This is a genomic window from Polaribacter batillariae (genome assembly GCF_017498485.1).
Classification (GTDB): Bacteria; Bacteroidota; Bacteroidia; order Flavobacteriales; family Flavobacteriaceae; genus Polaribacter; species Polaribacter batillariae.
In genome coordinates this window covers 57,672-173,014 of the sequence record NZ_CP071795.1, presented here as the reverse complement: position 1 = coordinate 173,014, position 115,343 = coordinate 57,672, and the positions used below count along the sequence as shown (strand labels likewise).

General features: G+C 31.0%; 98 protein-coding genes, 1 tRNA gene, 1 other RNA gene, 1 pseudogene and 1 riboswitch (2 of these 102 cut by a window edge). Of the genes and pseudogenes, 59 read left to right on the top strand and 42 right to left on the bottom strand.

Annotation, left to right across the window (positions count from 1 at the left end; translation table 11 throughout):
* The 10 genes and pseudogenes from JL193_RS00745 to JL193_RS00700 all read left to right on the top strand — a co-directional run.
* On the top strand, positions 1 to 557 hold the 3' portion of the coding sequence (locus JL193_RS00745) for a DUF3810 domain-containing protein (protein WP_207972027.1). Its footprint begins 520 nt before the window's first position; the window shows 557 of its 1,077 coding nt (coding positions 521-1,077); its start codon lies off the left edge, out of view; its stop codon occupies positions 555 to 557.
* A gap of 99 nt (positions 558 to 656) precedes the next feature.
* Positions 657 to 3,631: pseudogene (locus tag JL193_RS00740) on the top strand (amidohydrolase family protein).
* 8 nt (positions 3,632 to 3,639) lie between these two features.
* Complete coding sequence (locus JL193_RS00735; protein WP_207973348.1) at positions 3,640 to 4,935, top strand: amidohydrolase family protein; 1,296 nt, start codon at positions 3,640 to 3,642, stop codon at positions 4,933 to 4,935.
* Between the two features lie 176 nt (positions 4,936 to 5,111).
* The gene (locus tag JL193_RS00730; protein ID WP_207972026.1) at positions 5,112 to 5,909 is read left to right on the top strand and encodes a TrmH family RNA methyltransferase; all 798 of its coding nucleotides are present in this window, start codon (positions 5,112 to 5,114) and stop codon (positions 5,907 to 5,909) included.
* A 140-nt stretch (positions 5,910 to 6,049) separates the two neighbouring features.
* Positions 6,050 to 7,351 (top strand): T9SS type A sorting domain-containing protein, encoded by a 1,302-nt coding sequence (locus tag JL193_RS00725; protein ID WP_207972025.1) that lies wholly within the window; start codon positions 6,050 to 6,052, stop codon positions 7,349 to 7,351.
* A gap of 99 nt (positions 7,352 to 7,450) precedes the next feature.
* Positions 7,451 to 8,194: a polyphosphate--glucose phosphotransferase gene (ppgK, locus tag JL193_RS00720; protein WP_207972024.1), complete on the top strand. Its 744-nt coding sequence runs from the start codon at positions 7,451 to 7,453 to the stop codon at positions 8,192 to 8,194.
* A gap of 37 nt (positions 8,195 to 8,231) precedes the next feature.
* On the top strand, positions 8,232 to 9,464 hold the full coding sequence (locus JL193_RS00715; protein WP_207972023.1) for a M48 family metallopeptidase: 1,233 nt from the start codon (positions 8,232 to 8,234) through the stop codon (positions 9,462 to 9,464).
* 229 nt (positions 9,465 to 9,693) lie between these two features.
* Positions 9,694 to 11,913 (top strand): RelA/SpoT family protein, encoded by a 2,220-nt coding sequence (locus tag JL193_RS00710; RefSeq protein ID WP_207972022.1) that lies wholly within the window; start codon positions 9,694 to 9,696, stop codon positions 11,911 to 11,913.
* A 72-nt stretch (positions 11,914 to 11,985) separates the two neighbouring features.
* A complete protein-coding gene (locus tag JL193_RS00705) occupies positions 11,986 to 12,435 on the top strand; it encodes a Fur family transcriptional regulator (RefSeq protein ID WP_207972021.1) in 450 nt (149 codons plus the stop codon).
* A 74-nt stretch (positions 12,436 to 12,509) separates the two neighbouring features.
* A complete protein-coding gene (locus JL193_RS00700) occupies positions 12,510 to 13,781 on the top strand; it encodes an adenylosuccinate synthase (RefSeq protein ID WP_207972020.1) in 1,272 nt (423 codons plus the stop codon).
* 202 nt (positions 13,782 to 13,983) lie between these two features.
* On the opposite strand, the gene JL193_RS00695 is transcribed toward JL193_RS00700, so the two are convergent.
* On the bottom strand, positions 13,984 to 15,420 hold the full coding sequence (locus tag JL193_RS00695; RefSeq protein ID WP_207972019.1) for a pyridoxal phosphate-dependent decarboxylase family protein: 1,437 nt from the start codon (positions 15,418 to 15,420) through the stop codon (positions 13,984 to 13,986).
* 137 nt (positions 15,421 to 15,557) lie between these two features.
* On the opposite strand from JL193_RS00695, the gene JL193_RS00690 reads away from it, so the two are divergent.
* The 3 genes from JL193_RS00690 to JL193_RS00680 all read left to right on the top strand — a co-directional run bounded on the left by JL193_RS00690 (position 15,558) and on the right by JL193_RS00680 (position 18,883).
* On the top strand, positions 15,558 to 17,159 hold the full coding sequence (locus JL193_RS00690; RefSeq protein WP_243456800.1) for an OstA-like protein: 1,602 nt from the start codon (positions 15,558 to 15,560) through the stop codon (positions 17,157 to 17,159).
* A gap of 1 nt (position 17,160) precedes the next feature.
* Positions 17,161 to 18,345 (top strand): aspartate aminotransferase family protein, encoded by a 1,185-nt coding sequence (locus JL193_RS00685; RefSeq protein WP_207972018.1) that lies wholly within the window; start codon positions 17,161 to 17,163, stop codon positions 18,343 to 18,345.
* 190 nt (positions 18,346 to 18,535) lie between these two features.
* Positions 18,536 to 18,883 (top strand): hypothetical protein, encoded by a 348-nt coding sequence (locus JL193_RS00680; RefSeq protein WP_207972017.1) that lies wholly within the window; start codon positions 18,536 to 18,538, stop codon positions 18,881 to 18,883.
* A 327-nt stretch (positions 18,884 to 19,210) separates the two neighbouring features.
* On the opposite strand, the gene JL193_RS00675 is transcribed toward JL193_RS00680, so the two are convergent.
* From JL193_RS00675 to JL193_RS00635, 9 genes are all read right to left on the bottom strand, one after another.
* Positions 19,211 to 20,092, bottom strand: a complete 882-nt coding sequence (locus JL193_RS00675; RefSeq protein WP_207972016.1) for an anti-sigma factor — start codon at positions 20,090 to 20,092, stop codon at positions 19,211 to 19,213.
* Positions 20,093 to 20,648: 556 nt separating this feature from the next.
* On the bottom strand, positions 20,649 to 22,916 hold the full coding sequence (locus tag JL193_RS00670; RefSeq protein ID WP_207972015.1) for an aconitate hydratase: 2,268 nt from the start codon (positions 22,914 to 22,916) through the stop codon (positions 20,649 to 20,651).
* Positions 22,917 to 23,096: 180 nt separating this feature from the next.
* Positions 23,097 to 23,399: RNase P RNA component class A (rnpB, locus tag JL193_RS00665), an RNA gene on the bottom strand.
* Positions 23,400 to 23,591: 192 nt separating this feature from the next.
* Positions 23,592 to 24,728: a molecular chaperone DnaJ gene (gene dnaJ, locus JL193_RS00660; protein WP_207972014.1), complete on the bottom strand. Its 1,137-nt coding sequence runs from the start codon at positions 24,726 to 24,728 to the stop codon at positions 23,592 to 23,594.
* A gap of 98 nt (positions 24,729 to 24,826) precedes the next feature.
* The gene (locus JL193_RS00655; RefSeq protein WP_207972013.1) at positions 24,827 to 25,375 is read right to left on the bottom strand and encodes a nucleotide exchange factor GrpE; all 549 of its coding nucleotides are present in this window, start codon (positions 25,373 to 25,375) and stop codon (positions 24,827 to 24,829) included.
* A gap of 91 nt (positions 25,376 to 25,466) precedes the next feature.
* Entirely contained in the window at positions 25,467 to 26,366 is a 900-nt protein-coding gene (locus JL193_RS00650) for an alkaline phosphatase family protein (RefSeq protein WP_207972012.1), read from the bottom strand.
* A 30-nt stretch (positions 26,367 to 26,396) separates the two neighbouring features.
* On the bottom strand, positions 26,397 to 27,707 hold the full coding sequence (gene murA / locus JL193_RS00645) for a UDP-N-acetylglucosamine 1-carboxyvinyltransferase (protein WP_207972011.1): 1,311 nt from the start codon (positions 27,705 to 27,707) through the stop codon (positions 26,397 to 26,399).
* Positions 27,708 to 27,710: 3 nt separating this feature from the next.
* Positions 27,711 to 28,361, bottom strand: a complete 651-nt coding sequence (locus tag JL193_RS00640) for a DUF4290 domain-containing protein (protein ID WP_207972010.1) — start codon at positions 28,359 to 28,361, stop codon at positions 27,711 to 27,713.
* Between the two features lie 174 nt (positions 28,362 to 28,535).
* Positions 28,536 to 30,857, bottom strand: coding sequence for an ATP-dependent helicase (locus tag JL193_RS00635; protein WP_207972009.1), 2,322 nt, complete (start codon positions 30,855 to 30,857; stop codon positions 28,536 to 28,538).
* A 251-nt stretch (positions 30,858 to 31,108) separates the two neighbouring features.
* Here JL193_RS00635 and JL193_RS00630 point away from each other — a divergent pair, with 251 nt between their 5' ends.
* The 3 genes from JL193_RS00630 to JL193_RS00620 are packed head-to-tail and all read left to right on the top strand — an operon-like array spanning position 31,109 to position 32,958.
* Complete coding sequence (locus JL193_RS00630; RefSeq protein WP_207972008.1) at positions 31,109 to 31,726, top strand: SatD family protein; 618 nt, start codon at positions 31,109 to 31,111, stop codon at positions 31,724 to 31,726.
* On the top strand, positions 31,723 to 32,442 hold the full coding sequence (locus tag JL193_RS00625) for a DUF3307 domain-containing protein (RefSeq protein ID WP_207972007.1): 720 nt from the start codon (positions 31,723 to 31,725) through the stop codon (positions 32,440 to 32,442). Before JL193_RS00630 ends, JL193_RS00625 begins: the two co-directional genes overlap by 4 nt.
* Positions 32,443 to 32,445: 3 nt before the next feature.
* The gene (locus tag JL193_RS00620; protein ID WP_207972006.1) at positions 32,446 to 32,958 is read left to right on the top strand and encodes a DUF7935 family protein; all 513 of its coding nucleotides are present in this window, start codon (positions 32,446 to 32,448) and stop codon (positions 32,956 to 32,958) included.
* Between the two features lie 152 nt (positions 32,959 to 33,110).
* On the opposite strand, the gene JL193_RS00615 is transcribed toward JL193_RS00620, so the two are convergent.
* From JL193_RS00615 to JL193_RS00605, 3 genes are all read right to left on the bottom strand, one after another.
* On the bottom strand, positions 33,111 to 34,196 hold the full coding sequence (locus JL193_RS00615) for a YncE family protein (RefSeq protein ID WP_207972005.1): 1,086 nt from the start codon (positions 34,194 to 34,196) through the stop codon (positions 33,111 to 33,113).
* Between the two features lie 5 nt (positions 34,197 to 34,201).
* Positions 34,202 to 36,073: a TonB-dependent receptor domain-containing protein gene (locus tag JL193_RS00610; protein WP_207972004.1), complete on the bottom strand. Its 1,872-nt coding sequence runs from the start codon at positions 36,071 to 36,073 to the stop codon at positions 34,202 to 34,204.
* A gap of 29 nt (positions 36,074 to 36,102) precedes the next feature.
* Positions 36,103 to 36,330: riboswitch (cobalamin riboswitch) on the bottom strand.
* A 13-nt stretch (positions 36,331 to 36,343) separates the two neighbouring features.
* Positions 36,344 to 37,279 (bottom strand): ABC transporter substrate-binding protein, encoded by a 936-nt coding sequence (locus JL193_RS00605; RefSeq protein WP_207972003.1) that lies wholly within the window; start codon positions 37,277 to 37,279, stop codon positions 36,344 to 36,346.
* A 98-nt stretch (positions 37,280 to 37,377) separates the two neighbouring features.
* Here JL193_RS00605 and JL193_RS00600 point away from each other — a divergent pair, with 98 nt between their 5' ends.
* From JL193_RS00600 to JL193_RS00570, 7 genes are all read left to right on the top strand, one after another.
* Positions 37,378 to 37,881 (top strand): bifunctional adenosylcobinamide kinase/adenosylcobinamide-phosphate guanylyltransferase, encoded by a 504-nt coding sequence (locus JL193_RS00600; protein WP_207972002.1) that lies wholly within the window; start codon positions 37,378 to 37,380, stop codon positions 37,879 to 37,881.
* Positions 37,882 to 37,883: 2 nt separating this feature from the next.
* Positions 37,884 to 38,921, top strand: coding sequence for a nicotinate-nucleotide--dimethylbenzimidazole phosphoribosyltransferase (gene cobT / locus JL193_RS00595; protein WP_207972001.1), 1,038 nt, complete (start codon positions 37,884 to 37,886; stop codon positions 38,919 to 38,921).
* Positions 38,922 to 38,924: 3 nt separating this feature from the next.
* Entirely contained in the window at positions 38,925 to 39,695 is a 771-nt protein-coding gene (locus JL193_RS00590) for an adenosylcobinamide-GDP ribazoletransferase (RefSeq protein ID WP_207972000.1), read from the top strand.
* Positions 39,677 to 40,207, top strand: coding sequence for an alpha-ribazole phosphatase (cobC, locus tag JL193_RS00585; RefSeq protein ID WP_207971999.1), 531 nt, complete (start codon positions 39,677 to 39,679; stop codon positions 40,205 to 40,207). Before JL193_RS00590 ends, cobC begins: the two co-directional genes overlap by 19 nt.
* A complete protein-coding gene (locus JL193_RS00580) occupies positions 40,204 to 41,316 on the top strand; it encodes an ABC transporter substrate-binding protein (protein WP_207971998.1) in 1,113 nt (370 codons plus the stop codon). The genes cobC and JL193_RS00580 overlap by 4 nt, the downstream gene beginning before the upstream one ends.
* 543 nt (positions 41,317 to 41,859) lie before the next feature.
* A complete protein-coding gene (locus JL193_RS00575) occupies positions 41,860 to 46,206 on the top strand; it encodes a DUF8693 domain-containing protein (protein WP_207971997.1) in 4,347 nt (1,448 codons plus the stop codon).
* A gap of 763 nt (positions 46,207 to 46,969) precedes the next feature.
* Positions 46,970 to 51,322 (top strand): DUF8693 domain-containing protein, encoded by a 4,353-nt coding sequence (locus JL193_RS00570; RefSeq protein ID WP_207971996.1) that lies wholly within the window; start codon positions 46,970 to 46,972, stop codon positions 51,320 to 51,322.
* A 50-nt stretch (positions 51,323 to 51,372) separates the two neighbouring features.
* On the opposite strand, the gene JL193_RS00565 is transcribed toward JL193_RS00570, so the two are convergent.
* Positions 51,373 to 52,194, bottom strand: coding sequence for a class I SAM-dependent methyltransferase (locus JL193_RS00565; RefSeq protein WP_207971995.1), 822 nt, complete (start codon positions 52,192 to 52,194; stop codon positions 51,373 to 51,375).
* 156 nt (positions 52,195 to 52,350) lie between these two features.
* Positions 52,351 to 53,091 (bottom strand): DUF6503 family protein, encoded by a 741-nt coding sequence (locus JL193_RS00560; RefSeq protein ID WP_207971994.1) that lies wholly within the window; start codon positions 53,089 to 53,091, stop codon positions 52,351 to 52,353.
* Between the two features lie 147 nt (positions 53,092 to 53,238).
* Between JL193_RS00560 and smpB the strand changes: the two genes are divergently transcribed.
* The 5 genes from smpB to JL193_RS00535 all read left to right on the top strand — a co-directional run bounded on the left by smpB (position 53,239) and on the right by JL193_RS00535 (position 57,004).
* The gene (gene smpB / locus JL193_RS00555; RefSeq protein WP_207971993.1) at positions 53,239 to 53,706 is read left to right on the top strand and encodes an SsrA-binding protein SmpB; all 468 of its coding nucleotides are present in this window, start codon (positions 53,239 to 53,241) and stop codon (positions 53,704 to 53,706) included.
* Positions 53,707 to 53,759: 53 nt separating this feature from the next.
* Positions 53,760 to 54,620, top strand: a complete 861-nt coding sequence (locus JL193_RS00550) for a geranylgeranylglycerol-phosphate geranylgeranyltransferase (RefSeq protein ID WP_207971992.1) — start codon at positions 53,760 to 53,762, stop codon at positions 54,618 to 54,620.
* 82 nt (positions 54,621 to 54,702) lie between these two features.
* The gene (locus JL193_RS00545) at positions 54,703 to 55,281 is read left to right on the top strand and encodes a Maf family nucleotide pyrophosphatase (RefSeq protein WP_207971991.1); all 579 of its coding nucleotides are present in this window, start codon (positions 54,703 to 54,705) and stop codon (positions 55,279 to 55,281) included.
* A gap of 119 nt (positions 55,282 to 55,400) precedes the next feature.
* Complete coding sequence (locus JL193_RS00540; protein WP_207971990.1) at positions 55,401 to 56,354, top strand: transketolase family protein; 954 nt, start codon at positions 55,401 to 55,403, stop codon at positions 56,352 to 56,354.
* A gap of 50 nt (positions 56,355 to 56,404) precedes the next feature.
* Entirely contained in the window at positions 56,405 to 57,004 is a 600-nt protein-coding gene (locus JL193_RS00535) for a porin family protein (protein ID WP_207971989.1), read from the top strand.
* Positions 57,005 to 57,535: 531 nt separating this feature from the next.
* Here the strand turns inward: JL193_RS00535 and JL193_RS00530 are convergent.
* Entirely contained in the window at positions 57,536 to 58,324 is a 789-nt protein-coding gene (locus tag JL193_RS00530; RefSeq protein WP_207971988.1) for an FKBP-type peptidyl-prolyl cis-trans isomerase, read from the bottom strand.
* A gap of 82 nt (positions 58,325 to 58,406) precedes the next feature.
* Between JL193_RS00530 and JL193_RS00525 the strand changes: the two genes are divergently transcribed.
* Both JL193_RS00525 and JL193_RS00520 read left to right on the top strand, forming a co-directional pair.
* Positions 58,407 to 58,787: an RNA-binding S4 domain-containing protein gene (locus JL193_RS00525; RefSeq protein WP_207971987.1), complete on the top strand. Its 381-nt coding sequence runs from the start codon at positions 58,407 to 58,409 to the stop codon at positions 58,785 to 58,787.
* The gene (locus tag JL193_RS00520; RefSeq protein WP_207971986.1) at positions 58,784 to 59,287 is read left to right on the top strand and encodes a phosphoribosyltransferase family protein; all 504 of its coding nucleotides are present in this window, start codon (positions 58,784 to 58,786) and stop codon (positions 59,285 to 59,287) included. The genes JL193_RS00525 and JL193_RS00520 overlap by 4 nt, the downstream gene beginning before the upstream one ends.
* On the opposite strand, the gene JL193_RS00515 is transcribed toward JL193_RS00520, so the two are convergent.
* Positions 59,279 to 59,794 (bottom strand): shikimate kinase, encoded by a 516-nt coding sequence (locus tag JL193_RS00515; protein ID WP_207971985.1) that lies wholly within the window; start codon positions 59,792 to 59,794, stop codon positions 59,279 to 59,281. The two genes, JL193_RS00520 and JL193_RS00515, sit on opposite strands and share 9 nt — an antisense overlap.
* Before the next feature lie 96 nt (positions 59,795 to 59,890).
* On the opposite strand from JL193_RS00515, the gene JL193_RS00510 reads away from it, so the two are divergent.
* From JL193_RS00510 to JL193_RS00485, 6 genes are all read left to right on the top strand, one after another.
* A tRNA-Lys gene (locus tag JL193_RS00510) sits at positions 59,891 to 59,963 on the top strand.
* 229 nt (positions 59,964 to 60,192) lie between these two features.
* The gene (locus JL193_RS00505; RefSeq protein WP_207971984.1) at positions 60,193 to 60,732 is read left to right on the top strand and encodes a DinB family protein; all 540 of its coding nucleotides are present in this window, start codon (positions 60,193 to 60,195) and stop codon (positions 60,730 to 60,732) included.
* Between the two features lies 1 nt (position 60,733).
* On the top strand, positions 60,734 to 61,177 hold the full coding sequence (locus JL193_RS00500; protein WP_207971983.1) for a hypothetical protein: 444 nt from the start codon (positions 60,734 to 60,736) through the stop codon (positions 61,175 to 61,177).
* Positions 61,178 to 61,253: 76 nt separating this feature from the next.
* Positions 61,254 to 62,582, top strand: coding sequence for a signal recognition particle protein (gene ffh / locus JL193_RS00495; RefSeq protein ID WP_207971982.1), 1,329 nt, complete (start codon positions 61,254 to 61,256; stop codon positions 62,580 to 62,582).
* A gap of 146 nt (positions 62,583 to 62,728) precedes the next feature.
* Entirely contained in the window at positions 62,729 to 63,604 is an 876-nt protein-coding gene (gene folD, locus JL193_RS00490) for a bifunctional methylenetetrahydrofolate dehydrogenase/methenyltetrahydrofolate cyclohydrolase FolD (RefSeq protein ID WP_207971981.1), read from the top strand.
* 9 nt (positions 63,605 to 63,613) lie between these two features.
* On the top strand, positions 63,614 to 64,546 hold the full coding sequence (locus tag JL193_RS00485) for a YitT family protein (protein WP_207971980.1): 933 nt from the start codon (positions 63,614 to 63,616) through the stop codon (positions 64,544 to 64,546).
* Here JL193_RS00485 and JL193_RS00480 read toward each other — a convergent pair.
* From JL193_RS00480 to JL193_RS00460, 5 genes are all read right to left on the bottom strand, one after another.
* Positions 64,541 to 65,575: an AI-2E family transporter gene (locus tag JL193_RS00480; RefSeq protein WP_207971979.1), complete on the bottom strand. Its 1,035-nt coding sequence runs from the start codon at positions 65,573 to 65,575 to the stop codon at positions 64,541 to 64,543. The genes JL193_RS00485 and JL193_RS00480 overlap by 6 nt on opposite strands.
* A 183-nt stretch (positions 65,576 to 65,758) precedes the next feature.
* Positions 65,759 to 66,124, bottom strand: coding sequence for a cupin domain-containing protein (locus JL193_RS00475; protein WP_207971978.1), 366 nt, complete (start codon positions 66,122 to 66,124; stop codon positions 65,759 to 65,761).
* Positions 66,125 to 66,409: 285 nt separating this feature from the next.
* Positions 66,410 to 66,976, bottom strand: coding sequence for a hypothetical protein (locus JL193_RS00470; RefSeq protein WP_207971977.1), 567 nt, complete (start codon positions 66,974 to 66,976; stop codon positions 66,410 to 66,412).
* Positions 66,977 to 67,021: 45 nt separating this feature from the next.
* A complete protein-coding gene (locus tag JL193_RS00465; RefSeq protein WP_207971976.1) occupies positions 67,022 to 68,581 on the bottom strand; it encodes a helicase HerA-like domain-containing protein in 1,560 nt (519 codons plus the stop codon).
* 129 nt (positions 68,582 to 68,710) lie between these two features.
* Positions 68,711 to 69,073: a TraR/DksA family transcriptional regulator gene (locus JL193_RS00460; RefSeq protein WP_207971975.1), complete on the bottom strand. Its 363-nt coding sequence runs from the start codon at positions 69,071 to 69,073 to the stop codon at positions 68,711 to 68,713.
* A gap of 141 nt (positions 69,074 to 69,214) precedes the next feature.
* On the opposite strand from JL193_RS00460, the gene JL193_RS00455 reads away from it, so the two are divergent.
* Entirely contained in the window at positions 69,215 to 69,394 is a 180-nt protein-coding gene (locus tag JL193_RS00455; protein ID WP_207971974.1) for a hypothetical protein, read from the top strand.
* Between the two features lie 98 nt (positions 69,395 to 69,492).
* Here the strand turns inward: JL193_RS00455 and JL193_RS00450 are convergent, their stop codons facing one another.
* From JL193_RS00450 to JL193_RS00425, 6 genes are all read right to left on the bottom strand, one after another.
* Positions 69,493 to 70,248, bottom strand: coding sequence for a LytR/AlgR family response regulator transcription factor (locus JL193_RS00450; protein WP_207971973.1), 756 nt, complete (start codon positions 70,246 to 70,248; stop codon positions 69,493 to 69,495).
* A gap of 132 nt (positions 70,249 to 70,380) precedes the next feature.
* The gene (locus tag JL193_RS00445; protein ID WP_207971972.1) at positions 70,381 to 70,725 is read right to left on the bottom strand and encodes a 2TM domain-containing protein; all 345 of its coding nucleotides are present in this window, start codon (positions 70,723 to 70,725) and stop codon (positions 70,381 to 70,383) included.
* Complete coding sequence (locus JL193_RS00440) at positions 70,709 to 71,005, bottom strand: 2TM domain-containing protein (protein ID WP_207971971.1); 297 nt, start codon at positions 71,003 to 71,005, stop codon at positions 70,709 to 70,711. Before JL193_RS00440 ends, JL193_RS00445 begins: the two co-directional genes overlap by 17 nt.
* Position 71,006: 1 nt before the next feature.
* Positions 71,007 to 71,297, bottom strand: a complete 291-nt coding sequence (locus tag JL193_RS00435) for a 2TM domain-containing protein (RefSeq protein ID WP_207971970.1) — start codon at positions 71,295 to 71,297, stop codon at positions 71,007 to 71,009.
* 1 nt (position 71,298) lies between these two features.
* Positions 71,299 to 72,657, bottom strand: coding sequence for a 2TM domain-containing protein (locus JL193_RS00430; protein WP_207971969.1), 1,359 nt, complete (start codon positions 72,655 to 72,657; stop codon positions 71,299 to 71,301).
* 43 nt (positions 72,658 to 72,700) lie between these two features.
* Positions 72,701 to 73,120: a DUF2141 domain-containing protein gene (locus JL193_RS00425; RefSeq protein ID WP_243456799.1), complete on the bottom strand. Its 420-nt coding sequence runs from the start codon at positions 73,118 to 73,120 to the stop codon at positions 72,701 to 72,703.
* A gap of 652 nt (positions 73,121 to 73,772) precedes the next feature.
* On the opposite strand from JL193_RS00425, the gene JL193_RS00420 reads away from it, so the two are divergent.
* The 11 genes from JL193_RS00420 to JL193_RS00370 all read left to right on the top strand — a co-directional run bounded on the left by JL193_RS00420 (position 73,773) and on the right by JL193_RS00370 (position 86,270).
* Positions 73,773 to 74,396 carry a GNAT family N-acetyltransferase gene (locus JL193_RS00420; protein ID WP_207971968.1) on the top strand — a complete coding sequence of 208 codons (624 nt, stop codon included), beginning with the start codon at positions 73,773 to 73,775 and terminating at the stop codon, positions 74,394 to 74,396.
* A complete protein-coding gene (locus JL193_RS00415; protein ID WP_207971967.1) occupies positions 74,386 to 75,579 on the top strand; it encodes an argininosuccinate synthase in 1,194 nt (397 codons plus the stop codon). Before JL193_RS00420 ends, JL193_RS00415 begins: the two co-directional genes overlap by 11 nt.
* Positions 75,580 to 75,666: 87 nt before the next feature.
* The gene (gene argC, locus JL193_RS00410; RefSeq protein WP_207971966.1) at positions 75,667 to 76,650 is read left to right on the top strand and encodes an N-acetyl-gamma-glutamyl-phosphate reductase; all 984 of its coding nucleotides are present in this window, start codon (positions 75,667 to 75,669) and stop codon (positions 76,648 to 76,650) included.
* Between the two features lie 84 nt (positions 76,651 to 76,734).
* Positions 76,735 to 77,535 (top strand): pyrroline-5-carboxylate reductase, encoded by an 801-nt coding sequence (gene proC / locus JL193_RS00405; protein WP_207971965.1) that lies wholly within the window; start codon positions 76,735 to 76,737, stop codon positions 77,533 to 77,535.
* A 35-nt stretch (positions 77,536 to 77,570) separates the two neighbouring features.
* Positions 77,571 to 78,701 (top strand): aspartate aminotransferase family protein, encoded by a 1,131-nt coding sequence (locus tag JL193_RS00400; RefSeq protein WP_207971964.1) that lies wholly within the window; start codon positions 77,571 to 77,573, stop codon positions 78,699 to 78,701.
* Between the two features lie 78 nt (positions 78,702 to 78,779).
* Entirely contained in the window at positions 78,780 to 79,721 is a 942-nt protein-coding gene (locus JL193_RS00395; RefSeq protein WP_207971963.1) for a Rossmann-fold NAD(P)-binding domain-containing protein, read from the top strand.
* 113 nt (positions 79,722 to 79,834) lie between these two features.
* The gene (gene argB, locus JL193_RS00390; RefSeq protein ID WP_207971962.1) at positions 79,835 to 80,611 is read left to right on the top strand and encodes an acetylglutamate kinase; all 777 of its coding nucleotides are present in this window, start codon (positions 79,835 to 79,837) and stop codon (positions 80,609 to 80,611) included.
* A gap of 2 nt (positions 80,612 to 80,613) precedes the next feature.
* A complete protein-coding gene (locus tag JL193_RS00385; RefSeq protein ID WP_207971961.1) occupies positions 80,614 to 81,681 on the top strand; it encodes a M20 family metallo-hydrolase in 1,068 nt (355 codons plus the stop codon).
* A 1,897-nt stretch (positions 81,682 to 83,578) separates the two neighbouring features.
* Positions 83,579 to 84,853, top strand: coding sequence for an argininosuccinate lyase (gene argH / locus JL193_RS00380; RefSeq protein ID WP_207971960.1), 1,275 nt, complete (start codon positions 83,579 to 83,581; stop codon positions 84,851 to 84,853).
* Positions 84,854 to 85,062: 209 nt separating this feature from the next.
* Positions 85,063 to 85,374, top strand: a complete 312-nt coding sequence (locus JL193_RS00375) for a transposase (protein ID WP_207970461.1) — start codon at positions 85,063 to 85,065, stop codon at positions 85,372 to 85,374.
* Between the two features lie 8 nt (positions 85,375 to 85,382).
* Positions 85,383 to 86,270 carry an IS3 family transposase gene (locus JL193_RS00370; protein ID WP_207973345.1) on the top strand — a complete coding sequence of 296 codons (888 nt, stop codon included), beginning with the start codon at positions 85,383 to 85,385 and terminating at the stop codon, positions 86,268 to 86,270.
* 160 nt (positions 86,271 to 86,430) lie between these two features.
* Here the strand turns inward: JL193_RS00370 and JL193_RS00365 are convergent, their stop codons facing one another.
* From JL193_RS00365 to JL193_RS00350, 4 genes are all read right to left on the bottom strand, one after another.
* Positions 86,431 to 86,883 carry a sterol desaturase family protein gene (locus JL193_RS00365; protein WP_207971959.1) on the bottom strand — a complete coding sequence of 151 codons (453 nt, stop codon included), beginning with the start codon at positions 86,881 to 86,883 and terminating at the stop codon, positions 86,431 to 86,433.
* A gap of 1 nt (position 86,884) precedes the next feature.
* On the bottom strand, positions 86,885 to 87,727 hold the full coding sequence (locus JL193_RS00360) for a phytoene/squalene synthase family protein (protein WP_207971958.1): 843 nt from the start codon (positions 87,725 to 87,727) through the stop codon (positions 86,885 to 86,887).
* Between the two features lie 2 nt (positions 87,728 to 87,729).
* A complete protein-coding gene (gene crtID, locus JL193_RS00355) occupies positions 87,730 to 89,196 on the bottom strand; it encodes a bifunctional phytoene desaturase/3,4-desaturase (RefSeq protein WP_207971957.1) in 1,467 nt (488 codons plus the stop codon).
* Between the two features lie 63 nt (positions 89,197 to 89,259).
* On the bottom strand, positions 89,260 to 90,153 hold the full coding sequence (locus JL193_RS00350; RefSeq protein ID WP_207971956.1) for a MerR family transcriptional regulator: 894 nt from the start codon (positions 90,151 to 90,153) through the stop codon (positions 89,260 to 89,262).
* Between the two features lie 118 nt (positions 90,154 to 90,271).
* Here JL193_RS00350 and JL193_RS00345 point away from each other — a divergent pair, with 118 nt between their 5' ends.
* The 3 genes from JL193_RS00345 to JL193_RS00335 are packed head-to-tail and all read left to right on the top strand — an operon-like array spanning position 90,272 to position 91,916.
* The gene (locus JL193_RS00345) at positions 90,272 to 90,766 is read left to right on the top strand and encodes an RNA polymerase sigma factor (protein ID WP_207971955.1); all 495 of its coding nucleotides are present in this window, start codon (positions 90,272 to 90,274) and stop codon (positions 90,764 to 90,766) included.
* Positions 90,767 to 90,768: 2 nt separating this feature from the next.
* Positions 90,769 to 91,413 (top strand): DUF8845 family protein, encoded by a 645-nt coding sequence (locus JL193_RS00340; RefSeq protein WP_207971954.1) that lies wholly within the window; start codon positions 90,769 to 90,771, stop codon positions 91,411 to 91,413.
* 14 nt (positions 91,414 to 91,427) lie between these two features.
* Positions 91,428 to 91,916: a hypothetical protein gene (locus JL193_RS00335; RefSeq protein WP_207971953.1), complete on the top strand. Its 489-nt coding sequence runs from the start codon at positions 91,428 to 91,430 to the stop codon at positions 91,914 to 91,916.
* Here JL193_RS00335 and JL193_RS00330 read toward each other — a convergent pair.
* Positions 91,913 to 92,932: a threonine aldolase family protein gene (locus tag JL193_RS00330; RefSeq protein WP_207971952.1), complete on the bottom strand. Its 1,020-nt coding sequence runs from the start codon at positions 92,930 to 92,932 to the stop codon at positions 91,913 to 91,915. The genes JL193_RS00335 and JL193_RS00330 overlap by 4 nt on opposite strands.
* A 180-nt stretch (positions 92,933 to 93,112) precedes the next feature.
* Positions 93,113 to 95,533 carry a zinc-dependent metalloprotease gene (locus tag JL193_RS00325; RefSeq protein ID WP_207971951.1) on the bottom strand — a complete coding sequence of 807 codons (2,421 nt, stop codon included), beginning with the start codon at positions 95,531 to 95,533 and terminating at the stop codon, positions 93,113 to 93,115.
* Between the two features lie 230 nt (positions 95,534 to 95,763).
* Between JL193_RS00325 and prfB the strand changes: the two genes are divergently transcribed.
* The 4 genes from prfB (at position 95,764) to JL193_RS00305 (ending at position 101,470) form a co-directional block, all read left to right on the top strand.
* Positions 95,764 to 96,858: a peptide chain release factor 2 gene (gene prfB / locus JL193_RS00320; protein WP_207971950.1), complete on the top strand. Its 1,095-nt coding sequence runs from the start codon at positions 95,764 to 95,766 to the stop codon at positions 96,856 to 96,858.
* Positions 96,839 to 98,527 (top strand): phosphoethanolamine transferase, encoded by a 1,689-nt coding sequence (locus JL193_RS00315; RefSeq protein ID WP_207971949.1) that lies wholly within the window; start codon positions 96,839 to 96,841, stop codon positions 98,525 to 98,527. Before prfB ends, JL193_RS00315 begins: the two co-directional genes overlap by 20 nt.
* A 2-nt stretch (positions 98,528 to 98,529) precedes the next feature.
* A complete protein-coding gene (gene arsC, locus JL193_RS00310; RefSeq protein ID WP_207971948.1) occupies positions 98,530 to 98,871 on the top strand; it encodes an arsenate reductase (glutaredoxin) in 342 nt (113 codons plus the stop codon).
* A gap of 139 nt (positions 98,872 to 99,010) precedes the next feature.
* Entirely contained in the window at positions 99,011 to 101,470 is a 2,460-nt protein-coding gene (locus JL193_RS00305) for a TonB-dependent receptor (protein ID WP_207971947.1), read from the top strand.
* Positions 101,471 to 101,660: 190 nt separating this feature from the next.
* Here the strand turns inward: JL193_RS00305 and JL193_RS00300 are convergent, their stop codons facing one another.
* Positions 101,661 to 101,834 carry a hypothetical protein gene (locus JL193_RS00300; protein ID WP_176397543.1) on the bottom strand — a complete coding sequence of 58 codons (174 nt, stop codon included), beginning with the start codon at positions 101,832 to 101,834 and terminating at the stop codon, positions 101,661 to 101,663.
* 153 nt (positions 101,835 to 101,987) lie between these two features.
* Between JL193_RS00300 and fumC the strand changes: the two genes are divergently transcribed.
* Entirely contained in the window at positions 101,988 to 103,388 is a 1,401-nt protein-coding gene (gene fumC, locus JL193_RS00295; protein ID WP_207971946.1) for a class II fumarate hydratase, read from the top strand.
* Between the two features lie 573 nt (positions 103,389 to 103,961).
* Here fumC and secA read toward each other — a convergent pair.
* From secA to JL193_RS00275, 4 genes are all read right to left on the bottom strand, one after another.
* Positions 103,962 to 107,303 carry a preprotein translocase subunit SecA gene (gene secA, locus JL193_RS00290; protein ID WP_207971945.1) on the bottom strand — a complete coding sequence of 1,114 codons (3,342 nt, stop codon included), beginning with the start codon at positions 107,301 to 107,303 and terminating at the stop codon, positions 103,962 to 103,964.
* A 150-nt stretch (positions 107,304 to 107,453) separates the two neighbouring features.
* Complete coding sequence (locus JL193_RS00285; protein ID WP_028889331.1) at positions 107,454 to 107,675, bottom strand: DUF2795 domain-containing protein; 222 nt, start codon at positions 107,673 to 107,675, stop codon at positions 107,454 to 107,456.
* A gap of 169 nt (positions 107,676 to 107,844) precedes the next feature.
* On the bottom strand, positions 107,845 to 108,417 hold the full coding sequence (locus tag JL193_RS00280) for a cob(I)yrinic acid a,c-diamide adenosyltransferase (protein WP_207971944.1): 573 nt from the start codon (positions 108,415 to 108,417) through the stop codon (positions 107,845 to 107,847).
* Positions 108,418 to 108,514: 97 nt separating this feature from the next.
* Positions 108,515 to 109,288, bottom strand: coding sequence for an O-methyltransferase (locus JL193_RS00275; RefSeq protein ID WP_207971943.1), 774 nt, complete (start codon positions 109,286 to 109,288; stop codon positions 108,515 to 108,517).
* Positions 109,289 to 109,371: 83 nt separating this feature from the next.
* Here JL193_RS00275 and JL193_RS00270 point away from each other — a divergent pair, with 83 nt between their 5' ends.
* Genes JL193_RS00270 through JL193_RS00260 form a run of 3 tightly spaced genes read left to right on the top strand, consistent with a single transcriptional unit; the run spans position 109,372 to position 113,178 of the window.
* A complete protein-coding gene (locus JL193_RS00270) occupies positions 109,372 to 110,169 on the top strand; it encodes a polysaccharide biosynthesis/export family protein (RefSeq protein ID WP_243456798.1) in 798 nt (265 codons plus the stop codon).
* Between the two features lie 4 nt (positions 110,170 to 110,173).
* A complete protein-coding gene (locus JL193_RS00265) occupies positions 110,174 to 112,645 on the top strand; it encodes a polysaccharide biosynthesis tyrosine autokinase (RefSeq protein ID WP_207971942.1) in 2,472 nt (823 codons plus the stop codon).
* Positions 112,646 to 112,668: 23 nt separating this feature from the next.
* On the top strand, positions 112,669 to 113,178 hold the full coding sequence (locus JL193_RS00260) for a DinB family protein (RefSeq protein ID WP_207971941.1): 510 nt from the start codon (positions 112,669 to 112,671) through the stop codon (positions 113,176 to 113,178).
* 110 nt (positions 113,179 to 113,288) lie between these two features.
* Here the strand turns inward: JL193_RS00260 and JL193_RS00255 are convergent, their stop codons facing one another.
* The 3 genes from JL193_RS00255 to JL193_RS00245 all read right to left on the bottom strand — a co-directional run.
* A complete protein-coding gene (locus JL193_RS00255) occupies positions 113,289 to 113,573 on the bottom strand; it encodes a hypothetical protein (protein ID WP_207971940.1) in 285 nt (94 codons plus the stop codon).
* A 135-nt stretch (positions 113,574 to 113,708) separates the two neighbouring features.
* Positions 113,709 to 114,677: a deoxyhypusine synthase family protein gene (locus JL193_RS00250; protein ID WP_207971939.1), complete on the bottom strand. Its 969-nt coding sequence runs from the start codon at positions 114,675 to 114,677 to the stop codon at positions 113,709 to 113,711.
* A gap of 127 nt (positions 114,678 to 114,804) precedes the next feature.
* On the bottom strand, positions 114,805 to 115,343 hold the end of the coding sequence (locus JL193_RS00245) for a bifunctional GNAT family N-acetyltransferase/carbon-nitrogen hydrolase family protein (RefSeq protein WP_207973343.1). Its footprint extends 1,000 nt past the window's final position; only the last 539 of its 1,539 coding nucleotides appear in the window; the start codon falls outside the window, past its right edge; its stop codon occupies positions 114,805 to 114,807.

Genomic DNA, 115,343 nt, shown 5'->3' with positions numbered 1-115,343 from the left:
GTTATAAGAATTTGGAAGCCGATTTTCCTCAGCTAAAATATCGACACAAGTCTGTAAAAAGCTCGTTAATGAGTTTGGCACAAACCTATAATGGAACATCTGGTTATTTAAATCCATTAACAGGAGAAGCTCAATTGAATCGCAAAATTCCAAAAACGAGTTACCCAACAACGGTTTGCCATGAAATGGCGCATCAAATTGGGTATGCAGCAGAAAATGAAGCGAATTTTGTTGGTTTTTTAGCAGCCAATTATAATGATGATGTCTATTTTAAATACGCAAGTTATAGAATGGCATTTGGGTATTGTATATCAGAAATTAGAAAACGAGATCGAAACTTATCAAAAGAACTTTGGCAAACTTTACACAAAGGAATTTTAAAAGATTTTAATGCGAGTTATTTGTTTTGGCAAGCGTATAAAAACCCATTTGAGCCTGTAATTAAAAAAGGCTATAATGCTTATTTAAAAGCCAATAAGCAAGATAAAGGAATGGAATCTTACAACTATGTTGTGGATTTGTTAATTTCTTATTTCGAAGCTTCAAAAGAATTGTAAGGTTCTTAAATTTATGTTAAAATAACGTCATTTAACAGTTTACAAATTGCTTCTAATTAAATTTAGCAACTAAATTAATTCTTAACTAATTTAAACTATATGAGAAAACTACTCTTATTCTTCTCGTTAATGTTGGTATTTTCTGTGCATTCGCAAGATTATTTTCCAACAGATGCAGGAGTAAAAACGACAGCAAACACAATGGTTGCTTTTAAAAATGCAACTATTTACATTACGCCAAAAAAAGTGATTAAAAAAGGAACGTTACTGGTAAAAGATGGTAAAGTTATAGAGGTTGGTAGGTCTATAAAAATACCTGATGGAACAAAAACGGTAGATCTTTCGGGTAAAACCATATATCCTTCTTTTATTGATATTTATTCTGATTTTGGAATTAAAAAACCCAAAAAAAGTAGTGGAAGATTTGGCGGAAACCAATATGCAGCAGAAAGGCAAGGTTATTATTGGAACGATCATATTAGACCCGAAACAAACCCAATTAACGAATTTAAGTTCGATAACAAAAAAGCGAACGAAATGCTTAAAGCGGGTTTTGGAGTTGTAAACACGCATTTATATGATGGAATTATTCGAGGAAATGGGTTGTTAATTGCTTTGAACCCTAATTCTTCGGATGCTTATAGAATTTTAGACACCAAATCTGCACAATATTTATCTTTTTCTAAAAGTAGTAAGTCTAAACAATTGTACCCAGGTTCTAGAATGGGAGCTATGGCTTTACTGCGTCAAGTTTATAACGATGCTTCTTGGTATGCCAAAGGCAATATGAAAAACAAAGATTTGGCTTTAGAAGCCTTTAATAAAAATAAAAATCTAGTTCAAATTTTTGAAACCGAAAATTATTTAGATGCTTTAAGAGCAGATAAAGTTGGAGACGAATTTGGCATACAATATACCATTGTTGGTAGTGGAGATGAGTTTGAAAGAATTAACGATATTAAAGCCACGAATGCCAATTTTATTATTCCTATTAAGTTTAGAAATGCCTACGATGTTTCGAATCCGCTTTTGGCAAATCAAGTTTCTTTAAGAGATATGAGAAGATGGAACCAAGAACCTTCTAACTTAAAAGTTTTGTCTGAAAATGGTGTGAATTTTGCCTTAACAACACACCGTTTAAAGTCAGTTGCATCTTTTCATAAAAACCTACAAAAAGCGATTAAATATGGCTTCGATAAAGAAAAAGCATTGGCATCTTTAACCACAATTCCTGCCAATATTATTGGAAACAATAAAATAGGCAATTTAAACCAAGGAAGTTATGCCAACTTTATTATTACTTCTGGAGATGTTTTCGATGCCCAAACTACCATTTACGAAAATTGGGTTCAAGGAGAAAAAAACGTTGTAAACGATATGAATATTCGAGATATAACAGGTGAGTATAAGCTGTATGCAAATCGTAAAAATTACAGGTTAAAAATTACTGGTAAAGGAGCAAAACAAAAAGGTGAAGTTACTTTAGGGGATAAAAAAATAAAAACAAAATTTTCTTTTAATAACGATTGGGTTACCATCAACTTAAACGAAGACGGAAACTATACAAGATTGGTAGGTAAAATTATAAATGCTTCTAATGTTATCCAAGGAACTGCTTACGATAATAATGGAAACGAATCTTATTTTTCAGCTTCAAAATTAATGAAGAAATCAAATAATAAAGAAGAAAAGAAAGACAAACAATCGAAAGATAAAAAAGTGGTAGATAATACCATAGTGCCAATTACTTACCCCAATTTGGGTTTTGGTAATTATATACAACCAAAAACAGAAACCATTTTAATTAAAAATGTAACTGTTTGGACAAGTGAAAACGAGGGAATTTTAAAAAATACAGATGTCCTTTTAAAAGAAGGTAAAATTTCTAAAATAGGAAAAAATTTAAGAGCGAGAGGTGCCACAGAAATCGATGGAACTGGAAAACATTTAACAGCTGGTATTGTAGATGAACACTCGCACATTGCAGCTTCTGCAATAAATGAGTGGGCACAAAACTCATCTGCAGAAGTAACCATCGAAGATGTTATAGACCCTACAGACATTAATATTTATAGAAATCTTTCTGGAGGTACCACATCTGCACAAATTTTACACGGTTCTGCCAATCCAATTGGTGGTCGTTCTGCAATTATCAAACTAAAATGGGGCGAAAATGCAGCAGAAATGATTTATAAAAATTCTCCTAAATTTATAAAGTTTGCATTGGGCGAAAACGTAAAACAATCTCGTAGTTCTAATGGAACCCGTTTTCCACAATCTAGAATGGGTGTAGAACAAATGTTTATAGATTACTTTACAAGAGCAAAAGAATACGATGCTTTAAAGAAAAGTGGAAAACCCTATCGAAAAGACGAAGAAATGGAAGCCATTGCAGAAATCTTAAACAAAGAACGTTTTATTTCTTGTCACTCTTACGTACAATCAGAAATTAATATGTTAATGAAGGTGGCAGAAAAATTCAATTTTAAAATCAACACCTTTACACACATTTTAGAAGGCTACAAAGTGGCCGATAAAATGGCAGCACATGGTGTTGGAGGTTCTACTTTTTCTGATTGGTGGGCTTATAAATACGAAGTTAATGACGCTATACCTTACAATGCCGCGATTATGCACAATGCAGGTGTTTTAGTAGCCATAAATTCCGACGATAGAGAAATGTCGAGACGTTTGAACCAAGAAGCTGCAAAAGTTGTTAAATATGGGGGCTTTCTGAGTTAGAAGCTTGGAAAATGGTAACCATTAACCCAGCAAAACTTTTGCATATAGACGATAGAGTTGGAAGTATAAAAGAAGGTAAAGATGCAGATGTAGTACTTTGGAGCGATCATCCAATGTCTATTTACGCAAAAGTCGAAAAAACAATTGTAGAAGGAAAAGTATTTTTCGATAGAGAAATCGACCAACAAAAAAGAGTGGCAATTAAAGCAGAAAAAAGCAAGTTAATTAATATGATGTTGAAAGAAAAATTGGGCGGTGCTAAAACACAAACACCAATAAAAAGAAAAGATAGAAACTTTCACTGCGATACTTTAGAAGAACTTAAAAACTAGAAAAAATGATGAAAAAAATAATTTATAGTTTATTGTTTTTCTGTTTAGTAGGAAACATAAACGCGCAGCAAACACCAGCAAAGAAGCAAACAACCGCTGTTTCTATTGAAGGTGCAACAGCACATTTAGGAAATGGAAAAGTAATCGAGAATTCGTTAATTATGTTTAGCGAAGGTAAAATTACCTTTGTTGGAAGTGCAATGATGAAAATTGCAAGACAAGGAACTATTATTAATGCCAAAGGAAAACACATATATCCTGGTTTTATTGCTGCAAATGCAACTTTAGGTTTGGTAGAAATCGACGCTGTAAAAGCAAGTGACGACCAAAGAGAAATTGGTGTGATGAATCCGCATATAAGAAGTTTAATCGCTTATAATGCAGAGAGCAAAATTGTAGAATCTATGAGACCAAATGGAGTTTTAATGGCGCAAATAACTCCAAGAGGAGGCACAATTTCGGGAAAATCTTCTATCGTACAATTAGACGCGTGGAACTGGGAAGATGCAAGCATTAAAACAGATGATGCCATTCACATGAATTGGCCCTCAAGCTTTACTTCTGGCAGATGGTGGTTAGGAGAAGATCCTGCTTTAAAGCCCGATAAAAACTACTCGAAAAATATCAATAAAATAATCTCTTATTTTTCTGATGCTAAAAATTATTTAGCAGGAGATAAATCGCCTAAAAATATTCCTTTTGAAGCAATAAAAGGCTTGTTTAATGGAAATACAAAATTGTACATTCACGTAAATGGAGAAAAAGAAATTACAGATGCCATTACAGAAATAAAAAAACTAGGCATTAATAATTTAGTTGTTGTTCATGGAGTTGGTGCAGAAAATATTTCGGAAATATTAGTTAACAATAATGTTCCTGTAATTTTAGACAGACCTCACAGAAACCCAAATAGCGAAGACGATGCTTATGATTACACATACACAATCGCTAAAATTTTAACAGATAAAGGTATTTTAGTTGGTTTGGGTATGGAAGGGCAAATGGAAAGAATGAATTCTAGAAACTTACCTTTTTATGCAGGAACCTTTGCTGCACATGGTTTAGAAAAAGAAGAGGCCTTAAAACTAATTACGTCTAACAATGCCAAAATTTTAGGAATCGATAATTGGGTAGGTACCTTAGAAGTTGGTAAAGATGCTACCTTATTTATTTCGAATGGAGATGCCTTAGATATGAGAACCAATGTATTATCGAAAGCCTTTATACAAGGTAGAGATATTCGTTTAGAAACACATCAAACCCAACTTTGGAAACGTTATTCCAACAAATACAAATCTAAATAACCATTAAAAAAGGCTCGCAAATTGCGAGCCTTTTCAATCAAAAACAGTTAACATGTAATAATGGTTTACAACCTTTTCTTCTTCAAATAATTTGCAAAAGTTTACCAATTATTACATTACAAATATTAAAATATTTTACTTACTTCCACTACCTACAATTAAGTATATTTGTGTTTATGAAAAAAATTACAAGCATTCATAACGCATATATTAAAGAGCTTCAGAAAATAAAAGATAAATCACGCGAACGTAAAAAAACACAGCGCTTTATTATTGAAGGAAAAAGAGAAATTTCTTTAGCAATTAAAGGAAATTATGAATTTGATACGATACTTTTTGTAGAAGAAATCATTTCAGAAAAAGAAATTTTAACTCTTTTTAATAAAAACGTAAATAAAATTGTTATTTCGAAAGAAGTATATCAAAAATTGGCTTACAGAGATTCTACTGAAGGAATTATCGCAGTTACAAAATCAAAAGAATTTTCTTTAGAGGATATCCATTTCAAAAATAAAAATCCTTTAATTTTAATTGCAGAAAGTATCGAAAAACCAGGAAATGTTGGAGCACTTCTAAGAACTGCAGATGCTGCCAATTTAGAGGCTGTTTTTATTGCAGATCCTAAAAGCGATTTGTACAATGCGAACATAATAAGATCTAGTATGGGCTGTGTTTTTACAAATAAAATTGCTGTAGCAACGTCTGCAGAAATTATAACCTTTCTTCAAAAAAACAACATTCCAATTTACGCAGCAACCTTGCAAAATTCAAACGAATACCATAAAGAAAACTATACAAAAGCTTCTGCAATTGTAGTAGGTACAGAAGCTACAGGCTTAACTGAACAATGGCGAAATGCAGCTACACAAAACATTAACATTCCTATGCAAGGTCAAATAGATTCTATGAATGTATCTGTTTCTGCAGCCATTATAATTTTTGAAGCCAAAAGACAAAGAGGTTTTAAATTTTAATTACAGAATTTCTAGGTATAAATTCTTACTATTTAAATCGATTTTATAATTTTAAAGCACAGGTAAATACGGCAAATGCCGTATTTACCTGTGCTTTTATTTTTCAGAAGTTTGTTAGATTAATTTTAAAAATAACAATCATGAAAAATAAAATTACGTTCATTCTATTATTCTTTTTTTCGTTACATTTTTATTCCCAAAATTGGGAACCTCTAGGAATTTCATCAAACGGAAATCAAGGTGTTTATGACCTCGAAACACACCATTCTGTTCTCTTTGCTTCTGTTAATAATGATGGTTTTATCAAGTCGTTAGACAATGGTGCGAGTTGGGTGGCTGTTGGTCAAACAGAATTCGTAACAAACCCCAACAGTAGAAGAGTTTCACATATTAAAAGTGCAGGAAATAATTTATATGTAGCTACTTTTTTTGCTGGTACATCAAGTTCAATGATTTATAAATCTAGCGATAATGGTGCCACTTTTACTGAAGATATTAACGGTTTGCCAGTCGCACCAAATGATAATGAAAGAGTACAAAACTTAACAAATATATATTATCATAATGGTTATTTAATTACTGTTTTTAATGGTGGTAACTACATAAAACACGAGAATGATACTCATTGGCAAGCGATAGATAATGCAGCAACTAAATTGTCTGAATATTACGATTCTTTCAATAATATATTGTACGCTTTTCCCAGTTATGCGCTTCATAAATCAACAGACAATGGACAAACTTGGACGAAGACCGGCAATACAAACCTTCCGCAACTTTTTTTACCCAATAATTTTAATGTAGATCCATTTTCTGGAAGAATTTATGTTTCTGGTAGAGGTCTAGCAGAAAATATTCATAAATTATTTTACAGTGATGACGAAGGCGAAACTTGGACAAGTGCAGGTATAGAAAGTAGTTTAGGAAACAATTGGATTGGTCAGCCACAAATAATTACAGAAATATTTAGTCATGGAAATCTTATACAATTAGGATTGGCTAACGATGCAAATAATTCTGGAGCAGAAATGTTAATTAGTACAGACAGTGCTACTAGTTTTCAAAACGATAAAACTGGTTTTGCAAACGTTGGTTTTGGTACATCAGAACCTATTAAGTTCGTCTTGCACTCGGGTTTTTTATATGTAGCACTCAATTACAACGATATTTATAAAAAAAACATATCTACCTTAAATACAGTGTCTTATTCAAGAGAAAATAAAGTAAGTATTTATCCAAATCCTGTTAATTCTTTTATAAATATATCCATCCATAAAAATTTTAATTGGGCTCTATACAATACCAATGGCATAAAAGTAAAATCTGGTTATTTTTCTGAGTCTAACAAAAAAATAGAGGTAAACGAGTTGGCTAATGGAGTTTATTTCTTAAAACTTACAGGTCATAAAATTGCTGAGACTATAAAATTCATAAAAGAATAAATCTAATGATCAAAACCTTATTTTAATAATTTAAAATTTCATTAAATAATGATTTCTTATTTTTGATGACTTAATTTAGCAAGTAAACAAGAAGTTATTATGAAATCATTAGGAATAGATATTGGAGGTTCTGGAATTAAAGCCGCCATTGTAAACACAAAAACAGGCGAACTACTATCAGAAAGACATCGAATTCCAACGCCAAAACCAGCAACTCCAGAAGCTGTTGCGAAGGTTGTAAAAGAAATAATACAACATTTTAATTGGAAAAAAGAAGTAGGTTGTAGCTTTCCAACAACTATTGTAGATGGCAAATGCATTCATTCTGGTAATTTAAGCCCAAAATGGTTAAATGTAAAGGTTGATAAGCTTTTTAAGAAAGAATGCAAACTTCCTTTTTTTATTAGTAACGATGCAGATTTAGCAGGTTTAGCCGAAGTAAGTTTAGGAGTAGCAAAAAAAGAAAAAGGCGTAGTAATTGTAGTAACTGTTGGTACAGGAATTGGCTCTGGTATGTTTTATAAAGGAAAATTAATTCCGAATTTAGAAGTCGGTAGAATGCTACATACCAATGGCGAAATTATCGAATTCTATACAGCAGATTCTGTAAGAAAAAAAGAAGAATTAAAATTGGCAGAATGGGCAAAAAGATTCGATTTTTTGTTAGAATATATTAGAATTGTTTTTACACCAAGTTTAATTGTTTTAGGAGGTGGAATTAGTAAAAAATACGACGAATTTAAGAAGTATTTAGAAACCGATGTTAAAGTAAAAGTAGCCCATTTTAGAAACAATGCAGGCATTATTGGTGCAGCAATGTATGCTAAGAAAATGAGTAATTAATTTTTTTCTATTAAATAACCTTAGCAACACATTAAAAATGCAGCCCACCACCCTATTTTACATATTAATCGCAATTTTAGTTATCGATTTTATAATTGATAAAATCTTAGATACTTTAAACGAAAAACATTTCGACGATAAAATTCCAGAAAAATTAGCAGATGTTTACGACGAAGAAGCCTATAAGAAATCGCAAGCCTATAAAAAAACAAATGCAAAATTCTCGAAGATCACTTCTACATTTTCGTTTCTAATAATGTTAATTTTCTTTTTTGCAGATGGTTTTAAGTATGTAGATAATTTTGCAAGAAGCTTTACAAACCATCCTATTTTAGTCGCACTTATTTTCTTTGGTGTTATTATCTTGGGTTCCGATATTTTAACAACACCTTTCGCTTACTATAAAACATTTGTTATCGAAGAAAAATTCGGATTTAACAAATCTACAAAAACCACCTTTTGGGTAGATAAATTAAAAGGTTGGTTAATGACCATTTTAATTGGCGGAAGCGTTTTAGCACTTATCATTTGGTTTTACGAACTTACGGGTAAAAATTTCTGGATTTACGCATGGATTTTAGTAGCCGTTTTTTCTTTGCTTATGAATATGTTTTACGCCAAATTAATTGTACCCTTGTTTAATAAACAAAAACCTTTAGAAGATGGCGAGTTAAAATTTGCCATCGAAAAATATGCAGCAAAGGTTGGTTTTAAACTAAATAATATTTTTGTAATTGATGGCTCTAAGCGTTCTACAAAAGCAAATGCCTACTTTTCTGGTTTTGGTTCTCAAAAAAGAATTACGTTGTTCGATACGTTAATTAATGATTTAGAAACAGAAGAAATTGTCGCTGTTTTAGCACATGAAGTTGGTCATTATCAAAAAAAACACATCATATTTAATTTAATAACCTCTATTCTATTAACAGGTTTAACGTTATTTATTTTATCACTTTTTATAAATTCACCAATACTATCAGAAGCTTTGGGGGTTAAAATTCATAGTTTTCACATAGGATTAATTGCTTTTGGAATTTTATATTCACCAATTTCAGAAATTACAGGGATAATTATGAATTATATTTCCAGAAAATTTGAATATCAAGCAGATAATTTTGCCAAAGAAACATTTGCAGCAAAACCACTTATTACATCATTAAAAAAGCTTTCGAAAAATAGTTTAAGTAATTTAACACCTCATAAAGCCTACGAATTTGTAAACTACTCACACCCTACTTTATTAAAAAGAATTAAAAATTTAGAACAGTAATTTCGAACAATAACTGGTATTAACATTTTACACTCTAACTCCTTTAACATTTCCTTATAGTTAAGATTAAATGCTGCGATTCAACAAAAATAATACAACAAATAATATGCTTTTTTTACACATTAAAAACAATAAAAAAGAATTAAAAATTAAAATCTTAACACTTGTTTCTTACAATAGTTATTCTTAAATTCACTTTAGATTAAAAACCATTATCTACAAACAGTTTATGGAGTATAATGTTACCATAGAAGAAGAGAATAAAGAAATTGCAAATCGTTACAAAGACTTGCTAAAAGGTACTTACGAAGTATTGTCTAAAGAAGATAAAGAGCTCATAAGAAAAGCCTTCGACATTGCTTTAGATGCACATTCTAAACAACGTCGAAAAACGGGCGAACCCTACATTTATCATCCCATTGCAGTAGCAAAAATAGTTGCTATGGAAATTGGTTTAGGAGCCACCTCTATTGCTGCAGCATTATTGCACGATGTAGTCGAAGATACCGAATTTACCATAGACGATATCGAACAATTATTTGGAGAAACGATTGCCAGAATAGTAAATGGTTTAACCAAAATTTCTCGTTTAAATAAGGCACAAGATGCTTCAATTCAAGCAGAAAATTTTAGAAAAATGCTCTTAACTTTAAATGATGATGTAAGGGTAATTTTAATAAAAATCGCAGACAGGTTACACAATATGCAAACAATGGATGCAATGCCTGCGCATAAACAAGTAAAAATCGCTTCAGAAACCTTATATATTTATGCACCCTTGGCACATAGGTTAGGGTTGTATAACATTAAAACAGAACTCGAAGATTTAGGATTAAAGTACACAGAACCAGAAGTTTACAACGACATTATAACCAAAATAAAAGAAAGTAAAGAAGAGCAACAAAAATATTTAGAAACATTTACAGAAACACTAAAAAAAGGCTTAGATAAAGAAAATTTTACATACGAGATAAAAGGGCGCTTTAAATCCATTTATTCCATTCGTAAAAAAATGAGAAGTCAAAATGTTACTTTTGAAGAAGTATATGATAAATATGCCATTCGAATTATTTTTACGCCTTTAACAAGTGACGAAAAATTTGAAGCTTGGAAAATTTATTCCATTGTAACCGATTATTTTAAACCCAACCCATCTCGTTTAAGAGATTGGATTTCGCAACCAAAATCTACAGGTTACGAAGCATTGCATATTACAGTTGTTGGCCCAGATGCACAATGGGTTGAAGTTCAAATTCGTTCTGAAAGGATGAATGAAATTGCAGAAAAAGGATATGCTGCACATTTTAAATACAAACAAGGAGATACAAACGAAAGTGGCTTAGAAGCTTGGTTAAACCGCTTAAAAGAATCTTTAGAAAACCAAAGTTTAAATGCGGTAGATTTTGTAGAAGAATTTAAACTAAATTTATATTCTAAAGAAATTTATGTTTTTACACCTAAAGGAGATTTAAAATCGCTACCCAAAGGAGCATCTGCACTCGATTTTGCTTTTTCAATTCATACAGATGTTGGTTTAAAATGTAGAGGCGCAAAAGTAAACGGAAAATTGGTTCCTTTAAGTCATACTTTAAAAAGTGGCGATCAAATAGAAGTAATTACAAGTGCTACAAACAAACCCAATGCAAGATGGTTAGATTTTGTAATTACAGCAAGAGCTAAAACAAAAATTAGAGCAGCTTTAAAAGAAGAAGAAAAGAAAATTGCCGAAGAAGGAAAAGCCATCTTAATGCGTAAATTACGTCATTTAAAAATTACATTTAACGATAAAATAGTAAACGAACTTGTTGTTTACTTTAAACTAAGAACCAGTTTCGACTTATTTTATAGATTTGGCAATGGCGCTATAGACAACACACAATTAAAAGCATTTGTATCACAAAGAAACAGTACTTTCTTAAACTTCTTTAAAACAAAATTAAGAAGAAATGGTTCTTCGAAAGAAAATATAGATTCCGAAGAAGTTACTAACAAATACGATGCTTTAGTTTTTGGCAAAGAAGAAGAAAAATTAGATTATAAATTATCTAAATGTTGCAACCCTATTCCTGGAGATCCAGTTTTTGGTTTTTTAACCATTAATGAAGGCATGAAGGTTCATAAAAAAAATTGCCCCAATGCAATTTCTTTACAATCGAATTATGCATATCGAATTATGCAAGCAAAGTGGATTGATTCCACAAAGCAAGATTTTAAAGCAATTTTACACATAAGTGGTGTAGATAATAAAGGAATTGTTACCAAAGTAACTTCCATTATTTCTAATACAAACAATGTTTTTATTCACAGTATTAATATTGCAGGAGACGAAGGAGTTTTCGAAGGTAAAATAAGCTTTAGCGTACAGAATACCCCACAATTAAACAAATTAATTAAGAGTATTCAAAAAGTAGATGGTGTTAAAAAAGTAGAACGTGTTAATACTTTGTAAATATCATTTTTAAAAAAGATTTATTTATTCAGAAATAACTGTAAATTTGTTGTTTCGTAAAATTTTAAGATAATGGGTAATTCTCTTGAAAATCAAGAAGTAGTTAAAAATGTTTTTACTGCGTATTTAGAAGAAAACAAACACAGGAAAACTCCTGAACGTTATGCGATTCTTCAAGAAATTTATGCAGCAGAAGAACATTTCGATATAGAGTCGCTCTATATTAAGATGAAAAATAAAAATTATAGAGTTAGTAGAGCAACTCTGTACAATACAATCGATTTGCTTTTAGACTGTGGTTTGGTTAGAAAACATCAATTCGACGGACAATCTATGGCACGTTACGAAAAAAGTTATTTCGATAAAAACCACGACCATGTAATTTTTACAGACTCTGGCGAAGTAAAAGAATTTTGTGATCCAAGAATTCAAATCATAAAAAAAACAATAGAAGATATTTTCGATATCGATATTCAAAACCATTCTCTTTATTTTTACGGAACAAAAAAGAAAAAAGAATAACACAAACAAAAGGCTCACAAGGGGCTTAAGCTCCTTGCAATATAACAACTAATTAAAACAACTTAAAACAACCGATGGCTGTAGATTTATTACTCGGATTACAATGGGGAGATGAAGGAAAAGGAAAAATTGTAGATGTATTAACCACAAATTATGATATTATTGCACGTTTTCAAGGAGGTCCAAATGCAGGGCATACTTTAATTTTCGATGGGCATAAACATGTTTTACACACAATTCCGTCTGGAATTTTTCATAAAACAGCATTAAATGTTGTTGGAAATGGGGTTGTAATAGATCCTGTTATTTTTAAAAAAGAACTAGAAAACCTAGACAAGCATAATATAAACTATACAAAAACATTATTAATTTCTAGAAAAGCACATTTAATATTACCTACACACAGATTGTTAGATGCTGCATCCGAAACTTCTAAAGGAAAAGCCAAAATTGGTTCTACTTTAAAAGGAATTGGTCCAACTTATATGGATAAGACTGGTAGAAATGGAATGCGTGTTGGAGACTTAGAGTTAGATAATTGGAAAGAAAAGTACAATGCGCTAACAGAAAAACATTTAAAAATGTTAGCGTTTTTTGATGTTAAAATTGAATATAATTTAAAAGAACTAGAAGCCGAATTTTGCAAAGGAATAGACAAATTAAAAACACTACAATTTATAGATAGTGAAGAATTTTTAAACCAAGCTATCAAAGACAATAAAACAATTTTAGCTGAAGGAGCGCAAGGTTCTTTATTAGATATCGACTTTGGCACCTACCCTTTTGTTACCTCTTCTAACACAACAGCAGCTGGTGCTTGTACAGGTTTGGGTGTTGCACCCAATAGAATCGGTGAGGTTTTTGGAATTTTTAAAGCCTACACCACAAGAGTAGGTTCTGGACCTTTTCCTACTGAATTATTTGACAAAAATGGCGAAGAAATGGCGAGAGTTGGGCACGAATTTGGTGCTACAACAGGAAGACCTAGAAGATGTGGATGGCTAGATTTAGTCGCATTAAAATATGCCGTAGATGTAAATGGTGTTACACAATTAATGATGATGAAGGGGGATGTACTCTCTGGTTTCGATACCTTAAAAGTATGTACTTCTTACAACTATAAAGGCAAAGAAATTTTTCATTTTCCATACAATATCGAGCCAGAAAACGTTACTGTTAACTATTCTGAATTTAAAGGTTGGAATGAAGATTTAACCAAAATGACTTCTGCAGATCAATTACCTAAAAATTTATTAGACTACGTTGCTTTTATTGAAAAAGAAACAGGTGTTCCCGTAAAAATTGTTTCTGTAGGGCCAGATAGAAAACAAACCATAAATAGGTAAATTTTACAAGTTATCATTATAGGTAAATGATTTTAATAATAAAAAACCAGCGAATTTAATTTCACTGGTTTTTTTTGTTTGTATAGAGAGGTACCGTTTATTATTCTACAAAAGCTTTTGCAATTGGCAAAAGGCATCTGTTATTAACAATTTTTATTCAATATTAATGATGGTTTTAAGGATTTTTATTTCGAATCTAAAACTACTTTCCCCACTCTAAAAGAACTTCTTTAGCAAATGCATTACATTGGTTTAGTGTATCTTTTATATGCTTAATTGTTGTTCTTGGGTTAATTAAGCACATTCGAATTACCACCTGATTTTGTAAAACTGTAGTTACTAAAAATGCTTCTTTAGAAGCCACTACTCTACTCGAAATTTCTTGGTTTAAAACATCTAATTCTTTTTCGGTCAATTCTACATCTAAAGGATTATATCTAAAATTGATAATCGCCAAAGTGGCAGGAGAAACAATTTCCCAATTTTTACTTTTACGAAGCAAGTCTTCGGTTTCTTCTGTTAAATCGATATTATAAGAAACAGCTTTTTTAAATGCATTTAAACCATACGTTTTTATAGACATATACAATTTTAAGGCTCTAAATCTTCGTGTTAATTGAATTCCATAGTCGTAAAAATTAATTTCAGATTCATTTCCTTCGATATCTCTTAAGTATTCTGGTTTTTCGCTAAAAGTATTGCTTAACCAAGATTTGTTTTTTACTAACAAACAACCTATTTCATAAGGCTGAAAAAACCATTTGTGTGGATCTACAGTTAAAGAATCTGCACGTTCGATACCTCTTAAAGTTTTACTTCCTTTTTTAGAAAGTATTGCAGCAGCGCCATAGGCACCATCTACATGCATCCATAAATTTTCTTCTTCGCAAATATTTGCAATTGCGTCTAATGGATCTACAGTTCCTGTGTTTGTTGTTCCAGCAGTTGCAATAATACAAAAAGGTTGTTTTCCGTTTAAACGGTCTTTTGCAATTTCGTTTTTTAACTTATTTAAACTAAACTTAAATTCGATATCTGTTGGAATAATTTTAACTTGTTCTTTTTTAAAGCCTAAAACTCTAATTGCTTTTATATTCGAAGAATGTGCTTGATCGGACAAATAAATAATTGCGTTCGAAAAATCTTCGCCACATTTTATTCTTCTTGCAGTTACCAAAGCTGTTAAATTAGCCATAGAACCACCACTTGTAAAAATTCCTCCACCTTCTGCGACAGGAAAATTAAACATTTTTAACAACCAATTAGTGGTTACAATTTCTAATTCTGCTGCAGCCGGAGAAATAATCCATCCTCCAGAAAAAATATTGAATCCTGTGGCTAACGAATCTGCCATTGTACTTATAAAATTACTGGGTCCTGGAACAAAAGAAAACAATTTGGGGTGCGAAGACATTGCACTATTTGGAATTACATTTTCCATTACAAAATCTAAAACTTCATCAGAAGAAGTTCCATTTTCTGGAGCTTCTTGTAAAAAAACAGAATCCATTTCTTGTCTAGAAGCCTTTGTTACTGGTTTTTTATCATTTTCATTTACATAATGGTTTACAATAATATCTACAATTTTATAACCATAAGTTTGCATTTCTTCTTTAGATAATTCAAAAGGTGATTTCATTAATTTAAAATTTTCCGCAAATTACAAGAACTTCAAAAAATAAACACTACTAAATAGTATTTTTTAGAAAATAAATTTCACTTTTCTTTAATAGAAACAGCGTTAGTTTTCTTTATTTTTGTACAAAATCATATATTTTGAAAAAAATACTTCTTTTACTTCTTTTAAGCTTTTCTATAAACTCTTTTACTCAAGTTAAAAAAATGGTTTATGGTGCAGAATACCAAAGTGTAGATGAAGAAAAATATCCTGGAGCAATTGTTTTAATTGGTAATGTAAAAATGACACACGAAGGTGCTGTTTTAACTTGCAAACAAGCCTTGTATTACAAAGAAAAAAACTTCTTTAAAGCAATCGATAATGTTGTTATAAAGCAAGGTGATACCATTACACAAACAAGCGACTATGTAGATTACGATGCCAATTCTAAACAAGCATTATCTTGGGGAAATGTAATTTTAAAAGACCCAACTATGACGCTTACAACAGATACTTTACAGTTCGATAGACTAAACCAAAAATTGTATTACAGAAGTTTTGCAACCATAAAAGACCCAACCAATACATTAAAAAGTAAAAATGGAAATTACTATTTAGAAACAAAAAAATTTACTGCAACGACCAAAGTAACTGTGGTAAACCCAGAGCATAATTTAGAATCGAATCATTTAGATTATTATACAAATTCTGGTTTGGCATACTTATATGGTCCATCTACAATTACAAATACCCAAAACAAAAATAAAATTTATTGCGAAAGAGGTTTTTACAATACAAAAACAGATGTTTCTTATTTTGTAAAAAATGCGAAACTCTACTTAAAAGAAAGAACGGTAGAAGGCGATAGTTTGTATTACGATAAAAATAAAGGTTTTGCTTCTGCCACTAATAATATTAAGGTTATAGATACCGTGCAAAATTTTGTAACAAAAGGAAACTATGCAGAAATTTTCGAATTAAAAGATTCTCTTTTTATTGTAGATAGAGCGGTTGCGATTTCAATTATAGAAAAAGATTCTATGTTTGTGCATGGAGATACCTTGCTCGTTACAGGAAAACCAGAAAAAAGAATTATTAGAACTTATAATAATGTAAAAATTTTTAAATCAGATTTGCAAGGAAAATGCGATTCTATACATACAGATCAAACAAACGGATTAACAAGAATGTTTCGAAACCCCGTACTTTGGTCCGATGCCAACCAAATTACAGGAGATACCATTCATTTATTAACCAATGTAGAAACCAAAAAATTAGATTCTTTAAAGGTATTAAACAATTCTTTTATCGTTTCTAAAGATTCTTTGTCTGATAGTGATTTTAACCAGATTAAAGGAAGAAATATGTTTGGTAAATTTAAAGATAATAAATTGCGTTTACTTTTAGTGAAAGGAAATGCAGAATCTGTTTATTACAATAGAAACGAACAAACCAATGTTTTAGAAACCATTACCAAAGAGGTTTCGAGTAATATTGAATTTATTTTAGATAAAGGTCAAATAGAAACTATTAAATATTTAAAAAAGTCTGAAGGAACAACTTACCCACCTTCTAAATTACCAGAAGAAGTAAAAAAATTAAACGGTTTTATTTGGCGAGAAAGTGAGCAGCCTAAAAAGAAAGAAGACATTTTTAAAAGAGATAAAAAACCACTAAAAGAAAATAACCGAAATGTTGTGAAGCCTAATGTCGCTTTAAAGCCAGAAAAGATAAAATTACCTTCAAAAAAGAATCAATAGAATGAAATCTGATTTTTTTAAATATCAAGCGCAAACGTCTCCTTATCCATTAGCCATAGAAATTTCTCATGCCAAAGGAAGCTATATTTACAATGTTGCTGGAAAAAAATATTTAGATTTTGTTGCAGGAGTTTCTGCAAATAGTTTAGGGCATTGCCATCCAAAAGTTACAGAAGCTATTAAAAATCAATTAGATACATATGCTCATGTAATGGTTTATGGTGAATTTATACAGCAACCCCAAGTTAATTTGTGCAAATTATTAGCAAATAACTCCCCAAAAAACTTAAACACTGTTTACTTAACCAATTCTGGTACAGAAGCTACTGAAGGTGCATTAAAATTAGCAAAAAGAATTACAAAAAGGTTCGAAATAATTGCGGCTAAAAATTCTTATCATGGAAATACCATGGGAGCAATGAGTGTTTCTGGTGTAGAAAAACAAAATCAAGCTTTTAGACCTTTAATACCTGGTACAAAATTTATTGAGTTTAATAAACAAACAGATTTAGATAAAATTACAAAAAATACTGCTGCTGTAATTTTAGAAACCATACAAGGTGGAGCAGGTTTTATAGAACCTACAAATAATTTTCTTTCTAAAGTAAAACAAAAATGCAAAAAAGTTGGTGCGCTTTTAATTTTAGATGAAATTCAAACAGGAATTGGTAGAACCGGAACTTTTTGGGGTTTCGAAAACTATAATGTTATACCAGATATTGTTATTACTGGAAAAGGTTTAGGAGGTGGCATGCCAATTGGCGCATTTATTTCTTCTTTCGAAAACATGTCTTTACTAAAAAACAATCCGAAACTAGGGCATATTTCTACATTTGCTGGCAATCCAGTTATTGCTGCTGCTGGCGTAGCAACACTTAAAGAAATTGTAAACACAAATTTAATTTCTGAAAGTTTACGAAAAGAAAAAATCATTAGAAAACATTTAAAACATTCTGCAATAAAAGAAATTCGTGGAAAAGGTTTAATGCTCTCTGCTATTTTAGAATCTTCTGAACTGGCAGTTAAAACAGTTCATAAATGTTTAGAAGAAAGACTGATTTTATTCTTTTTACTTTTTGAAACTCGAGCTATAAGAATTACGCCTCCGCTAACAATTTCTGATGATGAATTGATAGAAGGTTGTAAGATAATTGTAGCATCATTAAATGCAATTACCAAAGATTAAAATTCAACCATTTAAAAACCAGAATTTTACGAATAGATTTTCTTCTTGTCTGATTTTTAACAAAAAATGTTAAATTTTAAAAATTTCTTTCTTTGTTTGTTAATTATATATTAAAGTCCATTTTATATTGAAACGTTTTTACAATCAAGGCGTCTATTTGATATAACATTAACCCAAAAAACTTATCATTATGAAAAATTTTAAAACCATTATCGCTGTGATTGCAATTAGTTTATCTACTGTATTTTCTGCAACTGCAAATGATAAAAACCCAAAAACAAACAAAGAAACAAAAGCCCTTAGAATAGAAATGTCTGCTTTTATTGGAAAGAAAATTCCTATAGAGATACAAAAAAGCACTACTGTAGAAGTATCTTTTATAATTAACAATAAAAATGAAATTGTAGTATTAACTACAGATTCGAAAAATATAGAATTAAATTCTTTTTTTAAGAAAAAATTGAATTATAAGAAAATTGTTACAAAAGGAATCCAAAAAGGTGAAGTTTATAAAATTCCGATTAAAATAAATAAATAAAACAACTGGTTGGTACGTTGGATGTCTATTGAAAGTATGTATTGCTTTTAATAGACATTTTTTATATAATGCTATTTACCATTTGAAAATCCTGTAAAAATCGCCTTTTTTCCTTTCTATTTCAGAATAAAAAAACCGTAGCCAAGACTATGCTTTCGTTTTCTTCTTTTATATATAAAGGAAAAAAATCATCAACTTCTTTTACAGTAAATTTCAAACAATAACTGGTAAAAAACAGAAAAGGATAATTATTTTAAAAATAATTATCCTTCGAAATAATCAACCATTAACAAAATTGAATAGTAGATTGTATCTTTTTCTGTTTTTCTAGTTTCTTGATACAGAACCAGAAATTGATGCTTTTGGTCCAGTTCCTAATTCTATTGGAGCATGATCTACTGCATCTGCAGCTACTACTTTAGCCAAAGGTTTTAAAGCAAATGGTGCAGGACTATCATCTGGACTTGGCTCTACACTAATTACAATGGTAGCTCCTCTTAAATCTACTGGAAATGTAAGCCCATCTGGAGCATTTACTAAGAAATCTTCTCCTGGAAAAAAGCCATCTGCTCCATTTGGTGCAGGTAAAGCCATTGGCCCACTAAAACCATCAAATTCGTCAGTTGCACTTAATTTTGTAAACTTTCCTGTAGTTACAGGCTTTCCATTAATTACTGCCCATCCTTCATATTTCCATCCTTCTTCTAATTCTGGCAAACCTAAACCTACAGTTGGTGGCGTTGTTCCTGGTGTTAAAAACCAAACACCACTTCTTTCGTTATTATTCATACCATCTGTTGGTGTCGCTAGTATAAATCTTCCCCAAGAATCGCTAAAATCTCCAACAATATTAGAGTTTACAGTTGCAGAGTTGCCTGTAAAATCTCCTGCCAAAATTTTAGTTTTTGATGGTGCTGGGTCTGGATCGTTCTTAGGCTCAATAGATAAAACAAACTTTGTAGCTGCTTCTAAATTATTAAAACCTACTGTAAAGGTTTGTGGAAAATCTACACTTGTAAAGGTTCCTGTACTTACTGGATTTCCATTTACAATTAACCAACCTTCGTACACAAAATCGGCACCTAATTCTTCTAAACCATCTAAATTAACAGTTAAATTACCTGTTGTTGGTTCGTTGTCGTCGTTACTACATGCTGCAAAAAATGCAGTTAATGCAAAAACCATTGCTAAATTTAAAACTTTTTTCATTTTATTATTTATTGTTAATGTTTATATGCTGTTCTGTCGATGGCTTTTTTCTATTCTTACAGGAAAAATAAAAACTTAACAAATAAAAATTGTAAAGAATTGATTCAAAATACTTTAAACTATCATTTATTTTAAATCGTTAAAATTGATGAATAAAAAATTTCTTGAAACCAACTATTCTCAAGAAAGAGTTTTAGAGGTATTCTGCTAGTTTCATTTTAATCTAAAAAAAAATCAAAAATTAAAATGCTGTATATTAGATTCCTATTTTTTAAGGAAGTGGTAGTTTTAACAGAAATCCATAGGCAAAGTCTCGAGGATTTTTTTCGATTAAAACTCAAAAAAAACCAATAAAAGAAGCTGTCACAAAAGTAAATGTAACTGTCATTTTTAGCATTACTAAAATCAAAATATATCTTGATTGAAAGTAGCTAACGAAGTTATTGAAAAATCTAAAATACCGAAATTCAGTAATTAAGATTTTTCCATTACCGTCGAAATGACAAATTTTAATACTTTCGAGACAGCTTCCTATATAAGTAAGAAAGTGTTTTTCTTATGCGTTCTCTTTTTTTATTAAATTTAATGCAGAACCTTCATTATACCATTCAATCTGATTTTCATTATAAGTATGATTTGCCATTATAATGTCTTTACTTCCATCTGCATGTACCACTTCAATTGTTAAAGGTTTATTTGGAGCAAATTCATTTAAATCTAAAAAGTTAAAAGTATCATCTTCTTGAATTAAATCGTAATCTGCTTCATTTGCAAATGTTAAACCTAACATTCCTTGTTTTTTTAAGTTTGTTTCGTGAATTCTAGCAAAAGATTTTACTAAAACTGCAACAACACCTAAATGTCTTGGTTCCATTGCGGCGTGTTCTCTAGAAGAACCTTCGCCATAATTATGGTCACCCACTACAATAGATTTAACGCCTGCAGCCTTGTAAGCTCTTGCAGTATCTGGTACACCACCAAACTCTCCTGTTAATTGGTTCTTAACAAAATTGGTTTTCTTACCAAATGCATTTACTGCACCAATTAGCATATTATTAGAAATGTTATCTAAATGTCCTCTAAAGCGCAACCATGGTCCTGCCATAGAAATATGGTCTGTAGTACATTTACCAAAGGCTTTTATTAATAATTTTGCTCCAGTAATATCGTTACCAATTGGTTCAAAAGGTTCTAATAGTTGTAATCTTTCAGAATCTTCTTTCACTGCAATTATTACATGACTTCCATCTTCTTCTGGTGCTAAATAACCATCGTCTTTTACTTCGAAGCCTTTTGGAGGTAATTCCCATCCTGTTGGTTCGTCTAGCATTACTTCTTCACCATTTTCGTTTATTAATTTATCTGTTACAGGATTAAAATCTAAACGACCAGCAATGGCAACTGCTGCTACCATTTCTGGTGAGGCAACAAATGCATGTGTATTTGGATTACCGTCTGCACGTTTTGCGAAGTTTCTGTTAAAGGAATGTATTATGGAGTTTTTGGGTGCGTTTGCAGGATCTGAATATCTGGCCCATTGACCGATACAAGGTCCACAAGCATTTGTAAAAATTGTTGCATCTAACTTTTCAAATACACCTAAAATTCCATCTCTATCTGCTGTATATCTTACTTTTTCTGAACCTGGATTGATTCCAAATTCTGCTTTTGTTTTTAAATTTTTATCAATAGCTTGCTGCGCAATTGATGCTGCTCTTGATAAATCTTCGTAAGAAGAGTTTGTACAAGAACCTATTAAACCCCATTCTACTTTTAATGGCCAATCATTATCATTTGCAGCTTTTGTCATATCTGCACCTGCTTTTGTAGATAAATCTGGTGTAAAAGGTCCGTTTAATAGTGGGCTCAATTCCGATAGGTTAATTTCTATAACCTGATCGAAATATTGTTCTGGATTTTCATAAACTTCTGCATCACCAGTTAAATAATCTTTTACTTTATTAGCTGCATCTGCTACATCGTTTCTATCTGTGGCGCGTAAATAACGCTCCATAGAATCGTCGTAACCAAAAGTAGATGTTGTTGCGCCTATTTCTGCCCCCATATTACAAATGGTACCTTTACCTGTACAAGACATTCCTGTTGCACCTTCTCCAAAATATTCTACAATTGCTCCTGTACCTCCTTTTACCGTTAAAATATCTGCAACTTTTAAAATAACATCTTTTGGCGCTGTCCAACCAGAAAGTTTTCCTGTTAGTTTAACTCCGATTAATTTAGGGAACTTTAATTCCCAGGCCATTCCTGCCATTACATCTACAGCGTCTGCACCACCAACTCCAATGGCTACCATTCCTAGTCCTCCTGCATTTACGGTATGAGAATCTGTACCAATCATCATTCCTCCTGGAAATGCGTAATTCTCTAAAACGACTTGATGGATAATTCCTGCACCTGGTTTCCAAAAACCTAAACCGTATTTATTAGATACAGATTCTAAGAAATTAAAAACTTCGTTGCTTGTATTTAAAGCAGATTGCAAATCTGAACTTGCTCCGTTTTTGGCTTGTATTAAGTGATCGCAATGTGTGGTTGTTGGAACTGCCACTTTACTTTTACCAGCTTGCATAAACTGTAAAAGTGCCATTTGTGCAGTTGCATCTTGTAAAGCAATTCTATCTGGTGCAAAATCTACATAGTCTTTACCACGCGTAAAAGCCTTGGTTGGTTTTCCATCCCAAAGGTGAGAATATAAAATTTTCTCTGCTAAAGTTAGAGGTTTTCCTGTAATTTCACGTGCTGCATCTACTCGTTCCACAACGTTAGCATACACTTTTTTGATCATATCTATGTCAAAAGCCATATGTTGTTATTTTTTTATGATTATGTACAACAAATTTACAGTTTTTATGGGAATTTTAAAAGATAAATAATAGATTGCTGTAATTAATAAATAAAAAAAGCTATTTTTAAAATATTTATGAATTCAATAAAAAAAAGATGGTTATTTTAATAAAAAATAAAAATATCGTAAAAATAATATTAAAATAGCAGGCTAATAAGCCGAATTCTGTTACCTTAAAAAAGGTTCTTATCATTTATCTAGTTCTAAAATTACTCTTAGAATCGATCTGCCTACCCTTTAGAATCGAGCGAGTAGCCCTCAAGCTCTAATATACATGACATTGCACCTCATAGAGTTTACCTGGTTTCACTACAGCCTAACTGTACATTCTTTCTGTTGCACTGGTCCTCAACTTACGTTGGACGGTTGTTATCCGCTATGATTACTCTTTGGTGTTCGGACTTTCCTACTTAATATAAGTCGATAAGATAAGCCTGCTAAATTTTAATATTTTTTGTAAAATTACTGTTTATTTTGATAAAAAAAACCCACTCATAAAATGAGTGGGAAAAATTGCTATGAAAAAGAAAAAGTGTTATCGATTTCTCAATAACATTGCAAATATAATTTAAAATAAATTTATAAAAAAATAATTATGAAAATTATTTGTATGTTTTTAACAAAAAATTAACTTTAAGAAAACATATCCTTTACTTTTTCAAAAAAAGATTTGTCGGAGACATTAGGGTTGGGTGTAAAATTTTCGTTATTAAACATTTTTTCGAAAAATTGTTTTTGCTCTTTGTCTAAGTGTTGAGGGGTCCAAACGTTAACATGAATCAAGAAATCTCCTGTTCCATAATGTTCTATACTTGGTAAACCTTTTCCTTTTAGTCTTAATATTTTACCAGATTGTGTTCCTGGTTCTATTTTTATTTTTACTTTTCCTGTAACGGTTTCTACTTCTTTACTAACCCCTAAAACTGCTTCGGAAAAGTTGATGTATAAATCGTAGTGGATATTTGTTCCTTCTCTTTTTAGTTTTTTATGCGGAATTTCTTCAATAAGAACTAATAAATCTCCAGAAATAGAATTTTTTCCTGGAGCATCGTTTCCTTTTCCGCCAACTTTTAATTGAACTCCTTCAGTAACACCTGCAGGAATGTTTATAGAAACTGTTTCTTCTTTTGTAATTAAACCTTGTGCATCTGCACCATTAGGTTTGCTATTCATTATTTCTCCAGCACCAGAACAAGTACTACAAGTAGTTGCGGTTTGCATTCTACCTAAAATGGTATTGGTAACACGCATTTGTTGTCCAGATCCGTTACAGGTTGTGCAGGTTTTATAGGTTACCCCATCTGCTTGAACTTTTCTACGAACCTTTACTTTCTTCTCTACTCCTTTTGCAATTTCTTCTAAAGTTAGTTTTACGCGAATACGCATGTTACTTCCTTTTACTCTGGCTTGACGTTGGCCACTACCACCGCCAAAACCTCCAAAGCCACCGCCAAAACCGCCACTGCCTCCGAAAATGTCTCCAAATTGACTGAATATGTCGTCCATATTCATGCCACCACCAAAACCACCACCACCTTGTGGACCGTCGAAAGCTGCGTGACCATATTGGTCGTAACGTGCTTTTTTATTTTCGTCGCTTAAAACTTCATAAGCTTCTGCTGCTTTTTTAAAGTTTTCTTCCGCAGTTTTATCGTCCGGATTTCTGTCTGGATGATATTTAATTGCCATTTTCCTGTAGGCCTTTTTAATTTCTGCTTGTGAAGCGGATTTAGAAATGCCTAATATTTCGTAATAATCTTGTTTTGCCATTTTTTATTAGTTTGCAGTATTTTAGTCTTTAGTATGCAATTTTTAGTAAACAGTTCGTTTTTTACTGCTTACCGAAAACTATAAGATTGCCCACTTGTTTACTGTCCTATTACCACTTTTGGGTAACGAATAATCTTATCTCCTAATTTGTATCCTTTTTCTACACAGTCAATTACTTTTCCTTTCATATCTTCAGATGGTGCCGCAATTTGTGTAATTGCTTCATGAATTTCGGCATCAAAAACATCACCGGCATTGGTTTCTATTTTCGATAATCCTTTTTGTTCTAAAGTGTTGTAAAATTTTTGATAAATTAATAAAACTCCTTTTCTTAATTCTTCTGCTTCTTTGTCTTCTTCGATATGTGACAAAGCACGTTCGAAATCGTCTATAACTGGCAGTAAAGATGTCATAACTTCTTGTCCTGCTGTCTTAAAAAGCTCAATTCTTTCTCTTGTGGTTCTTTTTTTATAGTTTTCGAACTCTGCAAATAATCTTAAAAATTTATCTTTTTCGGCTTCTAATAATGCCTCTGCAGTTGGTTCTTCTTTTACAACTTCTTCTTCAACTTCTTGATTTTCTTCAACTTGAGCTATTTCTTGCTCTTTGTTTATTTCTTCTTCTTTTATATTTTCTTTCTTGCTCATTTCTTTGTAATCGTTAAATTGTCTCTAATTTATTGACAAAAATGTTGCCAACAAAAAAATAGTGTCAAACTGACACTATTTTTAATATTTTTTAGTTTATTAAAGGTTGGGAATCTAATTTCCATTCTTTTTTTATGGGAATTTCTAAAAATTTTAAAATTGTGGGTACTACTGCTGTTTGTGGAATGGTTTGTTTTTCTAACTCTTGAATTGTATTGATTTTTGTATTGTTATTTACATTTTCGAAAAATGAGTTTCCTTTCCTATTTAAACCTACAAAAATGGTTTTTTCTGAAATGGTTTGATTTCCATGCCCAAAACCTTTGGAATCTCTACCATGATCTGTAACTAAAATAATAAACCAATCTTCGTTAAAATTTTGATTTCTATATTCTGTAGCTTTTAAAAGTTGACCAATATTTTCATCCATTTTTAAAATAGCGTTTGAATATTTTTCTCCAAAACCATAACCATGCCCTGCATGATCTACATCATCTAGATGTACAAACACGAAATCTAACCCTTTTTTTTCAATTAAATCGACAGCTATTTTTGTTGAATTATCATCTAAACCGCCTTGAGTAGCAAAATCTACCAAATACATGTCTTTGTACAATAATAAATTGATGTTTTTCCAGGTTGAAATACTTGCTGTTTTTAATTTTGAATTTGAAGTTTTTAAATAATTAAAGACACTTTTGGAAGCACTAACTTGGTTTTGAGAATTGCTTGTAATTTTGTGATGATCTGTCCAAACTCCTGTTAAAATAGTTACCCAACTTGGTCCACTTAAAGTTACTTGTTGAGAATCTGTACCAAACAAACCTCCATTAAAACCTTTTTTTATATTAAATTTATCGAAGTTTGGGGTTTTTACTTTTGCCAATTCTTCGAATTGTAAGCCATCAATACCTACCAATAAAACCTTCTTTTTTTGCGAAAAAGTGATGGTTGTTATAAATAAGACTGCAAGTAATAAGATGTTTTTCATGAGAAGTGTTTCTTTTTTAGGGTTCATATTTTAATCTTCAACTCTCTCTATTTTTGCGCCAATAGATTTTAACCGGGCTTCGATATTTTCGTAACCTCTGTCTATTTGTTCGATATTGTTAATTATAGATGTTCCGCTTGCAGAAAGTGCTGCAATTAACAAAGAGATGCCTGCTCTAATATCTGGTGAGGTCATTTTAGTTGCTTTTAATTGCGATTGGTGGTTTTGCCCAATTACGGTTGCTCTATGTGGGTCGCATAGAATAACTTTTGCGCCCATATCTATTAATTTATCAACAAAAAACAACCTGCTTTCGAACATTTTTTGATGAATTAAAACGGTTCCTTTTGCTTGTGTTGCAATTACTAAAACGATGCTTAACAAATCTGGTGTAAAACCAGGCCAAGGAGCATCTGCAACTGTTAACACAGAACCGTCTATATAATTTTTAATTTTATAGGAGTCTTGTGCTGGAATGTAAATATCGTCGTTTCTTTTTTCGAGAGTGATTCCTAATTTTCTAAACACGTTTGGTATTTGCCCGAGGTTTTCCCAACTCACATTTTTTATGGTTAATTCAGATCTGGTCATTACAGCCACACCAATCCACGAACCGATTTCAATCATATCTGGTAAAACTGTATGTTCACAGCCTTGTAAAGCATCTACGCCTTCGATTGTTAACAAATTCGAGCCAACTCCAAAGATTTTTGCTCCCATAGAATTTAGCATTTTACATAATTGCTGAATGTAAGGTTCGCAAGCTGCATTGTAAATTTTTGTGGTTCCTTTTGCTAAAACTGCTGCCATTAAAATATTGGCAGTTCCTGTTACAGAAGCTTCATCTAACAACATTTCTACACCTTGTAATTCTTCTGCTTCTACTCCGTAAAAAGATTCTTCTTTATTGTACCTAAACTTGGCACCTAGCCTAATAAAACCTTCGAAATGTGTATCTAAACGTCTTCGACCGATTTTATCGCCTCCAGGACGTGGTATGTATCCTCTTCCAAAACGTGCTAAAAGTGGTCCTACAATCATAATTGAGCCACGTAAAGAGCTTCCATCTCTTTTAAAATCTGCCGATTCTAAATAATCTAAATCAATATCATCTGCTTGAAAAGCGTATGAGTTTTTGCTTAATTTTTCGACTTTTACACCTAATTCTCCAAGAATAAAAATTAATTTATTTACGTCTATAATGTCTGGTACGTTATTTACGACAACTCTTTTTGGCGTTAGTAAAACTGCACACAATATTTGTAAAACTTCGTTTTTTGCTCCTTGTGGCGTTATTGTTCCGCTTAATTTGTGACCACCTTCTATTTTAAATGATGCCATTAATTAATATCTTTTTCTATTTTTATGATTGTTATTGTTTTGTTTTTTGTGGTTTTTAGAATTGTTTTGCCCTTGAGAATTTCTCTTTTTTAATAAATTTTTAGTTTCAGATAGTTCTTCTTCGGAGTTTCTTAAATCTAATTTCCCATCAGATAAATCATATAAATGGTTAAATATTATGGCATCATCTACAGTGTCTTTATTCCAATTTAAATAACATTTTTTCATATGATTGGCAATCGTATAAACCAATGCTTCTTTTTTTTCTCCTTCTTCCCAACTTAAGGCTACATCTATCATGGTTTGAATGTTATTTCCATAATACCTATATTTCGATGCGTATTTTGGATATGGTAAACGCTCTGGTTTTTCTTGTAATTCTTCTCTTGAAGGAATTGGATATGGAGATTTTGCATCTAGTTTAAAATCGGACATGATGTATAATTGGTCCCATAATTTGTGTTTAAAATCTGGCACATCACGTAAATGTGGTTGTAAATTACCCATAACATCTACGATGGCTTTGGCCATTTTGTTACGTTCTTCTTCATCTTCTAAAGCTACGCAATGATCTACCATTTTTTGTATATGCCTGCCATATTCTGGAATAATCATTAATGGTCTTTCTGAATTGTATTCTAAATCGAATGTCATTTTTTTATTTTTGTGAAGTATCTTGTAGGGGTTAAAATATAAGTAAGTATTTCTATTTTAAAGTTTCGATTGTACGCTACCAAACAAGATTTTTCTTTTAATTTATTTGAAGTTGCAAAATAGCAATTTATTTTTAGTTATACTGATGATTTTTAAGAGAATTAAAATCAATTTTTAACTGATAACTTTTAGTTTTGCAAACTGTAATAGTAATTTCTTTTTTCCTACGGTTGCGAATTCTATTTCTGCCTTTTTATCTGGGCCTTTTCCTTCTATTCCTAAAACGGTTCCTTTGCCAAATCTATTGTGTTCTACTATATTTCCTGCAATAATTTCTCCATTAAAAAGATTTGTTTTTGGCGTCACTTGCGATACTTTTTTTAAATTTTTAGCAAGCATCGTTTCTTTCTTTTTTACCAAATCGCGTTCCTTTTTTTTACGTTGAATAGGTTTTTGAAAACGGATTCCTTTTGGAGCATCATCAAAAATACTTTTATCTACAAATCTATTTATAGAAGGTTCTGGTACTTTTGGTGTGATATAGTGTAAAAACTGGTCGTCTATTTCTTCTAAAAATCGGCTGGGTTCCGAGTCTATTAATTTTCCCCATCTGTAACGTGTTTGTGCATAGGTTAAATAAGCCACTTTTTCTGCTCTGGTTAATGCTACATAAAATAATCTGCGTTCTTCTTCTAATTCGCTTCTGGTATTCATACTCATGGCAGATGGAAATAAATTTTCTTCTAAACCAACAATATAAACGTGCGAATATTCCAATCCTTTCGATTGATGAATGGTCATTAGAGAAACGCTTGGTTTGTCGTTATTTTTTTCTGAATCGAAATCTGTCGCCAACGCTACATCTTCTAAAAAGGAAGTTAAAGAAGCATCTTCTCCTTGTTCTATTTTGTCTGTAATAAAATCTTTAATTCCGTTTAATAATTCTTGTACATTTTCTACCTTACTAACGGCTTCTGGTGTTCCGTCTTTTTCTAAATCTTTAATTAATTGGGTTTGTTTTACAACAATTTCGGCAATTTCGAAAGCATTTTTTGTTTTTGCTTCAATTTGTAAGCGCAAAATCATATTCATAAAATTCTGCAACTTATTTTTGGTTCCAGAATTTATTTTTAAATCGATTTTATCGATATATTTTATAATATCGAAAATAGATTTTTTATAATGATTTGCGGCAATGGTAAGCTTATCTATCGTTGTTGCGCCAATTCCACGAGCGGGATAATTAATAATTCTTTTTAGTGCTTCTTCGTCGTTTGGATTGATTAATATACGTAAGTAAGACAAAATATCTTTGATTTCTTTTCGCTGATAAAAGGAAATTCCACCGTAAATTTTATAGTCTAAATTTTTCTTTCTTAAAGCATCTTCTATGGCTCTCGATTGTGAATTTGTACGGTATAAAACACAAAAATTACTCAATTGCATTTGGTTGTTCATGTGGTTTTCCCAAATAGATTGGGCCACAAAACGCCCTTCTTCTCCATCTGAAATGGTACGCATTACGTTTATAGAATCTCCTGCGTCGTTAGAAGTCCAAACTTCTTTGTCTAACTTTGTTTTGTTTTTTGCTATTACAGAATTTGCTGCGTTTACAATGTTGCTTGTAGAACGATAATTTTGCTCTAATTTAAAGGTTTTAACATCTGGATAATCTTTCTGAAAATTTAAAATATTCTGAATATTTGCACCTCTAAAACTATAAATACTTTGCGAATCGTCACCTACCACACAAATATTTTGAAAACGGTCTGCCAACGCTCTAACAATAATATATTGCGAATGGTTTGTATCTTGATACTCATCGACCATAATATATCGAAAACGGTCTTGGTATTTTGCCAAAACTTCTGGAAAACGTGCTAATAATTCGTTGGTTCTTAACAACAAATCGTCAAAATCCATAGCGCCTGCTTTAAAACATCTATCTACATATTCTTTGTAAATTTCGCCTACTTTTGGTCGGCTTGCATGCAAATCTGCTTCTTGTAAATCGGAATTATTAAAATAGGCTCTAACCGTAATTAAACTGTTTTTAAAAGAAGAAATTCTACCTAAAATTTGTTTTGGTTTGTAACGTTCTTTGTCTAAATTCATTTCTTTTATAATCGAAGAAATTAAACGAACAGAATCTTGCGTATCGTAAATTGTAAAGTTCGAAGGAAAACCTAACTTATCTGCTTCCGAACGTAAAATGCGTGCAAAAACCGAGTGAAAAGTTCCCATCCAAAGGTTTTTTGCTTCGCTAACACCCACTACAGAAGCAATTCTTTCTTTCATTTCTCTTGCAGCCTTATTTGTAAATGTAAGCGACAAAATATTAAACGCATCTACTCCTTGTTGCATTAGGTGTGCAATTCTATAAGTTAAAACACGTGTTTTACCAGAACCTGCACCAGCAACAATAATCATGGGCCCATCTTTTTGTAAAACAGCCTGTTTTTGGGCTTCGTTTAAGGAATTTAAGTAATTATTCAATAGATTTTATTTTGAAGAATTGAAAGCGTGAATTTAACCAAACTATTCGTTTTTTTAAAGAATGAATGTTCTTTTTTATTCACAACTTATTTCTGATAAAATTACTGTTTCAAATCACAAATTATCTGGTTATAGGCAGATAAATTAAAATATCTGGTTATAGCCAGATAAATTGAAATATCTGGTTATAGGCAGATAATTTTGGTGTTTTAATAAATAAAACATACATTTGAAAATAAATTATATAATTAATGACAAGTATTTTAACTGGAGACATTATAAATTCAAGAAAAAAAAGTGATGCTTTTTGGTTACAAGCTTTAAAGGAAACTTTAAAAACTTTTGGGGAATCGCCCAATAACTGGCAGGTTTATAGAGGTGATAGTTTTCAATTAGAGATAAAAAATGCAGAACAAGCTCTGTATGCCGCTTTAAAAATAAAATCTTATTTAAAAAGTACAGAAGAAATTGATGTTCGAATTGGTATTGGCATCGGAAAAAAAGCATATGAAGATGTAAATATTACAGAATCGAATGGCGAAGCCTTTATAAACTCTGGCTTTGCATTCGATAATTATTTAAAGAAACAAAACTTAGCCATAAAAACGCCTTGGCAAGAAATTGATGAAGAAATAAATATTGCTTTAGATTTGGCCTTATTAACCATAGATTCTTGGACACAAAATTCTGCAGAAGTTTTTAATTTATCTTTAGAAAACAAAGAAGCAACACAAAAAGATATTGCAAATATTTTAGGAATTACACAAGGTAGAGTAAGCGAACGACAAAAAAGAGCTGGCTTTGAACCTATTATGAATCTTGAAACTCGTTTTAGAAAAATCATCAACCAAAAAATATCTGAAAAATGATTTTATTTTTAAAAATTTTACTGGCTCATATTTTAGGAGATTTTGTTTTTCAACCCCAAAAATGGGTAAAAGACAAAGAAATAAAGAAAATGAAATCTGTAAAATTGTATTTTCATATGGCTGTTCATGCCATTTTATTGTTGTTGTTTTTACAATTTAATTTCAAAGAATATTGGCTTGGCTTTACAATCATTATTATTTCTCATTATATTTTTGATGTTTTAAAACTTACTTTTCAAGATAAAAAAAGTAAACGAACATGGTTTTTTATAGATCAACTTTTACATCTTGTTGTTTTGGTTTTCGTAACTTCTTTATATGGCGAATTCAGTTTTAATTTTGATGCATTGTTTACTGGCAAAATATTGTTATTATTAATTGGAATTCTTTTAATAACAAACGTTTCCTCTGTAATTATTAAAGTATTTATTACGCAATGGAATCCTGAAAACAAAAAAGAAAACGACGATTCTCTCGCAAAAGCAGGACGCTATATTGGTATTTTAGAACGTTTATTTGTGTTTGTTTTTGTAATTACTAATCATTGGGAAGCGATTGGTTTTTTACTGGCAGCAAAGTCGGTCTTTAGGTTTGGAGATTTAACATCTTCTAAAGACAGAAAACTAACAGAATATATTTTAATTGGTACTTTATTAAGTTTCGGGTTGGCCATTATCATCGGAATCTTATATTCGTATTTTGTAACTCTTATTTAATTTATGGAAGATAAAATTTTAGAAAGCATCGCATATATTTTGCCTGCTGCAGTAACAGGCTTTGTAGCTTATTATATGTTTAACGGATTCATCAACAATAAAAACACCGAAAAGAAATTAGAACTCTTAGCACAACAAAAAAAGGAGGCGTTGCCTATTAAACTACAGGCTTACGAACGTTTGCTACTGTTTTGCGATAGAATAAACCCAATAAAAATGTTAATGAGAGTTCCGCCAATTTCAACAAATACCAACGATTATTTACAGTTACTAATCGCGAACATAGAGCAAGAATTTGAACACAATTTAGTACAGCAAATTTATATTTCGGAAGATGCTTGGACAGCCATTTATGCTGCAAAAAATGCGGTAATTAACAAATTAAAACAAGTGGCAGAAAACGCTACATCTGCGAACGATTTAAGAGAAAACGTATTAATAGATTATTCGAAATCTGTGCCACCTACAGAAACTGCAATCGATTTTATTAAAAATGAAGTCAAGAAATTATTATAATCAAAAAGCCTTCTCTGTTACAAGAAGGCTTTTCTATTTACAAGAATTCTTATAAATTATTGGGGGAATCTAAGTTCGCACTTTCTCCTTTTTCAATTTATTTTCCTAGCTTTACAATCGAAGTTTTATTTCGATAATTAACTTTCTGTTTTTTAATTAAAATATATTTTTGAAGCGCCAATTGGTGCTTCAACTGTTTTAATTTGTTTTTTATCTGATAAATTAAATACTTGCAATTCACTAATATCAGAAAACCTAGTATTTAGAGCATAAAATTTATCATCCTTAACCGCCATTCCATAAAAAGATGCAAAACCACCTGTTGTAAATAAACTTATTGTTAAAAATTCTGTTGTTGGTAATTCAGTATCTGAAATATTCATTTTATATACTGAATTACCAACACTATAGTAGGCAGTTGTATTATCTAACACCATTAGCGACGGGTGCATTCCATTAGCAAATTCAATTTTAGATTCAATAGTATTGTTAGTTGTGTTTATTCTAGTAATAGAAGCCAAAGTCTCATTACCTGTCCAAGCAGCTTTTCCTTCACATAAAACCACTAAAAAATTATTATTATCAATAAAAATTTCATCAGGTATGTCATTAACAGTAATTTCCTTCACGACTTTAGAGGTTGCAATATCAATAATAGAAATTTTATTATTCATTCCAAAACCTCCTTTATGAGAAACATATAATTTTCCGTCGTGTGCAAGAATTCTTTCTGGACCTACAGCAACATCAATTTTACTCTCTACTTCATAAGTTTCTAAATTTACAATACTTATAAAATCATCAGAAACGTTATCTCCAAAAGAACCCGACCCCCAATTTGTTACATAACCTTTATTACCAACAATAGTCATATATCTTGGCGTTTGCAAGCCTACAGTAATTGCACTTTCTTTTTTAAAAGTATATCTATTTACAACCGAAATTGTATTTTGATTATCTACAATTATGAATGCCCTATTATCATCAAAAGCCATCGACTGTAAAAAAGTACCCAGTTCTTCTGAATTTGCTTTTTTATAAATTAAATTTTCTGTGGTTGTTAAATCGTTAGAAACATAAGAAACAGAACCTGTTCCTGCTGACGGAGAACCTTCTCCGCTAATTAAAATACCGTTTTCATAATCTCCTTTTGGTAAAAGAGGGGAATCTTCTTTACTACAAGAAGTAAAAATAATTGCGCTTAGCGCTAGTATTGATAGTAATTTATTAATTTTCATTTTTATTAAAATTTATAGTTGATATTAAAGTTAAAATTTCTGTTTGGCATTGGTCTTCTTGGTTGTGTAAAGTATAATTCATTAAATAGATTATTCACTTTTAAACCAATAAATATTTGTTGTTTTTCAGTTTTTAGAACCATATAATCTGCTCCTAGATTACTCACAAAAAAACTAGGTATAATAAAATCATTAGAATTACTTTCTGTAGTAAACGTTTTACTTGTAAATAACTGTTGATAAAACGCACTAAATCTTTTGTAAGAATATCCTAAACTTCCATTTAATAAATGTTTTGGCACAAAAGTTAAAAAATTATTCGTTTCAGTATTTTTAGCATCTGTATAACTATAATTTACTGTTGTATTTACAAAATGTTTATTAAAGTTCTTTTGGTACGAAAGTGTAAACTCAATTCCTTTATTCATTGTTTTAGAAAGGTTAATTGGTGTCCAAATACCTGGTCTATTTGGGTCGCCATTTGGTGTCCAAACAATTTTATCTTTTGCGGAAATATAAAACCCAGATATATCTATCGACAAGTTTTTGGTATTAAAAACAACACCAAACTCACTTTGCAAAGCAGTTTCTGGTTTTAAATTAGGATTACCCTGGCCTGGCCAATATAAATCGTTATAAGTTGGTACTCTATAATTTTTAGAACCATTTGCTCGAAAAGAAATGTTTTTAAATGCATTTACTTTAATTCCCATAGCATAACTAAAAGGTACATCAAAATCTGAATTAAAGTCTTTCCTTATTTTGGTATCGAAAAAGAAAATATTGTTTATGTTTTGATTGTAAATGAGAGATTGTGAGAATTGTCTTCTATTTTTTGTATTGATTTGATCCGTTTTTCCAAAAACAGATTCATATTCAGAAAAAGAGTTAATTGTTGCATTTATTTTTGGAATTTTATAACCAAATTGATAATTTATCAAATAACGGTTCGATTTTCCGAAGTTAAATTTATCTGTATTTTTATCGCCGTAATAATGATATTCTTGTGTTAGAAAAGCAATTTTAACTTCGTTCGTAAAGCTTCCTTTTTGATGGTTGTACACCAACAAATTTCTATTGTTAAAATCTTTGTATTTTTCGTTGGCAGAAGTTGGATTAGGTAATTCTCCAGAAAATAAACGGTCTCCCAAATAAGATGTACTATAAAAATTTAATTCAGAAAAACTAGATAGTTTGTAAGACAGACCCGTATTAAAACTTATATTTTTATAAGCTCCATTGGAGTTTTTAAAATCGGTTTTTAATAGCGGATAATCATTATTTGACTTATTATAAGAAATACCTAATTTAACAGCCAATTTTTGACTTGACAAATTAAATTTGTATAAATTATTAGAAGTATTATAACTACCAAAAGAAGAAACGAATTGGTTGTCTATAGTCTGTTTATTCTTAAAGGATAGTTCATCATTTAAATGAACGGTACCACCAATAGCACCAGAACCATATTCTATACTCCCACCACCACTTCTAATGTTTATAACATCAAACAAACTTACTGTTAATGAATTGAAACCCGTTTGTCCGTTATTGATAGAATTGATATTAATTCCGTTCCAAACAACGGCAGTATTAGAAGCACTTGTACCTCTAAAACTTGCAGAACTTGTACCACCTGCACCATATTCTCGTAAATAAATAGGTGAGTTAAAACGTAAAAGTGTAGTAAAAGATTCTGTATTTTTCACCAAAACAGAATCATTTAAAGTTATAATTTTATAACCTTTAGAATTTTTTTTTAGTGTTTTATCTGCTACAACAATTACCTCTTTTAAAACCGTTCTTAATGAATCGTTTTGAGCGGTTAAGTGAGAAGCAATACCAAATAAGAGAATAAAAAATATAATTTTCTTCATACACAGTTAACTTTTATCCCGAAAGTTTTTAATTGTTAAAAATAAAGGCAGGTCTCCTGGCTCGTTTTCTGTTATTTAGACCTTCCCAACATAAAAATGTCAGTGGTAAAAGAGTTAATAACAGCTCTTTAAAAGAGGTTTCAAAAAATATTTATGTTTGAAACAAACTTACAGTTGCGGGAACAGCTTTGGTATTTCACCAAATTCCCTTTTAATTTATTCAATAATTGAATAAAACCTAAATTCTTTGCAAATGTATTCTATTTTAAGTTATTCTAAAACTAATAATTGATTATAATTTGTAAATTTTTGTTGTAATTCTTCAGAAATTTTAAAATGTTTTGGATGTATTATTTTAGCCAAACATTCGATTCCGTTTACCAAAGTTCCTGCAGAAGATTGGGTAAACATTTCGAAATCTGCAAGAAAAACCTGTTTGTTTTTAACGGCTCTTAAAGAGTTCCATTCGGGTTTTTCTTCCAAAAATTGCATGTCTTCTAAAGTTCTAGAAATTCCATAACCACAAGGTGCAATAATTAAAACTTCTGGGTCGTATTTTACAATTTTATCCCAAGAAATAACAATGCTATCTCCAGAAGGGTGTGAGAGTAAATCGATTCCACCAGCATAACCAATTTGATGCGGAATCCAATGACCACAGTTAAATAATGGCTTTATCCACTCTAACAACAGCACACTTTTAGGTTGAATTCTTTTGGCTCTTTGTGTATCTACTATTTTATAAATACGTTCCTTTAATTTTGCAACATATGCTAAACCTACCTCTTTTTTTCCCATGGCAGTTGCAATGGTAATTGCATTCTCAAAAACGTCTTCTAAAGAATTGGGTGTAATCGAAATTAGTTTTGGTATTTTAGGCAATTTGTATGCAGAAGTTGCTACGCATTCGGTATCTATTTGGCAAACATCGCATACATCTTGGGTAAAAATAATATCTGGCGCAATTTCTTCTAAAATAGGTTCATCTACATAATATAAAGTACCACCCTCTGCTTTGGTTTTAGAAAAAATGGTATTTATTTCTTCGCTTGTTAAAACTTGCCCCTCTAATTTATAACGCACAGCAACTTGTTTTTCTGCCAATGCAACAGCAGGACATTCAAAGGTTATTCCGTTTAAATATTCTTGCAAACCCATATCGTAAATCATCTGGGTAACTGCTGGCATAAAAGAAGAAACTGTCATTATTTTTATTTTTTAGAATACAAATTTACATACTTTTACGATATTCTTTCCTTTTTAAATAAATGTTTCTAATCTTTGCGGAATAATTTTTACGATGTATGATACATTATATTTCTGGTGGCGAAAGGTCTGGCAAAAGTAGTTTTGCACAAAAGTTGGCAGAAGATCTTTCTAAAAACCCTATTTATTTGGCAACTTCTAGAATTTGGGATAAAGATTTTCAAAATCGGGTTAACAGGCATGTTTCTGATAGAGATAAACGTTGGACAACGATTGAAGAAGAAAAAAACATAAGTGCTGTAATTCCTGAAAATACAACTATTGTTGTAGATTGTGTTACGTTGTGGCTTACAAATTTTTATACAGACACTAAATATAATGTAGAAGATTCTCTAAAATTAGCCAAAGAAGAAATAGATAAACTTTGTAAAATTGAGGCAAATATTATTATTATTTCTAATGAAATTGGCATGGGAGTTCATGCTTCTACAGAAATTGGAAGAAAATTTACAGAACTGCAAGGTTGGGTAAACCAATATATAGCAAAAAAAGCAACAAAAGCCACTTTTATGGTTTCTGGCTTACCTCTAAAATTAAAATAACTATGATTTCTAAAATTGAACCTGTATCTGAAAAACTTACAGAAGCCCTTCAAAATAAAATAGATTTTAAAACAAAGCCATTAGGTGCTTTAGGCTTGTTAGAAACTGTTGCGCTACAAATTGGAAAAATTCAAAATACCACTTCGCCTAAAATTACAAAACCGAGTATTGTTGTTTTTACAGCAGATCATGGAATTGTAAACTCGAAACCTATAAGCCCATATCCGCAAGAAGTTACCCAACAAATGGTATTAAATTTCTTAAATGGTGGTGCCGCAATTAATGTTTTTTGCAAGCAAAATCATATTCATTTAAATATTGTTGATGCTGGTGTAAATGCAGATTTCGAAAAAAACAACAACTTAATTAACGCCAAAATTGCGTACGGAACCAAAGATTTTTCCGCAGAAAAAGCAATGACCAACGAACAATGTAAGTTGGCGCTTAAAAAAGGAAAAGAAATTGTAAATTCTTTGTTTCGAAAAGGATGTAATACCATTGGTTTTGGAGAAATGGGTATTGGAAACACCTCTTCTGCAGCACTTTTAATGAGTTATTTTACACAAATAAATATTAAAAATTGTGTTGGAAAAGGAACTGGTTTAAACGCTAAAGGTCTTCAACAAAAAACTAACATTTTAAAAGAGGTTTTCGAAAAACACAAAACAACAATTAATTCTCCAATAGAAGCACTTGCAACTTTTGGCGGATTCGAAATTGCAATGATTGCTGGTGCTATTTTAGAAGCAGCTACCTTAAAAATGACCATTTTGGTTGATGGTTTTATAGTAACATCTAGTTTATTGGCAGCAAATGCTATTGATAAAAATGTATTAGATTATTGTGTTTTTTGCCATACTTCTGGTGAGCAAGGGCACAAAAAAATGTTAGATTTTTTAAATGCAAAACCACTTTTAAATTTAGGTTTGCGTTTGGGAGAAGGCACTGGTGCAGCAGTAGCGTTTCCTATGGTTTCTTCTGCAATTAATTTTTTAAATGAAATGGCAACTTTTAAAAGTGCTAATGTTTCTGAAGCTTAAAAGATGAAAAAACAAGTCCATTATTTTTTAACTGCTGTGTTATTTTTTACAAGAATTCCTTGTCCGAAATGGGTAAACCATTCTCCAGAAATATTAAATAAAAGTAGTCGTTATTTTTCTTTAGTGGGTATTTTGGTGGGTGCAATTTCCGCAGGAATTTACTTTTTAGCTTCGTTTGTGTTTACAACAGAAATATCTTTAGTTTTAGGGATGATTGCTTCCATCTGGGCAACTGGTGCTTTTCACGAAGATGGTTTTGCAGATAGTTGCGATGGTTTTGGTGGTGGTTGGACCAAAGAAAAAATTTTAATAATTATGAAAGATTCTCGTTTGGGAACTTTTGGAGTTATCGGGCTAATTTCTATACTTTCTTTAAAATTTATGTCACTTAATTATTTAGCGACTTCAAAACTAATGGTGGTTTTAGTCTTAATTTCTGGGCATAGTATTAGTAGATTTATTGCCACTATTCTACTCTACACCCATGCTTATGTAAGAGATATCGATAGTGCTAAAGTAAAGCCAACCACACAAAAAATGGAAACAAAGTCGTTGGTTATTTCTGCATTTTTTGGAATTTTACCATTGTTTTTCTTTAATAATTATTGGGTATTTTTAAGTCTTGTGCCACTTTTTATTACCTATTTGTATTTAGGAAATTTCTTTAAAAAATGGATTGGCGGACAAACAGGAGATTGTGCTGGTGCTTTACAACAAGTTTCGGAAGTAGTATTTTACCTTTCTTTACCTATTATATGGAAATTATTTTTATAAGGCATACCACACCAAACATCGAAAAAGGAATTTGTTACGGACAAACGAATTTAGATGTTGCTTCTACTTTTTCGAATGAAGTAAAAAACATTCTCGAAAAAGAAGATTTTTATAACCTAGATGCTGTTTTTTATAGCAGTCCGCTTTTGAGGTGTAAAAAATTAGCTAATAAAATTGCTAAAAATGTAATTTTCGACGATCGTTTAAAAGAATTAAATTTTGGCGATTGGGAACTACAAAATTGGAACGACATCAATAAAGAAGATTTAAATGTCTGGATGCAAGATTTTGTAAATGTAAGTACACCAAATGGCGAATCTTATATCGATTTACAAAAAAGAACCGTATCATTTTTGTTAGGAATTAAAGAAAAAAATCATCAAAAAATAGTAATTATTACTCATGCAGGTGTTATTAGAAGCCTGCACGCATTTATACATAACATTCCTCTTAAAAAATCTTTCGATTTAAAATTAAATTACGGAGACGTTTTAAAAATTAATGATCCATGAAAAAATACCTAATCCTTTTAATTACACTTGTTTTTATATTTTCTTGTAAAGATAAATCTACCACAAAAACGATTAAAACACCCACAACCAGTAACATAAAATATGCTACTGGTTTCGACATTGTTACAGAAGGAAATGTAAAAAAATTGGTCATTAAAAAACCGTATAAAAATGCAAAAAAACAGTTTACCTATACTTTAACGAATAAAACAGATTTTAGTAAGCTGCAATTAAAAGTTCCTATTACCAATGTTGTGGTAACAAGTACCACACACATACCAATGTTAGAATTAATTGGTGCAGAAAAATACATTTCTGGTTTTCCGCAAACAAAATTTATTTCATCAAAAAAAACAAGAAATTTGGTAGATAATGGAACTATTGTAGAACTAGGAACCGAACAACAAATTAACACAGAAAAATTATTAGCACTTTCTCCTGAACTGGTTATTGGTTTTGCTTTAAACGGAAATAATAAAACCTATAATACAATTAGCAAAAACAACATTCCAGTATTGTACAATGGAGATTGGCTCGAAGAAACTCCTTTGGGAAGAGCAGAGTGGATAAAGTTTTTTGGAGTTTTATTTGGTAAAGAAAAACAAGCCGATAGCATTTTTAATGTCATTGAAAAAAATTATAACGAGGTAAAAAAATGGGCTCTAAAAGCACCTAAAAAACCAACAATTATTTCTGGTTCTCTTTTTAAAGATGTTTGGTACATGCCAGCTGGAGATAGCTTTATCGCAAGTTATTTTAAAGATGCGAACACCCATTATTTATGGCAAGACTCTAGAGGTACTGGAAGTTTATCTTTAAGTATCGAAAGCGTAGTTGATAAAGGTTTAAAAGCCGATTATTGGATAGGATGTGGTTTGTTAGAAACTAAAAAAGGGGTTCAAGAAAAGTTTCCAAATTATGTTGCTTTTAGTGCATTTAAAGAAGATAGAGTGTTTACATATGCCATTCGTAAAGGAGCAACTGGCGGACTTATTTATTTTGAAAAATCGCCCACAAGACCCGATTTAATGTTAAAAGACATCATAAAAATTACACATCCAGAATTATTACCAAATTACGAATTGACCTTTTTTGATAAATTGAAATAACATTATTGAGTTTTTATTTTTTCGTTAAAAAGAGGAAGCCATGTAAACGAATACTAAGTGTAGCCAATTTTTTGACTTTTTTTTGGCATTTCCTAACGGAGTAAATCTCCTAGAAAAATCTTATTAAAAACTTGCACTAACATTTAAATCTGTTACTTTTTTTGTAAAAAGGCAATAAGTTCCCATTTAACGACAAAAAACGACTGACCATTTTTTTTTTGAAAATCTAAGTGCCATTTGCCCTGTTATTTTGTGTCAAAAATCAAACTAAAGCAATAATAAAGACATTTCAAATAAAAGTAGTTAAAATTATACGAGAAATGTTAGAGTAATAAACAATCCATTTACCTCCCAAAAAAATAAAACTTCTCTAACTTATTAAGAAGAAAGTGCTTTTAAACATAAAGATAATGATTGCTTAAAAAGTATAAAAAAAATATTATACAATTTTATGATAATTTATATCTATTTTTTTTATATATTGTATAAGTTTTTCTTATGGAAACAAAAATTTATACTGTTTTAACTAAAGCCCCTAATCTAATGAACACGAACAGAGAAAAAAATGTGTTATTCAAAAAAATAATACAACTCAAAAAAAGCATCTTTTTACTACTAATTTTAATTTCAGCGAATAATTATTCGCAATCCCCTACTTTTGCTGGTAGCAGGTCTAATTGTAGAAATGCTGCTGGAGCACCCATAACTGTTGCTGTACCCCCTGGAAGTGCAAACGATTTGCTAATTGCCTCTGTAAACGCTAGTGATAATACTAGTAGGTTTCTTAATATAACAGCTCCTTCTGGTTGGACGTTGTTAAGAACTGGAAATTCTGGTGATGGTACAACAACATTAGCCGTATTTTACAAAATAGCAACGAATGCAGAACCCACTTCTTATTCTTTTAGTGTAGATTTTAGCAATAGACTTTGTGCCTCAATTGTTAGATACGATAATGTAGCTAATCTTGATACTACCCCAATCTATGTTTCCGCTATTTCTACTTCTCCATCATCTTTTTCTTCACCTGTATCACCATCCGTATATGCACCCATTGGAGAAAATATAATTTTAAGAATCGTTGGTGTAGATAACGATTATACTCTAACAAGGCCTTCTGGAACAACACAAAGAATAAATATTAATAATTTTTTTACTACCCAAGGAATCGCTGAAAGATACCAACCAACAGCTGGTAATTCTGGTACAGCAACCTGGACATATGGAAGAAATGGAAGAAGAGGAGGTTGGGTTTCAGTTACTCTAGCTTTTTCAAGTAAAGAACTTGTAGATCCGTGTGATGCAGTAGCATCTGGTAATTTAGATACAGATAACGATGGCATTTCAGATATTTGTGATTTAGATGATGACAATGATGGTATTTTAGATACTGTTGAGTCCAACCCCAATTTTATTGGAGGTACAGCCACACAAAGCTCTTCTTTAGGCAACCGTACTTGCCCAAACAACAGCTGTTCTGCCAGTTTGGCCAGAGATGGCAATACCAGTGGAAATTTTAGCAGTGGCTCTGTTACACATACCAATACTCAAAACAATCCTTGGTGGTTGCTAGACATGGAGGTTGATACAACCATTAGTACTGTAGTGATACACAACAGAACCGATTGCTGTGGCAATCGATTAGATAATTTTATTTTAGAAGTATTAGATACAAACAACAACGTGGTATATACCCATAACAATGGTTCTGCTGCAGCTGTAAATACCATTAATGGTATTAATACTTTAGGAAGAAAAATAAGAATTCGATTGGTAGGAAGCAACAGAGTTTTAAGCCTTGCGGAAGTTGTTGTACAGCTTGCCAATGCATTAGACATCGATAGAGATGGCATTCCTAATTCCCGAGATTTAGACTCAGATAATGATGGTTGTCCTGATGCCACAGAAGCTGCAACGCCTAGTATTTTAAAATCTAGTGGAAACAATGCCAATGATGGTATTGCAAACAATACCCCAAATGCTGCTATAGATACTGCACAAGACCCTGTAGGTAGCAATGGTTTGGCAAATAGTTTAGAAAATACAGATACGAACACCGCTATAAATACAAACGCATTTTCAACTACAAATTACCGTAATTATGCGCTAAATAATAGTAAAAATGGTTGTGGAAATCCAATGATTACACAAATCTATTGGAAAGGAACAGAAAAAATAATTGAAGTAACCAATAGAGATGCTTCTAAAATTGTAGTGCCTAATGCTGCAAATCTTAATTTATTTAACAACGGAGTAACCGCTGTTAGAACTGCTACTGCTAGTAATACTGAAGAAATATTGGCTGGAGAATCCGTTTTATTTACAGCCTCTGCAACCATGGTAGCTCCCATCAAAACAGAAACTCCTGTTGTAGTAACCCCTTCTGTTATCGCCTTTGATAACTCCAATGACATCCTTACAATATCTAGCAATGGAAAAGCAAACAATAATTTCGCTTGGAGAACTCGTAAAGATGCCATACAAAATTTAACAGATAATACTTCTCTGGTTCGAATAGATGAAATTCTACAACCTACTAATGCCTATAATCCTAATGAATGGACTGTGTTTATAGACGATGCAATTGCGACAACTTTCAATAACTTTTTACGTCATCCGCACAGTGCTGTACTCTCTGAAATTACAACTCCTGTACCTACAGAATCCAATACCTTATTAGGATTGCATCGGTTTGGAAAAACCACAAGAATAGGCAATACTTGGAGTAATGGAACGCCAGATAAATCTCGATTTGTAGCCATCAATGAGAACTACATGCACAGTGGTAAAAAGTTAATTGCTCGCAAATTAGAAGTGCAAGAAAATCGTATTTTATCTTTAGACAATCAAGTTTTAATAGTCACCGATAACCTTCATATTGCAGATGCTGCTGAAATTCGTCTCATAGGTACCAGTCAATTAATTCAAACACACCCTGGAACTGCCAATGCAACAGGAAATGGTAAATTGTATATAGACCAAAATTCTGATTTGGCAAGTGTATATAGGTTCAATTACCTAGGGGCACCTGTAACTTCTTTAGGAGCTTTAAACTATACTGTAGAGAGTGTGTTAAAAGATGGTACAAACCCGCTTTCACACACAGGTATTGTGGGGCAAAGTTCTACTAATATTGCTAGAAATATTAATTTTGTTGGTGGCTTAGATGGAAGTTCTGGAACTCCTATCAATATTTCAGAAAAATGGATATATACCTTTGCAAGCGCAGAAGGAAAAGGTGCCAATTGGGTATGGAAAGGTAAAAATGGAACCATTGCTCCTACTGACGGTTTTATTCTTAAAGGAACAGAGGTGGCTCAAAATTATACCTTTGTAGGCAACCCCAATGATGGAGAATTGAGAACTGCTGTGGGCGCAAGTGAATCTTACTTGCTAGGAAATCCATACCCTTCTGCTTTAAACGGATTAAAATTTATACAAGACAACATCAATTCTATAGATGGTACCTTGTATTTCTGGGATCATGTTGGGGAAGAAAGTACAGCAGAAGCTACTGATGGCCATCTCTACAATGGGTATATTGGTGGGTATGCTACTTTAAACCTTTCTATGGCTGTTGCTGCTGTTAGCAAACCTTTGGTAGGGGCTTTCAATATTAAATTAGAAGCAGAAAATACGGTTACCAATGGCACAAATACTACAGAAGGAACTAGAAATATCATTACCTTAAATAATAATCTTGGTTTTATAAAAATTAATGCCATTACTAGAGCTACAGATAAAATCGAACTTACCTATACTGCTCCTACAGAAAAATTACTAAGGTTCGTTGTAGATGGCAAAGCTAGAAAAACCTATACCCTGCCTGCAAGTGCAAATTACACCACATTTACCATTAACGAATGTGTTACTGTAGGGGCTTCTGTACGTTTTGAATCTTTAGACAGAAACTCCATTTCTATAGACTATCTAACAATAAGTGATGATGATGGTAACATTTCTTGTGCACCTGCTCCTGGTACAGATGCCTCTTTGTACAAAACTCCTGGTACATACATTCCTGTAGGACAAGGTTTTTTTATTAGTGGAGATACAGATGGTGGTCCTATTGTATTTAACAACAACCAAAGACAATTTGTTACCGAAAATTCTGGAAATGCCGTGTTTTTTAAAACCAATAAAAAAACAAAAAAGAGTATTGATGACGATATGGGAGACTTTAACAAACTTCCGTTTATAAAACTAGGAATGGACTTTGTAAATACAGAACGAGAAAGCCTACACAGACAAATTGGGGTTTCTTTTAGCGCAAACAATACTTTTCAGTTCGAAAAAGGATATGACAGCCCTGTAAACGATTTAGGAGAGACTGATATATATTGGAAATTTCCAGAAAACGACCATAAATACGTAATTGCAGGTATTGGAAATGTATCTTACGATTTAGAAATCCCTTTTGAAATTACCATGGATTATGATGGCACCAACATTCTTAAAATTGATGATAGTTTTGCCATTGAAGCCGATATTTTTCTAAAAGATAAATTAAAAAATAAAAACTATTTATTAAAAAATAAAGAAGTGGCATTGCAATTAAAAAAAGGAACACATAAAAATAGGTTTGCAATTGTATTTGAAGAAAGTAAAATTATAGAGGAAGTTCAAAATCCAACAGAAGAAAAAGAGAAAGAAATTACAGTCTTTTTAGATGCTCAAAACAGTGCACTAATGTTACAAAATAAAGGGGAAATTTTAATTGAAAAAGTAACCTTATACAACTTGTTAGGGCAAAAAATTCAAAGTTGGGAAAACCTTGAAAAAACAACAGAATACAGTCTTAAAATTAAAAATTTCCCAGAAAATATATACATTGTAAATGTAAAAACAGAGGAAGGAAAGATCTCTAAAAAAATAATATTCGAAAAGTAATTACCCTATACCATTTATGATTTGAAATTACTGTAAAAGAAAATGATGATTTTTTATTTATATAAATTAGAAAATTAAAGAATAGCCTTAAACTACGATTTCTTCTTATAATAAAATAGAAAGAAGAAAAAGGTGTTTTACTAAGATAATTTCAAATCATAAATAGTATAGCAAACATTAAATTTGCTCCAAAATATTTCTCCGCAAAATTTACTTAGCATTTTCTATAAAATTGAAAAAAATGTAAGGCTTTCTTTAGTTTAAAATCATTGAATATTATAATGTCACATATAACAAATCTCTAAAACTAAACAATCTATACTTTTTACGAAAGTCTTCTTTACTTTTTTGTAAAAAGGCAATAAGTTACCATTTAACGACAAAAAACGACTAACTATCTTTTTTAGAGAATCTAAGTGTGATTTACTCTGTTATTTTATGTTGAAATTTAAAAGTAGTTTGTACAAATGCTATATTTTTTTCGAAAAATTGGCAAGAACTAGAAATTTTAATACAAGATGTTTTTGTAAGGTTATTTGTAAAACGAAGACTTTTAAAGCGAAGTCTAAATTTTCGAATTCATTGCACTCATTTACCTAATTATTTTTGTGCAAATTATAATTTTTAAAGAGTAAAGTAAATTTAAAATTTAATATAATGTTTGCTTAAAGCATATAAAAACATACAGTTTTATAATTATTTTTGCAAATAAATTATATAAAAAAGAAAAATTTACACTGTTTTAACTAAAGCCCCTAATCTAATGCATATAAACAAAGGAAAAATTGTATTGTTCAAAAAAATAATACAACTTAAAAAAAGCATCTTTTTATTACTAATTTTAATTTCAGCGAATAATTATTCGCAATCCCCTACTTTTGTTGGTAGTAGATCTAATTGTAGAAGTGCTTCTGGAGCGCCTATAACCGTTGCTGTACCTCCTGGAAATGCAAACGATTTGCTAATTGCCTCTGTAAATGGTAGCGTTAATAGTAATAGTTTTTTTAATATAGCAACTCCTGCTGGTTGGACTTTATTAAGGTCTGGATTTTCTGGCGATGGTACAACAACATTAGCCGTATTTTATAGAGTAGCAACCAATAGAGAACCAGCTTCTTATTCCTTTAATTCGAATTTTGGTAATAGAGCTTGTGCCTCAATTGTTAGATACGATAATGTAGCTAATCTTAATAACAACCCAATCTATGTTTCCGCTATTTCTACATCTCCAGCATCGGCTTCTATATTTGATAGCACTCCACCTGTATCACCATCCATAAACGCATCCATGGAAGAAAATATAGTTTTAAGAATCCTTGGTGTAGATAACGATTATACTCTAACAAGGCCTTCTGGAACAAGACAAAGAATAAATATCAATAATTTTTTTACTACCCAAGGAATTGCTGAAAGATACCAACCAACAGCTGGTAACACTGGTACAGCACGTTGGACCTATGGAAGAAGAGGAGGTTGGGTTTCAGTTACTCTAGCTTTTTCAGGTATAGAACCTATAGATCCGTGTGATGCAGTAGCATCTGGTAATTTAGATACAGATAACGATGGCATTTCAGATATTTGTGATTTAGATGATGACAATGATGGTATTTTAGACACTGTCGAGTCCAACCCCAATTTTATTGGAGGTACAGCCACACAAAGCTCTTCTTTAGGCAACCGTACTTGCCCTAACAACAGCTGTTCTGCCAGTTTGGCCAGAGATGGCAATACCAGTGGAAATTTTAGCAGTGGCTCTGTTACACATACCAATACTCAAAACAATCCTTGGTGGTTGCTAGACATGGAGGTTGATACAACCATTAGTACTGTAGTGATACACAACAGAACCGATTGCTGTGGCAATCGATTAGATAATTTTATTTTAGAAGTATTAGATACAAACAACAACGTGGTATATACCCATAACAATGGTTCTGCTGCAGCTGTAAATACCATTAATGGTATTAATACTTTAGGAAGAAAAATAAGAATTCGATTGGTAGGAAGCAACAGAGTTTTAAGCCTTGCGGAAGTTGTTGTACAGCTTGCCAATGCATTAGACATCGATAGAGATGGCATTCCTAATTCCCGAGATTTAGACTCAGATAATGATGGTTGTCCTGATGCCACAGAAGCTGCAACGCCTAGTATTTTAAAATCTAGTGGAAACAATGCCAATGATGGTATTGCAAACAATACCCCAAATGCTGCTATAGATACTGCACAAGACCCTGTAGGTAGCAATGGTTTGGCAAATAGTTTAGAAAATACAGATACGAACACCGCTATAAATACAAACGCATTTTCAACTACAAATTACCGTAATTATGCGCTAAATAATAGTAAAAATGGTTGTGGAAATCCAATGATTACACAAATCTATTGGAAAGGAACAGAAAAAATAATTGAAGTAACCAATAGAGATGCTTCTAAAATTGTAGTGCCTAATGCTGCAAATCTTAATTTATTTAACAACGGAGTAACCGCTGTTAGAACTGCTACTGCTAGTAATACTGAAGAAATATTGGCTGGAGAATCCGTTTTATTTACAGCCTCTGCAACCATGGTAGCTCCCATCAAAACAGAAACTCCTGTTGTAGTAACCCCTTCCGTTATCGCCTTTGATAACTCCAATGACATCCTTACAATATCTAGCAATGGAAAAGCAAACAATAACTTCGCTTGGAGAACTCGTAAAGATGCCATACAAAATTTAACAGATAATACTTCTCTGGTTCGAATAGATGAAATTCTACAACCTACTAATGCCTATAATCCTAATGAATGGACTGTGTTTATAGACGATGCAATTGCGACAACTTTCAATAACTTTTTACGTCATCCGCACAGTGCTGTACTCTCTGAAATTACAACTCCTGTACCTACAGAATCCAATACTTTATTAGGATTGCATCGGTTTGGAAAAACCACAAGAATAGGCAATACTTGGAGTAATGGAACGCCAGATAAATCTCGATTTGTAGCCATCAATGAGAACTACATGCACAGTGGTAAAAAGTTAATTGCTCGCAAATTAGAAGTGCAAGAAAATCGTATTTTATCTTTAGACAATCAAGTTTTAATAGTCACCGATAACCTTCATATTGCAGATGCTGCTGAAATTCGTCTCATAGGTACCAGTCAATTAATTCAAACACACCCTGGAACTGCCAATGCAACAGGAAATGGTAAATTGTATATAGACCAAAATTCTGATTTGGCAAGTGTATATAGGTTCAATTACCTAGGGGCACCTGTAACTTCTTTAGGAGCTTTAAACTATACTGTAGAGAGTGTGTTAAAAGATGGTACAAACCCGCTTTCACACACAGGTATTGTGGGGCAAAGTTCTACTAATATTGCTAGAAATATTAATTTTGTTGGTGGCTTAGATGGAAGTTCTGGAGCTCCTATCAATATTTCAGAAAAATGGATATATACCTTTGCAAGCGCAGAAGGAAAAGGTGCCAATTGGGTATGGAAAGGTAAAAATGGAACCATTGCTCCTACTGACGGTTTTATTCTTAAAGGAACAGAGGTGGCTCAAAATTATACCTTTGTAGGCAACCCCAATGATGGAGAATTGAGAACTGCTGTGGGCGCAAGTGAATCTTACTTGCTAGGAAATCCATACCCTTCTGCTTTAAACGGATTAAAATTTATACAAGACAACATCAATTCTATAGATGGTACTTTGTATTTCTGGGATCATGTTGGGGAAGAAAGTACAGCAGAAGCTACTGATGGCCATCTCTACAATGGGTATATTGGTGGGTATGCTACTTTAAACCTTTCTATGGCTGTTGCTGCTGTTAGCAAACCTTTGGTAGGGGCTTTCAATATTAAATTAGAAGCAGAAAATACGGTTACCAATGGCACAAATACTACAGAAGGAACTAGAAATATCATTACCTTAAATAATAATCTTGGTTTTATAGAAGTTAATGCCATTACTAGAGCTACAGATAAAATCGAACTTACCTATACTGCTCCTACAGAAAAATTACTAAGGTTCGTTGTAGATGGCAAAGCAAAAGAAACCTATACCCTACCTGCAAGTGCAAATTACACCACATTTACCATTAACGAATGTGTTACTGTAGGGGCTTCTGTGCGTTTTGAATCTTTAGACAGAAACTCCATTTCTATAGACTATCTAACAATAAGTGATGATGATGGTAACATTTCTTGTGCACCTGCTCCTGGTACAGATGCCTCTTTGTACAAAACTCCTGGTACATACATTCCTGTAGGACAAGGTTTTTTTATTAGTGGAGATACAGATGGTGGTCCTATTGTATTTAACAACAACCAAAGACAATTTGTTACCGAAAATTCTGGAAATGCCGTGTTTTTTAAAACCAATAAAAAAACAAAAAAGAGTATTGATGACGATATGGGAGACTTTAACAAACTTCCGTTTATAAAACTAGGAATGGACTTTGTAAATACAGAACGAGAAAGCCTACACAGACAAATTGGGGTTTCTTTTAGCGCAAACAATACTTTTCAGTTCGAAAAAGGATATGACAGCCCTGTAAACGATTTAGGAGAGACTGATATATATTGGAAATTTCCAGAAAACGACCATAAATACGTAATTGCAGGTATTGGAAATGTATCTTACGATTTAGAAATCCCTTTTGAAATTACCATGGATTATGATGGCACCAACATTCTTAAAATTGATGATAGTTTTGCCATTGAAGCCGATATTTTTCTAAAAGATAAATTAAAAAATAAAAACTATTTATTAAAAAATAAAGAAGTGGCATTGCAATTAAAAAAAGGAACACATAAAAATAGGTTTGCAATTGTATTTGAAGAAAGTAAAATTATAGAGGAAGTTCAAAATCCAACAGAAGAAAAAGAGAAAGAAATTACAGTCTTTTTAGATGCTCAAAACAGTGCACTAATGTTACAAAATAAAGGGGAAATTTTAATTGAAAAAGTAACCTTATACAACTTGTTAGGGCAAAAAATTCAAAGTTGGGAAAACCTTGAAAAAACAACAGAATACAGTCTTAAAATTAAAAATTTCCCAGAAAATATATACATTGTAAATGTAAAAACAGAGGAAGGAAAGATCTCTAAAAAAATAATATTCGAAAAGTAATTATCTTATAAGAGAAGGCAATCTTATAGAAACTTTGCAAAAAAATTAAATTATTTTCTTGCAACCACCATCATGTGTGGACTAAAAGCCAAAACAGATTCGTCTAATTCTGTAACTTTTAGCAACTCTAATAAGGTTGCTTTTTTCTTTGGATGTAGCATGTTCGCAAAATATTCGTTGTCTAACCAAATAATGCCTTCGACTGCAAATAAGTTAATGATTTCTAAACCTTGAGAAGTAAATTCTTTTTTTAACGGTTTGGGTTTATGGTAAAATCCGTTTGCTAATAACCAAGGAAATTCTTTTGGTGGATTGTGAATTCCGGTAGTTAATTCGGTTTTACACATTTCGAAGAAAGGCTTTTTATGGATGAAACCTTGCATTAAACCAGCAACTGTAGATGCCGAAGAATTAATCGCAAAACCTAAAACAATTCCGCCTTTTTTTAAAACTCTTTTTGCTTCTTTTATCGTTTGTAAACGATCTTCTTTTTGTTGCAAATGATACAAAGGTCCATGTAAAATAACCAAGTCTGCCACTTCGTTTTCTATTGGTAGATTGCAAGATTCGCCTAAAAAAATCGAAAATTTATTTTTTAATTTATGGGCTCTTTTTCGGGCCAATTTTAAGTGTTTTTCAACAGGTTCTATTAAGTGGACATGGTGTTCTTTTTCTGCCAACCATTCAGCATATTTTCCTGTGCCTCCACCCACATCTATAATGGTGGCATTAGGCTTAGAAATATGTCTTTCAATTAAAGATTTAATTCGCTCGAACTCGAAAAAACCCATACCATTTTCTAAACGTGTTTCTTCAGAAGCTTTGTTGTAAAAGTCTTCTAATGCTTTGGGTATGAGTTGTTTTTTTAACATTTTTTAATTTATAGAATGTTTACACTATTTTTTTAGTTAGCAAACAGGTTTAGCCCCAATTAAGCCTTTCGACTTCGCTCAAGGCAGATTAAATGTTTTTGAGCTCTTTTTTATTCTTTTTCTGAATAAAAAAGCGAGTATAAAAAGCACAAAAAACTACTCTAAAAGGGTTACTTTAATATCTTTTAAAACGATTTCTGATACTTTTATTAACTGATTTTCTTCAAAAGCTTTGTCGATATTTATTAATTTAAGCTCTGTATTTATAGGTTTGTAATTATAGTAATCTACAAATCGAATTCCGTTTTTTACACACTGTTCTTTTAAAACTCTAAAACGTTTTCCACCCCCATTTGTATGGTAGGCATATGCCAAATAATCGATTAAAAAATCGTCTTTTCCAATCCAATAAATAAACACATCTTCGAAGTCTTCTCCCCCACCGTTTTTAGAGAAAGTAATTTCTATTTTATAGTACTCTTTACCTTTTATGGAAGTTGATTTTAGTAGTTTTTTATTTACGGCTTTATCATTTAAACCATATGGCAATACCGAAAAATAGTGCACAGAATTTACCGAATTTGCAAGGTTATTTTTTACAGAGTCCGCTAGCAGAATTTGCGTACCATTTACAAATCTTTTAAAGCCAGTATTGGTTAATTCGTCTGTAAATTGTTGATTATCGAGACTAAAAAAACGAGATAATTTAAAGTGACCATTTTTACGAACGGCATTGTATTTTTTATCTCTAAATTGAAATGAAATGTTAGAATTCGCAACTTTATTTGCTCCAGAATATAAAATTGTTTTGTCTATAATTTCTTGAACATTTAATTTTTTTTGTTGCGATTTGCAAGACACTAGCAAGAGCAAAAAAGTGGTAAATAAAAATCTCATTTGGTTTTATAGAGAGGTTTAAAATTAAGTTTCAAAATTACATTTCTTTGCCCAATCTAAAAATGTATCTTTGTTAAAATTTTGTAATTTAGTATTTACAGAATTATTAAATAATTTAGATAATTAAAAGTAAAAAAAAATCAGTCTATGGCTGTGCAGAAGAAAATAAACATTCAGAATAAAAAAGCACGTTTCGAATATGAAATTTTAGACAAATATGTGGCTGGAATTCAATTAACGGGTACAGAAATAAAATCGATAAGACAAAGCAAAGCAAGAATTACAGAGAGTTTTTGCGAATTTAATGATCGTGGAGAATTGTTTATTGTAAATATGTACATTCAAGAATATATTTTTGGGCATCATTTTAACCACAAACCAAAAAGCGAGCGAAGATTGCTTTTAAACAAACGCGAATTGCGTAGCTTAAAAAAAGATGTAGAAGCAAAAGGTAACACAATTGTACCACTTCGATTGTTTATTAACGAGAGAGGTTTTGCCAAATTAGAAATTGCTTTGGCAAAAGGAAAACAAACACACGACAAGCGTGAAGTTCTTAAAGAACGCGATTCTAAACGCGACTTAGCCCGAATTAAAAAGAGTTTTAACTCTTAACTTTTTTTTTGATGATTGCTTTCTTACAACTTATTCGTTATAAAAATCTTTTAATGGTTTTATTAACAATGGTTTTAACGAAATATGCATTGATTAAATCTTTTTTTAGAGACAGTTATTTATCTGATTTCGAATTTATAATTTTAGCTTTATCAGTAATTCTAATAACTGCTGGAGGCTATATTATAAACGATATTTTTGATGTTAAAGCAGATAAAATAAACAAACCCAACAAGGTTTTTATTGGGGTTCGTATTTCTAAAAAAAATGCTTGGAGAAGCTACTTTTTAATCACTTTTTTAGGTTTAGCTTTAGGTATTTATTTATCAATAATTAGTTTAAATTATCAATATTCTTTCATTTTCTTTTCTTGCTCAATATTTTTATTAATTTATGCTTCAATTTTAAAAAAAATAGTATTCGTTGGTAATTTTATTGTTAGCATTTTAATTATTCTATCTATTTTAATCGTATATTTTTTTGATGTTTCTAGCGCAAATGAATTTAACAAAAATAAAATTCTTTTATTATTTAAAATTTTATCATCTTATGTAGCATTCGCATTTATAACAACCTTAATAAGAGAAATTATAAAAGATATCGAAGACATTAATGGCGACTTAAAAATCAAAGCCAAAACATTGCCCATTTTATTGGGTAGAAAAAGAGCGGCAAAAGTCGCGTTTTTTTGTAGCTGTGTTTTATTAGTACTTCTTTTAATTGTTTTACAATTTGCTAAAAGTAAAATCCTCTTTTTAGCTTATGGAGTTATTTTTATTTTATTGCCACTCTTATTTTTTATGTATTTATTGTGGAAAGCAGAAAAGAAAAAAGATTTTACAGAATTAAGTAATATAATGAAAGGGATTATGTTTTTCGGAATTTTATCGATGTTGTTATTTGCGATAAATTAGCAGGCTGTTTTTGCTACACAAGAAAAAAACACCTACTAAGTTTACAAAATAAAGTTATAATTTTAACGATAAGCAACCTAAAATGTTACAACAAAAATTAAAAAATTACCATGTAATTCTCGCTTCAAAATCTCCTAGAAGACAGCAATTTTTTAAAGATTTAAATATCGATTTTACTATTGAATTAAAAGAAGTAGAAGAAATTTATCCGAAAGAATTAAAAGGAAAAGAAATTACAGAGTTTTTAGCAGATTTAAAATCGAAACCATTTACAAATTTATCGAAAAACGATCTATTAATCACTTCAGACACCATTGTTTGGTTAGAAAACAAAATGTTAGGAAAACCAAAAGACGAAACAGAAGCTTTTGAAATGTTGCGCAGTTTATCAGGAAAAAATCACGAAGTAATTACTTCTATCAGTATAAAAAACAAGAATTTTCAAAAAATAATTACAGATATAACTACAGTTACTTTTAAAGAATTAACAAACGAAGAAATTAATTACTACATAAAAAACTATCAGCCTTTTGACAAAGCTGGTGCTTATGGAATTCAAGAATGGATTGGTTTTATAGCCATTGAAAACCTACAAGGAAGCTATTTTAATGTTGTGGGTTTGCCCGTTCATAAACTCTATAAAGCATTAATAAACCTATAAAATAAAAATATTTATAACATTTTATTAACGGTTTTAAAACTTCTTTTCTCTTCTTTAAAGTAAAATAAAAGTTTATTTTTACATCGAATTTTACAACACAACATTTTTATAAATTTATAATGAAAAAATACACATTCACAGAAAAAAAAGACACACGTTCTGGTTTTGGAGACGGTTTAACTGAATTAGGAAGAACAAACCCTAACGTAGTTGCTTTATGTGCAGATTTAATTGGTTCTTTAAAAATGGATCAATTTATTAAAGAAAATCCAGACCGGTTTTTCCAAGTTGGTATTGCAGAAGCAAACATGATTGGTATTGCTGCAGGATTAACTATTGGTGGTAAAATTCCTTTCACAGGAACATTTGCAAACTTTTCTACTGGACGTGTTTACGATCAAATTCGTCAATCTGTGGCTTATTCTAGTAAAAATGTAAAAATTTGTGCTTCTCATGCTGGAGTTACTTTGGGAGAAGATGGAGCAACACACCAAATATTAGAAGACATTGGTTTAATGAAAATGTTGCCTGGAATGACGGTTATAAACCCTTGCGATTATAACCAAACAAAAGCAGCAACCATTGCCATTGCAGATTTTAATGGCCCTGTTTACTTACGCTTTGGTCGCCCAAAAGTACCTGTATTTATGCCAGAAGATGCGAAATTCGAAATCGGAAAAGGAATTCAATTAACAGAAGGTACAGATGTAACGATTGTTGCTACTGGACATTTAGTTTGGGAATCTTTACAAGCTGCAGAAAAACTAGAAGCAGAAGGTATTTCTGTAGAAGTAATAAACATTCATACCATTAAACCATTAGATGAAGAAATTATCTTAAAATCTATTGCAAAAACCGGTTGTATTGTAACTGCAGAAGAGCATAATAAACTTGGTGGTTTAGGCGAAAGTGTAGCAAGATGCTTGGCTTTAAATGCCCCTACTCCACAAGAATTTGTAGCAACTAACGATACTTTTGGCGAGTCTGGAACACCAGACCAATTAATGGCTAAGTATGGTTTAGATGCAAATGCTGTAATAAAAGCTGTTAAAAAAGTAATTTCTAGAAAATAAATTCGTTTATAACAAAAAACCCAATTAAATTAATTTAAAAAATGAAAATCATGAAAAAAGTAATTTTATTAATCTGTTTCACTTTTGCTTTTGCCTTTAGCCAAACTTCTAATGCACAAATAGACTTTGGTTTAAAAGGTGGTCTTAACTACAATAATAATGGAGATGCTACATTAAAATCTACTGGAGACGACTTAATTAGAGGAGCAAAATCTAAATCTGGTTATCACCTTGGTGTTTGGACACGCTTTAAAGTTCCAGTTGTTGGTTTGTATTTAAGACCCGAACTTGTTTACACACAAGTAAACAGCGAATACAACGATAGTAATAATGATATTACAGATTATAAGTTCAAGAAAATTGACGTACCTGTTTTATTAGGAAAGAAATTCTTAGGATTTGCGAATGCATTTATTGGACCATCATTTCAATATATTATAGATGATAATTTTAAATTTTCTAATTTAACTACAGACGATTTTGATAAGTTTTCTGTTGGATTGCAAATGGGAATTGGTGTTGAATTTGGAAGATTAGGAGTTGATGTTCGATGGGAAAGAGGTTTATCTAAAACAGAAGCTAAATTTGCCAATGTTTCTGTAGATAATAGAACCAACCAAATAATTTTCGGGCTTTCTTTAAGGCTGTAATTATTTAAAGTTTTATATTAAAATGCTCTTGGTTTTTCAAGAGCATTTTTTATTTTATAAAATAAATTATGAATAGTATTTATTAAATGTGAGTTCGATTTAAAAAATACTGTTTATCAAATAGTTATGTTTTTTTTAAAACAACTGTCATTTCGATCTCATGGAGAAATCTTAGACTAAATATAAGATTTCTCAACTACACTGCGTTTCGTTCGAAATGACAATATACTGGTTTTTAAATAGATATTATCAATATTACATCGAACTCACCTTAACAAATATTTGATTGTAAGGCAACTATGAGTCTTCTGTGTGATTTTCTATCGAACTCAGGTTCGTAAACCTATGTATTTTTTGTGCAATTGAAACAATTTTCGATATCTTTATTGTAACTATCAATTTTAGAATAATAAAAAGAATCTACTATCTTTAATAAGTATAAAAATCATCATTATTTTTCTTACAAAAAACAAAAGTGCTCCTGATTTCTCAAGAGCACTTTTGTTTTCATTTATAAAAGCTTTGTTTTTGCTATTTTATATCCGGATTTAAATAATCTGGTACATTAGGCTTATCAGGATCACTAAAATCGTTGGTAACATCTTCATCTCCATTAGCATCTTCTTTAACTGATGGAGTGCCATCATTATCGTGGTCTGTATCTTTTATAAAATCTAAAAGTTCTACTTTAAAAACCAAAATTCGATCATAAGGCCTTTCATTAATTGGTCTTCCAATAACATAATTTATAGAAGGGTATGCTAATCCACTTGGTATAAAAATATAGCCTTTACCCGTATTTTCATAAGTAATTGGACCATTATCTGTAATGTTATCACCTCCTTTAAAATGTGTAAAACCTTTAGCCCAGCCTCTTATTGTATTGGTTAACCATGCTGCTTGTCCAGTATCAAAAGCATCTCTATCTATAGTATTATTTAATAACAAAATACCTGTATAATTAGTAAAAACAGAATCTATAAACGTAGGAAATCCTTTATCATTAGAAGGAACACCTTGTTTAGTAACAAGGGTATATAGCTTGTACTTTATATCATTCTCTGTTAATTCGTTTATAATCAATCTATCGTCCTCTAAAATTGATGTTTTTCCATCAGACAATTCCTTAATTAAATCTAAATTTTCATCATAATAATGAGTTTTTAAAAATTTTTCAATAGAATCATTATCAGAAATGGCTAATTGTTCGTAATTAACATCTGCAAAAGGATCTACAATACCTCTTCGATTATCGTCACAAGAATTCAATATAACTACAGCAAGAATTAACAGCGCGAAAATATTTTTAATTTTATTCATTTTTAACCTTTAAATTTAAGTGCGCAATTTACCATTTTTATACCTTTGTAAAAAGGCAAACAGTATAATTTTAACTTTTTTTATGAGAATAGATAAATATTTATGGTGCATTCGAGTTTTTAAAACAAGAAGCATTGCTACAACAGCTTGTAAAAAAGGCCAGGTTAAAATAGATGGTAATGCTCTAAAACCTTCGAAAGAGGTCTTTGGAGGAGAATTAATTGTGGTTAGAAAAAACCAAATTAATTATCAATTTAAAGTCTTAGGTTTGCCAGACAGCAGAGTTGGCGCAAAATTAGTAGAGCAATTTAGAAAAGATATAACACCGAAAGAAGAATTTGAAAAAACAGCTTTATTAAAATTTGCGAAAGATTACTACCGCAAAAAAGGTACTGGAAGACCTACCAAAAAAGATCGAAGAGATATAGATAATTATCAAGAAGATACAACTAAAGAAATATGACAACAGCAACCAACATAATTTTAAATACTACACAAATTCAACAAAAAATTAGAAGAATTGCCTACCAAATTTACGAAAATAATAGTTCCGAAAAAGAGGTTATAATTGCTGGTATTATAGGAAATGGATACATTTTTGCAGAAAAAATTGTAACGGTTTTAAAAGAAATATCTCCGTTAAAAGTAACCATTTGTAAACTGCACATTAATAAGAAAAAGCCTTTGGAAAAGGTTACAACTTCTCTAGAAGATACCGTTTACAAAAATAAATCGTTGGTTTTGGTAGATGATGTTTTAAATTCTGGAACTACTTTAATTTACGGAATTAAACATTTTTTAGACGTCCCTTTAAAAAGATTTAAAACAGCTGTTTTGGTAAACAGAAACCATAAAAAATATCCTGTAAAAGCAGATTTTAAAGGAATTTCTTTATCTACATCTATAAAAGAACATGTACAAGTAGAGTTTACCCAAAAAGAAGCAAAAGCCTTTTTAGTGTAATAAAATTCTTAGTTCTGTAACAATTTCTGAAACATCTCTACCATCTGTTGCAACTGAATAATTTGCTTGTTCGTAGAAAAACCTACGCTCAAATAAATGCTTTGCAACAAATTCTGTTATTTTTTCGTTTTCGAGATTGGCTACTAAAGGTCTTTTACTTTTTTCTTTTAGCAATCTTTCTACCAAAGTGTTTATAGAAGCTTTAATATATATAGATTTGGCATTAGATCTTAAAATAACATCCATATTATTTGCATAACATGGTGTTCCTCCACCCAAAGAAAGTACTATTTTCTCATCAGAATTTAATATTTCTTTCAAATATTCGTGCTCAATTTTTCTAAAATAAATTTCTCCTTTGGTGCTAAAAATTTCTGAAATACTCATTTTTTCTTTTTCAGAAATGTATTCGTCTAAGTCTATAAAATTAAGATACAGCTTCTTAGCTAATTTTTTTCCAATGGTAGATTTACCAGAAGCCATATACCCTAAAAGTACAATTTTCATTTATTTTAATTTTTGACAAATATCGTTAAAAAATTTTCAAAATTATGCCAATATTTCCAATGATTGATAGTATATTTGCAACCGATTTAAGAAAAAGACCTGGTAGCTCAGTTGGTAGAGCATCTCCCTTTTAAGGAGAGGGTCCTGGGTTCGAGCCCCAGCCCGGTCACTAACTTTAGTGCATTATTCGAAATAAAAACCTTGTTAATTGTTTAATTAGCAAGGTTTTATGTTTTTTAACAATCATTTTATTTGATGTAATTTTATTTTACACGAATGCTTTCTTTTCTTTAAACGAATGCTTATGCCATTTACTATTTGAAATAATGAACTAATAAATAGCCCAAAAAGAAGAGATTACCAAAATTCCTTATATTTATCTTTTAAAAAATTGATAAATGAATAAAGAAGAAATTACAGATTTATTAGAAAAAAAACATCAATATTTATTTAATTGGTTAGAAAATCAACCTAAAGAAATTTGGGAAAAAGGCCCAGAAGGAAAATGGACAACAGGTCAGCAAATACAACATTTGGTAGATAGTTTGCAATTATTAAACAACGCTTTAAGTTATCCTCGTTTTTTTTTGAAACATAAATTTGGAACTTGTAACAGAGAAACCAGGAATTATGATACGATTGTAAAAAATTATCAAAAAAAGTTGACTGAAAACAAAGACAGAGCGGCTACCTTTAATCAAAAATTAAAAAAACCTTTGTTAAAAAATAGAAAAAGATTGCTAAATAGACTTCAAATTCAGCATAAAAAATTACAATACAAAACACGAAAAATTAGCGATTTAAATTTAGATAGATTGGTTATTCCACATCCATTAATGGGAAAAATGACCATTCGTGAAATTATTATGTGGACAGTCCACCACACAGAACATCACACAAATATCTTAAAAGAAAAATATACAAAAACGCTGCTTTAGAATGAAAAATATTATTGCAAAACCACACCTTTTCTTTTTTGGGCTTACTGTTGCATTTATCATTTTAGGTTTTATAAATCGAAAAACAACCATCGATATAAACATCTATGCAACTTATTATGTAACAACCATCGATTTTTGGTTTTATCTTTCTGCCATTTTCTTTGCTTTAATGGGGTTGAATTATTTCTCTTTATTTTGGGCAGAAAAACCACCCAAAAAAAGCTTAACAATAGCGCATATTTCGTTACAAATTTTTTCACTTTTATTACTATTAACAAAACAAAACTGGAGTTGGATTGCAAAAAAGCAGTATCCAGAGCAACTACAGGCATTGTATAACAACTCGCAGTTAATAATGGCTATTTCGATTGGCATCTTTATTTTTTCTGTATTTATTCATTTAGTAAACTTCTTTACAAACCTATTTTTAAAGAAAATATGATTAAAAAACTCTTTTTTTAATCATAAAAATTCCTCTAAATTCCTATATTTGTGCTTCCAAAAAAAAGACACAAATTATGTTTAATAATTTAAGCGATAAATTAGATAAAGCCTTACATACCTTAAAAGGACATGGTAAAATTACCGAAGTTAATGTTGCAGAAACGCTAAAAGAAGTAAGAAGAGCGTTACTAGATGCCGATGTTAACTTTAAAATTGCCAAAGACTTTACCAAAAGAGTGCAAACCAAAGCCATAGGACAAGATGTTTTAACCACCTTAAATCCCGGGCAATTAATGGTTAAGTTGGTAAAAGACGAACTTACAGAATTAATGGGAGGCGAAACTGTGGGTATTAATTTAGGTGGTTCGCCAACCGTAATTTTAATGTCTGGTTTACAAGGTTCAGGTAAAACTACTTTTTCTGGAAAATTAGCAAACTTCTTAAAAACTAAGAAATCTAAACAGGTTCTTTTAGTTGGTTGTGATGTGTATAGACCTGCCGCAATTAATCAATTACAAGTTGTTGGAGAACAAATTGGTGTCGAAGTTTATGCCGAAATTGGCAATAACAATCCTGTTGAAATTTCTAAAAATGCCATTGCACACGCAAAAGCCAATGGAAAAAATGTAGTGATTATTGATACTGCTGGACGTTTAGCGGTTGATGAAGAAATGATGACAGAGATTTCGAACATTCACAAGGCAATTGAACCACAAGAAACGTTATTTGTTGTAGATTCTATGACTGGGCAAGATGCTGTAAATACAGCGAAAGCCTTTAACGATATTTTAAATTTCGATGGTGTTGTTCTAACAAAATTAGATGGAGATACACGTGGTGGAGCTGCATTATCTATAAAATCTGTTGTAGATAAACCAATTAAATTTATTGGTACTGGAGAAAAAATGGATGCGATAGATATCTTTCATCCAGATAGAATGGCAGACAGAATTTTAGGAATGGGAGATGTTATTTCTTTAGTAGAAAGAGCACAAGACCAATATGATGAGGAAGAAGCCAGAAAACTTCAAAAGAAAATTGCGAAAAACCAATTTGGGTTCGACGATTTCTTAAATCAAATTCAGCAAATTAAGAAAATGGGAAGCATGAAAGACCTTATAGGTATGATTCCTGGTGCTGGAAAAGCGTTGAAAGATGTAGATATAGATGATGATGCTTTTAAAGGAATTGAAGCCATTATTCATTCGATGACACCTTCTGAAAGAAGTACACCTGCAACTATAAACTCAAGCAGAAAAAAAAGAATTGCAAAAGGTTCTGGAACTTCCATTCAAGAAGTAAATCAATTAATGAAGCAATTCAACCAAATGAGTAAAATGATGAAAATGATGCAAGGTGGTGGTAGCAAAAAAATGATGCAAATGATGAAAGGGATGAAGTAATTTAATTAGCAGTATTCAGTAGGCAGTATTCAGTTAGCAGTAGGCAGTTAGCAGTTGTAGTCTAATTGTAAAAAAAAATTGCGTCTTTACGCCTTTGCTAGAAAAACACTTTGAAACTAAAAAAACAATAGCCAATATTAATAAACATGACAATTTTAGACGGTAAAAAAACAGCAGCAGATATTAAAGAAGAATTGGCTTTAGAAGTTGCTGAACTTAGAAATCGAGATAAAAAAGTTCCGCATTTAGCTGCTATTATTGTAGGGAATGATGGTGCAAGTTTAACCTACGTAAATGCAAAGGTAAAAGCTTGCGAACGTGTTGGTTTTGAATCTACTTTAATAAGATTGCCCGAAGATACAACAGAAGAAGATTTATTAAACGAAATAAATATCTTAAATGTCGATGCAGATATAGACGGTTTTATTGTACAACTTCCATTGCCAAAGCATATAGATGAACAAAAAATATTAATGGCAGTAGATCCTGATAAAGATGTAGATGGTTTTCATCCAACAAATGTTGGTAAAATGGCATTAAATTTACCTACCTTTATTTCTGCAACACCTTTCGGAATTTTAGAATTGTTAGACAGGTATCATGTAGAAACTTCTGGAAAACACGTTGTTGTTTTAGGTAGAAGCCATATTGTTGGAAGCCCAATGAGTATTTTACTTTCCCAAAAGAGAAAAGTAGGAAATGCCACTGTTACCATGTGCCACAGTAGAACCAAAAACTTAAAAGAAATTACCTTACAAGCAGATATTATTGTTGCTGCAATTGGTATTCCTGAGTTTTTAAAAGCAAACATGGTAAAAAAAGACGTTACTATTATAGATGTAGGTATTACACGAATGGCAGATTCTTCGAAAAAAAGTGGATTTAGATTGGTGGGAGATGTTGCCTTTAAAGAAGTTTCTGAAAAAGCCCGTTTTATAACTCCTGTTCCTGGCGGAGTTGGCCCAATGACAATTGCCATGTTGTTAAAAAACACTTTATTGGCTTGTGAGAGAAGGTCTTAAAAAATAACAATGGCAAAAAACAAAATTGTAGATTATTTTTACGAATATGTTCAAATTTTTATTGGAATTGTTCTTGCCAGTGTTGGTTTAAAAACATTTCTATTGCCTAATGGTTTTTTAGATGGTGGTGTTACAGGAATTGCCATTCTTGTAAAAACACAGGTAGATATTAGCATGTCTATTTTATTAGTTCTTTTTAGTATTCCTTTTTTAATTCTTGGTTATTTTACAGTTTCAAAAAGAATTGTCGTAAAATCTATTATTAGCATTTTGGGTTTGGCACTTTTTATTCATTTTGAAAATTTTCAAACAGTAACAGACGATAAATTATTAATCTCTATTTTTGGCGGATTGTTAGTAGGTTCTGGAATTGGAATCGCCATTAGAAATGGTTCTGTTTTAGATGGTTCAGAAATTCTTGGAGTATATTTAAATGATAAATTTGGCATTAGTATTGGAAAAATAATACTCGTTTTTAACATCATTTTATTTAGTATAACTGCGTTTGTTATTTCTACTGAAGTTGCTCTCTACTCCATTTTAACCTATATTATTGCGTCTAAAGTTACAGATACAGTTATCGAAGGTTTCGAAGATTTTATTGGAGTTACCATTATTTCAAAAGAAAACGATTTAATTAAAATCGCAATTTTAGAAGAATTAGGAACTGGTTTAACGGTTTATAAAGGAGCATCTGGCTTTGGCAGCAAAGGAGAAGCAGAAGATTTCGAAATTATACATTCTATTATAAATAGAATCGATATTAAAAAAATGTATCGCTTAATACACGATATAGATGCACAAGCTTTTATTGTAGAGTTTGATGTAAACAGTGTAAAAGGTGGTGTTTTAAGACATTACATCAATAAGAAAAAAAATAAAAAGCTAGAAACTTTTAAAGCATCTGTTTTAGCTAAAAACAATAAAAAGACTCGTTTATAAACTCGAGGTTTCTGAAGTTTGTTGTTGCCCAAATTCTTTTCTATAAATTCTTACAATTACTAAAAATAAACTAATTAGTAAGGGACCAAAAATAAGCCCGATAAAGCCAAATAACGGAACCCCAACAATTACCCCTATTAAAGTAATTAATGGGTGCACATTGTCTAATTTTCTTAGTAAAAACAATCTTATAACATTATCTGTAGAACCCACAACTACTAAACCGTAAATTAAAATTCCCCAAGCAGAAGCCTCGTTTCCAGAAGCCATTGTTAAAATAAATACGGGAAGTATTCCTATTAAAGTTCCTATAAACGGAATCATAGAACCTACGGTTACAATAATAAACCAAAAGAACGGATCGCTAATACCGAATATTAAAAACCCAATTAACGCGATAATTCCTTGTGCAATAGCTACTAATGGAATTACTATGGCATTCGAACGTACCATTGCTTGAGATTCTGTACCTATTATTTTTAAATTTTTCTCGCTAATTGGTATGTATTGATACAAAGAATCTCTTAATTGAGCTCTATTGGTAAACATGTAATATAGTAAGAAATACATGATTGCTACCGATATAAAAATGTTAAAAGTACTTCCTGCAACACCTTCTAAATTATTGGTTACAAAACTCGATACTTCAGAAACATTAATTTTAGAGCCTAAATCGTAGCCAAATCTATTTTCAATTTTATCAAATTGATCTTTAATTACCTGCATTACTTGTTCGGAATTACTTACGGCATCTCCTATTTTATTACCTAACATTAAAACGATTCCTGTAACTGGTAACAAAATGCATACAAAAGAAACAACCATTAAAAATGCAGCTGCCAAATCTGGATGCCATTTTTTTCGTACCAAAAAAACCATCCATTTTCTTAATAATACATAAATGGTAATTGCTCCTAAAACACCTGATAAATAAGGCATCATTTCTTTAAAAATAAGAATTCCTATAAATAAAATTAGAAGCAAGACAAACACTTGTCTTATAATTTTGGGAGCGATGATATTTGACATTGATTTTTTTATTGCAATTTATTGTTTTTTATAAAACAAAAGTGCAATAATCGAATTTAAAATGAACTCTATTACTTTTTAACATAAGAAATTTTAATCCGTTGATAACAGAATGTTTTCTTCTTTGTTTTTATTGCCTTTACAAATCGTAAATTTTGAAGCCTTTGGGTTATTTTAACACACCTACTCTACTTCTCTATTTACCAAATCCATAGAAAATGCAGGCAAACAAATGGCCAAATATTCGCATTCTTTATCGAAAGGATTGGAATATTGCACTCGTGTGTTTTTGTTGATTTTAATGGATTGCCCTGCTTCTAAAATCACGGTTTCATTCTCTATGATAAATTGCTTTTTTCCTTTAATAATGTAAGTATATTCATCGAATTCTGGTGTTTGAAAGGGTTCGCTCCAACCAGAAGGTGCCACCATATGTGCAATGCTTAGTTGAGAATTTTTATCGGTCGCATTTCCAAAATGTTCTTCTATTAATTTGCCATCTGTTGTTGGAACTACAAATGGCGATTTTTGAATTTTGTAATTTTTCATAAAAATTAATTCTCATTTTAATTCTTTAGCAACCTAATATATTTATGATTTAAAATTATTGCAATAAATGGTATTTGTATAAAAAACAGTAAAATCGTCTTTTTTTTTTCATACTGGGTAACATTTTGCAAAAGCGATTGCAGTGGCATCCTTTTTTATGTTAAAACGGGTGTTGTTTGTGCATAAAAACAATTCTCCTTTACACAGAAGAACTCTTAAAATTAGCAGCAACGTATAAAAAAGATATAACGTAAAGCGCGGTTACGCTTTTTTGCGTAATTTGCCCTAATTAAACCAAACAATTAAAGATTTTATTTTTGCTAAATCTGGTATTTGTTCTAAGCTTACTTTTTGTGTGCTAAAGTTTTTTAAACCTAATTCTTCTTTATCTATCGCAATTGTAATGTTGTAATCGTCTATAAATAAAGTGGCAGAAGAAATGGTAGATTCTATTCTGTTGATGTTATTATTGCTGTTAATTTCTGCAAAACTTGAGTTTAAATTAATGCCAGATTCTGTTTTGAATCGAGAATCGTGAATTTCGACACTTTTTATGGTAGAAACAGAGTCTAGTTGTTCTTTTGGTACGACTGTTAAAATGTGATTTCCTCCTTTTTCGAAAATTAAATACTCGTCATCATCCTGAAAATAATCGTCGCCCAAAGCTCCTTCGCTTAAATTTTTAACAATAGAATCGTTTTTAAAAAGATTGTCTAAATCTTTAATGGTTGTTTTTGAGGTAATATAGCCTACTTTGCCTTTTTCGATTTTAAATTTATCGCCTCCACTACAGCTAATAATACATATGGAAACTAAAATAAGTACGATGGTTGAGAGTTTGTTTTTAGTCATGCTGAATATTTTTTACGTTTATATAACGTTATTTTTTTGGTTTTGTTATTTTAATACTTTTTTTAATATGCCAAATGCGGCTCTAATAAAAGTAGCGCTTGTTAGTACTTTTACTATTGGGTTTTGTCTTGTACTTCTTCGAGAATAAGTTCTTTTGCTCGCTTTTTCTTCTTTTTTTCTTTCTGCTTCTCTTTTTTCTCTTTCTTTTTCTTCTGCGGCCTTTTTAATGGCTTTTTCTTCTGCTAAATTAATGTTTTCTATCTTCGTGTTTAGCATTTCGTAAGCACTTTCTCTGTCTAAATCTTGGTTGTATTTATAAATGAGTCGAGAATTATCGATTACTTGCTTTAATTCTTTGTCTGTTAAAATATCCATTCTGCTCATTGGTGCACGCAACATGGTTCTTGCCAAAGGTGTCGGAATTCCTTTTTCATTTAAAACGGAAACGAATGCTTCTCCAATACCTAATTTAGTTAATACTTCTTTGGTATCGTAATAAGTAGAACTTGGGTAATTTTCTGCAGCTAATTTAATTGCTTTTCTGTCTTTTGCTGTAAAAGCTCTTAGTGCATGTTGTATTTTTAACCCTAATTGTGCCAAAATATCTTCTGGAACATCTTTTGGGTTTTGGGTTACGAAATACAATCCAATGCCTTTAGAACGGATTAGTTTTACGATACTTTCTATTTGATTTAGCAAAGCTTTAGAGGCTTCTTCGAAAACCAAATGTGCTTCGTCTATAAAAATAATTAACTCGGGTCTGCCAGAATCTCCTTGTTCTGGAAAAGTTTCGTAAACCTCTGCCAACAATTGCAACATAAAGGTCGAAAACAATTTGGGTTTGTCTTGTATATCTGTTAAACGCAATACAGAAATTATTCCTCTTCCGTTTTCATCTACTCTTGTTAAATCTTCTACTTCGAAAGATTTTTCTCCAAAGAATAAATCGCCTCCTTGTTGTTCGATTTCTATAATTTTACGTAAAATTGCGCCTGTAGATGAGGAGGAAATTCGCCCATATTCTGCTTGAATTTCTTCTTTACCTTCGTTGGTAACATAATGCAAAACTTTTTTAAAGTCTTTGATGTCTAATAACGGCAGTTTATGATCGTCGCAATATTTAAAAATAATGGCAACAATACCACTTTGAGTTTCTGTTAAGTCTAAAATTCTTGATAATAAAACTGGCCCAAATTCAGATACTGTTGCTCGCATTTTTGTTCCTTCTTGTTCCGAAATTGTTAAAATTTCTATAGGAAACTTTTTAGCTTTAAAAGGAAAACCAATTTTTGCATGGCGTTCGTCTATTTTTGGGTGTCCAGGACTTGGTTGTGCCAAACCAGACAAATCTCCTTTAATGTCCATTAACAATACAGGAATGCCTTTTTCAGATAAATTTTCGGCTAAAACTTGTAATGTTTTTGTTTTTCCTGTACCTGTTGCACCAGCAATTAAGCCATGCCTGTTTAAGGTTTTTAAAGGAATTTTAACCAACGCATCTGTAATGGTTTCTTCGCCCAACATTGCTGCGCCTAGAGTAATAAAATCGCCTTTGGTTTGGTAACCTTTGTTTATGTATTCGAAGAATTCTTCTTTTTTACTCATTTAAATATTTTTAGAAATATTTTACAAAATATCTGAAATAAAAATCAGATTACAAAGCATAAAAATAAGTAAAGTTTAATTGTTAGGAAATTATTTTATTGGTTTGTTTAAATTTATTCGAAGATAAATTTAATCTTCTTTTGGTAAAATATCAAAACGTGCAGTAGGTTTTGCTAACAACCTTTCTTCTCTAATTAATTGTCCTGTTTTCTCACAAACTCCATAAACTTTATTTTCAATTCGTTGTAAAGCAGATTTTAGTTCTCTCGATTTTTCTTTTAAACGATTTTTAAGTTGTTTGTTTTTTGCTTGTTGTTGCGAGTGTTTACTGGTTTGATTAAAATCTACATTGGCATTTGCCAAACGTTGTTTTTGTTCTTTTAAATTTGCTTCAAACTTAGAGAGTTCTTCTTCTGTTGCTTTTAATTCTTGTTTGATAATTTTTTTAAAATTTGTTATTTTTTTTGCACTATATTGTATTTTATCTGACATGTTTTATTTGAATTTTTATTGATTTAATAAATGAAAAGCCATGATTTTTAGGCTTTTAATCAAAAATAGAGGTAATCGTTTAAGTTAATGTTTTCAATTCAAATTATTCTTAACTCATATAGGTTTTCTAAACTTAAAAAGTTGGTTTATCTAATTTTTAAAATCTTTTACACCTACATTGCTTATAATAATTCCGTTTTTGTAGTAAGAATTAAAATTAATTTTAGGCGTGAGTTTGAATGCTCAATAGATGCTGGAGGTTCAATTATTTTACGTTGGAGAGTTGGAGAAATGGAAAATGTTGTAGTTATGTGTAAGTGAGTTGTGTTGCAAAAGACTTCTCGATACTTTTTTCTTCATCCTTCAGAAAAACACTCGAAGTAACAGACGCTTTTCCTTTTTAACTTTAAAACTAATAGTTAGTCTATCCAATTTTTAAAATCTTTTACACGTTCTCTACTTACAATAATTTCGTTTTTGTTGTAAGAATTTAAAATTAATTTTAGGCGTGAGTTTGAATAGGCAATAATGTCTTTTATAGCATTTATATGAACGATAAATGTTCGGTTAACTCTAAAGAATTGCTCTGGATCTAATTGTTCTTGCCAATGTTCTAAAGAGTGGTCTAACAAATAGCTTCTGTTTTCTGAAGTATAAATATAAGTTGCTTTGTTTTCGCTGTAAAAACAATCAACTTGATCGATACTAATAATTTTTATATGTTGCCCAACCTTAATGGAAATTCGTTTTTTAAATTTTCTATCAACCGGATTTATCAATAGTTTTCGAATGTCATCTAAATTTACTTGAACCTCGGTTTTTGTGGGTCTGTTTGATTTAAATTTATCTACGGCAATTTTTAATTCGTCTTCGTCTAATGGTTTTAGCAAATAATCGATGCTATTTAGTTTGAAGGCTTTTAGTGCATATTCGTCGTAAGCAGTGGTAAAAATGATGGCCGATTTTACTTCGATTTCTTCAAAAATTTCAAACGACAATCCGTCTGATAATTGAATGTCTAAAAAAATTAAATCTGGATGCTCGTTATTTTGCAGCCAATTTAAAGACTCTTCCACAGAATGCAACATTTGCTGTACTTTAATACCTAAAGCGACTAACATTCTGTTGAGTCTTCTTGCAGCTGGTTTTTCGTCTTCGATAATTAGTACATTCATTAGTTTGGTTTTGGTTAATGGTTTTATGGATGTTTATTTAAAATTAACTCTAGAACTTTATACTCTCTCTCTACTTAATACTCTCTACTTAATACTCTCTACTTAATACTCTCTACCCAATACTGTTAATAATTAAAATTGATGATCATTCATATATTTTTCAATCTTCTTTTTCTCCCAATCTTTTCCGAAAAATAAATTGGTACCAAAAACGCCCAGCCAATGAAAAAACAGTCCTATTCCCCAAAATAACCAAGTAGAATAGGTTCCAAAATGAGTAATTGCTCCTTTAAAACCGTATTCTCCATTACTATCGCTTGCCAATCCGTAAATAATAATAGCGCTGATAAATATATTTACAATAATGTAAACGGCTAAATGGACATAAAATCCTTTTATTTTTTCTACTCTTTTCTTTGCCAACAAGTATTTATGTTCTTCTGTAAAATTACTTTTAAGATTATCTATTCTTTCCATTTTCTTTCATTATTTGTTTAATTTTATTTTCTTCCCAGTCGTTTCCTAAACCTAACTTAGAAAATCCAAACACTTGCAACCAATGGATAGCTACCGAAAACAACATTCCGAATGCTGCCAGCCAAAAAAAATAGAAATGTGGTACAAATAATAAGTTCGCCGTAATAATTATGGGTAATGCAAATACCATTACAACCAAATGCATATAGAAACCTTTTATTTCTTTTACCTTTTTTTTGGCTTTGATGTATTCTTGTTCTTCTATATAATTATGTTCCATTTTAGTCATTTTTTTCATTCATAAATTCTTTAATTTTTCGCTCTTCCCAGTTTTTTTCTAAACCTAAAAATCTAATTCCAAAAACATTAAACCAGTGGCAAAAAAGCCCTAAACCCCAGCCTATTAAAGAGAACCAAAACCAATGAAAATGCGGTTCGAATGTTAAATTTACAAAAATAATTGTTGGAATAATCACACAATAAACGGCAAGGTGTGTGTAAAAAGCCTTGATGTCTTTTACTCTTTTTTTTGCTTTTATATATTGTTGTTCTTCCCAAAAATTTGGCTTCATTTTAATTGTATTTACTGTTGTTATTTTTTTTCATCATTTCTTTAATCTTTTTTTCTTCCCAGTTTTTCCCTAAGAAAACAGTGTAATTATTTACATCTAAAAAATGAAATATCAACCCTATTCCCCATCCAAAAATCGGAAACCAAAACCAATGAAAGCCTGCAGAAAACTTTAAATTAATGAAAATTAAAAAAGGAATTACCAAACAAAAAGAGGCTAAATTTTGATAAAATTCTTTCAACTTTTCGACTCTTTCTACTGCTCTAACATATTTACTGTTTTCTAAATTATCTGGATACATGGTATTGTTTATTTTAATTAAGAGAGGTAAACTTACCTTAAATGTTTTACTATTGTTTTCTATTTTTACACTTTTTTGTGTAATCAACCCATAACGATCTGCAATATTTTGCAATCCTACTTTGGTACTTTTTCCTATGGCTTCTTTCGCATTAATGTTGTTTTCTATAATTAAATAATTACCTTCTTGATAAATAGTAACGGTTAATGGTTTAGAGGTAGAAACCACATTGTGTTTTACTGCATTTTCTAATAAAAGTTGTAATGATAATGGCACTATTTTTAGCTCGTTATTGTTAATTTTATCTGGTATGTTAAATTTTACAGCATCTTCAAAACGCATTCCTAACAATTCCATATATGTTTTTGCAAACTTTAATTCTTCTTCAATAGACACTAAATCTTTATTTCTTTGCTCCAAAACATACCTGTAAACTTTAGAAAGTTTTGTAGTAAATTTTTCAGCTTGATGCGGGTTTTCGCTAATTAAACTCGTTAAAACATTTAAACTATTAAATAAAAAATGCGGATCTAATTGATTTTTTAAAGATTCGAACTTCGCAGTTTCTGTTTTTGCAACAATTTCTTGCTTGGTGGTTTCTTTTGTCATTGCAGCTTTCCAGTTCTGCATAAATCCTCTTGCATGTAAAAATGTAGAAATTCCTAAAGAAAGAATAATGTAAAATAAGTGCACCCACAAAAACTGACCTTTAAAAAAGTTCGCAGCATCGTTATTATTTATAATGATAAAAACCACATAATCAATTAATAAAACAACAGGAACCGTATATAAAAGGGTGGCAATTATGCCTGCCCAAACACGTTGGTTGGTTTGGGTAATCCAGCTCCATTTAGAGGATAAATAATTGTTAATAAACCCATTTCCAAAACCAATACCAAAAGAATACATTCCAGAGATTACAAAAGACCAAGCAATACCTTCTATAGATCTTTGCCCAAAAATTACACCAAACAAGATTCCAAAAATTATGGTTATTTTTAAACAAAGTATGGCTCCTTTTTTAATGCTTCTTATGGTGTAAACTTCTTGGTCTTGCATATTTTATATCGAATAAGTTCTTATGCTATTTTAGCGTAATTTACTAAAATTTAATTTCTAATTTTAAATCTTTGTCTTTCAACATAAATTTTGCATTTTTAAAACTTGGAGGTGCAAAAGCCATCACATTATTAGAAGCTCCATAATCTTCTAAAGGCATTCCATTGTCAGAAAAATCCATTTTTTTATTGTTATTTTTATCATGGTAGCAAACTACTGCATATACTCCTGGTACAACATTTTCGAAAACAACGGTGCTTTTTCCGTTTACAATTTTTTCTCTTTTTCCCTGAATTGGTTCTCCCATAAAATTGTCTTTAGTATATAATGCATAGCCTATTTTACCAGTATCTGAAGTTGCATTTACAACTGTTACAGTAATTGTTTTTGTGTTTTGAGCTACTAACAAATTCGTAGTTGATAACATTGTTGCGACTAAAATCGGAATTAAAAATTTCATCATATTTGTTTTTAAGAACTAAAATAAATTTAGCATTTATTATTTTTGATGATGCAAAGATGCAATGCAATGTCCCTTTTTTAAATGAAAAAGTACCCAACTGTATTTTTTTTATGCTGAATTGTAGTTTTTAATAAAAATGAAGTTGTTTTTGTAGATTTCTTTCATTAAACCAACCACTACATCTATAAAATGAATCACCAAAAAGTTACTTTTTGTAAAAATTCAATAATTATAAACTTCTTTTTTTATCAGATTGATAAAAATTAATAAAAAACCTTCTTTTATAACCATTAAAACAAAAAATAATATACTTTTACACCATGTTTACTTCAAAAAATAAAACAAATATTACGGTTCCCAGATTGCGCTTTCGCAATCAAATTCGCTAATTCTAAAATTTAGCAAAAAAAGGAAACCTATAATTTTTATTTTTTATCATGTATTACACTCACACAACAAACATCAACAGCAAACAAAACCCAATTATTACTTCTAATAAGAGGAGTATTGTGCGCCGCTTTTTTTCACCTCGCCCTTTGGGTGTGTAAAAAATTATGGAATTAGGTGAGTCCAATTCTGCATTTCAAAGCAACAAAACAAATACATTTAACCTACTGCTGAATTTATTTTCAGTATCAAAAATAACAATACAATGCAAATTGTAATTGCAAACAAATCTCATAGCATTTACGCAGAAATTATCTGCGAAACTATAGAACTTGCTGCTCAAGTTAGAGGAACAGGAATTGCCAAACGTAAGCCAGAATACATTATTACCAAAATGGAAAATGGCAATGCAGTTATTGCTTTAGAGGGCGACAAATTTGCAGGCTTCTGTTATATAGAAGCTTGGGAACATGGAAAATTCGTTGCCAATTCTGGTTTAATTGTACATCCAGATTTTAGAAATATTGGTTTGGCTAAAAAAATAAAAAAAGTAGTTTTTGAGCATTCGAGAGCAAAATTTCCGAACTCTAAAATATTTAGTATTACTACTGGTTTAGCCGTGATGAAACTAAATAGCGATTTGGGTTACAAACCCGTTACTTTTTCGGAACTTACAGACGATCAATCTTTTTGGAAAGGTTGCCAAACTTGTAAGAATTACGATATTTTAACAAGAACAGAACAAAAAATGTGTTTGTGTACAGGAATGTTGTACGACCCAAAATTAAAAAATACCGAAAAACCAAAAGAGGTTAAAGAAAATGTATTTAAAAGATTAAAAAAAATAAAACAAAACTTGTTTCTAAAAAAAGATAAAAATGTCAAATAATAAAGGAAAATTGGTAATTGCATACAGTGGTGGTTTAGACACTTCTTATTGCGCAGTAAGCTTGTCAAAAGAATACGATGTACATGCAGTAAGCGTAAATACAGGTGGTTTTACACAAGAAGAAATTAAAAATATAGAAAGTAATGCTTATAAAATGGGCGTTACAACCTATAAAAATATCGATGCTGTTGCAACATTTTATGGTAAAGTTGTAAAATATTTAATTTTTGGAAACGTATTAAAAAATAGTACATATCCGCTTTCTGTAAGTGCCGAAAGAATTATTCAAGCAATAGAAATTATAGAATACGCAAAAAAAATCGGAGCCACATATATTGCGCATGGAAGTACTGGCGCAGGAAACGACCAAGTTCGTTTTGATATGATTTTTCAAACATTGGCTCCAAATATTAAAATTATTACACCCATTAGAGATCAAAAATTAACCAGACAAGAAGAAATAGATTATTTAAAGTCAGAAGGAATTGATATGCCTTGGGAAAAATCGAAATATTCTGTAAACAAAGGTCTTTGGGGAACAAGCGTTGGTGGCGTTGAAACTTTAAAATCCGAAAAACCGTTACCAAACGAAGCATATCCTTCTCTATTAGAAAAAAAAGGAGAAGAAAAAGTAACACTCACTTTTAAAAATGGAGAATTCGTAGCCTTAAATGGTAAAGAAAATAAACCAGAAATAAATATTGAAAACCTAAACGAAATTGCCTCTACATATGCAATTGGTAGAGATATTCATGTGGGCGACACCATTGTTGGCACCAAAGGAAGAGTTGGTTTTGAAGCTGCTGCTGCGTTAATTACAATAAAAGCGCATCATTTGTTAGAGAAACACACACTTACAAAATGGCAATTACAGCACAAAGAATATTTGTCTAGTTTTTATGGAATGCATTTGCATGAAGGGCAATATTTAGATCCTGTAATGAGAGATATTGAAGCCTTTTTACAAAGTTCTCAAAAAATGGTTTCCGGAGATGTCGTAGTTACCTTAAAACCATATTATTTTACTTTAGATGGTATTGTTTCTAACCACGATTTAATGTCCAGTAAATTTAGTACTTATGGTGAAGAAAATAAAGCATGGACAGCCGATGATGCAAAAGGATTTATCAAAATTTTAGGAAATCAAAACAAGATTTATCAACAAATAAATAAAAACGTGTAACTGTTTAATTGTTTAATCGTGTAAATGTGAGTTTTATTTCTGCCAATTACACGATTAAACAATTACACGATTAAAAAACTTTTTAAAATGAAAAAATTAGAAGTAGGAATTATCGGTGGCGCAGGTTATACAGCTGGTGAATTAATAAGGTTATTGTTGAATCACCCAGAAACGAATATCAATTTTGTGTATAGTACCTCTAATGCTGGGAACAAATTATATAAAGTGCATCAAGATTTAATTGGAAGCACCAAAATTGTTTTTTCTTCGGAAATTAATAAAAATGTAGATGTATTATTCTTGTGTTTAGGGCATGGAAATTCAAAAGCATTTTTAGAAAAAAATTCGTTTTCAGCCCATACAAAAATCATCGATTTAAGTAACGATTTTAGGTTAACTGAAAATAAAAATTTCGAAGGAAAAGAATTTGTATATGGTTTACCAGAATTGCAAAAAGAAGCCATAAAATCTGCAAAATATATTGCCAATCCTGGTTGTTTTGCTACTGCCTTGCAATTGGCAATTTTACCATTAGCAGCAAACAAATTGTTAGAAAAAGACATTCATATAAACGCTGTAACTGGTGCAACTGGTGCAGGAACTTCATTATCTGCAACCACGCATTTTACATTTAGAGATAATAATTTTTCTCACTATAAAGCATTTACACATCAGCATTTGGGTGAAATAAATCAAACGATACATCAATTACAAAACGATTATAATAACGATGTTATTTTTATTCCAAATAGAGGAAATTTTTCTAGAGGAATATTTGCAACTGTCTATACAAAATATGATGGCAGTGTAGAGGATGCAAAAAAAATCTATAAAACATTTTACAAAGATGCCGCTTTTACATTTGTTTCTGATGATGAAATTCACATGAAACAAGTCGTAAACACCAACAAATGTTTAATTCATTTAACAAAACATAACCATAAATTATTAATTACAAGTACAATAGATAATTTATTAAAAGGAGCTTCTGGTCAGGCAATTCAGAATCTAAATATACTATTTGGTTTTGAAGAAACAACAGGAATTAATTTAAAAGCAAATTATTTTTAAACTCCTGCAAGGTTTTAAAAACCTTGTAGATATCATCTAAACACCTACAAGGTCTTGAAGGTCTTGCAGGATAAATAAAGAAAAATGAAAATAGCAATTATAGGAACAGGAAATTTAGGAAAATCTATAGCAAAAGGGTTAATTACCAACAACGCAATTACCTCTTTGTACTTAACCAAAAGAAATTTAGACGAAATTGCAGAATTCGAAGGCTACAAAAATGTATTCTTAACGACAGATAACCTAGAAGCCGTAAAAAATTCTGATATTTTAATATTTGCAGTACAACCCGCTCATTTCGAACAAATTTTGGATGATATAAAACCGATTTTAACCGAAAAACATGTGTTAATTTCTACAATTACAGGTTTTTTAATTCCTAAAATTGAAGAAAAAGTGGGCGCAGATAAATTTATTATTAGAGCCATGCCAAACACAGCAATAGCCGTTGGAAAATCGATGACTTGCTTATGTAGCAACAAACAAGGAGCCAAAAGAATTCAATTGGCAGAAGCCATTTTTAACAGATTAGGGCATTCTTTGGCAATTCCAGAATCTCAAATGCAAGCAGCCACTGTGGTTTGTGCAAGCGGAATCGCTTTTTGGATGCGTTTAATTCGCGCCACAACTCAAGCTGCAATACAGTTAGGTTTCGACGCAAAAGAAGCACAAGAATTGGCAATGTTTACCAGTGAAGGCGCTGCAAATTTGCTAATAACAAATGGAAATCATCCTGAAGAAGAAATCGACAGAGTTACAACACCCATGGGTTGCACTATTGAAGGTTTAAACGAAATGGAGCACAAAGGTTTAAGTTCTTCGTTAATTCAAGGAATGGTGGCTTCGTTTAATAAAATTAGCAATATTAAAAAGGAACAGATTTAACAAGGGGTTTAAATCCCTTGTAAAAAAAATATATTATGAGTTTATTTAATGTATATCCATTATTCGACATCACGCCTGTAAAGGCAAAAAACGTGTATGTTTATGATGAAAATAATACGGAATATTTAGATTTATACGGTGGTCATGCAGTAATTTCTATTGGACATTCGCATCCTAAATATGTGAAAAATATTAGTAATCAAGTTGCAAAAATGGGTTTTTATAGCAATTCTATTCAAAATCCGTTACAAGTAGAATTGGCAAATAAATTAGAAGAAATCTCTGGTTGTAAAAGTTATGAACTATTTATGTGTAATTCTGGTGCAGAAGCCAATGAAAACGCATTAAAATTAGCTTCTTTTCATACCGATAAAAAGAAAGTTGTTGCTTTTAAAAACAGTTTTCACGGAAGAACTTCTGCTGCGGTTGCTGCGACAGATAACCCTAAAATTATTGCACCAATAAACGCACAACAAGAAGTCGAAATTTTAGCATTAGGCAATTTAGCTGGTTTGGAAAAAGCATTGGCAAAAAACAATGTTTGTGCCGTTATTGTGGAGTTTATACAAGGAGTTGGAGGTTTGGACGAAAGCACTGCTGAATTTTATGAAACTGCTGATAAATTATGTAAAAAATACAATACGTGTTTTATTGCAGATGAAGTACAGTCTGGTTTTGGTAGAACTGGTGATTTTTTTGCTTTTCAAAAATTTAATGTAACTCCAGATATTATTTCGATTGCCAAAGGAATGGGAAATGGTTTTCCTGTGGGCGGAATTTTAATTCATCCTTCTATTAAAGCATCTTTTGGTTTGCTAGGAACTACTTTTGGTGGAAATCACTTAGCTTGTGCTGCCACTTTAACGGTTTTAGATGTCATTAAAGAAGAAAAATTAATGGAAAATGTAAAAGAAATTTCAACCTATTTTATTGAAAAATCGAAGGAAATTCCTCAATTGAAAAATTTAAAAGGAAGAGGATTAATGTTAGGTTTAGAGTTTGATTTCCCAATTGCAGAATTACGTAAAAACCTAATTTACAATCATAAAATATTTACTGGAAGTGCTAAGAACCCTAATTTAATTCGAATTTTACCTTCTTTAACAGTCAATAAAAAACATATTGATGTTTTTTTTACTGCCTTAAAAAGTGAGTTGAATCAATAGCGAACTAAAACCTCTCGACTGCGCTCGAGGAGACAGCTTTATGTCTGGTCGAGCGCAGTCGAGACCTATTTTTGAAATATGAAAAATTACACACATATAAACGATATCGACAATATTAATTCTTGGATTGAAGAGGCCAAAGCAATAAAGAAAAATCCACTAAAAGATATTAAATTAGGAGAAAACAAAACATTAGGTTTATTATTCTTTAATTCGAGTTTAAGAACGCGTTTAAGCACACAAAAAGCGGCATTGAATTTAGGAATGAATCCGATTGTAATGAATGTCTCTGGAGATGCTTGGGGAATTGAGTTTGGCGATGGAACTCTTATGAATGGTTCTACTGCAGAGCATATTAAAGAAGCAGCAGCTGTGGTTTCTCAATATTGCGATGTAATTGCCATAAGAGCTTTTGCTACTTTAACAGATAAAGAAAAAGACGAAAACGAAGTCGTTTTAAAATCTTTCTTAAAATTTGCATCTGTGCCCATTGTAAATATGGAGAGTGCTACTGGTCACCCACTTCAGGGTTTTACAGATGCAATTACCATTTCAGAAAATGCAACAAAGAAAAAACCAAAAGTCGTTTTAACTTGGGCACCACATATTAAAGCATTGCCCCATGCTGTTGGAAATAGCTTTGTGCAAACAATGCAAAAAATGAATGTTGAATTTGTAATTACAAATCCAAAAGGTTATAATTTAAATCCAGAAATCACAAAAAACACGCCTATTTATCATAACCAAGAAGATGCTTTAAAAAATGCAGATTTCGTGTATGCAAAAAACTGGAGTTCTTACGAAGATTATGGAAAAGTCTTAAAAACTGATTTAGATTGGACGATTACCAATAAAAAAATTGGAGACGCAAAATTTATGCATTGTTTGCCTGTTAGAAGAAATGTTGTGGTTGCTGATGAAGTTTTAGATGGAGAAAATTCTTTGGTCATAGAACAATCAAATAACAGAACTTTTGCAGCGCAATTGGTTTTGAAAAAAATTTTAAAGCAAGGGGTTTAAACCCCTTGTTAAACCCCTTGTTACAAAAGGTAAATATAATTACTCAAAGACCTCACAGGTTTTTAAAACCTGTGAGGTCTGGACAAAAAGAAACTGAAACAAGTTCAGCTTAAATGGAAAAACTATCAATCATAAAAATAGGTGGAAACATTATAGAAGACGAAACTTCTTTAAATGCGTTTCTAAAACTATTTTCTAATCTAAAAGGAAAGAAAATATTAGTTCACGGAGGTGGAAAACGTGCTACAAGTATTGCATCAAAATTAGGCATAGCATCTAAAATGGTAAATGGTAGAAGAATTACCGATAAAGATACTTTAGAAGTAATTACCATGGTTTATGGTGGTTTAGTCAACAAAAATGTGGTTGCAAAACTACAAGCTTTCAACACAAATGCCATTGGTTTAACAGGTGCAGACATCAACAGTATTCAATCAGAAAAAAGACCTGTTAAAGAAATTGATTTTGGTTTTGTAGGAGATGTAAAAAAAGTAAATCATGCCAATATTAATAAATTAATTCAGGCAGATTTTACCCCCGTTTTTTGTGCCATTACTCACGATAAAAACGGACAATTATTAAACACAAATGCAGATACAATCGCAAGCAGCATTGCAGTAGGAATGAGTAATTTGTACGAAACATCTATTTATTATTGTTTTGAATTGAATGGTGTTTTACAAGATTTTAACGATAAAGAATCTGTAATTAAAAACATTAATTCTAAACAATACCAACAACTTTTAGAAGAAAAAATTATTGTAGATGGAATGATTCCTAAAATAGACAATTGCTTTGATGCTTTAAAAAACGGTGTAAAAAAAGTACATATAGGAAACACTGCTATGTTTACAAAAGAAAATAATAACTTTACCACAATTACTTTATAAAAATGAAAATTCAACAATTAACAGAAAAAGCAATTTCACTTTTAAAAAATTTAATTGAAACCCCATCTTTTTCATCCGAAGAAGATAAAACCGCTCTTTTGATTGAAAATTGGTTTAAAACCAATAATATTCCTTTTAAAAGAACAAAAAACAATGTTTGGGCAACCAATAAATATTTCGATAAAAGCAAACCGACTTTACTTTTAAACTCACATCACGATACTGTAAAACCAAATTCTGCTTACACGAACAACCCTTTTAAAGCTTTTGTTAAAGACGATAAATTATACGGTTTAGGTTCTAATGATGCTGGTGGATGTTTGGTTTCCTTAATAGCAACTTTTACGCATTTTTATCAGCAAAAAGATTTAAAATACAATTTGGTAATTGTGGCTTCTGCAGAAGAAGAAAGTAGTGGCTCAAATGGATTAAATAGCATGCTTTCTATAATTCCGCATATTGATGTGGCAATTGTTGGCGAACCAACCTTGATGAATTTAGCAATTGCAGAAAAAGGTTTGGTGGTTTTTGATGCTGTTGTAGAAGGTACTCCAAGTCATGCAGCGCATCCAAATAACAATAATGCTATTTATAATTCGATTGAAGTTTTACAATGGTTTAAAGATTTTAAGTTCGAAAAAACTTCGAAAGCTTTGGGTGACGTTAAAATGACGGTTACACAAATTAAAGCAGGTTCGCAACACAATGTGGTTCCTGCACATGTAGATTTGGTAATTGATGTTCGTGTAAATGACGCTTATTCTAACAAAGAAATTGCAGCGATTTTAGAAAAAAAATCTCCTTGCACAAAAATAACACCAAGAAGTTTACGCTTAAATTCATCGTCAATATCAACAGAACACGATTTAGTGAAAGCAGGAATTACGATGGGAAGAAAAACCTATGGTTCACCAACATTATCCGATCAATCTGTGTTAACTTGCCAGTCTTTAAAATTAGGGCCTGGAGATAGTACACGTTCTCATTCTGCTGATGAATTTATTTATATTTCAGAAATTGAAGAAGGAATTCAGATTTATATTGAATTGTTAAATCGGGTAATTGTTTAAAAAAACTCTTTTCCTGCAAGGTTTTTAAAACCTTGTAGGTATCAGTAAAATGTCATTTCGACCTTGTGGAGAAATCTTAAATATAAATTTGAATTTGATTCGTAAGATTTTTCGACTCCACTTCGTTACGCTCAAAATGACATTATAAATGATTAGTATTGCTCCTGCAAGGTTTTTAAAACCTTGTAGGTATTTATAAAAGGTTAAAAAAAAAACCTTGCAGGAAAAAATAATAACAAATTAATAACAACTAAAAATTAAAAAATAAACTTAAATGTCATTTCGACCTTGTGGAGAAATCTTGAATATAAATTCGGATTTGATTCGTAAGATTTTTCGGCTCCACTTCGTTACGCTCAAAATGACATTATAAATGATTAATAAAACTCCTACAAGGTTTTTAAAACCTTGTAGGTATTTATAAAAGGTTAAAAAAAGACCTTGCAGGAAAAAATAACAACGAATTAATAACAATTAAAAATTAAAAAATAAACTTAAAATGTCTTTTCGACCTTGTGGAGAAATCCTGAATATCAATTTGAATTTGATTCGTAAGATTTTTCGACTCCACTTCGTTACGCTCAAAATGACATTATAAATGATTAGTATTGCTCCTGCAAGGTTTTTAAAACCTTGTAGGTATTTATAAAAGGTTAAAAAAAAAAACCTTGCAGGAAAAAATAATAACAAATTAATAACAACTAAAAATTAAAAAATAAACTTAAATGTCATTTCGACCTTGTGGAGAAATCTTGAATATAAATTTGAATTTAATTCGTAAGATTTTTCGGCTCCACTTCGTTACGCTCAAAATGACATTATAAATGATTAGTATTGCTCCTGCAAGGTTTTTAAAACCTTGTAGGTATTTATAAAAGGTTAAAAAAAACCTTGCAGGAAAAAATAATAACAAATTAATAACAACTAAAAATTAAAAAATAAACTTAAATGTCATTTCGACCTTGTGGAGAAATCCTGAATATCAATTTGAATTTGATTCGTAAGATTTTTCGGCTCCACTTCGTTACGCTCAAAATGACATTCTAAATGATTAGTATTGCTCCTGCAAGGTTTTTAAAACCTTGTAGGTATTTATACAAGGTCAAAAAAAAACCTTGCAGGAAAAAATAACAACAAATTAATAACAACTAAAAATTAAAAAATAAACTTAAAATGTCTTTTCGACCTTGTGGAGAAATCTTACAATGCAAAGATTCCTCGATTTCGCTATGGCTTCACTCGGAATGACAAAAGAATGTCATTTCGACCTTGTGGAGAAATCTTGAATATAAATTCGGATTTGATTCGTAAGATTTTTCGGCTCCACTTCGTTACGCTCAAAATGACATTATAAATGATTAGTATTGCTCCTGCAAGGTTTTTAAAACCTTGTAGGTATTTATAAAAGGTCAAAAAAAAACCTTGCAGGAAAAAATAACAACGAATTAATAACAACTAAAAATTAAAAAATAAACTTAAAATGTCTTTTCGACCTTGTGGAGAAATCTTACAATGCAAAGATTCCTCGATTTCGCTATGGTTTCACTCGGAATGACAAAAGAATGTCATTTCGACCTTGTGGAGAAATCTTGAATATAAATTTGAATTTGATTCGTAAGATTTTTCGACTCCACTTCGTTACGCTCAAAATGACATTATAAATGATTAGTATTGCTCCTGCAAGGTTTTTAAAACCTTGTAGGTATTTATAAAAGGTTAAAAAAAAACCTTGCAGGAAAAAATAATAACAAATTAATAACAACTAAAAATTAAAAAATAAACTTAAATGTCATTTCGACCTTGTGGAGAAATCTTGAATATAAATTTGAATTTAATTCGTAAGATTTTTTGGCTCCACTTCGTTACGCTCGAAATGACATTCTAAAATAATAAAAATATGAAACTTTGGGATAAAGGATTTTCAATAGATAAAAAAATAGAACTTTTTACAGTGGGTAATGATAGAGAAATTGACATATATATTGCAAAATATGATGTACAAGCTTCGTTAGCGCACGCTACAATGTTAGCATCTATTGGAATTATTACTGCTGATGAATTAACCGACTTAAAGAAAGGATTGCAAGAATTAGCCACAGATATCGAAAACGAAACCTTTGTAATTGAAGAATCTTTTGAAGATGTACATTCTAAAATTGAGTGGGAATTGACCAACAAATTAGGTGAGGTTGGTAAAAAAATTCATACTGCACGTTCTAGAAACGATCAAGTTTTAGTGGCTTTACAGTTGTATTATAAAGAAAATTTAACCATTGTAAATGACAAAGTAAAAACATTGTTTGATACCTTATTAAATCTTGCAGAAACGCATAAAGACAGTCTTTTACCAGGTTATACACATTTACAAGTGGCTATGCCATCATCATTCGGATTGTGGTTTTCTGCCTATGCAGAATTGTTAATCGACGATGTGTATATGCTAAACGCAGTTGCTAAAGTGGTAGATCAAAATCCTTTAGGTTCTGCTGCTGGTTATGGTAGCTCCTTTCCTATTGACAGAGAATTAACCACCAAAGAATTGGATTTTGCAACCTTAAAATACAACGTAGTGGCTGCTCAATTAAGCAGAGGAAAAAGCGAACGTTCTATTGCTTCTGTTTTGGGCGGATTGTGTAATACCATGGCTCGTTTTGCAATGGATGTTTGTTTGTATATGAGTCAGAATTTTGGATTTATCACGTTTCCTGATGAATTGACTACTGGAAGTAGCATTATGCCTCACAAGAAAAATCCTGATGTGTTTGAATTGATTCGTGGAAAATGCAATAAAATTCAGGCTTTGCATACAGAAATGGTGCTAATTACCAACAATTTGCCAACAGGTTATCACAGAGATTTTCAATTATTGAAAGAAAACATTATTAATGCTTTTGAAGACGTAAAAGATATTTTAGACATTTTTAATTATGCCATACAGCAAGTTATTGTAAAAGATATCGATTTGAATGACGAGAAATATCAGTATTTATTTACGGTAGACTCTATAAATAATTTGGTGGTTGATGGCATGAGTTTTAGAGAAGCTTATCAACAAATTGGTGGCCAAGTACAGGCAGGAACTTACAAACCAGATTTAGGAAAACAACATTCTCATGTAGGCAGTATTCATAATTTAAGTTTAGATAAAATTAGAGAGAAATATATGAAGTAGTACTATTTATCATTTGAAATTATTATAATAAATCATCAATTTTTTTTTCCAGTAATTTCAAATAATAACGGGTATAAATTTTAGTATGAAATTGATTAATTTTTAATCGAAATGGTTTAAAATTCTTTTTTGAAAAGCAACTGGCCTCTACTTTAGCCCCTTATTAATTCGGAGTGATATTTTAAATTTCAAATAAATATATTTGAGATATGAAATACAAGAAATGGACATTAGCACAGAAGTTAGAAATACTATCAGTTTCAGAAGAAATCGGCATTGTTGAAGCCTGCCGAAAATACAGTGTAAGCACAGGTACTTTCTACAGTTGGCGGAAAAAGTTTGAGCACAAAGGTGAAGCTGGTTTAAAAGTTACCTATGACACTAAAAGCAAAGAACTTAAAGAAGCCGAACAAGAAAATCGTGTTTTAAGAAAATTACTAAGCGATAGAGAAATAGAACTTGAAGTGCAACGAGAACTTTTAAAAAAAAAGTTTGGAACGTCCGATCCAAGAAAGATCTAGTAGACGCTATATATAAAAAACATAAAATTAGCAAGAGTAAGATTATCAAAATGGTAGGTATTGTGTCAAGTAGCTATTATAGAAAGCCTAGTGGTGGTAAAAAAGGAAATAAGCCAACTAAAGAGACCTTTCACAAGACTAAAGGCCTGGTATTGCAGGATGACGTAGTTGCAGCTATTAAAGAGGTTTTAAAGGATGAATTTATAGATTGTGGCTATAGATTAATGACCAGTTATTTAAATAGAGACGGCTATACTATAAACCATAAAAAGCTATATAGAATTATGAAGGAAGAAGGTCTGTTGAAGCTTGACAATAGGATAGATAGAAGTGGTTCTGGACGTAAATTTGTAAAGTTTAGAAAGGTTTATACTTCTAGACCTTTGGAGTGTTTAGAGATGGATATAAAGATGGTTTGGATACCAAGTGTAGGTAAAAACGCTTATTTACTCTCGGTTATTGACGTTCACACACGTAGAATATTGAAAGACTATTTTTCCTTTAATATCAAACAAAATCACGTAATAGCGCTATTATCTGCATTGTTTGAAGATTGTGATTATCCCAATAATGTAGTTATTAGGAGTGATAATGGCAGTCAATTTATAGCAAAAAAAGTGCGTGAATATTTAGGATTAATCGGAGTACAACAAGAATTTACACACATTGCGACTCCAGAAGAGAATGCACATATTGAAGCATACCACGGAATATTAAAAAAAGAAGTATTCAAAAGGTTCGATTATCAATATTTTGGAGAAATAGAGCAAATACTAAAACGCTACGTGAAATTTTACAATAATAGAAGGATCCATGGTCTATTAGGACGAATAACTCCAATGGAAAAATGGAGTCAAGATAAACACCTTATTAGAAGAAATAAATTAACAGCTTAATTAATAATCGAAATTTAAAAGATTACTCTTGTTTTATAGGGGTCAAAACAGCCTCCAAGTAAGTGCGTTAGGGATTGAAGCATTTGTTTGAGCTCTTTTATTGCCCTTAAAGGCAATAAAAAGCGAGTGCGGAAAGCCCGTTAAAACGCCCAAAAAAATGTTACAACAGGTTTTGTTCTTTAAAGTATTTAAGTGGTACAAATAGCATTCCAAAGCATTGGCTACCTTCTTTTCCCATGTTTTTATGGTGCACTTTATGTGCTTTTCTTAATGCTTTTAAGTACCTATTATTTGTGTTTTTAAACCATTTAAAACGTTGGTGTATTAATACATCGTGTACTAAGAAATACGCGATTCCGTAACATAAAATACCTAAGCCAATAAAAAATAAATAGGTATGTTCTGTATAAGTTCCAAAGTAAAATAAGGCCATGCTTGGTAGGGCAAAAACTATAAAAAATGCATCGTTTTTTTCGAATGCATGTGGGTAACCTGGCTCGTGATGGTCTTCGTGCAAATACCACCCGAAACCATGCATTACGTACTTGTGTGTAAGCCAAGTTACACATTCCATTACTAAGAAAACGGCTAATGTTATTAAAGCGTAAATCATCTTAAATCATATTTAATTTATATTTTACATAACTTCTTGCGAGCAAATTTATTTTCATGGGGTCTGAAATTCGAATTCTGGTGTCCATAATTTTCTCTAAAGGTACGTTATTTAACTTTTTTAACAGTCTTCTGTAATATCTATAGGCCATATATACTCCGAATTTTGCTTCTACTGGTAATTTTAGAATTCCGTTTTTAAAAGCATAATCGAAATCGGCTTCAATTTCGCTTATAATTTGTTGTTTTGAGGCTTGGTCTAATTTTCCTAAATCGATATTTGGGAAATAAGAACGGTTTAATATTTCGAAATCGTCTTTTAAATCTCTTAAAAAATTTACTTTTTGAAATGCGGAACCTAAACGCATTGCTGCATCTTTTAATTCGTTAAATTGTGTTTCGTCTCCATTTACAAAAACTTTTAGGCACATTAAACCAACAACGTCTGCAGACCCGTAAATGTAGGCATCGTATTCTTCTTTTGTTTGGTATGCTGTTTTATGTAAATCGGCTTTCATACTCGATAAAAAAGCTTGCACCATATGATCTGGAATATGGTATCTTTTTACTGTTTGCTGAAAAGAGTTTAAGATAGGGTTTAAACTAATTCCTTGTTCTTTTGCCAAATAATAATCACGCTCGAAATGCGCCATTAATTCTTCTTTATTATAGTCGTGAAAAGTATCTACAATTTCGTCAGCGAAACGAACAAAACCATATATATTATAGATGTCTGTTCTAATTTTTGGAGACAACATATTTACTGCCAAAGAAAAAGAAGTACTGTATTTTTTTGTAACAAGCTTGCTACAGTCGTTCGAAACCGTATCAAATAATTCTTTCATAGTTAATGTTGTTTTTTTATAATTAATTCTGACGCTATTTTCCCAGAAATTAATGCTGGTGGTACTCCTGGTCCTGGAACTGTCAACTGACCCGTAAAATACAAATTATTTACTTTACTACTTTTAATTTTTGGTCTTAAAAAAGCTGTTTGCAATAACGTGTTTGCCATACCATATGCATTGCCTTTATAAGAGTTATATTCTTGTTCGAAATCTTTTACACAGAAAGACTTTTTAAATATAACGTATTTTTTTACTTCTTGGTTTGTTAATTTCTCGAATCGATCTAAAATTTTATGAAAATAGGCTTCTCTTAACTCTTCTGTATCTTCTATTCCTGGTGCAATTGGTATTAAGAAAAACCCGGCTTCTTTACCTTGTGGCGCAGAAGTCTTGTCTGTTATAGATGTAAAATTCGCATAAAAAAGTGGGTCTGTTGGCCATTTAGGATTGTCGTAAATTTCTTTTGCATGTGCATCGAAATCTGAATCGAAAAATAAAGTATGATGACTTACATTTTCTATTTTCTTATCAAAACCCACATAAAATAATAAAGAGGAGGGCGCAAAGGTTTTTTTGCTCCAATATGATGCCGAATATTGTCTTAAACTCTCGTCTAACAAGGTTTCTGTATGATGATAATCTGCCCCACTTAAAACCAAATTTGTTTTTATTTCTTGACCATTTACTAATAATCCTGAAACGGTTTTATTTTTGTTGGTAATTATTTTTTTAACATTGGCATTTACTTTAAAATTTACGCCCAAAGAAGTCGCTAACGAAACCATTGCTTCGATAACTTTATACATACCTCCTCTTGGATGCCAGGTTCCTAAACCAAAATCGGCATAATTCATAAAATTATAAAATGCTGGAGTATTGTTGGGTTTTGCACCTAAAAATAATACTGGAAATTCTAAAATTTGAATTAATTTAGGGCTCTTAATGTTTTTTCTAACTTGTTTTCTAATGGTCGAAAAAAACTGAGTTACTCTTGCAATTGTTGTGGTATTTACCAATTCTAAGGGCGAAACACCAGGTTTGTAAACCAAATCTAAAATAGCGGTTTCGTAATTTGCTTTTGCAGAGTCTAAAAAAGTTTGTAAGTGTTTTGCACTTCCTTTTTCTTCTTGTTCGAACATTTTATAAATATCGTCTAAATTTTCTGATATTTTTAAAGATGAATTTTCTCCAAAATAAACTTCGTAGCCCGGATTTAATTTATCTAACGTATAATAATCGGATGGTTTTTTACCAAAATCTGCAAAAAAACGTTCAAAAACATCTGGCATCCAATACCAAGATGGCCCCAAATCGAATGTAAAACCGTCTTTTTTATATTGTCTTGCTCTTCCTCCTAAAGTATTATTTTTCTCTAGAACCGTAACTTTATAACCTTCTTTTGCCATATAGCAAGAGGCTGCCAAAGCAGAAAAACCAGAACCAATAATGTGTATTTTTCTATCCATATGTATTTTTGTTTAACAAATATATAAAATTATTAAACATTTTTTAAATTTAGTAAATGAAATTTATAAGACTTTTAACACATCTTTTACAGAGTTGTAAAAAGACAAGTTAAAATTGTAATTATTTTTTTCGAGTTTTGAAGTTTTATGGCCAATGGCAATAAATTGATGCTTTTTGTCGTTTAAAACCTTTTCTATTTCTTTAAAATAAGTGTCTAATTTATCGTCTAAAGGTTGTACTGTTAAAGAGGTTACAAAACATATTTTTCTATCGTTATCGAAAAAGTGATGCAAATTGTCTAAAGGCAAACTTTGCCCTAAATAAATGGTATGATTTCCTCTTAAAACAAGCTCGTAATTTAAATATAACAAACCTAATTCGTGAATTTCGTTTTCTGGCAAAAACAATACATAAGTATTATTTGACTTAGGAATACTGTATTGTAATTTTTCTGTATTTATATGTATTTTTTGAGCAATTAAGTTAGAAATAAAATGTTCGTGAGCTGGTAAAACAGTGTCTGTTTGCCATAACAAACCAATATGGTTTAAAAAAGGGATAAAAACATCTTTAAAAATTTCTCGAAAGGTTTTTTTATGTAACAATTGGTCGTATGTATTGTTAAACAAAGCTTTATCGAATTGTAGCATCGATAATTTTAAAGAATTTATAGCTTCGTCTTCAATAGCAGAAGAAAATGCCAACTCTCTTGCCTGTAATTTTATTTCCTCGTCATTCATTTTAGCAATTTTAGACACTTTGTAGTTGTTTTTATTTAACAAAACAACATTTAAAAGTTTTTGTAAATTGCTATGAGAGTAATAACGAATGTTGGTATCTGTTCTTTGTGGCTCTAATAAATTATACCGCTTTTCCCATATACGTATTGTATGAGCCTTAATTCCTGAAATATTTTCAAGGTCTTTAATCGTAAAATCTTGCTTAATATTGTTCAATATAATTAAATTATGTTTGAACAAATGTAGAAAAATTTACTTCAAAAAAATATTTTTTTGCATAATTGTAACATTTTTTACTTTTGAGCTACTTATTAAATAACAATCAATCGAAAAAGTGCAAAAAAATTTAGAAAAGAATTTTTTAGCGGATTTTGAAAAAAATCAGAACATTGCGCATAAAATTTGTAGAATTTATACTACAAATCAAAGCGATCATAACGATTTGTTTCAAGAGATAACCATACAGGTTTGGAAAAATTACCCCAAATTTAGGGGAGATTCTAAATTTAGTACATGGATGTATAGAGTAGCATTAAATACAGCCATTTCGTTATATAGAAAATCTACACGAAATGTAAAAACACAAGATATAACTGATTTTGCTTACAAGATTAAAACTACAGATTACGATGATACTGAAGAAGTACAATTAAAGGCTCTTTACAAAGCGGTTCGTCAATTAAATGATATTGATAAGGCACTTATTTTCTTATATTTAGAAGACAAACCTTATAAAGAAATTTCGGAAACATTAGGTATTTCTAGTGTAAATGCAAGAGTGAAAATGAACAGAGCAAAGGAAAAATTAAAAAACATTCTAAACCCATAGTTATGGATTTATTAGAAAATTATAAAAAAGCTTGGAACAATCAACCAATTGATTCGAACACGCTTACAAAGCAGCAAATTTACAATATGGCGCATTCTAAATCGTCTTCTATTGTAAAATGGATTTTTATTATAGGGCTTTTAGAGCTCGCTTTTTGGGTAGGTATTAATTTATTAATTCCAGACAGTATTTATAAAATTTACGAAGATTTTAATTTAGAAAATCAGGTAAAATTTTTTATGATTCTTCATTATATTGTAATTATTATTTTTCTGTATTTTTTTTATATGAATTATAAAAAAATATCTGCGATTGAAAATACTAAGAAATTAATAAATAAAATTTTTAAGGTTAGAAAAACGATTAAGTATTATGTTTACTATAATCTGGCAATTGTTTTTCTCTCTAGTTTGGTTATTAATTCTGTTATGTTTAGCAATTCAGAAAAGTTAATGGAGGTTGTAAATCCTGAAGATTTGCCAGTTAATGTTAGTCAAGTAATTACTGTTACTATTATTAGTCAAATTATTGCACTTTTAATTTTTATGGTATTGTTGTGGTTGTTCTACAAGTTAATTTATGGTATATTGTTAAAAAAATTGAAAAGAAATTATAAAGAATTGGCTAAATTAGACAGCGAAAATTAAAAACTGTATTAATTATGAAGAAGGTTTTATTTATTTTATGCGTTTGTTTATCGTTAACGTGTTTTTCACAAAAAACCGATTTTTGGGACAATGTACAATATGGAGGTGGGTTTACAGTTGGCTTTGGTAACAACCAAACCACAGTTGGTATTGCTCCAAGTGCTATTTACAATTTTAATAATGGTTTTTCTTTAGGAACTGGGGTAAACTACTTGTATTCAAAGATTAACGATTTTACAACAAATGTGTATGGTGCAAGTATTATTTCTTTATATCAGACAAATTTTGGCATACAGTTTTCTACAGATTTAGATTATTATTTTGCAAAACAAACCAATTTTAGCAGTAATAATTCTGTAAAAACCAATTTTCCAGCACTACATTTAGGGGTTGCTTACAACCAAGGTAGTTTTGCTGTAGGAATACGATACGATGTTTTGTACGACAAAAACAAAAGTGTTTTTGCTTCGCCTTTTTCGCCAGTTGTTCGTTTTTATTTCTAGTAATTTTTCAATTCTTTCAACAGAATTTCGTGCATTTCGTTTGTGTAATCTAAATGTGTAACAATTCTAATTTTTCCTTCTCCCATTGGTGTTAATAGAATGTTTTTTTCTTTCATTTTATTGATAAAATTGTCTGCTCCTATTTTTTCATCAACATAAAAAATAATAATATTTGTTTCTATAGTTTCTACTTTTGTTACATAAGAAACCGATTTTAAAACAGCTCCTATTTCTTGCGCTTTTTTATGATCTTCTGCCAACCTTTCTACATGATTATCCAATGCATACATTGCTGCTGCTGCTAAAAAACCTACCTGTCTCATAGCTCCTCCTAACAATTTTCGAATTCTTAGTGCTTTTGCAATGTGCTGTTTACTTCCTATTAAAATGGAACCTATTGGAGCCCCTAAGCCTTTAGACAAACAGATAGAAATCGTGTCAAATAAGGCGCCATATTGTTTGGGTGTTTCGTTTTTTGCAACTAGCGCATTAAATAAACGTGCCCCATCTAAATGAAAAGCCAAATTGTTTTCTTTAGAAATTTTCTGTATTTTTTTTAATTCAGCAAAATCCCAACAAGCTCCTCCTCCTTTATTCGTAGTGTTTTCGATACAAACCAAGCTCGAAAACGGAACATGAATATCGTTTCTACCAGAAACAGCTTCTTGCAATTGTGTGGCAGTAAACATTCCTCTTTTTCCGTCTATTAATTTACAGGTTACTCCAGAATTAAAAGCTGCTCCCCCACCTTCGTAATTATAAACGTGTGCGTATTTATCGCAAATTAATTTATCTCCAGGTTGTGTGTGTAGTTTTATAGCTGTTTGATTTGCCATGGTTCCCGATGGAAAAAACAACGCATCTTCCATACCAAACATTTTTGCTACTTTTTTCTGTAACTCGTTTGTTGTTGGATCCATTTTAAAAACGTCGTCACCAACTTTTGCTGTCATCATTGCTTCTAACATTCCTTTGGTTGGTTTGGTTACTGTATCGGAAATTAGGTCTATTATCATTAGTTTTTTATTTTTAGTGATCAGTTCGAGTGATTTTTTAGTGCAACAGCGTGAAAATAAAAAATTGTATCGAGAATTTTGTAAAACAATAAAAATACTTCTCGATACAAATTTGTTCTTACTTCACAAATTCACTCGAAATAACATGGATTACCTATGTGACTGCAAACGGTATGTTGGCTACCATCTACTTCCTATTGGTGAACCATCAGGAATTTTTGGTGCATCGTTTTTCTTAAATGAAGCTGGGTTTTTCTGAAAAGCTTCAATTATTTTAATCATTGCTTTGTGATACATATTCTGTATTCCTTTAGAATTTCTACTTTTTAATATCGATTTTATTTCATCAATTTTAAAATGTACAATCGCATTTACTTGTGCATATTGATTTTTATTCGCTGCCAAAGCAAATAATTGTTCTAAAACCTTTACATTAACGACATTTTGTAATTCTTGATAGTAAGCATCTTTGTATGATTTTTTGAGGGTTTTATTTACCAATTCGTCAATTAATTCTTCTAAACCCAACTGATTTTTATTCAAACTTTTATGAGCCACCAATCTTGATGCTCTTTGAGGATTTAATAATAACTCCAACGTCATTTCAGTAGCTGTTTCTACTGCCGAAAATGCATCGAAAGCAACGCCTAATTTGCTATTAAAAGATTCTCTACTTCTTCCATAACCCATTGCTCTTGGTGGAAATAATGCCAATTTTTCTTTTGGAATCGCAATTTCATCAACATTAATAGTTTGTAAAACGGCTTGTAAGGCAATTCTTTCTGTAGTTCCAGAAACTTGTTTTACAATGGTTTGATTATCGCCTTTTACTGCATACGAATAATGCAAGCCTCCAATGAGCTTTACAGTTGCTTCTGTTTGAAATCGATGGAAAAAATAAAGCGGTACAAATACATCTTCTAACACGGAATATGGTTCGTTTGTTTTAATATTATCTGCAGAAAAATTAGTAATCGCTGTTTTTCTAATCTTTAAAACATTGTACAATTCGTCGTAAATATTGCCTCCATTATCCCACAAATGTGCAGAGGCACTTGCGCTTCCTTGACTTCTCGCGTCTTGATCCGATAGGTATTTTAATCCGTTTTCTGTGGCTTTTTCTAAAATTTTGCGAAGTTCCATTTCTTCATTTACATTATCAGGAAAATCTTGATATGAGTAGGCAACTGTTACTTTATCCCAAGCTCCAATTTTTGTGTCATAGGCATTAGAAAAATCAATTTTACCGTTATTTAAACTAAATTTAGGATGTGGATAATCCATCACTGAAGCTCTACCATTTGTACTCGCAGAAAAATTATGTGCAAAACCTAACGTATGCCCAATTTCATGTGCCGACAACTGTCTAATTCTTGCAATTGCCATTTGTAAAGCAAAATCATCATCTACTGTATTATTTTTATAAGGTGCTTGCAACGCTTGTGCTATTAAAAAATCTTGACGAATTCGTAAACTTCCTAAACTTACATGACCTTTTATAATTTCTCCAGTTCTTGGGTCAGAAATACTTCCTCCATAGCTCCAACCTCTAGTAGATCTGTGCACCCATTGTACTACATTGTAACGAACATCTAGTGGATCTACACCTTTTGGTAACATTTTTATTTGAAAAGCATTTTTGTAGCCAATTGTTTCGAAAGCTTGGTTCCACCAACTTCCTCCGTCCAATAAAGCAGAACGAACTGGTTCTGGAGTTCCTCTATCTAAATAGTAAATAATTGGTTCTTTTGCTTCAGAAATGGTGGCATTCGGATTCTTTTTTTCTAAACGATGTCTGTAAATAAATCGTTTTTTAATAGGTAGATTTACAGGGGTTGCATAATCTAAATACAACATTGGAAAACTTCCAGAACGTGGGTCGAAAATTCTTGGTTTATACTTATTATCTGGCAATTCTACAAAAGAATGGTGCTGATGTACAGTAACCAAACTCGCATTTGGCGTTACACTTCTAATATTGTATCCTTTTGGCGAACCTTTAAATGTTAACATTACATCGAACTCGATATTCTTTGGAAATGCCTTTGTTCTCGCTAAATTAAATGCAGATTTACTTTTATCTAAACTATAATTTCCTTGGTTATTTCTTGCCAAAGTTGTAGAAACACCATGTGCATCTCGCATAAAAAAAGAGGTTGCATCTACTAAATAGATTCCGTTTTTTTCTTCTTTAATCACAAAACCATGCAAAACCGATTTTGCAAATGCTTCTTTTACAGATTGTTTTTCCTCTTTATTATTGGTAATGGCTCGGAAATTTAAATTTGGCTGCATTAACATTAATTTATTACCCGCTTTTTTAAAATAGACCACTACTCCACCTCCTAACTGTCCCCGATCTAAACCAATATCATTTGAACCAATTCCTTCCGAAAGCGAGTGTACGTATAAAAAATGGCTATTTAATTTAGCAACTTGTAAGAAAATTTTATCTTCATTTTCATCATAATAAAAAGTAAAATAACCTTCGAATTTGGTCATTCCTTTTTGGAGTTTATTACCCGATTTTTCTATAAAAAACTGAGAAAAACCATTCCATGAAAAAGAAATAAAACAAAGTAGCAAGAGTAATTTTTTCATAATTGTGTTATTTTGTATAAATCTATAAATAACTATTAGTTTTTAAAAGAAGAAATCGTAAAAATTCATTTATTTTTGTGTGATTAGATAAAGTTAATAAACAATGTTATTTCGACCTTGTGGAAAAATCTAAAACAGAAAAGAGATTTTTCGACTACATTTTATTTCGCTCAAAATAACAATTATCCTTTTTATAAAGGTTTGTTTTGCGCAAATTATTATCATAAATTATGATTACACAAGACCAACTTAAAAATATTGCTGAAAGAATCGACAAATTAAGATCGTATTTAGAGATTGATAAAAAACTCATTGAAATTGCCAACGAGGAAGAAAAAACGGCAAATCCCGATTTTTGGAACGACCCTAAAGCCGCAGAAATTTTGATGAAAGAACTGCGTTTTAAGAAAAAATGGGTCGAAGACTACAACAAAGCTGTTACTTTAAATGAAGATATAAATGTTTTGTATGAGTTTTACAAAGAAGGCGAAGTTGAAGAAAACGAAATCACAACACAGTTCGAAAAAGTAAGTACCTTTTTAGAAGATATTGAATTTAGAAACATGCTTTCCGAAGAAGGAGATTCGCTTTCTGCAACCATACAAATTACTGCAGGTGCTGGAGGTACAGAAAGTTGCGATTGGGTAGAAATGCTGTCGAGAATGTACACAATGTGGGCAGAAAAGCAAGGTTTTAAGTTAAAAACATTAAATTATCAAGCAGGAGACGTTGTCGGTATTAAAACAATTACCATAGAAATTAATGGCGATTATGCTTTTGGTTGGCTAAAGGGAGAAAATGGGGTGCATCGTTTGGTAAGAATTTCGCCTTTCGATTCGAATGCAAAAAGACATACTACTTTTGGTTCGGTTTATGTTTTTCCTGTGGCTGATGATTCTATAGAAATTGAAATAAATCCTGCAGACATCGAAATTGTTACTGCACGTTCTAGTGGTGCTGGAGGCCAAAATGTAAATAAGGTAGAAACCAAGGTTCAACTGACACACAAGCCTACAGGAATTCAGATTTCTTGTTCGAGTTCTCGTTCGCAGCACGACAATAGAGCAACTGCACTAAAAATGCTAAAATCTCAATTATACGAAATAGAACTGCAAAAACAACAAGCTGCAAGAGACGATATTGAAGCCAATAAGCTAAAAAACGAATGGGGAAGCCAGATTCGAAACTATGTAATGCATCCTTATAAATTGGTTAAAGATGTAAGAACAGGTTATGAAACTGGAAATGTAGATAATGTGATGAATGGAGATATTAACCCGTTTTTAAAATCTTATTTAATGCTAAATGGACAAAAAGAATCGTAATACAAAACCTTATGTATTTGTAGGGATCCTCTTTTTAATACTAATGCTTCCCAGTATTTTACTAATTTTAATTGGAGAAGATTCTGTTTCTGGTAGTTTTATAAAAAAGTGTGTTTTTTTACTCATTAGCTTTTCTATTATAAGCATTCCACTTGTTTTTTTAAAACCCAAATATTACAGCTATTTCGTGTTGCTTTTATTTCCATTAGTAATTTTTGAAAGTTACCATATTTATATTTTTAAGACACCTTCTTCTGAAGAAGTAATTGCAACCATATTTCAAACCAATTATAATGAAACTAAAGAGCTATTAATTTCTAATTCGCTTTTAATTTTAGTAGCCATCTTTGTTTTTATGGGAATATTATTTATTTCTAGAAAAATAAAAAGCGATTTTAAGTTGAGTAAAAAGCAAAAATGGAGTTTACTCTTTATTTTTCTATTTACATTTATTACACTAGAAATTAGAAATTTTAAATTAGCCTTTCAATTAAATGATAAAAAAACAGAAATTATTGGAGCTGCCAATTATGCATTAGAAGTACAATTAAAAAAGAATTTTCCTGTCGGAATTTTCTTAAAAAGCTTAGAAGTTAAAAAAGGATTTAAAGCCCAAAAGGCCTATGTAAAAGCCATTACAAATTTCTCTTTTAACGCCATAAAAAAAGATTCGCTACAAGAACAAGAAATATATGTTTTGGTTTTGGGGGAAACTGCCAGAAAAAACAATTTTCATATTTATAATTACAACAGAGAAACTTCGCCGAATTTAGACAGTATTAGAAACCTATTAGCCTTTAATAATGTACACACAAACGCAAATTTAACCTCTCTAAGCATCCCTTTTATTTTAACGCGAGCAACTCCTAAAAACGCTTCTTTAAAATTTAAAGAACCCGCAATTATCAATGCTTTTAAAGAGGTTGGCTTTAAAACTTATTGGCTAAGCAACCAGCCTTATGGAACAGGAAGTCCATTTATATTATATAGTTCTTTGGCAGATTCTTACAAAAATATTTCCACTTCTTTAGATGCTGCCAATTTCGATGAAAAATTAATTCCAGTTTTAGAAGAAGTGCTAAGTGATTCGCATCCAAAAAAGTTGATTATCTTACATACAATCGGAAGCCATTTTAGGTATAATTATCGCTATCCAAAAAAGTTTCATATTTTTAAACCAACTCTACAAAAAGGCCTATCTATAGAAACAACAAATAGCATTTCTAATAAAAAAGAAATTGTAAATAGTTACGACAATTCAATTTTATACACCGATTTTGTTTTGAGTAAAATTATTAAAAAATTAAAAGAAAAAAACGCAGTTTCTTATATGTACTACATTTCTGACCATGGAGAAAATTTGTTTGATACAGATGCTAATAAAATTCTTCATGGTTTTGAAACGCCAAGTAAATACGAAATAGAAATTCCACTATTTATCTGGACTTCAAGTAAATACAATAAATTGTATTCAGAAAAAAGAAAAAATTTAAGCAATAATATCAATCGTAAAATAGCTTCTGTAAACACATTTCAAACCATTTTAGATATGTCTCATATTTCATATCCAAATTTCGAAAACCAAAAAAGTTTCGCCCATAAAAAATTTGACACTTTACAAAAAAGAACGTTTTACACTGTAAATAAAACTGTATTAAAAATAGATTAAAAATGATAAAAATATACCACAATCCACGTTGTTCTAAATCGAGACAAGGTGTAGAGATTTTAGAAAAATCGGGCAAAGAATTCGAAATTGTAAAATATTTAGATGCTGTTCCATCAGAAAAAGAATTATCTGAAATTATAAAAATGTTGGGCATCTCTCCTATTGAATTGGTTCGTAAAAACGAGAAAATTTGGAAAGAAAATTATAAAGGCAAAGAATTATCAGACTCAGAAATTATAAAAGCCATGGTCGAAAATCCAAAATTAATTGAAAGACCCATTGTAATTAATCATAAAAAGGCGGTTGTTGGCAGACCTCCAGAAAATATTTCTTCCATAATTTAAAAATTAGCTTACTTGTAGTTGATTCGAAAAAGGGCTTTTAATTTAGAACCTTTTTAATCAGTTTCTTTAACTTTTTTTTAACAAAAAGAGATTAAACTTAATCGCAGTTTTACTGTCTTAACAAGAAAATCGACAAGTTTTGACTAAAAAAATTACTATTTTACTATGTTGCCTTTTTGGGGCAACATTTTTATTTGCTCAAAAAAAAGAAACATCAAAAAACATTAAAATATCAGGTAAAATTGTAGATGCTGCAACCAACCAACCCTTAGAATACGCCACTGTAATTTTAAAAGACGGCAAAACTCAAAAAGTTACAGGTGGTATTTCCGACCAAAAAGGTTTTTTTAGTATTGAAACTCCAAAATCTACTTACGAGATTCGTATAGAATTCATTTCTTTTAAAACTATAAAATTTCCTTCACAAGAAATAAATGCAAATAAAAATTTAGGAATTATAAAACTAAAAGAAGATGCTGCAAATTTAGATGAAGTTGTAGTAATTGCAGAAAAATCGACTGTAGATATTCGTTTAGATAAAAAAATATACAACGTAGGTAAAGATATGACTGTAAAAGGCGGAACAGCCTCTGACGTTTTAGACAACGTACCTTCTGTAGATGTAGATCCAGAAGGGACTGTAAGCTTACGTGGAAGTTCGAACGTACGAATTTTAATTGATGGAAAACCATCTGCTTTGGTAGGTTTAAATGGTGCAGAAGCGTTGCGTCAATTACCTTCAGATGCCATAGAACGTGTAGAAGTAATTACTTCGCCATCTGCAAGATACGATTCAGAAGGAACTGCAGGAATCTTAAATATTATTCTTAGAAAAGGAAGAGCCACAGGGTTTAACGGTTCTGTAAATGTAAATGTTGGAGACCCTAGATTGTATCAAACCTCTGTAAACCTAAACCTTCGTACAGAAAAAATAAATTTGTTTACTAATTTTGGGTATAGAGATAGACGTGGTCCTGGAAGATATAATTCAGATATTACGTATTTATCAAATGGTAGTATAGACAGTACAAGAATAGAAAATAGAAATTTCGATAGAGCAAGTAAAAGTTTTAACGGAAATGTTGGTTTAGAATATTTTATCAATAAAAAAAGTTCTTTAACAGGATCCGTTTTTGTAAGAGATTCAAAGGGACAAAATTTATCGACTACACAAATTGGTTCTTTTGACCCTTCAGGAAATAGCTTATTTAACTTTGTACGTATTCAAGACGAAGGCGAAACAGACCAAAGTTTACAGTTTTCATTAAATTATGTAAACAATTTTAACGATAAAGGACATAAATTAACTTTAGACTATCAATATGGTGTAGATAAAGAAAACGAATCTGCAATTATTACAGACCTAAGACCAGAAACCAATTCTACAGACGAAACCTCTATTGATAAACTCTTACAAGCAGATTACGTTTTACCCATTGGAGAAAACGCTCAATTCGAAGCCGGATATAGAGGTAATTTCGAAACCTTAACTTCAGATTATTTGGTAACCTTAACAAGCGCAAACGAGTTTAACCCTTCTAATAATTTAGAATTTACACAAAATGTAAACGCATTTTATACACAATATGGTAGTAAAATTAATCGTTTTTCTTATTTATTAGGTCTTCGTGCAGAGCTTACAAAAATTAATGTAAACCTTTTAACTTCTCAAGAAAAATTTACAAAAAAATATACAGATTTCTTTCCAACCGTAAATTTAGGATACGAAATTACAGAAGATCAAAGTTTTACTTTAGGCTATAGCAGACGTTTAAGAAGGCCTCGTTCTCGTTTTTTAAATCCGTTCGAAAACAGAGCCAGTAGAACCGTAATTTTTAAAGGAAATGTAGATTTAGACCCTACATACACCAACTCTTTCGACTTAGGTTATTTAAACAAATGGGGCAAATTAACCTTAAATTCGTCTATTTACTACCAACGTTCTACAAACGATATAGTTCGAGTAAACAGACAAGAAATTAGAATTATAGACGGAAAAGAAACCAACGTTTTGGTAAGACAACCTATTAATTTAGCCTCAGAAGACAGAATGGGTTTCGAGTTTAATGCAAACTATAATCCGTCTAGAAAATTACGTTTTTCAGGAAGTTTTAACTTTTTTCAATTTAAAACCAATGGCGATTATTCTTACGATGTAACCAATCCAAGCACAGGAATTACCACAACAATAAATCAAAATTTCGACGCTACAAATACCTCTTGGTTTACACGTTTCGATGCAAGAGTAACATTACCAGCAAGTATCGAGTGGCAAACGAGATTGTTTTACAGAGGGCCAAGAAGCGATGCACAAAGCGATACTAAAGGAATTTTATCTGCAAACCTAGCATTTAGTAAAGACATTTTAAAAGACAAAGGAACTTTGGTTTTAAATGTAAGTGATGTTTTTAACTCAAGAAAATATGTTACAAATGCATTTGCACCAAGTAGAGAAAATCCTACGAATATTACCAATCAAACTTTTCAATGGAGAATGCGTCAAATCTCCTTAAACTTTACCTACAGATTCAATCAAAATAAAAAACAAAAAAACAGAAATTCTGGAGAAAGAGAAGACGATGGTGGAGGAGAATTTTAGAAACATCTAATTTAATTTATTTGGGCGTTCCCTAAAGGTCGGGCTTTCCACACTCGCTTTTTATTTGCCTTTAAGGGCAATAAAAGAGCTCAAACAAATGCTTCAATCCCTAACGCACTTACTCAAACCCACAAAAAACTCGTTCCATTAAATAGAACGAGTTTTTTGCAAAATATATTTTTTTAGAAAACTACTTTCCTTCAGCAGCTTTTCTAGCTTCTTTCTTTAATTTCATGTTTTCCCAAATAGTTCCACCAATCCAATAAGGAACTACAAATGTTAATAAAAATATTAACAACCAAAAACCAGCTGTAAAAATAAACATGAATAAAACTAAACCTGAAAATTGAGAAAAATCTAACATTTGTTTCTATTTGAATAATTAACATTGCAAAAATAACACATATTTTCAGATTTCACCATCAAAATTTAATTTTTTTCAACAGTATTTCAAGAGAATTGTTCATAAAGTTTTCACTGCTTTTTGTAAATTTGTAAGACTAAATTCCACATAAAAATGACGAAATTCAGAATTGAAAAAGACACCATGGGACAAGTAGAAGTTCCAGCAGATAAATATTGGGGAGCACAAACAGAACGTTCTCGAAACAACTTTAAAATTGGTGCAGCAGCATCCATGCCCCTAGAAATTGTGTACGGTTTTGCTTATTTAAAGAAAGCTGCAGCTTATACAAATACAGAATTAGGCGTTTTATCAGAAGAAAAAAGAGATTTAATTGCACAAGTTTGTGACGAAATTTTAGAAGGAAAACACGACAACCAGTTTCCACTTGTTATTTGGCAAACAGGTTCTGGAACACAATCGAACATGAATGTAAACGAAGTAATTGCCAACAGAGCGCACGAAATTGCTGGAAACGTAATTGGCGAAGGCGAAAAAACCATTCAACCCAATGACGATGTAAACAAATCGCAATCTTCTAACGATACATTTCCAACAGGAATGCACATTGCCATCTACAAAAAAATTGTAGAAACCACCATTCCTGGAATTATTAAATTAAGAAATACTTTACACGACAAAGCTGTTGCATTTAAAGACGTTGTTAAAATTGGTAGAACACATTTAATGGATGCGACTCCACTTACTTTAGGTCAAGAATTTTCTGGTTACGTAGCTCAATTAGACTTTGGCTTAAAAGCGTTAGAAAATACATTGGCACATTTAAGTCAGCTCGCTTTAGGAGGAACTGCTGTAGGTACAGGATTAAATACCCCAAAAGGATATGATATTTTAGTAGCAAAATACATTGCAGAGTTTACAGAATTACCTTTTATAACTGCAGAAAATAAGTTTGAAGCGTTGGCTGCACACGATGCTTTGGTAGAAACGCATGGTGCCTTAAAACAAATCGCAGTATCTTTAAATAAAATTGCAAACGATATTAGATTAATGGCTTCAGGACCAAGATCTGGAATTGGAGAAATTATCATTCCTGCTAACGAGCCAGGTTCTTCTATTATGCCAGGAAAAGTAAACCCTACACAAGCAGAAGCTATGACTATGGTTTGTGCGCAAGTTATGGGAAATGATGTTGCTGTAACAGTAGGTGGTACTCAAGGACACTACGAATTAAATGTTTTTAAACCAATGATGGCTGCAAACGTATTGCAATCTGCACAATTAATTGGAGATGCATGTATTTCTTTCGAAAAAAATTGTGCTGCAGGAATCGAACCAAATCATACAAGAATTGCAGAATTAGTGAGCAATTCTTTAATGTTGGTTACTGCTTTAAATACCAAAATAGGATATTACAAAGCTGCAGAAATTGCAAATACAGCACACGAAAACGGAACTACCTTAAAACAAGAAGCTGTACGTTTAGGCTATGTAACTCCAGAAGAATATGATGCTTGGGTAAAACCAGAAGAAATGACTGGAGGATTGAAATAATTTTCTTTTGAAGAGGGATTACAAAAAAACACCCAGCTTGTTATGTTATAAGCATCTAACTAAAACAAAGAGCAAGACTCTTTCAGAGTGACAAACTGGACGTAAAAAACTATGGAATTTTAACTATGTAGATTAATAAAAAAACTCACGAAAAAGTGAGTTTTTTTATTCTTTTTAAAATCAAGATTTAATGGTCAAAAATATTGTATTTAAATTTCCGTTTTTACGGAGACGACAATTTTAATAGAAAGAAGCTGTCGCAAAAACAAATTTAACTGCCATTTTAAGCATTACTAAAATCAAAATATATTTTTATTGAAAGTAGCTAACGAAGTTATCGAAAAATATAAAATACTGAAATTCAGTAAATAAGATTTCTCCATTACAGTCGAAATGACAAATATTTAACAAATAAGATTTTTCCATTACAGTCGAAATGACAAATATTTAACAAATAAGATTTCTCCATTACAGTCGAAATGACAAGTTTTAATACTCTTAAGAGAGCTTCAATTCTTTTCGATTAAACGATATTATTGTAATTTACAACGTTTGTGAATCTTAAAGAAGGTATTATTTCTTTACCAATACCCATTCTCCTTTATCTATTAACGGAATGGCTTGTTTAAATTTTACTTCTTTTTCTTCTCCACTCATTACATTTTTAATGGTAACTCTTTCGTTTCTACCAATTTTTGGTTGTTCTCTAACAATGGTTTCTACTGGTTCTGAAGATTGTTGGCGAGAGTTCGAAATGGCTTGTTCTGTAGAGTTTTGAACATCTGCTTTACTCGTATTTAATCGCTCTCTTTTTTGTTGACGAGCTTCAGAAATTTGAGATCGATCTTGTGTAGGTAATTCTCCTTTAAATAAGAAAGATAATACCTCTTTGTTAATTTGATCTACTGTTTGTTTGAACAATTCAAAAGCTTCAAATTTGTAAATTAATAATGGATCTTTTTGTTCGTAAGAGGCGTTTTGTACAGAATGTTTCAATTCGTCCATTTTGCGTAAATGCTCTTTCCAGTTTTCATCTATAATTGCTAAAGTGATGTTTTTCTCGAAATCTGTAACTAAACTTTTTCCTTCGCTTTCATAAGCATCTTTTAAGTTGGTAACTACTTGTAAAGATTTTGTACCGTCTGTAAATGGAACTACAATACGCTCGTAACGATCACCTTCATTTTCGTAAACATCTTTAATTACTGGAAATGCTAAAACTGCATTTCTTTCGATTTTGTTTTTGTAATGTTCTGTAACAATGTCATACAGTTTGTCTGTAAGTTCTTTTTCAGACATTTTATCGAATTCTTCTTCAGAAAAAGGTGAAGTCATCGAAGAGAATTTAATCAATTCGAACTCGAAATTCTGAAAATCTTTCACTGCTTTGTTAGAATTTACAATAGATTCGCAAGTATCGTAAATCATATTGGCAATATCTACTTGCAAGCGTTTTCCGTCTAAAGCATTGCGTCTTCTTTTATATACAAACTCACGTTGCGAGTTCATAATATCGTCATATTCTAGTAAACGTTTACGAATTCCGAAGTTGTTTTCTTCTACTTTCTTTTGCGCTCTTTCGATAGATTTGGTAATCATAGAGTGTTGAATTACTTCACCTTCTTTTAACCCCATTCTGTCCATCATTTTTGCAATTCTGTCGGAACCGAATAAACGCATTAAATTGTCGTCTAAAGCAACATAGAATTGAGAAGAACCAACGTCTCCTTGTCTTCCTGCACGACCTCTTAACTGTCTATCTACTCTTCGAGAATCGTGACGCTCTGTACCAATAATTGCCAAACCACCAGCTTTTTTTACTTCTGGCGAAAGCTTAATATCTGTACCACGTCCTGCCATATTTGTTGCGATGGTTACCACTCCTGGTTTTCCTGCTTCTGCAACAACATCTGCTTCTCGTTTGTGTAATTTTGCATTTAAAATGTTATGCGGAATTTTACGCATTTGTAACATTCTACCTAATAATTCGGATATTTCTACAGAAGTTGTACCTACTAAAACGGGTCTTTTTTGTTCTACCAATTTTACGATATCTTCGATAACTGCGTTGTATTTTTCACGAGCTGTTTTATAAACCAAATCTTGTTTGTCTTCTCTTTGTATAGGCTTATTTGTAGGAATTTCTACAACATCTAATTTATAGATTTCCCATAACTCGCCAGCTTCTGTAATCGCGGTTCCTGTCATACCCGAAAGTTTGCGATACATTCTAAAGTAATTTTGCAGGGTAACGGTTGCAAAAGTTTGTGTAGCATCTTCTATTTTTACATTTTCTTTTGCTTCGATGGCTTGGTGTAATCCGTCTGAATAACGACGACCGTCCATAATACGTCCTGTTTGTTCATCAACAATCATTACTTTATTGTCCATTACCACATATTCTACATCTTTTTCGAAAACAGTGTAGGCTTTTAAAAGCTGATTCATGGTATGAATACGTTCGCTTTTTATACTAAAATCTTTATATAACTCGTCTTTTAGTTTTGCTTTTTCTTCTTTTGAGATGTCTGAGTTATCGATTTCACCAATTTTTACTCCAATATCTGGCAATACAAAGAAGCTATCGTTTTTTGTTTTTTCTGATAAGTGTGCAATTCCTTTATCGGTTAAATCGATTTGATTATTTTTTTCTTCGACAACAAAATATAAATCTTGATCTACTTCTGGCATTAACTTATTGTTGTCTTGCATGTAGTAATTTTCTGTCTTTTGAAGAATTTGTTTGATGCCTTCTTGAGATAAAAATTTAATTAATGCTTTATTTTTTGGTAAACCTCTATATACTCTTAGTAATAGAAAACCACCTTCTTTGGTATCTCCAGCAGCAATTCGCTTTTTAGCTTCTGCCAAAACCCCCACCAAGTGTTGTCTTTGTAACGAAACAATATCTGCAACTAAAGGTTTTAATTCGTTAAATTCGTGTCTATCTCCCTGAGGAACAGGTCCCGAAATAATTAACGGAGTTCTAGCATCGTCAATTAAAACAGAGTCAACTTCATCTATAATCGCATAATTTGGTGGTCTTTGTACTAAATCGTCTTTAGAACTGGCCATATTATCACGTAAATAATCGAAACCGAATTCGTTATTTGTTCCGTAAGTAATGTCTGCATTATAAGCTTTTCTACGTGCATCTGAATTTGGTTGATGGTAATCGATACAATCTGTCGTAAAACCATGAAATTCAAAAATAGGTCCCATCCACGCTTTGTCTCGTTTTGCCAAATAATCATTTACGGTTACTAAATGCACACCATTTCCTGTTAAGGCATTTAAATAAACAGGTAAAGTAGAAACCAATGTTTTTCCTTCTCCAGTCATCATTTCTGCAATTTTTCCTTGATGTAAAACAGAACCACCAATTAATTGCACGTCGTAATGAACCATGTCCCAAGTAACGGGTTTACCTGCTGCATCCCAAGAATTTGCCCAATAAGCTTTGTCGCCATCTAATTCGATATGGTCTCTTTCGCCAGACAATTCTCTGTCGTAAGCTGTTGCTGTTACTTCTACTTTTTCGTTTTCTACAAAACGTTTAGCGGTTTCTTTTACTACTGCAAAAGCTTCTGGCATTATGGTATTTAATGTTTCTTCGGAAACTTTGTAAGCTTCGTCTTTTAAAGCATCTATTTCTGTATAAATATCTTCTTGCCTGTCTATATCTGCAGTTTTTGCTTCTTCTTCTAGCGCTTCAATTTTATCGTTAAACGTTTTTGTAGCTTCTTGAATTCTATTTTTAAATTCAATTGTTTTTGCCCTTAATTCGTCGTTAGATAATTTAGAAAATTCGGCTTCAAATTTTCGAACGTTTTCTACAATTGGTTGTAAAGATTTTAAATCTTTTTCTTGTTTGTCTCCAACAAAAAGTTTAATTACGGAGTTTAAAATGCTCATTTTTATATATGATTTGATCAGCTAAAAATTAACTGATATTATTTAGTTGTAAATCAAGTTTTTAAAAAACTTGAAAAAGTGTTATTTTTTGATGAACTTCAAAACAAAAAAAAAGCCTCTTTAGAGACTTTTTATATGTTTTTAAATTTTTTAATATTCATCTTCGTTCCAAAGATAATCTTCTTCGGTGGGATAATCTGGCCAAATTTCTATAATCGAATCGTAAGAGTCGCCTTCGTCTTCTATATCTTGAAGGTTTTCTACTACTTCTAAAGGAGCTCCAGTTCTAATAGCGTAATCTATTAATTCGTCTTTGGTTGCTGGCCAAGGTGCATCTGCCAAATAAGATGCTAATTCTAATGTCCAATACATTTCTTATCGTTTAATTTTGTGCAAAAATAATTTTTTTGCGGAATTATGCAAGTCTTTTTTAAGAAATTTATTGTGAAGTTCTTATTCCCTTTATTAAATAACTAATAATCAGGTTATTAAATGTTTAAGTGAGAATAAAAAATCTTCAAACCGATAAAAAAAGAACGTGTTATTTTTTTTTAGGAATCCATTTAATTTCCTCTACTTGTAAGTCCTTAGACAATTTTCGTGCCAGCACAAAAAGGTAGTCAGAAAGTCGGTTTAGGTATTTTAAGATGTCGTTATTTATCGTTTCTTGGTCGTTTAGCTCGACAGAAAGGCGTTCTGCTCGTCTGCAAACGCATCTTGCTACGTGACAGAATGACACTGCTTGGTGTCCGCCAGGTAAAATAAAATGAGTCATTTGAGGCAACTCTGTATCCATTTTATCGATTTCATTTTCTAAGAATAAGATTGCATCTTCATCAATTTTAGGAATGTTTAACCGCTCTTTTCCACTTTTTAAGGTTTCTTTTTCTGGTGGCGTTGCCAGCATGGCTCCTAAAGTAAATAATTCGTTTTGGATTTTTAACAGCGATTCTTTAATATCGAAATGAATTTTTTGGTCTTTTATTAAACCAATATAAGCGTTCAGTTCGTCCACAGTTCCGTAAGAATCGATACGCAAATTGTATTTTTTTACTCTGGTACCTCCAAAAAGTGCAGTCGTTCCTGTATCACCAGTTTTTGTATATATTTTCATGCTTGTGAATTCTAAGATTTTGGATTTGAAAATTCAAAGTTACGGAGTTTTAAAATGGTAGTTATTTTAATTAAGAGAATTTAACAACTGCACCATTTTATACTCTTATTTTAAAATGTTCTTTTTCTTGCTCTTTTCTAAAGAAAACGATTCCCCAGTAGAAAACATCTATAGTTACTGTTACAGATGGGTGGTTTTTAATTTCTGCCCAAGCTTCTTGCATTTCTGAACTCCAATAAATGTCGTCAAAAATCCAAATAGTGTTATTATGTATCGTTTCTAAGCAGGTTTTAAAATAATCTAAAGTCGATTTTTTAGTATGATTTCCATCAAAATAAATAAAATCGTATTTATTGTTTTTTACAGCTTTGGGAAGCGTTTTTTTAAAATCGCCTGTGACAAAATGTATATTTTTAAAATGATTTGTTAGTAATTTGTTGGCTATTTTACTCGTTTCTGGGCAACCTTCTAATGTGGTAATTTTTGCATGTTTATGGCCAATTTTTATGGCAGTTGTTGCCAAACCTAAAGAAGTACCAATTTCTAAACTATTTTCTGGTTTAAAGTAATTTGCAATACGAATTAGCAATTTTGCCTTTTTGTTTGAAATTCCTGCAACTTTTGCAATTTTAGATACTTTGCGTTTATTTGTTTTAAAAACCCGAGATCCAGAGCCAAAATCTGTGACTTTTATTGTTTGTTTGTTTTCTAATAGATATTGTTTTACAGAAAGAAAATAGGCCCAAAAACTCTTAGCTGTTTTTTTGTAGAAACATTTGGTTACCAAATTATAAACAAAAGGAGAGTGTACTCCATGTTGATTGGTAGATTTTAATAAAAAAATAAAATATTTTATTGCTATATTAGGCATTCTATAAAAATAAAAAACGAAAGTAAAATAAAATTATAGCTTTACATTCATAAAAAGTATATTTGTGGCATATGTTACCAAAAATGAAATACTATATTACAATTCCTTTACTATTGCTCTTTTTATCTTCTTGTGTATCGAATAAAGAGTTTAGTTATTTACAAGGACAACCGAAAGCCAACACAGAAATTAAGAGAATTAACGATGTACCTTACAAGTTACAGATAGATGATATGGTTCATATCATTATTAAATCTAATAATCAAGAATTGGTTGCTGTTTTTAAAAAGAATGAGAATAACAGTTCAAATACAGCTACAACAAATCAAAATTTTTCTGGTAATGCGAATTATTATTCTGATTATAGTGTAGATAATTATGGAAACATTCGAGTACCTACTTTAGGAGAAGTAAATGTTTTAGGATACACTGTAGAAGAGGTTCAAAAAAAGATAGAAAACAAACTAAAAGATTTTGTAAAAGAAGGCGAAAATATTTTTGTTGCTGTAAAATTAGCTGGTATTAAATTTACGATTTTAGGAGAAATAGAAAATCCTGGTACGAGAGTAATTTACCAAAATAAAGTTTCTATTTTAGATGCAATTGCCAATTCTGGAGATATTACAGATGTTGGAAATAGAAAAGCTGTTGAAATTATGAGACCCACCATTTCTGGAGTAGAAAAATATACCATAGATTTAACAAATATAAACGCGTTTAATTCCGAAGTTTTTTACATAAAACCTAACGATTACATAAACGTACTACCTTTAAAACAAAAATCTTGGGGAACAGGAACTACAGGTTTACAAAGCTTAACAACAATTGTTACAGTACTTTCTTTAATAACATCTACCATTATATTGGCTAGGAATTTATAATTTTATGAGCAACCAGTTAAAAGATACAGTTAACCCATCTAATATAGATGTTAAAGACTATTTATATAAGGTTTTAGCATATTGGAAACTATTTCTAATAGCAATTGTTATTGGTTTGATAATTGCCAAATTTATGAATGGTTATACGCAGAAAATTTATAGTTTAAGTACTATTATTTCTGTAAAAGAAGAAAATAATCCACTATTTTCTACAGGAACAAACATTGCTTTTAATTGGGGCGGAGCTAGCGACGAATTAGAAACTGTTAGGGTTACCTTAACTTCTAGAACACACAACGAAATTGTAGTAAAAAGATTACAATTTTACGTAGAATATTTAAAGGAAGACCGTTTTAGGTTAACAGATGTTTATGGTTACACCCCATTTAAAGTTGCTTTAAATATCGATAAACCACAATTATATGGCAAGCTAATATCGCTAGAAATTACAGGAAAAGATACCTATAAAATTTCTACAGATTTTAACGAATCTGGTAACAATCAACTAATAACTTACAGTTCGAATACGATAGAAAATTATAGCACGAACTCTTTATATTATTCAGAAGAATTTAATGTAAAAGATACAATTAACTCTAATTTTTTAAATTTTAAAATCGATAAAATAGGTACTTTTAACGTAGGCGAAAAATACTTTATAAAGTTTGGTAGTTTCGATGGAACCGTAAAAGCCAATAAAAACATTTCTGTAAATACAATTACAAAAGCAGCCTCGTTGTTAAAGTTAGGAAAAAATGGCACCAATAAAAACAGAATTGTAGATTATTTAAATACAACTGTTCAAGTTTTAGATTCTATTAAACAGGTTCAAAAAATAGAATATGCTGTTAAAACAGAAGCATATATAGATACTCTTTTTAAAGAAGAAACTATAAAACTAAAAAAAATTGAAGAAAATCTTGGTAATTATAGAGAATCTAACAATATTTTTGATTTGTCAACTGAAGGAAACTCTATTTATGAAGAAACCATTCAGTTAGAAAGAGATCGAAAAGAACTACAAAACTACAACGATTATTTAACAGGTTTACGAAGTTACTTAAAAAGTAATAATACTTTTAATAAAGACAAACTAGTACCAGCAACAATTGTTTTACAAGACCCTAAAATTGTTGAATTGATTAACAATTACGTAGCAAAATCTACTCTTCGAGAACAGATGAGAAAGTCTGTAAAAGATATTCATCCAGAAGTACAAAAAATTACGAGTGAGTTACAAATTATTAAAAATAATTTGCTAGAAAATATTGCTTCTCTTTTAAGATTGAATTCGAGTAAGCTTCGTAAATTAAATTCGGAGTTAGCGATTTACAAATCTAAATTAAAAAAACTCCCAAGAAAAGAGCAAGGTTTAATCACGTACCAAAGAGATTACGAATTATCGGAAGCCAATTACAATTATTTAAAACAAAAAAAATACGAAGCAGGAACCGCCATTGCTGCAAACGTTTCTGATGTTAAAATAATAGATACTGCAAAAGATTTAGGAGAAGGACCTTTGTACCCCAAACCAAGGTTTAATTATTTGGTAGCCTTAATGTTAGGTATTGTTTTTCCACTACTTTATATAATTACTAAAGAATTATTAGATAATAAAATTCATACAGCAGAAGAAATTCAAAATAACTATGCAATTCCTGTATTAGGCGTTGTAGGTAAAAGTACTACAAAAAACAATTTGGCCGTTTTCGAAAGACCAAAATCTTCGGTTGCAGAATCTTTTAGAGCTTTAAGATCTAACATTCAGTTTTTATTTAAAAATACCCATCCAGATGAGTCTAAAACATTAATATTAACCTCTTCTGTTAGTGGAGAAGGTAAAACAATGATTTCTATAAACATGGCAACCGTTTTTGCTTTGAGTGGAAAAAAAACAATTTTGGTTGGTTTAGATTTGCGTAAACCAAAAATTTACGATGACTTTAATTTGTCGAATGATGTAGGTATTGTAAATTACTTAATAAATCAAAAAACATTAGATGAAGTAAAAATTTCTACAAAAATTCCGAATTTAGATCTTATTCTTTCTGGACCAGTTCCTCCAAATCCTTCAGAATTATTATTAAATAACGCTGCAGATAAAATGTTTCAACAGCTAAAAAAAGAATACGATTATGTAATTATAGACACTCCTCCAGTTGGTTTGGTGTCAGATGCATTAGAGCTGTTTAAATATTCGGATGCTGTTATTTATGTAATTCGCCAGAATTACACCGAAAAAGGAATGATGAAAATGATCGACGATAAATATAAAAACAAAGAAGTTACCAATATTAGTTACGTACTAAACGACTTTTCTATTAAAAGTAAATACGGTTACGGCTATGGTTACGGCTATGGTTATGGTTATGGTTACGGTTATGGCTACGGAAAATATGGCTATGGTTATCACGAAAATGAAACTAAACAAGGTTTCTTCTCGAAAATTCTAAATATATTTAAATCAAAAAAATAAATTTTAATAGCTACAATTTACGAATGATTCCTAAAAATGAATACCATCCATATTTCGAGCAATACATTCAACTTGTTTCTAAAGATGGCAAAACTATTCTTGAAAATTTAAGAGATTCTCAAAAAACTTTTGATACTTTGTTACGAAGTTTGCCAAAAGAAAAACATCCTTTTTCTTATGCTGAAGGAAAATGGACTTTGAAGGAATTAATTCAGCATATTATAGATACAGAACGTATTTTTTGTTACAGAGCACTTTGTTTTGCAAGAAACGATGCCACTTCTTTACTAGGTTTCGACCAAGATGTTTTTGTAAAATATGGCAATGCAAACCAATTAGATTATTTCGATTTATTAGATGAAATGGCTATTTTAAGAAAATCTACCATACAATTGTACAAAAATTTTTCTAAAGAAGCTTTGTTAAGAAAAGGAATAGCCTCTGGAAACGAAATATCTGTAAGAGCTTTAGGTTATTTATTTTCTGGCCATCAATTACATCATTTTAATATAATTAAAGAGCGTTATTTATAAAATACCTAAATGGCTTTCTTAAACGAGAGCAGTTAATTTTACATTAAATGAAGTCTCTTTCCCAAAAAAAGAAAAGAGACTTGAGACCTTGTTATTTCGTGAATTTGTTGCTAAACATCTTCTTCGTTTTCTAAATCATTGGCATCAAAATCGTCGTTATCGTCGAAAAACTCTTCGTCTTCTGCATATTCTTCCATGGCATTTTCTAAACGACTACTTATTTTAACCAAATAAACAGTGTCTTCTGTTTTTACTTCTACTGCTTTTACAGTATCTCCTTTGGCATTTTTAAAGGAAATTACATCACTATAATCATAACCATCTGGATATTTATCTATTAACAAGTCTAAAATATCTTTGGTTAGTTTTGCGTATTCTACGATTACTCTTTTCATTTTTTAAATATTTTTAAATTTCTTTAATGTCTCTTCAATCGTTACTAAAATAAAATTTTTTTTTAATTGAAAGTAACAAGCATAGTTTGTATAAACTCAAAGTTTCGACTGCGCTCAAGGTGACATCCTAAATATTTACATTTCTAATAAATAAGCAAAAATAAGAGGCGCAACAATGGTTGCATCGCTCTCTATAATAAATTTTGGAGTGTCTATGTCTAATTTTCCCCAAGTAATTTTCTCATTAGGCACTGCTCCAGAATACGAACCATAACTTGTGGTAGAATCGGAAATCTGACAAAAATAGCTCCAAAATGGTGTTTCTGGTTTTTCCATATCTTGATACAACATTGGCACTACACAAATTGGAAAATCTCCTGCAATTCCTCCTCCTATTTGAAAAAAACCAATGCCGTTTTCGGAATTCGCTGTGTACCAATCTGCTAAAAATGTCATGTATTCAATACCAGATTTTACAGTATTTGCTTTTAATTCTCCTTTTAAAACATAAGAAGCAAAAATGTTGCCCATGGTAGAATCTTCCCAACCAGGACAAATAATTGGCAAGTTTTTTTCTGCGGCAGCATACATCCAAGAATCTTTAATATCAATCTCGTAATACTGCTCTAAAACGCCAGAAAGCAATAATTTATACATGTATTCGTGTGGTAAATAACGTTCTCCTTTTGCTTCTGCCTCTTTCCATATTTTTACAATATGTTGTTGTATTCTTCGAAACGCTTCTTCTTCTGGAATACAAGTATCTGTAACTCTATTTAAGCCTTTTTCTAACAAATTCCACTCGTCTTGTGGCGTTAAATCTCTATAATTTGGTACGCGTTTGTAGTGAGAATGTGCTACTAAATTCATCACATCTTCTTCTAAATTGGCACCTGTACAAGAAACTATTTGTACTTTATCTTGGCGAATTATTTCTGCAAAAATTTTCCCTAATTCTGCTGTACTCATTGCCCCCGCTAAAGAAACTAGCATTTTAGAACCTTTGTTTAGTTGTGCTTCATAACCCTTGGCAGCATCTACTAAAGCTGCTGCATTAAAGTGTAAGAAATACTTTTCTATAAAATTTGTAATTGGTTTGCTCATTTTTTTTATTTTTTTATGATATCTTTTAAAATGTTCTCAATACGATTTTTCAAAAAGGAAAAATCTCTCGAACTAACAATATTAGTTCTCAGTAATAATTTTATTTAATATCTAAAATTTTAATTTTTTATTCTTTTTTCTGAAGTTTATTTACCTGATAAATATCTGTTCTTCTGTCTTTTAAATTTCGTACACTTCCAAATTGATTCAAATCTTTTAGCAAATCTAAATCTACATCCGCAATTAAAATCATTTCTGTATTTGTGGTTGCTTCCGCTTTAATTCCGTTTGCAGGAAATGAAAAATCGCAAGGTGTAAAAACCATCGATTGTGCAAACTGAATGTCCATATTATTTACTTTTGGTAAATTTCCAACACTACCAGCAATCGCTACATAACACTCGTTTTCTATGGCTCTTGCTTGTGCACAATGTCTTACTCTAGAATATCCATTTTGGGTATCTGTTAAAAACGGAATAAACAAAATATCCATGCCTTCTTCTGCCAAAATTCTACTTAATTCTGGAAATTCTGAATCGTAACAAATTAACACTCCTATTTTGCCACAATCTGTATCAAATGTTTTTAATTCATTTCCACCTTGCATACCCCAAACTTTTGCTTCATCTGGAGTTACATGCAGTTTTTCGTACCTTTCTGTGGCTC

Bases quoted from the DNA above. Each gene is read 5' to 3' on its own strand.
- JL193_RS00735 (WP_207973348.1), top strand. From the start codon at position 3,640: ATGAAAAAAATAATTTATAGTTTATTGTTTTTCTGTTTAGTAGGAAAC.
- JL193_RS00730 (WP_207972026.1), top strand. From the start codon at position 5,112: ATGAAAAAAATTACAAGCATTCATAACGCATATATTAAAGAGCTTCAG.
- JL193_RS00725 (WP_207972025.1), top strand. From the start codon at position 6,050: ATGAAAAATAAAATTACGTTCATTCTATTATTCTTTTTTTCGTTACAT.
- ppgK (WP_207972024.1), top strand. From the start codon at position 7,451: ATGAAATCATTAGGAATAGATATTGGAGGTTCTGGAATTAAAGCCGCC.
- JL193_RS00715 (WP_207972023.1), top strand. From the start codon at position 8,232: ATGCAGCCCACCACCCTATTTTACATATTAATCGCAATTTTAGTTATC.
- JL193_RS00710 (WP_207972022.1), top strand. From the start codon at position 9,694: ATGGAGTATAATGTTACCATAGAAGAAGAGAATAAAGAAATTGCAAAT.
- JL193_RS00705 (WP_207972021.1), top strand. From the start codon at position 11,986: ATGGGTAATTCTCTTGAAAATCAAGAAGTAGTTAAAAATGTTTTTACT.
- JL193_RS00700 (WP_207972020.1), top strand. From the start codon at position 12,510: ATGGCTGTAGATTTATTACTCGGATTACAATGGGGAGATGAAGGAAAA.
- JL193_RS00695 (WP_207972019.1), bottom strand. From the start codon at position 15,420: ATGAAATCACCTTTTGAATTATCTAAAGAAGAAATGCAAACTTATGGT.
- JL193_RS00685 (WP_207972018.1), top strand. From the start codon at position 17,161: ATGAAATCTGATTTTTTTAAATATCAAGCGCAAACGTCTCCTTATCCA.
- JL193_RS00680 (WP_207972017.1), top strand. From the start codon at position 18,536: ATGAAAAATTTTAAAACCATTATCGCTGTGATTGCAATTAGTTTATCT.
- JL193_RS00675 (WP_207972016.1), bottom strand. From the start codon at position 20,092: ATGAAAAAAGTTTTAAATTTAGCAATGGTTTTTGCATTAACTGCATTT.
- JL193_RS00670 (WP_207972015.1), bottom strand. From the start codon at position 22,916: ATGGCTTTTGACATAGATATGATCAAAAAAGTGTATGCTAACGTTGTG.
- dnaJ (WP_207972014.1), bottom strand. From the start codon at position 24,728: ATGGCAAAACAAGATTATTACGAAATATTAGGCATTTCTAAATCCGCT.
- JL193_RS00655 (WP_207972013.1), bottom strand. From the start codon at position 25,375: ATGAGCAAGAAAGAAAATATAAAAGAAGAAGAAATAAACAAAGAGCAA.
- JL193_RS00650 (WP_207972012.1), bottom strand. From the start codon at position 26,366: ATGAAAAACATCTTATTACTTGCAGTCTTATTTATAACAACCATCACT.
- murA (WP_207972011.1), bottom strand. From the start codon at position 27,707: ATGGCATCATTTAAAATAGAAGGTGGTCACAAATTAAGCGGAACAATA.
- JL193_RS00640 (WP_207972010.1), bottom strand. From the start codon at position 28,361: ATGACATTCGATTTAGAATACAATTCAGAAAGACCATTAATGATTATT.
- JL193_RS00630 (WP_207972008.1), top strand. From the start codon at position 31,109: ATGACAAGTATTTTAACTGGAGACATTATAAATTCAAGAAAAAAAAGT.
- JL193_RS00625 (WP_207972007.1), top strand. From the start codon at position 31,723: ATGATTTTATTTTTAAAAATTTTACTGGCTCATATTTTAGGAGATTTT.
- JL193_RS00620 (WP_207972006.1), top strand. From the start codon at position 32,446: ATGGAAGATAAAATTTTAGAAAGCATCGCATATATTTTGCCTGCTGCA.
- JL193_RS00615 (WP_207972005.1), bottom strand. From the start codon at position 34,196: ATGAAAATTAATAAATTACTATCAATACTAGCGCTAAGCGCAATTATT.
- JL193_RS00610 (WP_207972004.1), bottom strand. From the start codon at position 36,073: ATGAAGAAAATTATATTTTTTATTCTCTTATTTGGTATTGCTTCTCAC.
- JL193_RS00605 (WP_207972003.1), bottom strand. From the start codon at position 37,279: ATGACAGTTTCTTCTTTTATGCCAGCAGTTACCCAGATGATTTACGAT.
- JL193_RS00600 (WP_207972002.1), top strand. From the start codon at position 37,378: ATGATACATTATATTTCTGGTGGCGAAAGGTCTGGCAAAAGTAGTTTT.
- cobT (WP_207972001.1), top strand. From the start codon at position 37,884: ATGATTTCTAAAATTGAACCTGTATCTGAAAAACTTACAGAAGCCCTT.
- JL193_RS00590 (WP_207972000.1), top strand. From the start codon at position 38,925: ATGAAAAAACAAGTCCATTATTTTTTAACTGCTGTGTTATTTTTTACA.
- cobC (WP_207971999.1), top strand. From the start codon at position 39,677: ATGGAAATTATTTTTATAAGGCATACCACACCAAACATCGAAAAAGGA.
- JL193_RS00580 (WP_207971998.1), top strand. From the start codon at position 40,204: ATGAAAAAATACCTAATCCTTTTAATTACACTTGTTTTTATATTTTCT.
- JL193_RS00575 (WP_207971997.1), top strand. From the start codon at position 41,860: ATGAACACGAACAGAGAAAAAAATGTGTTATTCAAAAAAATAATACAA.
- JL193_RS00570 (WP_207971996.1), top strand. From the start codon at position 46,970: ATGCATATAAACAAAGGAAAAATTGTATTGTTCAAAAAAATAATACAA.
- JL193_RS00565 (WP_207971995.1), bottom strand. From the start codon at position 52,194: ATGTTAAAAAAACAACTCATACCCAAAGCATTAGAAGACTTTTACAAC.
- JL193_RS00560 (WP_207971994.1), bottom strand. From the start codon at position 53,091: ATGAGATTTTTATTTACCACTTTTTTGCTCTTGCTAGTGTCTTGCAAA.
- smpB (WP_207971993.1), top strand. From the start codon at position 53,239: ATGGCTGTGCAGAAGAAAATAAACATTCAGAATAAAAAAGCACGTTTC.
- JL193_RS00550 (WP_207971992.1), top strand. From the start codon at position 53,760: ATGGTTTTATTAACAATGGTTTTAACGAAATATGCATTGATTAAATCT.
- JL193_RS00545 (WP_207971991.1), top strand. From the start codon at position 54,703: ATGTTACAACAAAAATTAAAAAATTACCATGTAATTCTCGCTTCAAAA.
- JL193_RS00540 (WP_207971990.1), top strand. From the start codon at position 55,401: ATGAAAAAATACACATTCACAGAAAAAAAAGACACACGTTCTGGTTTT.
- JL193_RS00535 (WP_207971989.1), top strand. From the start codon at position 56,405: ATGAAAAAAGTAATTTTATTAATCTGTTTCACTTTTGCTTTTGCCTTT.
- JL193_RS00530 (WP_207971988.1), bottom strand. From the start codon at position 58,324: ATGAATAAAATTAAAAATATTTTCGCGCTGTTAATTCTTGCTGTAGTT.
- JL193_RS00525 (WP_207971987.1), top strand. From the start codon at position 58,407: ATGAGAATAGATAAATATTTATGGTGCATTCGAGTTTTTAAAACAAGA.
- JL193_RS00520 (WP_207971986.1), top strand. From the start codon at position 58,784: ATGACAACAGCAACCAACATAATTTTAAATACTACACAAATTCAACAA.
- JL193_RS00515 (WP_207971985.1), bottom strand. From the start codon at position 59,794: ATGAAAATTGTACTTTTAGGGTATATGGCTTCTGGTAAATCTACCATT.
- JL193_RS00505 (WP_207971984.1), top strand. From the start codon at position 60,193: ATGAATAAAGAAGAAATTACAGATTTATTAGAAAAAAAACATCAATAT.
- JL193_RS00500 (WP_207971983.1), top strand. From the start codon at position 60,734: ATGAAAAATATTATTGCAAAACCACACCTTTTCTTTTTTGGGCTTACT.
- ffh (WP_207971982.1), top strand. From the start codon at position 61,254: ATGTTTAATAATTTAAGCGATAAATTAGATAAAGCCTTACATACCTTA.
- folD (WP_207971981.1), top strand. From the start codon at position 62,729: ATGACAATTTTAGACGGTAAAAAAACAGCAGCAGATATTAAAGAAGAA.
- JL193_RS00485 (WP_207971980.1), top strand. From the start codon at position 63,614: ATGGCAAAAAACAAAATTGTAGATTATTTTTACGAATATGTTCAAATT.
- JL193_RS00480 (WP_207971979.1), bottom strand. From the start codon at position 65,575: ATGTCAAATATCATCGCTCCCAAAATTATAAGACAAGTGTTTGTCTTG.
- JL193_RS00475 (WP_207971978.1), bottom strand. From the start codon at position 66,124: ATGAAAAATTACAAAATTCAAAAATCGCCATTTGTAGTTCCAACAACA.
- JL193_RS00470 (WP_207971977.1), bottom strand. From the start codon at position 66,976: ATGACTAAAAACAAACTCTCAACCATCGTACTTATTTTAGTTTCCATA.
- JL193_RS00465 (WP_207971976.1), bottom strand. From the start codon at position 68,581: ATGAGTAAAAAAGAAGAATTCTTCGAATACATAAACAAAGGTTACCAA.
- JL193_RS00460 (WP_207971975.1), bottom strand. From the start codon at position 69,073: ATGTCAGATAAAATACAATATAGTGCAAAAAAAATAACAAATTTTAAA.
- JL193_RS00450 (WP_207971973.1), bottom strand. From the start codon at position 70,248: ATGAATGTACTAATTATCGAAGACGAAAAACCAGCTGCAAGAAGACTC.
- JL193_RS00445 (WP_207971972.1), bottom strand. From the start codon at position 70,725: ATGGAAAGAATAGATAATCTTAAAAGTAATTTTACAGAAGAACATAAA.
- JL193_RS00440 (WP_207971971.1), bottom strand. From the start codon at position 71,005: ATGGAACATAATTATATAGAAGAACAAGAATACATCAAAGCCAAAAAA.
- JL193_RS00435 (WP_207971970.1), bottom strand. From the start codon at position 71,297: ATGAAGCCAAATTTTTGGGAAGAACAACAATATATAAAAGCAAAAAAA.
- JL193_RS00430 (WP_207971969.1), bottom strand. From the start codon at position 72,657: ATGCAAGACCAAGAAGTTTACACCATAAGAAGCATTAAAAAAGGAGCC.
- JL193_RS00425 (WP_243456799.1), bottom strand. From the start codon at position 73,120: ATGATGAAATTTTTAATTCCGATTTTAGTCGCAACAATGTTATCAACT.
- JL193_RS00420 (WP_207971968.1), top strand. From the start codon at position 73,773: ATGCAAATTGTAATTGCAAACAAATCTCATAGCATTTACGCAGAAATT.
- JL193_RS00415 (WP_207971967.1), top strand. From the start codon at position 74,386: ATGTCAAATAATAAAGGAAAATTGGTAATTGCATACAGTGGTGGTTTA.
- argC (WP_207971966.1), top strand. From the start codon at position 75,667: ATGAAAAAATTAGAAGTAGGAATTATCGGTGGCGCAGGTTATACAGCT.
- proC (WP_207971965.1), top strand. From the start codon at position 76,735: ATGAAAATAGCAATTATAGGAACAGGAAATTTAGGAAAATCTATAGCA.
- JL193_RS00400 (WP_207971964.1), top strand. From the start codon at position 77,571: ATGAGTTTATTTAATGTATATCCATTATTCGACATCACGCCTGTAAAG.
- JL193_RS00395 (WP_207971963.1), top strand. From the start codon at position 78,780: ATGAAAAATTACACACATATAAACGATATCGACAATATTAATTCTTGG.
- argB (WP_207971962.1), top strand. From the start codon at position 79,835: ATGGAAAAACTATCAATCATAAAAATAGGTGGAAACATTATAGAAGAC.
- JL193_RS00385 (WP_207971961.1), top strand. From the start codon at position 80,614: ATGAAAATTCAACAATTAACAGAAAAAGCAATTTCACTTTTAAAAAAT.
- argH (WP_207971960.1), top strand. From the start codon at position 83,579: ATGAAACTTTGGGATAAAGGATTTTCAATAGATAAAAAAATAGAACTT.
- JL193_RS00375 (WP_207970461.1), top strand. From the start codon at position 85,063: ATGAAATACAAGAAATGGACATTAGCACAGAAGTTAGAAATACTATCA.
- JL193_RS00365 (WP_207971959.1), bottom strand. From the start codon at position 86,883: ATGATTTACGCTTTAATAACATTAGCCGTTTTCTTAGTAATGGAATGT.
- JL193_RS00360 (WP_207971958.1), bottom strand. From the start codon at position 87,727: ATGAAAGAATTATTTGATACGGTTTCGAACGACTGTAGCAAGCTTGTT.
- crtID (WP_207971957.1), bottom strand. From the start codon at position 89,196: ATGGATAGAAAAATACACATTATTGGTTCTGGTTTTTCTGCTTTGGCA.
- JL193_RS00340 (WP_207971954.1), top strand. From the start codon at position 90,769: ATGGATTTATTAGAAAATTATAAAAAAGCTTGGAACAATCAACCAATT.
- JL193_RS00335 (WP_207971953.1), top strand. From the start codon at position 91,428: ATGAAGAAGGTTTTATTTATTTTATGCGTTTGTTTATCGTTAACGTGT.
- JL193_RS00330 (WP_207971952.1), bottom strand. From the start codon at position 92,932: ATGATAATAGACCTAATTTCCGATACAGTAACCAAACCAACCAAAGGA.
- JL193_RS00325 (WP_207971951.1), bottom strand. From the start codon at position 95,533: ATGAAAAAATTACTCTTGCTACTTTGTTTTATTTCTTTTTCATGGAAT.
- prfB (WP_207971950.1), top strand. From the start codon at position 95,764: ATGATTACACAAGACCAACTTAAAAATATTGCTGAAAGAATCGACAAA.
- JL193_RS00315 (WP_207971949.1), top strand. From the start codon at position 96,839: ATGGACAAAAAGAATCGTAATACAAAACCTTATGTATTTGTAGGGATC.
- arsC (WP_207971948.1), top strand. From the start codon at position 98,530: ATGATAAAAATATACCACAATCCACGTTGTTCTAAATCGAGACAAGGT.
- JL193_RS00300 (WP_176397543.1), bottom strand. From the start codon at position 101,834: ATGTTAGATTTTTCTCAATTTTCAGGTTTAGTTTTATTCATGTTTATT.
- fumC (WP_207971946.1), top strand. From the start codon at position 101,988: ATGACGAAATTCAGAATTGAAAAAGACACCATGGGACAAGTAGAAGTT.
- secA (WP_207971945.1), bottom strand. From the start codon at position 107,303: ATGAGCATTTTAAACTCCGTAATTAAACTTTTTGTTGGAGACAAACAA.
- JL193_RS00285 (WP_028889331.1), bottom strand. From the start codon at position 107,675: ATGTATTGGACATTAGAATTAGCATCTTATTTGGCAGATGCACCTTGG.
- JL193_RS00280 (WP_207971944.1), bottom strand. From the start codon at position 108,417: ATGAAAATATATACAAAAACTGGTGATACAGGAACGACTGCACTTTTT.
- JL193_RS00275 (WP_207971943.1), bottom strand. From the start codon at position 109,288: ATGCCTAATATAGCAATAAAATATTTTATTTTTTTATTAAAATCTACC.
- JL193_RS00270 (WP_243456798.1), top strand. From the start codon at position 109,372: ATGAAATACTATATTACAATTCCTTTACTATTGCTCTTTTTATCTTCT.
- JL193_RS00265 (WP_207971942.1), top strand. From the start codon at position 110,174: ATGAGCAACCAGTTAAAAGATACAGTTAACCCATCTAATATAGATGTT.
- JL193_RS00260 (WP_207971941.1), top strand. From the start codon at position 112,669: ATGATTCCTAAAAATGAATACCATCCATATTTCGAGCAATACATTCAA.
- JL193_RS00255 (WP_207971940.1), bottom strand. From the start codon at position 113,573: ATGAAAAGAGTAATCGTAGAATACGCAAAACTAACCAAAGATATTTTA.
- JL193_RS00250 (WP_207971939.1), bottom strand. From the start codon at position 114,677: ATGAGCAAACCAATTACAAATTTTATAGAAAAGTATTTCTTACACTTT.